Source organism: Brevibacterium sp. HMSC063G07 (assembly GCF_001810665.1).
GTDB lineage: Bacteria > Actinomycetota > Actinomycetes > Actinomycetales > Brevibacteriaceae > Brevibacterium.
In genome coordinates this window covers 83,100-197,671 of sequence record NZ_KV802363.1, presented here as the reverse complement: position 1 = coordinate 197,671, position 114,572 = coordinate 83,100, and the positions used below count along the sequence as shown (strand labels likewise).

At 62.8% G+C, this 114,572-nt stretch carries 102 protein-coding genes and 1 riboswitch (1 of these 103 only partly in view); of the genes, 67 read left to right on the top strand and 35 right to left on the bottom strand.

All coding sequences use genetic code 11. The annotated features are described in order from the left end of the window. The 13 genes from HMPREF2757_RS09545 to madM all read left to right on the top strand — a co-directional run. On the top strand, positions 1–240 hold the final stretch of the coding sequence (locus tag HMPREF2757_RS09545) for an ECF transporter S component (RefSeq protein ID WP_070575958.1). It extends 453 nt beyond the left edge of the window; only the last 240 of its 693 coding nucleotides appear in the window; its start codon lies off the left edge, out of view; its stop codon occupies positions 238–240. After that, complete coding sequence (locus tag HMPREF2757_RS09540; protein ID WP_070575955.1) at positions 237–1,703, top strand: ABC transporter ATP-binding protein; 1,467 nt, start codon at positions 237–239, stop codon at positions 1,701–1,703. Before HMPREF2757_RS09545 ends, HMPREF2757_RS09540 begins: the two co-directional genes overlap by 4 nt. Next, complete coding sequence (locus HMPREF2757_RS09535) at positions 1,690–2,598, top strand: energy-coupling factor transporter transmembrane component T family protein (protein ID WP_083304223.1); 909 nt, start codon at positions 1,690–1,692, stop codon at positions 2,596–2,598. Before HMPREF2757_RS09540 ends, HMPREF2757_RS09535 begins: the two co-directional genes overlap by 14 nt. Before the next feature lie 41 nt (positions 2,599–2,639). Beyond that, a complete protein-coding gene (locus HMPREF2757_RS09530) occupies positions 2,640–3,944 on the top strand; it encodes a DUF445 domain-containing protein (protein ID WP_256278305.1) in 1,305 nt (434 codons plus the stop codon). Between the two features lies 1 nt (position 3,945). After that, positions 3,946–5,847, top strand: a complete 1,902-nt coding sequence (locus HMPREF2757_RS09525) for a helix-turn-helix domain-containing protein (protein WP_070575949.1) — start codon at positions 3,946–3,948, stop codon at positions 5,845–5,847. Positions 5,848–5,986: 139 nt separating this feature from the next. Further along, positions 5,987–7,258: a hydroxymethylglutaryl-CoA reductase, degradative gene (locus HMPREF2757_RS09520; protein ID WP_070576381.1), complete on the top strand. Its 1,272-nt coding sequence runs from the start codon at positions 5,987–5,989 to the stop codon at positions 7,256–7,258. Next, a complete protein-coding gene (locus HMPREF2757_RS09515; protein WP_070575946.1) occupies positions 7,258–8,199 on the top strand; it encodes a hydroxymethylglutaryl-CoA lyase in 942 nt (313 codons plus the stop codon). The genes HMPREF2757_RS09520 and HMPREF2757_RS09515 overlap by 1 nt, the downstream gene beginning before the upstream one ends. Before the next feature lie 40 nt (positions 8,200–8,239). Continuing rightward, on the top strand, positions 8,240–8,710 hold the full coding sequence (locus HMPREF2757_RS09510) for a hypothetical protein (RefSeq protein WP_070575943.1): 471 nt from the start codon (positions 8,240–8,242) through the stop codon (positions 8,708–8,710). Next, the gene (locus tag HMPREF2757_RS09505; protein ID WP_070575940.1) at positions 8,710–10,107 is read left to right on the top strand and encodes a tripartite tricarboxylate transporter permease; all 1,398 of its coding nucleotides are present in this window, start codon (positions 8,710–8,712) and stop codon (positions 10,105–10,107) included. Before HMPREF2757_RS09510 ends, HMPREF2757_RS09505 begins: the two co-directional genes overlap by 1 nt. A 135-nt stretch (positions 10,108–10,242) precedes the next feature. After that, positions 10,243–11,592, top strand: a complete 1,350-nt coding sequence (dnaB, locus tag HMPREF2757_RS09500) for a replicative DNA helicase (RefSeq protein ID WP_070575937.1) — start codon at positions 10,243–10,245, stop codon at positions 11,590–11,592. Positions 11,593–11,732: 140 nt separating this feature from the next. Next, positions 11,733–11,915, top strand: a complete 183-nt coding sequence (locus HMPREF2757_RS09495; protein WP_070575935.1) for a hypothetical protein — start codon at positions 11,733–11,735, stop codon at positions 11,913–11,915. A 108-nt stretch (positions 11,916–12,023) separates the two neighbouring features. After that, a complete protein-coding gene (madL, locus tag HMPREF2757_RS09490) occupies positions 12,024–12,455 on the top strand; it encodes a malonate transporter subunit MadL (protein WP_083304222.1) in 432 nt (143 codons plus the stop codon). Further along, positions 12,455–13,219 carry a malonate transporter subunit MadM gene (madM, locus tag HMPREF2757_RS09485; RefSeq protein ID WP_070575934.1) on the top strand — a complete coding sequence of 255 codons (765 nt, stop codon included), beginning with the start codon at positions 12,455–12,457 and terminating at the stop codon, positions 13,217–13,219. Before madL ends, madM begins: the two co-directional genes overlap by 1 nt. A gap of 257 nt (positions 13,220–13,476) precedes the next feature. Here the strand turns inward: madM and HMPREF2757_RS09480 are convergent, their stop codons facing one another. The 3 genes from HMPREF2757_RS09480 to HMPREF2757_RS09470 form a co-directional block, all read right to left on the bottom strand. Beyond that, a complete protein-coding gene (locus HMPREF2757_RS09480) occupies positions 13,477–15,633 on the bottom strand; it encodes a 3-hydroxyacyl-CoA dehydrogenase NAD-binding domain-containing protein (RefSeq protein ID WP_070575931.1) in 2,157 nt (718 codons plus the stop codon). A gap of 11 nt (positions 15,634–15,644) precedes the next feature. Beyond that, positions 15,645–16,853, bottom strand: coding sequence for an acetyl-CoA C-acetyltransferase (locus HMPREF2757_RS09475; protein WP_256278304.1), 1,209 nt, complete (start codon positions 16,851–16,853; stop codon positions 15,645–15,647). 70 nt (positions 16,854–16,923) lie between these two features. Continuing rightward, positions 16,924–17,769 carry an alpha/beta fold hydrolase gene (locus HMPREF2757_RS09470; protein ID WP_070575929.1) on the bottom strand — a complete coding sequence of 282 codons (846 nt, stop codon included), beginning with the start codon at positions 17,767–17,769 and terminating at the stop codon, positions 16,924–16,926. A gap of 113 nt (positions 17,770–17,882) precedes the next feature. On the opposite strand from HMPREF2757_RS09470, the gene HMPREF2757_RS09465 reads away from it, so the two are divergent. The 4 genes from HMPREF2757_RS09465 (at position 17,883) to HMPREF2757_RS09450 (ending at position 23,640) form a co-directional block, all read left to right on the top strand. Then, positions 17,883–20,369 carry a bifunctional lysylphosphatidylglycerol flippase/synthetase MprF gene (locus HMPREF2757_RS09465; protein WP_083304221.1) on the top strand — a complete coding sequence of 829 codons (2,487 nt, stop codon included), beginning with the start codon at positions 17,883–17,885 and terminating at the stop codon, positions 20,367–20,369. Positions 20,370–20,378: 9 nt separating this feature from the next. Then, a complete protein-coding gene (locus HMPREF2757_RS09460) occupies positions 20,379–21,704 on the top strand; it encodes an alpha/beta hydrolase (RefSeq protein WP_070575922.1) in 1,326 nt (441 codons plus the stop codon). 81 nt (positions 21,705–21,785) lie between these two features. Then, positions 21,786–23,315, top strand: coding sequence for a SulP family inorganic anion transporter (locus tag HMPREF2757_RS09455; protein WP_070575919.1), 1,530 nt, complete (start codon positions 21,786–21,788; stop codon positions 23,313–23,315). An 85-nt stretch (positions 23,316–23,400) separates the two neighbouring features. After that, on the top strand, positions 23,401–23,640 hold the full coding sequence (locus HMPREF2757_RS09450) for a hypothetical protein (protein WP_141750242.1): 240 nt from the start codon (positions 23,401–23,403) through the stop codon (positions 23,638–23,640). An 89-nt stretch (positions 23,641–23,729) separates the two neighbouring features. Here HMPREF2757_RS09450 and udk read toward each other — a convergent pair whose 3' ends face one another. Beyond that, positions 23,730–24,341 carry a uridine kinase gene (gene udk / locus HMPREF2757_RS09445; protein WP_070575912.1) on the bottom strand — a complete coding sequence of 204 codons (612 nt, stop codon included), beginning with the start codon at positions 24,339–24,341 and terminating at the stop codon, positions 23,730–23,732. Between the two features lie 66 nt (positions 24,342–24,407). Then, positions 24,408–25,634 (bottom strand): pyridoxal phosphate-dependent aminotransferase, encoded by a 1,227-nt coding sequence (locus HMPREF2757_RS09440; protein WP_070575909.1) that lies wholly within the window; start codon positions 25,632–25,634, stop codon positions 24,408–24,410. A gap of 128 nt (positions 25,635–25,762) precedes the next feature. On the opposite strand from HMPREF2757_RS09440, the gene HMPREF2757_RS09435 reads away from it, so the two are divergent. The 5 genes from HMPREF2757_RS09435 to otsB all read left to right on the top strand — a co-directional run bounded on the left by HMPREF2757_RS09435 (position 25,763) and on the right by otsB (position 30,858). After that, a complete protein-coding gene (locus HMPREF2757_RS09435) occupies positions 25,763–26,455 on the top strand; it encodes a trimeric intracellular cation channel family protein (RefSeq protein WP_070575906.1) in 693 nt (230 codons plus the stop codon). Continuing rightward, positions 26,452–27,036, top strand: coding sequence for a DUF421 domain-containing protein (locus HMPREF2757_RS09430; protein ID WP_070575903.1), 585 nt, complete (start codon positions 26,452–26,454; stop codon positions 27,034–27,036). Before HMPREF2757_RS09435 ends, HMPREF2757_RS09430 begins: the two co-directional genes overlap by 4 nt. Before the next feature lie 135 nt (positions 27,037–27,171). Further along, positions 27,172–27,561 carry a QcrA and Rieske domain-containing protein gene (locus HMPREF2757_RS09425; RefSeq protein ID WP_070575900.1) on the top strand — a complete coding sequence of 130 codons (390 nt, stop codon included), beginning with the start codon at positions 27,172–27,174 and terminating at the stop codon, positions 27,559–27,561. After that, positions 27,545–28,201, top strand: a complete 657-nt coding sequence (locus tag HMPREF2757_RS09420; protein WP_070575894.1) for a hypothetical protein — start codon at positions 27,545–27,547, stop codon at positions 28,199–28,201. Before HMPREF2757_RS09425 ends, HMPREF2757_RS09420 begins: the two co-directional genes overlap by 17 nt. Further along, positions 28,198–30,858, top strand: a complete 2,661-nt coding sequence (gene otsB / locus HMPREF2757_RS09415) for a trehalose-phosphatase (RefSeq protein WP_218079091.1) — start codon at positions 28,198–28,200, stop codon at positions 30,856–30,858. The genes HMPREF2757_RS09420 and otsB overlap by 4 nt, the downstream gene beginning before the upstream one ends. A 42-nt stretch (positions 30,859–30,900) precedes the next feature. On the opposite strand, the gene HMPREF2757_RS09410 is transcribed toward otsB, so the two are convergent. Genes HMPREF2757_RS09410 through HMPREF2757_RS09400 form a run of 3 tightly spaced genes read right to left on the bottom strand, consistent with a single transcriptional unit; the run spans position 30,901 to position 34,225 of the window. Beyond that, on the bottom strand, positions 30,901–32,154 hold the full coding sequence (locus HMPREF2757_RS09410; RefSeq protein WP_070575891.1) for a sensor histidine kinase: 1,254 nt from the start codon (positions 32,152–32,154) through the stop codon (positions 30,901–30,903). Between the two features lie 3 nt (positions 32,155–32,157). Beyond that, on the bottom strand, positions 32,158–33,045 hold the full coding sequence (locus HMPREF2757_RS09405) for a response regulator transcription factor (RefSeq protein WP_070575887.1): 888 nt from the start codon (positions 33,043–33,045) through the stop codon (positions 32,158–32,160). Between the two features lie 34 nt (positions 33,046–33,079). Then, positions 33,080–34,225, bottom strand: a complete 1,146-nt coding sequence (locus HMPREF2757_RS09400; RefSeq protein ID WP_070575877.1) for a CaiB/BaiF CoA transferase family protein — start codon at positions 34,223–34,225, stop codon at positions 33,080–33,082. A 104-nt stretch (positions 34,226–34,329) separates the two neighbouring features. Between HMPREF2757_RS09400 and HMPREF2757_RS09395 the strand changes: the two genes are divergently transcribed. Further along, positions 34,330–34,602, top strand: a complete 273-nt coding sequence (locus tag HMPREF2757_RS09395; RefSeq protein WP_070575873.1) for a hypothetical protein — start codon at positions 34,330–34,332, stop codon at positions 34,600–34,602. A gap of 74 nt (positions 34,603–34,676) precedes the next feature. Here HMPREF2757_RS09395 and HMPREF2757_RS09390 read toward each other — a convergent pair whose 3' ends face one another. Both HMPREF2757_RS09390 and HMPREF2757_RS09385 read right to left on the bottom strand, forming a co-directional pair. After that, the gene (locus tag HMPREF2757_RS09390) at positions 34,677–36,986 is read right to left on the bottom strand and encodes a heavy metal translocating P-type ATPase (protein ID WP_070575870.1); all 2,310 of its coding nucleotides are present in this window, start codon (positions 36,984–36,986) and stop codon (positions 34,677–34,679) included. Then, complete coding sequence (locus tag HMPREF2757_RS09385; protein ID WP_070575867.1) at positions 36,983–37,198, bottom strand: heavy-metal-associated domain-containing protein; 216 nt, start codon at positions 37,196–37,198, stop codon at positions 36,983–36,985. The genes HMPREF2757_RS09390 and HMPREF2757_RS09385 overlap by 4 nt, the downstream gene beginning before the upstream one ends. Positions 37,199–37,412: 214 nt before the next feature. Here HMPREF2757_RS09385 and HMPREF2757_RS09380 point away from each other — a divergent pair, with 214 nt between their 5' ends. The 4 genes from HMPREF2757_RS09380 to HMPREF2757_RS09370 all read left to right on the top strand — a co-directional run bounded on the left by HMPREF2757_RS09380 (position 37,413) and on the right by HMPREF2757_RS09370 (position 39,860). Further along, positions 37,413–38,477, top strand: a complete 1,065-nt coding sequence (locus HMPREF2757_RS09380; RefSeq protein WP_070575864.1) for a DUF418 domain-containing protein — start codon at positions 37,413–37,415, stop codon at positions 38,475–38,477. Positions 38,478–38,776: 299 nt separating this feature from the next. After that, positions 38,777–39,106: an Abi family protein gene (locus HMPREF2757_RS09375; protein WP_070575854.1), complete on the top strand. Its 330-nt coding sequence runs from the start codon at positions 38,777–38,779 to the stop codon at positions 39,104–39,106. Positions 39,107–39,111: 5 nt separating this feature from the next. Then, positions 39,112–39,507 carry an Abi family protein gene (locus HMPREF2757_RS12240; RefSeq protein ID WP_176745918.1) on the top strand — a complete coding sequence of 132 codons (396 nt, stop codon included), beginning with the start codon at positions 39,112–39,114 and terminating at the stop codon, positions 39,505–39,507. Then, complete coding sequence (locus HMPREF2757_RS09370) at positions 39,414–39,860, top strand: hypothetical protein (RefSeq protein ID WP_070575852.1); 447 nt, start codon at positions 39,414–39,416, stop codon at positions 39,858–39,860. Before HMPREF2757_RS12240 ends, HMPREF2757_RS09370 begins: the two co-directional genes overlap by 94 nt. Positions 39,861–39,911: 51 nt before the next feature. Here HMPREF2757_RS09370 and HMPREF2757_RS09365 read toward each other — a convergent pair whose 3' ends face one another. Continuing rightward, complete coding sequence (locus tag HMPREF2757_RS09365) at positions 39,912–40,769, bottom strand: NUDIX hydrolase (RefSeq protein WP_070575849.1); 858 nt, start codon at positions 40,767–40,769, stop codon at positions 39,912–39,914. A 202-nt stretch (positions 40,770–40,971) separates the two neighbouring features. Between HMPREF2757_RS09365 and HMPREF2757_RS09360 the strand changes: the two genes are divergently transcribed. Then, positions 40,972–42,630, top strand: coding sequence for a SulP family inorganic anion transporter (locus HMPREF2757_RS09360; RefSeq protein ID WP_070575846.1), 1,659 nt, complete (start codon positions 40,972–40,974; stop codon positions 42,628–42,630). Positions 42,631–42,743: 113 nt separating this feature from the next. Then, the gene (locus HMPREF2757_RS11740; RefSeq protein ID WP_141750241.1) at positions 42,744–43,601 is read left to right on the top strand and encodes a hypothetical protein; all 858 of its coding nucleotides are present in this window, start codon (positions 42,744–42,746) and stop codon (positions 43,599–43,601) included. Here the strand turns inward: HMPREF2757_RS11740 and HMPREF2757_RS09350 are convergent. After that, positions 43,505–45,073 (bottom strand): helix-turn-helix transcriptional regulator, encoded by a 1,569-nt coding sequence (locus tag HMPREF2757_RS09350; RefSeq protein WP_070575840.1) that lies wholly within the window; start codon positions 45,071–45,073, stop codon positions 43,505–43,507. The genes HMPREF2757_RS11740 and HMPREF2757_RS09350 overlap by 97 nt on opposite strands. A 201-nt stretch (positions 45,074–45,274) precedes the next feature. Between HMPREF2757_RS09350 and aceA the strand changes: the two genes are divergently transcribed. Continuing rightward, positions 45,275–46,549, top strand: coding sequence for an isocitrate lyase (aceA, locus tag HMPREF2757_RS09345; protein ID WP_070575837.1), 1,275 nt, complete (start codon positions 45,275–45,277; stop codon positions 46,547–46,549). A 90-nt stretch (positions 46,550–46,639) separates the two neighbouring features. After that, a complete protein-coding gene (locus tag HMPREF2757_RS09340) occupies positions 46,640–48,247 on the top strand; it encodes an aldolase/citrate lyase/malate synthase family protein (protein WP_256278315.1) in 1,608 nt (535 codons plus the stop codon). Positions 48,248–48,372: 125 nt separating this feature from the next. On the opposite strand, the gene purB is transcribed toward HMPREF2757_RS09340, so the two are convergent. Both purB and recQ read right to left on the bottom strand, forming a co-directional pair. After that, a complete protein-coding gene (gene purB / locus HMPREF2757_RS09335) occupies positions 48,373–49,806 on the bottom strand; it encodes an adenylosuccinate lyase (protein ID WP_070575831.1) in 1,434 nt (477 codons plus the stop codon). A gap of 7 nt (positions 49,807–49,813) precedes the next feature. After that, entirely contained in the window at positions 49,814–51,646 is a 1,833-nt protein-coding gene (gene recQ / locus HMPREF2757_RS09330) for a DNA helicase RecQ (RefSeq protein ID WP_370919398.1), read from the bottom strand. A gap of 123 nt (positions 51,647–51,769) precedes the next feature. Here recQ and HMPREF2757_RS09325 point away from each other — a divergent pair, with 123 nt between their 5' ends. The 14 genes from HMPREF2757_RS09325 to HMPREF2757_RS09260 all read left to right on the top strand — a co-directional run bounded on the left by HMPREF2757_RS09325 (position 51,770) and on the right by HMPREF2757_RS09260 (position 63,105). Then, entirely contained in the window at positions 51,770–51,997 is a 228-nt protein-coding gene (locus tag HMPREF2757_RS09325) for a hypothetical protein (protein ID WP_070575828.1), read from the top strand. Beyond that, positions 51,994–52,614, top strand: coding sequence for a hypothetical protein (locus HMPREF2757_RS09320; protein ID WP_070575826.1), 621 nt, complete (start codon positions 51,994–51,996; stop codon positions 52,612–52,614). Before HMPREF2757_RS09325 ends, HMPREF2757_RS09320 begins: the two co-directional genes overlap by 4 nt. After that, entirely contained in the window at positions 52,611–54,017 is a 1,407-nt protein-coding gene (locus tag HMPREF2757_RS09315; RefSeq protein ID WP_070575823.1) for a PGAP1-like alpha/beta domain-containing protein, read from the top strand. The genes HMPREF2757_RS09320 and HMPREF2757_RS09315 overlap by 4 nt, the downstream gene beginning before the upstream one ends. 146 nt (positions 54,018–54,163) lie before the next feature. Continuing rightward, the gene (gene pdhA, locus HMPREF2757_RS09310) at positions 54,164–55,312 is read left to right on the top strand and encodes a pyruvate dehydrogenase (acetyl-transferring) E1 component subunit alpha (RefSeq protein WP_070575820.1); all 1,149 of its coding nucleotides are present in this window, start codon (positions 54,164–54,166) and stop codon (positions 55,310–55,312) included. Positions 55,313–55,344: 32 nt separating this feature from the next. Next, the gene (locus HMPREF2757_RS09305; RefSeq protein WP_070576365.1) at positions 55,345–56,310 is read left to right on the top strand and encodes an alpha-ketoacid dehydrogenase subunit beta; all 966 of its coding nucleotides are present in this window, start codon (positions 55,345–55,347) and stop codon (positions 56,308–56,310) included. A gap of 8 nt (positions 56,311–56,318) precedes the next feature. After that, positions 56,319–57,674 (top strand): dihydrolipoamide acetyltransferase family protein, encoded by a 1,356-nt coding sequence (locus tag HMPREF2757_RS09300; RefSeq protein WP_070575818.1) that lies wholly within the window; start codon positions 56,319–56,321, stop codon positions 57,672–57,674. Between the two features lie 374 nt (positions 57,675–58,048). Next, positions 58,049–58,285, top strand: a complete 237-nt coding sequence (gene rpmB / locus HMPREF2757_RS09295) for a 50S ribosomal protein L28 (RefSeq protein WP_019174295.1) — start codon at positions 58,049–58,051, stop codon at positions 58,283–58,285. Continuing rightward, positions 58,285–58,452, top strand: coding sequence for a 50S ribosomal protein L33 (gene rpmG / locus HMPREF2757_RS09290; protein ID WP_019174296.1), 168 nt, complete (start codon positions 58,285–58,287; stop codon positions 58,450–58,452). The genes rpmB and rpmG overlap by 1 nt, the downstream gene beginning before the upstream one ends. A gap of 6 nt (positions 58,453–58,458) precedes the next feature. Further along, the gene (gene rpsN, locus HMPREF2757_RS09285) at positions 58,459–58,764 is read left to right on the top strand and encodes a 30S ribosomal protein S14 (RefSeq protein WP_070575814.1); all 306 of its coding nucleotides are present in this window, start codon (positions 58,459–58,461) and stop codon (positions 58,762–58,764) included. Positions 58,765–58,822: 58 nt separating this feature from the next. Continuing rightward, the gene (locus HMPREF2757_RS09280) at positions 58,823–59,107 is read left to right on the top strand and encodes an HU family DNA-binding protein (RefSeq protein ID WP_070575812.1); all 285 of its coding nucleotides are present in this window, start codon (positions 58,823–58,825) and stop codon (positions 59,105–59,107) included. A 262-nt stretch (positions 59,108–59,369) separates the two neighbouring features. Further along, positions 59,370–59,918: a YceI family protein gene (locus HMPREF2757_RS09275; protein ID WP_070575809.1), complete on the top strand. Its 549-nt coding sequence runs from the start codon at positions 59,370–59,372 to the stop codon at positions 59,916–59,918. A gap of 259 nt (positions 59,919–60,177) precedes the next feature. Next, positions 60,178–60,924, top strand: coding sequence for an IclR family transcriptional regulator (locus HMPREF2757_RS09270; protein ID WP_070575806.1), 747 nt, complete (start codon positions 60,178–60,180; stop codon positions 60,922–60,924). Positions 60,925–61,187: 263 nt separating this feature from the next. Further along, entirely contained in the window at positions 61,188–61,895 is a 708-nt protein-coding gene (locus HMPREF2757_RS09265) for an IclR family transcriptional regulator (RefSeq protein WP_070575803.1), read from the top strand. Between the two features lie 16 nt (positions 61,896–61,911). After that, positions 61,912–63,105, top strand: coding sequence for a folylpolyglutamate synthase/dihydrofolate synthase family protein (locus HMPREF2757_RS09260; protein ID WP_070575800.1), 1,194 nt, complete (start codon positions 61,912–61,914; stop codon positions 63,103–63,105). Between the two features lie 10 nt (positions 63,106–63,115). Here HMPREF2757_RS09260 and HMPREF2757_RS09255 read toward each other — a convergent pair whose 3' ends face one another. From HMPREF2757_RS09255 to HMPREF2757_RS11500, 3 genes are read right to left on the bottom strand one after another with little or no spacing between them, the layout of a single operon-like run. After that, positions 63,116–63,724, bottom strand: coding sequence for a DUF308 domain-containing protein (locus HMPREF2757_RS09255; protein WP_070575796.1), 609 nt, complete (start codon positions 63,722–63,724; stop codon positions 63,116–63,118). A gap of 14 nt (positions 63,725–63,738) precedes the next feature. Continuing rightward, positions 63,739–64,506: a glutamate racemase gene (locus HMPREF2757_RS09250; protein WP_070575793.1), complete on the bottom strand. Its 768-nt coding sequence runs from the start codon at positions 64,504–64,506 to the stop codon at positions 63,739–63,741. Further along, positions 64,503–65,321, bottom strand: coding sequence for an HAD domain-containing protein (locus tag HMPREF2757_RS11500; protein WP_070575789.1), 819 nt, complete (start codon positions 65,319–65,321; stop codon positions 64,503–64,505). Before HMPREF2757_RS11500 ends, HMPREF2757_RS09250 begins: the two co-directional genes overlap by 4 nt. A 124-nt stretch (positions 65,322–65,445) precedes the next feature. Between HMPREF2757_RS11500 and HMPREF2757_RS09240 the strand changes: the two genes are divergently transcribed. From HMPREF2757_RS09240 to lhgO, 4 genes are all read left to right on the top strand, one after another. Beyond that, positions 65,446–66,414, top strand: a complete 969-nt coding sequence (locus tag HMPREF2757_RS09240; RefSeq protein WP_070575786.1) for a TAXI family TRAP transporter solute-binding subunit — start codon at positions 65,446–65,448, stop codon at positions 66,412–66,414. A 7-nt stretch (positions 66,415–66,421) separates the two neighbouring features. Beyond that, the gene (locus HMPREF2757_RS09235; RefSeq protein ID WP_070575783.1) at positions 66,422–66,937 is read left to right on the top strand and encodes a DUF1850 domain-containing protein; all 516 of its coding nucleotides are present in this window, start codon (positions 66,422–66,424) and stop codon (positions 66,935–66,937) included. A 63-nt stretch (positions 66,938–67,000) separates the two neighbouring features. After that, positions 67,001–68,992, top strand: a complete 1,992-nt coding sequence (locus HMPREF2757_RS09230) for a TRAP transporter permease (protein WP_070575779.1) — start codon at positions 67,001–67,003, stop codon at positions 68,990–68,992. A gap of 26 nt (positions 68,993–69,018) precedes the next feature. Then, positions 69,019–70,227: an L-2-hydroxyglutarate oxidase gene (lhgO, locus tag HMPREF2757_RS09225; protein WP_070575775.1), complete on the top strand. Its 1,209-nt coding sequence runs from the start codon at positions 69,019–69,021 to the stop codon at positions 70,225–70,227. Here lhgO and HMPREF2757_RS09220 read toward each other — a convergent pair. Beyond that, positions 70,211–70,600 (bottom strand): universal stress protein, encoded by a 390-nt coding sequence (locus tag HMPREF2757_RS09220; RefSeq protein ID WP_070575772.1) that lies wholly within the window; start codon positions 70,598–70,600, stop codon positions 70,211–70,213. The two genes, lhgO and HMPREF2757_RS09220, sit on opposite strands and share 17 nt — an antisense overlap. Before the next feature lie 23 nt (positions 70,601–70,623). On the opposite strand from HMPREF2757_RS09220, the gene HMPREF2757_RS09215 reads away from it, so the two are divergent. Then, a complete protein-coding gene (locus HMPREF2757_RS09215) occupies positions 70,624–71,538 on the top strand; it encodes an inositol monophosphatase family protein (protein ID WP_070576362.1) in 915 nt (304 codons plus the stop codon). 45 nt (positions 71,539–71,583) lie between these two features. Here HMPREF2757_RS09215 and HMPREF2757_RS09210 read toward each other — a convergent pair whose 3' ends face one another. From HMPREF2757_RS09210 to HMPREF2757_RS09195, 4 genes are read right to left on the bottom strand one after another with little or no spacing between them, the layout of a single operon-like run. Then, a complete protein-coding gene (locus tag HMPREF2757_RS09210) occupies positions 71,584–72,339 on the bottom strand; it encodes an iron ABC transporter ATP-binding protein (protein ID WP_070575769.1) in 756 nt (251 codons plus the stop codon). Beyond that, positions 72,336–73,475: an iron chelate uptake ABC transporter family permease subunit gene (locus tag HMPREF2757_RS09205; protein WP_083318869.1), complete on the bottom strand. Its 1,140-nt coding sequence runs from the start codon at positions 73,473–73,475 to the stop codon at positions 72,336–72,338. Before HMPREF2757_RS09205 ends, HMPREF2757_RS09210 begins: the two co-directional genes overlap by 4 nt. Beyond that, positions 73,468–74,421, bottom strand: coding sequence for an ABC transporter permease (locus tag HMPREF2757_RS09200; RefSeq protein WP_070575765.1), 954 nt, complete (start codon positions 74,419–74,421; stop codon positions 73,468–73,470). Before HMPREF2757_RS09200 ends, HMPREF2757_RS09205 begins: the two co-directional genes overlap by 8 nt. Further along, positions 74,418–75,401: a siderophore ABC transporter substrate-binding protein gene (locus HMPREF2757_RS09195; protein WP_070575762.1), complete on the bottom strand. Its 984-nt coding sequence runs from the start codon at positions 75,399–75,401 to the stop codon at positions 74,418–74,420. The genes HMPREF2757_RS09200 and HMPREF2757_RS09195 overlap by 4 nt, the downstream gene beginning before the upstream one ends. 153 nt (positions 75,402–75,554) lie before the next feature. Between HMPREF2757_RS09195 and HMPREF2757_RS09190 the strand changes: the two genes are divergently transcribed. The 6 genes from HMPREF2757_RS09190 to HMPREF2757_RS09165 all read left to right on the top strand — a co-directional run bounded on the left by HMPREF2757_RS09190 (position 75,555) and on the right by HMPREF2757_RS09165 (position 84,634). Continuing rightward, positions 75,555–77,234, top strand: coding sequence for an amidohydrolase (locus HMPREF2757_RS09190; protein WP_070575759.1), 1,680 nt, complete (start codon positions 75,555–75,557; stop codon positions 77,232–77,234). A gap of 89 nt (positions 77,235–77,323) precedes the next feature. After that, positions 77,324–77,422: riboswitch (glycine riboswitch) on the top strand. 115 nt (positions 77,423–77,537) lie between these two features. Further along, on the top strand, positions 77,538–80,504 hold the full coding sequence (gene gcvP / locus HMPREF2757_RS09185) for an aminomethyl-transferring glycine dehydrogenase (protein ID WP_370919397.1): 2,967 nt from the start codon (positions 77,538–77,540) through the stop codon (positions 80,502–80,504). 13 nt (positions 80,505–80,517) lie between these two features. Beyond that, positions 80,518–81,696 (top strand): glycine cleavage system aminomethyltransferase GcvT, encoded by a 1,179-nt coding sequence (gcvT, locus tag HMPREF2757_RS09180; RefSeq protein WP_070575756.1) that lies wholly within the window; start codon positions 80,518–80,520, stop codon positions 81,694–81,696. A 115-nt stretch (positions 81,697–81,811) separates the two neighbouring features. Continuing rightward, positions 81,812–82,210, top strand: a complete 399-nt coding sequence (gcvH, locus tag HMPREF2757_RS09175) for a glycine cleavage system protein GcvH (RefSeq protein WP_070575753.1) — start codon at positions 81,812–81,814, stop codon at positions 82,208–82,210. 131 nt (positions 82,211–82,341) lie between these two features. Then, positions 82,342–83,757 (top strand): L-serine ammonia-lyase, encoded by a 1,416-nt coding sequence (locus HMPREF2757_RS09170; protein ID WP_070575750.1) that lies wholly within the window; start codon positions 82,342–82,344, stop codon positions 83,755–83,757. A 253-nt stretch (positions 83,758–84,010) separates the two neighbouring features. Beyond that, positions 84,011–84,634, top strand: coding sequence for a hypothetical protein (locus HMPREF2757_RS09165; protein WP_070575747.1), 624 nt, complete (start codon positions 84,011–84,013; stop codon positions 84,632–84,634). Positions 84,635–84,911: 277 nt separating this feature from the next. On the opposite strand, the gene HMPREF2757_RS09160 is transcribed toward HMPREF2757_RS09165, so the two are convergent. From HMPREF2757_RS09160 to HMPREF2757_RS09145, 4 genes are read right to left on the bottom strand one after another with little or no spacing between them, the layout of a single operon-like run. After that, positions 84,912–86,603, bottom strand: coding sequence for an ABC transporter family substrate-binding protein (locus HMPREF2757_RS09160; RefSeq protein WP_070575745.1), 1,692 nt, complete (start codon positions 86,601–86,603; stop codon positions 84,912–84,914). Positions 86,604–86,628: 25 nt separating this feature from the next. After that, positions 86,629–88,788 (bottom strand): ABC transporter ATP-binding protein, encoded by a 2,160-nt coding sequence (locus HMPREF2757_RS09155; protein WP_070575742.1) that lies wholly within the window; start codon positions 88,786–88,788, stop codon positions 86,629–86,631. Continuing rightward, entirely contained in the window at positions 88,781–89,758 is a 978-nt protein-coding gene (locus HMPREF2757_RS09150) for an ABC transporter permease (RefSeq protein WP_256278303.1), read from the bottom strand. The genes HMPREF2757_RS09155 and HMPREF2757_RS09150 overlap by 8 nt, the downstream gene beginning before the upstream one ends. Further along, positions 89,755–90,735, bottom strand: coding sequence for an ABC transporter permease (locus HMPREF2757_RS09145; RefSeq protein ID WP_070575740.1), 981 nt, complete (start codon positions 90,733–90,735; stop codon positions 89,755–89,757). Before HMPREF2757_RS09145 ends, HMPREF2757_RS09150 begins: the two co-directional genes overlap by 4 nt. Before the next feature lie 170 nt (positions 90,736–90,905). Between HMPREF2757_RS09145 and HMPREF2757_RS09140 the strand changes: the two genes are divergently transcribed. Then, complete coding sequence (locus HMPREF2757_RS09140; protein WP_070575738.1) at positions 90,906–91,892, top strand: alpha/beta hydrolase; 987 nt, start codon at positions 90,906–90,908, stop codon at positions 91,890–91,892. A 125-nt stretch (positions 91,893–92,017) separates the two neighbouring features. Here HMPREF2757_RS09140 and HMPREF2757_RS09135 read toward each other — a convergent pair whose 3' ends face one another. After that, positions 92,018–93,499, bottom strand: a complete 1,482-nt coding sequence (locus tag HMPREF2757_RS09135) for an alanine/glycine:cation symporter family protein (RefSeq protein ID WP_070575735.1) — start codon at positions 93,497–93,499, stop codon at positions 92,018–92,020. Between the two features lie 263 nt (positions 93,500–93,762). Here HMPREF2757_RS09135 and brnQ point away from each other — a divergent pair, with 263 nt between their 5' ends. Further along, entirely contained in the window at positions 93,763–95,148 is a 1,386-nt protein-coding gene (brnQ, locus tag HMPREF2757_RS09130) for a branched-chain amino acid transport system II carrier protein (protein WP_141750240.1), read from the top strand. Between the two features lie 57 nt (positions 95,149–95,205). Then, positions 95,206–96,336 carry an alcohol dehydrogenase catalytic domain-containing protein gene (locus HMPREF2757_RS09125; protein WP_070575731.1) on the top strand — a complete coding sequence of 377 codons (1,131 nt, stop codon included), beginning with the start codon at positions 95,206–95,208 and terminating at the stop codon, positions 96,334–96,336. A gap of 53 nt (positions 96,337–96,389) precedes the next feature. On the opposite strand, the gene HMPREF2757_RS09120 is transcribed toward HMPREF2757_RS09125, so the two are convergent. Both HMPREF2757_RS09120 and HMPREF2757_RS09115 read right to left on the bottom strand, forming a co-directional pair. Continuing rightward, entirely contained in the window at positions 96,390–98,522 is a 2,133-nt protein-coding gene (locus tag HMPREF2757_RS09120; protein WP_070575728.1) for a thioredoxin domain-containing protein, read from the bottom strand. A gap of 10 nt (positions 98,523–98,532) precedes the next feature. Then, the gene (locus tag HMPREF2757_RS09115; RefSeq protein WP_070575725.1) at positions 98,533–99,837 is read right to left on the bottom strand and encodes a M18 family aminopeptidase; all 1,305 of its coding nucleotides are present in this window, start codon (positions 99,835–99,837) and stop codon (positions 98,533–98,535) included. Between the two features lie 136 nt (positions 99,838–99,973). Between HMPREF2757_RS09115 and HMPREF2757_RS09110 the strand changes: the two genes are divergently transcribed. Further along, positions 99,974–101,158 (top strand): MFS transporter, encoded by a 1,185-nt coding sequence (locus tag HMPREF2757_RS09110; protein ID WP_141750239.1) that lies wholly within the window; start codon positions 99,974–99,976, stop codon positions 101,156–101,158. Between the two features lie 75 nt (positions 101,159–101,233). Next, positions 101,234–102,634, top strand: a complete 1,401-nt coding sequence (locus HMPREF2757_RS09105) for a DUF1684 domain-containing protein (RefSeq protein WP_070575721.1) — start codon at positions 101,234–101,236, stop codon at positions 102,632–102,634. A gap of 136 nt (positions 102,635–102,770) precedes the next feature. Here HMPREF2757_RS09105 and HMPREF2757_RS09100 read toward each other — a convergent pair whose 3' ends face one another. The 3 genes from HMPREF2757_RS09100 to HMPREF2757_RS09090 all read right to left on the bottom strand — a co-directional run bounded on the left by HMPREF2757_RS09100 (position 102,771) and on the right by HMPREF2757_RS09090 (position 106,046). Beyond that, positions 102,771–103,349, bottom strand: a complete 579-nt coding sequence (locus HMPREF2757_RS09100; RefSeq protein ID WP_070575718.1) for a PepSY domain-containing protein — start codon at positions 103,347–103,349, stop codon at positions 102,771–102,773. A 93-nt stretch (positions 103,350–103,442) separates the two neighbouring features. Continuing rightward, positions 103,443–104,033, bottom strand: coding sequence for a PepSY domain-containing protein (locus HMPREF2757_RS09095; protein ID WP_070575715.1), 591 nt, complete (start codon positions 104,031–104,033; stop codon positions 103,443–103,445). Positions 104,034–104,087: 54 nt separating this feature from the next. After that, positions 104,088–106,046 carry a M13 family metallopeptidase gene (locus HMPREF2757_RS09090; protein ID WP_070575712.1) on the bottom strand — a complete coding sequence of 653 codons (1,959 nt, stop codon included), beginning with the start codon at positions 106,044–106,046 and terminating at the stop codon, positions 104,088–104,090. 36 nt (positions 106,047–106,082) lie between these two features. Between HMPREF2757_RS09090 and HMPREF2757_RS09085 the strand changes: the two genes are divergently transcribed. Both HMPREF2757_RS09085 and HMPREF2757_RS09080 read left to right on the top strand, forming a co-directional pair. Next, positions 106,083–106,595 (top strand): low molecular weight protein-tyrosine-phosphatase, encoded by a 513-nt coding sequence (locus HMPREF2757_RS09085; protein ID WP_070575709.1) that lies wholly within the window; start codon positions 106,083–106,085, stop codon positions 106,593–106,595. Between the two features lie 47 nt (positions 106,596–106,642). After that, positions 106,643–107,269: a copper resistance CopC family protein gene (locus tag HMPREF2757_RS09080; protein ID WP_070575706.1), complete on the top strand. Its 627-nt coding sequence runs from the start codon at positions 106,643–106,645 to the stop codon at positions 107,267–107,269. Here the strand turns inward: HMPREF2757_RS09080 and HMPREF2757_RS09075 are convergent. Next, complete coding sequence (locus HMPREF2757_RS09075; protein ID WP_070575703.1) at positions 107,247–108,365, bottom strand: glycerate kinase; 1,119 nt, start codon at positions 108,363–108,365, stop codon at positions 107,247–107,249. The two genes, HMPREF2757_RS09080 and HMPREF2757_RS09075, sit on opposite strands and share 23 nt — an antisense overlap. Positions 108,366–108,487: 122 nt before the next feature. Between HMPREF2757_RS09075 and HMPREF2757_RS09070 the strand changes: the two genes are divergently transcribed. Then, a complete protein-coding gene (locus tag HMPREF2757_RS09070; RefSeq protein ID WP_070575700.1) occupies positions 108,488–108,838 on the top strand; it encodes a TM2 domain-containing protein in 351 nt (116 codons plus the stop codon). 63 nt (positions 108,839–108,901) lie between these two features. On the opposite strand, the gene bioB is transcribed toward HMPREF2757_RS09070, so the two are convergent. Beyond that, entirely contained in the window at positions 108,902–110,098 is a 1,197-nt protein-coding gene (gene bioB, locus HMPREF2757_RS09065) for a biotin synthase BioB (RefSeq protein WP_070575697.1), read from the bottom strand. A gap of 272 nt (positions 110,099–110,370) precedes the next feature. Here bioB and HMPREF2757_RS09060 point away from each other — a divergent pair, with 272 nt between their 5' ends. The 3 genes from HMPREF2757_RS09060 to HMPREF2757_RS11730 all read left to right on the top strand — a co-directional run bounded on the left by HMPREF2757_RS09060 (position 110,371) and on the right by HMPREF2757_RS11730 (position 113,211). Further along, the gene (locus tag HMPREF2757_RS09060) at positions 110,371–111,894 is read left to right on the top strand and encodes an MFS transporter (protein WP_070575693.1); all 1,524 of its coding nucleotides are present in this window, start codon (positions 110,371–110,373) and stop codon (positions 111,892–111,894) included. A 457-nt stretch (positions 111,895–112,351) separates the two neighbouring features. Beyond that, positions 112,352–112,621, top strand: coding sequence for a hypothetical protein (locus HMPREF2757_RS11735; RefSeq protein ID WP_141750238.1), 270 nt, complete (start codon positions 112,352–112,354; stop codon positions 112,619–112,621). Between the two features lie 134 nt (positions 112,622–112,755). Next, positions 112,756–113,211, top strand: coding sequence for a hypothetical protein (locus HMPREF2757_RS11730; RefSeq protein WP_141750237.1), 456 nt, complete (start codon positions 112,756–112,758; stop codon positions 113,209–113,211). Between the two features lie 374 nt (positions 113,212–113,585). Here HMPREF2757_RS11730 and HMPREF2757_RS12235 read toward each other — a convergent pair whose 3' ends face one another. Then, the gene (locus HMPREF2757_RS12235; protein ID WP_370919396.1) at positions 113,586–114,254 is read right to left on the bottom strand and encodes a relaxase/mobilization nuclease domain-containing protein; all 669 of its coding nucleotides are present in this window, start codon (positions 114,252–114,254) and stop codon (positions 113,586–113,588) included. Between the last annotated feature and the right edge of the window lie 318 nt (positions 114,255–114,572).

Here is a 114,572-nt window from a genome sequence, read left to right as displayed (position 1 = left end):
GGCTGGGCCTTCGAATGGCAGCTGGTCTTCGCCGCCTGCGCCCTGGTCTCAGGCCCCGTATTCGCCGGTCTGGGCGGCTGGTTCGTCTACCGCGCCATCCGCCGGACCGGAGTGCTGACCGGATTCGCATCCGGCACCGACCCGCGCCCGAGGCGCCGCCCACCTCACGCCGCCTCCTCACCCGAAGGTGCGGGTCACCGGGGGAGCCCCTCAGAAAGCGAAAGTCCCGCAGATTCGTGACCACCACCTCGTCATCCCGACCCGCGGCAGTGTCCGCCCGCGGGTTCACCTGGTACCACTCCGGCCGAGCCGAACCGGCCGTTTCCGACCTCGACCTTGAAATCCCAGCCGGCCAGAAAGTTCTGCTGGTCGGCGGTTCGGGTGCTGGAAAATCAACGTTCCTCCACGCCGTTGCCGGTGTTCTGCCCGATGAATCCGGCGAACAGTTCGGCGAACTCCTTGTTGACGGCCTCCCACCGGACCCCGCCCGAGGAATCTCCGGGCTTGTCCTGCAGGACCCCGATTCGCAGGTGATCCTCGCCGAAGTCGGCGACGACGTGGCCTTCGGCATGGCCAACGTCGGCATTCCCGCAGAGGAAATCGCCCGCCGAATCCCCGAAGCCCTCGACATTGTGGGCCTCGACGTGCCGCTGACTCACCCGACGGCAGCTCTGTCCGGCGGCCAGAAACAGCGCCTGGCCATCGCCGGGGTTGTCGCCATGCAGCCGGGCCTGCTGGTGCTTGACGAACCCACCGCCAACCTCGACCCGGCAGCCGTCGAATCCGTGCGCGACTCCATCATCGCCGCGCAAGAAGCCACGGGCGCGACCATGCTGATCGTCGAACACCGCCTGCCGGTGTGGACCGAGCACGTCGACCGGATTGTGGTTCTGGGCCCCGGCGGGGTGCTCGCCGATGGCAGCCCCAAACACATCCTGGCCGACAGCGCACTGCGCCCCACACTGGAAGCAGCCGGACTGTGGCTGCCCGATGCCGCCCTACCTGCCCCGTACGCGCCGACAACCGGCGAAACACTCATGACCGCCGACGGCCTGGGTGTCCAGCGCGAAAACAGCGAACCCGTCGCCGAACTGACCGCCGCCATTCACGCGGGTACAGCGCTCGCCCTCACCGGCCGTAACGGTGCAGGAAAATCAACCACAGCGCTCACCCTGGCAGGTCTGCTCAAACCCGCCTACGGCCAGCTTGCCGCAGCCCAGCAGCTGGCAACCCTAGGCGGCACCGTCCGCCCACCCAAACACAGCGACCCCTTCCGGTGGAGCTCCCGCGAACTTGTGCCCCGCATCGGCATGGTGTTCCAAGAACCCGAACACCAATTCCTGCGCGCCACCGTCCTGGACGAACTGCGGTTCGGCCCACAGCGAGCCGGCTGGGACCCCCAAGCAGCAGACGAACGCGCCGAACAGCTCCTGGCCGCGCTGCGCCTAGAACATCTGGCTGACATTCACCCGCAGCAGCTCTCCGGCGGTGAAAAGCGCCGCCTGTCAGTAGCCGCAATGCTCGCCGCCCGGCCGCGCATCCTCATCATCGACGAACCCACCTTCGGCCAAGACGCCCGCACGTGGCGAGCGCTCGCCGAACTGGTGATCGACGAACTGCGCGATGGCCAAGCGGTCGTCACGGTCAGCCACGACGAAGCCTTTATCAACACACTCGGGGCGGTGCGCTGTGAATTCGCCTGACCACAACACCACCGCCCAGCCAACCCCCACCCCCGGTGCAGGGACAGCGGGAAGCCCGGCGGCGCCTCGTGCCGTGATCCTGCCCAGGTCTGCAGCCCCCGTCCAGGTGGACCTGCTGGTGCCCATCCGCCGGCGCACCGCGTTTGTGCGCGCCAACCCGCTGTCGAAAATGGCGCTCGCGTTCATCCTCATGTGCGGTGTGCTGTTCAGCATCGACATCGTCAGCGCATCCGTAATGCTGGCCCTCCAGGTGCTCCTGCTGCCGCTGACGGGCTTGCGGATCGGCGCGATGCTCAAACGCCTGTGGTTCCTGCCCGGCGCGGCACTCATCGCCGCCTGGGCCACAACCATCCTGGCGGAGAAAACCGGCGACGTGCTGGTGCACATCGGCCCGCTGCTCATCACCACCGGATCGCTGGCATCCGGTACCGCCATCGGCGTCCGCGTGCTGGCGCTCGCCCTGCCCGGAGTGGCCATCGCATCGACCGTCGATCCCACCGACCTGGCCGACGCCCTGGTGCAGAAGCTGCACCTGCCGGAGCGGTTCGTCATGTCAGCGCTCGCCGCCACCCGCCTGGTCACGCTGTTCACTGCTGAATGGCAGACGCTGTCCTTTGCCCGCCGCGCCCGAGGTGTCGGCCCCGACACGCTCCTGCGCCGACTTGGGGGAGTGGTCCCGGTGGCATTCGCGCTGCTCGTCCAGGCGATCCGCCGCGGCACCCGCCTGGCGATGGCCATGGAGGGCCGAGGTTTCGGCACCAGCCGTCGCACCCAGCTGCGCCAGTCGCGCTTTTATGCGCGGGACGCTGTGATTGTGGCGGTTGGGGTTCTTATGAGTGCCGCAGCCATTGGTGCGGCTGTAGCGGCAGGGACGTGGAATCTGATTCTCACATGAGGCGGCTGTGGCTGGGGTTGCCGTGAGCGGCAGGGGCGACTGTGACTGAGCACCCCGGCGACTACTGGAAGAATGAGCGTGTGAGCACACAGCAGAACACACCCGTGACAGAAGAAGACCGTCGCATAGCGCTGCGACGCATGCGCACCCTGGCCACCGGCCTGTTGGTAGCCGCCGCACTCATCTGGCTGGCCACCGTCATCTTCACTGACAGCACGGGCGTGTGGGGCTTCGTCAAATCAGGTTCCGAAGCGGCCATGGTCGGTGCGCTCGCAGACTGGTTTGCCGTCACCGCACTCTTCCGCCACCCGCTTGGCCTGCCGATTCCGCACACCGCGATCATTCCGCGCAAAAAGGACGTGCTGGGCGAAAGCCTGTCGGCCTTTGTCGCTTCGAACTTCCTCACCTACGACACCGTCGCACCCAAAGTGGAATCCGCCCGTGTCACACAGCGAGTCGGTGCATGGCTGAGCAAGCCCTCTTCACAGGACAAAGTGGTTTGCCGTGCCGGTATGGCCCTGCAGTATGTGCTCGATCGGGTGGATGACGAGGCCGTTGCCGACCTCACCCGCGATGTCTTGGTTCCCCGGCTTATTCAGGTGCGCAAAGCACCCGTGGTGGGCCGACTCATGCAGGAAATCGTCGCCGATGGTGCGCACGAACACCTGGTCGACATCGTTGCCGGGGAAGCGCACTCCTGGCTGCTGTACAACCCGCAGGTGGTCGATGACATCGTCAGCCAGCGCGCCCCCGAATGGGTGCCCAGGTTCGCCAACCGCATGGTGTCGGACAAACTGCACCGCGAAATCGTCGGCTGGATTGCCGATGTGCGCGACAACCGCAGCCACCGCGCTCGGGCAGCGCTCAACGAGTGGCTGACCGGGCTAGGGACACAGTTGCAAGAGGAGTCCTCTCTTGCTGAGCGGTTCGAGGCAACACTTGCTGACATGCTCTCGCGCGAGGCGGTGGTCACCTCGGCCGTTGCCATGTGGGAATCGACATCCCGCCTTCTGCGCGACTCAATGCTCGAAGCTGACGGCACCGTCCAGCAGAAGCTGCGCGAAGGACTGGCCGAATTCGCCGCCCGCATGACAGACGACGAAGCCTTTGCCAACAAGTGGAACCACACTCTGGCCGTCGCCGTTGCCGATGGAGCGGAGTCCTTCGGCGGTGAGCTCACAAGCGTTATATCCGACACCATCGCCAGCTGGGATGCGCGCGAGGCAGCCGAAAAGATCGAACTCTACGTGGGCAAAGACCTGCAGTACATCCGCATCAACGGCACCGTCATCGGCTGCCTGGCGGGCTTGCTCATCCACACTGTTGCAGTGCTTATTGGGGGGTGAGATGGGACGCCTGCAGTCTGCCGACGCAGAAGTCCTGGCAGAGATGCTGAAAGCCGTGGGCGGCTATGTTGCCGGCGCTTCGGAAGCTGAAAACAGCTGGCGTCCGAGCAGTTTGAGGCAGTACGGCTTAGACGACAGACTTCGCGATGAGGTCGAAGCAGAACTTGAGCGACTGCGTTCTCAGATCGACAACCTCAAGCGGCGAAACAAGGAACTTCTGGCTATTCACGAAGCCACGAAAACCATCACAAGCGTCAGAACAACAGACGAGATTCTCGACGAGATCGTCGGCTTCGTTCATTCGCTCGGGATGTCGGACGTAACTTACCTGTCTCAGTACTACCCGGAGCACGGGTATCTCAAGGTTCGTGCCTCAAAGGGAGCCGTCAGCCGGGAGTTCTCCGGACTTGAGGTGTTGCCTGATACCGGAATGGCCACACTGGTCGTGAATTCGCAGGCCGCAAAGGTCAGCCCGAATTACTTTCAAGACAACCGGTTTGTCCGATCCGAAAACCTCGACACAGCAGTGACCGCAGAGGGACTCGTGTCGTTGGCTGGAGTGCCGCTGATTGCGCATTCGCGAGTGGTGGGAGTCCTATTCCTCAGCTCGCGCAGCGAACGGCGATATTCGCCGGAAGAGATCGCGACTATCAGTTCATTTGCCGATATCGCGTCGGCAACCATTTGGAAGTCATTGGCTTTCACAGACATGGAAGCCAATGCAGAAGTAGCGCTCAAGCGACTCGCGCATTGGGAAAACTACTTTGCGTCGTGGAGGAAGAGCTCCGACAAGCTGAGCCAGCTGTTCGAAAACATCGTTCGCGGAAGCACACTGTCGGAGCTTCTGGCGCAGGCCAGCGCCGAATTCGCGGCGGAACTGATGCTCATCGACGCTCGGGGAGAGACGCTCGCATCCTCGCCTGGATTCCAGATCGAGGAGGAGGCTTTCAACTTGAATGATCTCCTTCCCCTAGAAGACCGGGTTTGCCACCGCCTGCGCAACAGTTCGCCATTAGCCTGTGTGCCGGTTCGATCCAAGATCTACGGCCGGTTTTTTCTGCTCATCGAGTACCCCGGACAAGTGGTGGAGGCGCTGCAGTCAGACGTGGCTGTCCGCTTGGCGGAACTGTGCCTGGGTGCGTTCTCCCTTCACCATGCGCACCTGATCCAAGCGCACAATAGGCGGGAAGCTGCACTGACCAGGCACATACTCAATCGGCACGGTGCTAAGCCGTTCAAATTCCTTGAAGACGCTGGCTTCGATCCTTCGGACCAGATTGTGCTCATTGTGTCCCAGGAGCCAGTGTCAACTGTGGAGTCATTTGTCCGGGACGACAGAAAACTCATTGCCGCAAGCATTCGCGGTACGACGGTTGCGGTGGTCGCAGCGACTCGCGGTGATGAACTCCACAAGCAGCGGGCAGGGTCTATTCCCGGACCGGTTATTGTTTGGACTTGCGAGACAGCTCGTGACTTCTATGAAAATGCGCCCAAGCAGTGGCCGAAGCTTGAATCGTGGCTGCAGGCACTGACTCACGGGGAGTGGCCGTCGAAGGTCTATAGGGCCGAAGCGATTGAGCCGGTGTCGTGGTTGTTGATGACATCTCGAGAATTCCGCGCCGAGTTCATGAAGATGCACTTGGGGCCGTTGTTCGATGTGGAGGCGTACCCCTTAGTTGAGGCTGGGCGCTCTACACCGCTGCTCGATGCCTTGACTGCCTACTGCAAAGAAGGCCGGAATATGCGTGCTGCAGCAGAGCGCTTGTTCATTCACGTCAACACACTTTCTCAGCGGTTTAGTCGGCTCGACGATCTGTTGGGCGATTGGAGGGAACCGAATCGGCTGTTCTCCATCGAGATCGCGGTTCGTTTTTGGCGACTGACCTGCGACCTTGAAGCCTGATGTGTGATGTCCACACTCAGTGTCCGTTGATTGTGGTGTTCATCCACATTTTGAAGGACGTGATGCTGGCGTAGCGTCGTGAACCAGTTAACAACAGTGGTGTTGTTGCATGCCCGAAACTGCTTTGGAGGTCAGCACAATGTCAGATGCTCGTTGGTCGGGAATCCGAGAACTCACGCCGCAGGAACGTCGCGATGCGCTCGCCGAGAGACTCGGACTCGATGAAGAAACACGCGAAGTGCTCGACGCAGGCCCCGCGTTGCCCATCGATCGCGCCAATTCACAGATTGAAAACGTATACAGCGTCATCGGCGTGCCGATTGGCTTGGGTGTCAACTTCCTTGTTGACGGTCAGCCCCGGTTCGTCCCCATGGCAACTGAAGAACCGTCGGTTGTTGCAGCGGCATCCAACATTGCACGCCACACCCTGAAACACGGCGGCTTCACCACTAGTTCCACCGGGCCCAAGATGATCGCGCAGATTCAGGTCATCGGCGTCTCGGACCCCTATGCGGCCCGAGCTCGCCTAGAAGAAGCCAAAAGCGGCCTCATCGAAGAGGCAAACTCGGTCGACCCGATCCTCGTCAAGTTTGGTGGGGGATGCGAAGATCTCAAAGCTCGCATCGTCGAAACTGAACGCGGAGTTCAGGTGATCGTCCATCTGATCGTCGACGTGCGCGACGCAATGGGTGCCAACGCCGTCAACTCAATGGCGGAAGCTCTCAAGCCCAGCATTGAGAAGATTGCCGGCGGCCGCGTCCTCATGAGGATTCTGTCCAACTTCGCCACTGAGCGCGTGTACACCGCGCGTGCCGTATTGTCGCCGGAGGACCTTGGCGGCGAAGAGGTTGTTGAGTCGATCCTTGACGCCGCGGCACTGGCAGAGGCAGACGCTTACCGCGCTGCCACTCACAACAAGGGCATCATGAACGGTGTAAGCGCCGTTGTGCTGGCTACAGGAAATGACACCCGAGCGGTCGAATCGGGTGCGCACTCCTATGCCGCTCGATTCGGCAGCTACAAATCTCTCTCACGGTTCGAGCGCGACGCCGATGGGAACCTTTCGGTCACTTTGGAAATGCCGATGCCCGTCGGACTCGTCGGTGGCGCAACAAAGTCGAACCCCGTGGCCAAAGCCAACACGAAAGTTCTCGGTGTAGAGACCGCAGACGAACTGTCGCGGGTCATTGTGTCTGTTGGTTTGTCCCAGAACATCGCTGCTGTGCGCGCACTCGCAGACGAAGGTATCCAGAAGGGACACATGGCTTTGCACGCCCGCACCCTTGCGTCGGCCGCAGGGGCTGAGGGTGAAGAAGTCACTCGCGTGGCTGCGGTGCTCGTCCAAACCGGCAATATTCGCGCGGAAGAGGCGGAAAAGGCACTTCGACAGCTTCGCGAAGAGGACAGCTGATGAAGCGAAGTGATGCCTTCCCGGTGACCGTCGAGCCAGGTGAATGGCTGGCTGAGCCTATTACTATCCACGAAGTCGGCCCCCGTGATGGACTCCAAGCTGAATCAACACTGACTAGCGCAGAAGAGAAGATTGCTTTCTGCACTGAGCTTGTCAATGCCGGCCTCAAGTCCATCGAAGTCGCCTCGTTTGTCCGGCCGGACCTGGTTCCGCAGATGGCGGATGCCGAAGCTGTTGTAAAGGGGCTGCCGCGCGTTCCCGGTGTGAAGTTCACGGCCCTTGTTCCCAACCTCAAAGGGTTGGCACGTGCACTGGATGCACAGATCGATGCAGTGGGAGTATTCGCCTCGGTGACCGAATCCTTCGCCCAGGCGAACATGAACACAAGTGCCGACAACAGTGTCAAGCAGGCCGCTGAGGTCGTCAGCGAAGCACGCAGTGCTGGGGTGCCCAGCCGCGCTTATCTTTCGATGTGCTTTGGCGATCCGTGGGAGGGGCAAGTCGACCGAGCTGCAGTTGTTGCTCGATCAGCCGAGCTTCTCGAAGCGGGGGCCGCAAAAGTCGTCATCTCCGACACCATCGGCGTTGCCCACGCTGCCCAGGTCGAAGCTCTCCTTGAAGATCTTTACAAAGCCGGCTTTGCACCTTCCAACATCGCAGTGCATTTCCACGACACCTACGGACAAGCGCTTGCGAATGTGGCAGCCGCCATTCGGACTGGTGTGCGCGAAGTGGACTCCTCTGCCGGTGGGTTGGGTCGCTGCCCGTTTGCCCCCGGAGCTACGGGCAATCTGGCAACGGAAGATTTGCTGTGGTTTCTGCACGGTGCAGGTATCTGCACCGATATAGACCTCAGAAAAGTCGCAGAAGCGACTGACTGGTTTGACCTAAAGAAGGGCAACACAAGCGCATCCGCCGTTAAGCGGGCGCTTACTGCCTGACCATTGTCGCTCGACGACTTATTACATCTGGAGCTCAACGATGAGTAGCAATCTGTCTGACTCAGCCGCATCCCAGGGAGATCCCGGCGGCTACCTTCTCGTGTGGAACGACACGGTCCGTCCGAAAACGCTTTTGGCCGGGGTCCTCTGCGGCATTATCGGTGCCCTTATCGGCCTCTATGGCGGACGAGCCCTCTTCGGGCTGTTTATCGACAACCCCGATTTGGTGCACGTGTGGTCACTCGCGACTGCGCTGGTCGGCTGCCTCGGAGCCGGCTTCGTCACCGCATTCATTGCAAAGCCCGCCCGAGAGATCGTCGAGACGCCTGATGAGGCCGGTCGAATCGAAAGCATTGTGACCGAGCTTGCCGCCGACCCGAAGGGGTTGGGCTCACTTGAAGACGCGAGCGAAATGTCGCGCAGGGAGCTCGAGCAGGCAGGTCTGACAAGCGTCTTTGAGGAGTTCGAACAGTCTCAGAAATCAAATGCTGACAAGGGAGGCGAACGCTGATGGAACTCCTCCTCGCGGATCTGCCGTTGGCGATCCTCATGGCGCTCATTGGCGCACTCGTTTTCTCACTGATCGGCATTGTCTCGGGAACCGATGAAACAGCAACGATTGCTCCGCTGACGCTTGTAGTCATCCTGCTTGGAGTCCCTCCGGCCGGCGTTTGGACATTCTTCTTCGCAGCGGCTGTTTCCAAACACATGACCCATGCAATTCCAACGATGCTGCTGGGCATACCCGGCGACACGATGGCTGTCCCGCTATTGGACGAGGCTCGCCAAATGCGGGCACTGGGGCTGCCCCATGTTGCTCTCCGCAAGGCTGTCTCGGCAGCCATTATCTCCGCCTTCATCGCTGTTCCCACAGCAATGGTGTTCTCGTTTGTTCTGTCGCCATTCAGCGAGCTGATCGGCGACCTTGCCCCGTGGCTGTTCCTCGTTGCAGCATTCGGCATCGGCTACGCTTCGGCAGGCAAATGGGCCGGAGTTTTTGCCATCATTCCCTTTGCGGCAATCGTGCTCGGTCTCAACGCCTGGCTGGGCTCCTTCGACACCTCGGTGTCAACCAGCTACTTCCTCGGCATTGCTACGGGCCCCCTGCTGCTCGACCTTCTGCGCGCTGCCGTTCCGCTCAACCGCAGAGAAATGGCACGAGAAACCCCCTCACGCGTGTACCTCGCTCCCGTGCCCGAAGAACAGGGAGAAAAGAAGCGAAGCGGATGGTTCCCCAACCCGCTCAGAGAACTGGACCGCACGCAAAAGCTCGCAACTGTGAGTACGTCAGTCGTATCGTCGGCAACCTTTGTCTTCTCCCCTGTAGCTATGACAGTCCTTATGGGTGAACTGGCTGGTTCGCGCATTAAGCAGGGCTATCAGAGGCTGACAACCGTGCTTGCCGCGAAGAACGGCACAACAGAATCGACCTACATTGCGGAAGCGATGATTCCGCTTATTGCGTTTGGCCTGCCTCTGAGCCCGGTCTCTGCGGGCCCCGCTGCACCGCTGTTCAACGCGCCACCGGTCTTCCACACTGACGCGGAGAGCGGCCAGCACTACAACATTTCGGACGCACTGACCAGCTGGGAGTTCTTCGGCCTCGCACTGATCGGCGTTATCGCTGCCGCACTCATCGCCTACCCGTTCTCAATGCGCTACGCGCACACGGCAGCCAAGTTCGTCGTCTCTAAGGTCAGCCACGAAGCGATTATCGCTGCGTTTGTCGGTCTGGTTGTTGCGGTGAGCCTGTGGGAAAGCGGAATTCTCGGTCTCGTGGTGGTGCTGACGGTCGGGGTGCTCTCAGGTCTGCTCATTCGAGTCCTTCGCATTCACGCAGGCGTGCTCTTCATGGCCTATTACGTGGCGATCCTGAGCGTGCCTGGAATCATGGCGCTCCTCGGTTGACCAGGTGACCCCAGGGCAGTCGGGCGGGGAAAGGGTGGCGACTTCCGCCTCGTACGAGGACCGGACCGGCTATGTCAGCGGGTGGTCCTATGATGGTGAGCCGCGGGGAGGCCCGCGCATCAGGGGAAGGGACAGATGGCCGACAACACATGGGAACACGCGGACGCGGGTCTGCGCACACCACCGCAGGACCGTGACGCCGAAGCCAGTGTGCTCGGCGGCATGATGCTGTCCAAGGACGCGATTGCGGACGTTGTCGAACTCCTGCGCGGCGACGACTTCTACATTCCGGCCCACGAAACCATCTACGACACCATCCTCGACCTCTACGCGGCAGGCGAACCCGCAGACGCCGTCACGGTGGCCAACGCCCTGTCCAAAGCCGGCTCTATCGCCAGGATCGGCGGACCCGCCTACCTGCACACCCTCATTTCGTCCGTGCCCACGGCCGCCAATGCCGGCTTCTACGCGAACATCGTCCGCGAACAGGCCATGCTGCGCAAACTCGTCGAAGCCGGCACGCGCATTGTGCAGATGGGCTACGACGCCGAAGGCGACACAGAAGACCTCGTCAACCGTGCGCAGGCCGAAATCTATTCGGTCACCGAGCGCAACGCCTCGGAAGACTACGTGCGCCTGGCAGACGTGCTGGGGCCGACAGTCGAAGAAATCGAGCGCTCCGGTGCCCACGACGGCGACACCATCGGCGTGCCCACCGGCTTCTACGAATTCGACGAACTCACCAACGGCCTGCACGCCGGGCAGATGATCGTCATCGCCGCCCGCCCCGGTATGGGCAAATCAACGCTCGCCCTGGACTTCGCGCGCTCCGCCGCCATCCACAACAGCGAGACCACCGTCATCTTCTCGCTGGAAATGGGTAGGCAGGAACTCACCATGCGCCTGCTGTCAGCCGAATCCGGCATCCCGCTGCAGGCCCTGCGCCACGGTGACCTCGACCAGAGCCGCGACTGGACCACCCTGGCCAACACCATGGGTCGAATCAACGACGCCCCGCTGTACATGGACGACTCCCCAAACATGGCGCTCACTGAAATCCGTGCCAAGTGCCGCAGGCTCAAACAGCAGCACGATCTCAAAATGGTCGTCATCGACTACTTGCAGCTCATGACCTCCGGCAAGCGCGTCGAATCACGCCAGCAGGAAGTCTCCGAATTCTCCCGCTCGCTCAAACTGCTGGCCAAGGAACTTGAGGTTCCCGTGATTGCGCTGTCCCAGCTGAACCGATCCTCCGAACAGCGCACCGACAAACGCCCCATGGTGTCTGACCTGCGTGAATCCGGTTCGATCGAACAGGACGCGGACATGGTTCTGCTGATCCACCGCGAAGACGTCTACGACCCCGAATCACCATCGGCTGGTGAAGCTCAGATCATCGTCGCCAAACACCGCAACGGACCCACCGGCGAAATCACCGTCGCATTCCAGGGTGCGAAATCGCGCTTTGCGAACATGCCGCGGTGACGGGACGAGTGTTTGGCACCTCGCGCCTGGGAACAGTAGGCGGCTGGCACCTGAGAGCCCGCCCGGAAAAGTGTGCACAAACGCTGGACGGGGTAGACTGGGTTCGAATGTCCTAATCCGCTTTAGTGAAGAGGTCGCTTATGCAGGTCATCGGTGCGATCATCGCCCTTATCGTCTTCGTTGCCATGTGGGTCCTCCTGCCCGCACTGTGCGTCGCCATCGGCTGGGTCATGTGCTGGATCTACGAACTCGGCCGTCGCGCGTTCTTCAACCACGCTGCGCACCAGCCCAAGACCGACCAGCTGGCAAAGCCCACCAGCTGAACCATCTGAACTGAAAGCCGGTCCGCCCGCCGCGGACCGGCTTTTCTGTGCGCAGTCGCAGCTTTCAACCTGTCAATCCTCTAACCGTTTATCCGAAAGGAGCGAGCGATGATTCTCTACGGAGTCGCCGCGCTCGCCGCAAGCGTGCTGGCAGGCACCATCATCGGCGAAATCCTCGGCCAGCTTCTGGGCGTAGATGCCAACGTCGGGGGAGTGGGCTTCGGCATGATCCTCCTGATTGCGCTGACCACATGGCTTCGCAGCAAAGGCAAACTGCCCACTCCGACAGAACACGGTGTGCTGTTCTGGAACGCCATGTACATTCCGATTGTCGTAGCAATGGCCGCAATCCAAAACGTCTACGCGGCTGTCGGCGCCGGTCCCGTTGCCCTGGCCGCCGGTGCTGCCGCAACTGTCGCCAGCCTGGCCATGGTGCCGCTGCTTTCCAAAATCGGTGCCCCGAGCGAACCTCTGCCGAATATCGAGGAACCAGCCGACGCTGCAGAACCAGCCGACGCACCCGAAGGCGGTGACCGCTGATGCTCGACACAGTTCTCTCAGTCCTTGAAGACCTCGACCTGCTGGTGGCGTTCGTGGTCGTTGCAGTCATCATGATCGTCTCCGGCTGGCTGTCAAAAGCCCTCACGGGCGGACGGCTGCAGGCCTCGGCCATCGCAATCGTGCTGGGCCTGGTGCTCGCCTACTTCGGCGGACTGGCAACCGGCGGCAAGAAGGGCATTTCAGACATCGCAGTCTTCGGCGGCATGGCGCTGTTGGGCGGTTCCATGCTGCGTGACTTCGCAATTGTCGCAACTGCCTACGGGATCGATGTGCGCGAACTCAAACGCTCCGGGCTGCCCGGTGCGCTGTCGCTCATCATCGGTGTAGTGCTGTCGTTCGTCGTCGGGGCCGGTGTTGCCGTGGCTTTCGGCTACCGGGACGCGGAATCAATCGCAACAATCGGTGCGGGAGCAGCCACCTACATAGTCGGCCCGGTCACCGGAACCGCAGTCGGCGCATCCGAAACCGTCATTGCCCTGTCCGTCGCCGCGGGCCTGGTCAAGTCGGTGCTCGTCATGATCGGCACGCCTTTTGCCGCGAAGCTCATCGGACTGAACAACCCCAAATCCGCCATGATCTACGGCGGGCTGATGGGCACAACCTCCGGTGTCGCCGCAGGGCTCGCCGCCACTGATGAACGCCTGGTGCCCTACGGCGCCATGACCGCCACGTTCTACACCGGTCTGGGCTGCCTGCTGGGCCCGAGCGTGTTCTACCTGGCGGTGCGAGCCATCACCGGCTGACGCAACCAGAGGTGCCGGTGCCCCCACCCACTCAGTCACCCGCCTGCCAAAGTTACTCTGCCGTCTAGTCGGAAGAACGAGGGGAAATCGCCGTTTTCGCCTCCGTAGTCCACCTAAACAGCAGAACTGCCGAGTAGGCAAGAAAAACAGCTGCGGGGGCGGTCGCGGAAAAGTCCGCAACCGCCCCCGCAGCTGTATCAGTTCACGTCCCCGCGCCTGCGTGCGCCAACTACCCAGCCGCACGCATCACACGCGGATCAGAGGAAGGTTTCGCCTGCCTCTGCACGCTTCTTGAGGTATTCCGAAGGTGCGAAGCGTTCGCCGTACTTCTGCGCGAACTCTTCAGCACGGGCAACAAAGGCCTTCATGCCGCCGGGGTAGCCGTTGATGTACTGGAGCACACCACCGGTCCAGGCGGGGAAGCCGATGCCGAGGATCGAACCGATGTTGCCATCGGCCACGGTCGTGAGAACGCCCTCTTCCAGGCAGTTGACGGAGTCGATTGCCTCGGCGAACAGCATGCGTTCGCCCAGTTCGTGAATGTCGACGCCTTCGTGCTTGGAGTTGTACTTCTCACGCAGACCTGGCCACAGGCGGGCGCGCTGGCCGTCTTCGTATTCGTAGAAGCCTGCGCCGTCCTTGCGTCCGGGGCGACCTTCGTCGAGCATCCAGGCAACAACGTCCTGACCAAACTCTTCGAAGCGCTTGCCCTCAGCCTGGTTGCCTGCGCGGGTTTCGTCCGCGATCTTCTTGTTCAGGGTGAGCGTCAGTTCGTCCATCAGCTGCAGCGGACCGGCGGGGTAGCCGGCCTGCAGGGCAGCCTGTTCGATCATCTGCGGTTCGACGCCCTCACCGACCATGCCGATGGCCTCCATGAGGAACGTACCGATGACGCGCGAGGTGAAGAAGCCGCGCGAATCGGTGACCACGATGGGCGTCTTGCGGATCTGCTGAACGAAGTCGAAGGTCTTCGCAAGCACAGCATCCGAGGTCTTCTCGCCGCGGATGATCTCCACCAGCGGCATCTTGTCGACAGGGCTGAAGAAGTGGATGCCGATGAAGTCTTCCTTGCGCTCGACACCTTCTGCCAACGTGGTGATCGGCAGGGTCGAGGTGTTGGAACCGAGAACAGCGTCGGGTTCGACGACATCTTGGATTTCCTGGAACACCTGCTGTTTGACGTCGACGTTCTCGAAAACAGCTTCGATGACGAAGTCAACGCCCTTGAAGTCAGCAGCGTCACCGGTGGTGGTGATGCGGTCCAGGAGTGCCTGCGACTTGTCTTCGGTGGTGCGGCCGCGCTCAAGCGCCTTGGCTTCGAGCTTCCGGGCGTAGTCCTTGCCCTTTTCGGCTGCTTCCTTCGACACGTCCTTCAGCACAACGTCGATGCCGGCCTTCGCGCTGACGTAGGCGATGGCAGCACCCATCATGCCGGCACCGAGAACACCGACCTTGGTGGCCTGGAACTTCTCAAAGCCCTCGGGGCGGGACTTGCCGGCCTTGATGGCCTGCATGTTGAAGAAGAACGCCGTGATCATGTTGGTCGACGTGGGGTGCGCGAGCAGGCTGATCAGGTAACGGGACTCAATTGTCGAGGCGGTGTCGAAGTCCACGCGGGCACCTTCGACTGCCGCTGACATTGCGGCAAGCGGGGCCGGCATGGGGGCACCCTTGAGCTGCTTGCGCAGCTGGGCGGGAAGTGCAGCCACGAGGCCCTGGTTGTCCTTCGGTGCACCGCCGGGAATCTTGAAACCGCGTTCGTCCCACGGCTTGACGGGTGCCGGGTTTTCCTTGATCCAGGCGCGGGCAGCTTCGTCCATCTGGTCCAGGGGCACGACGTTGTCGATCAGCCCGATGGCCAGTGCCTTTTCCTGGTCGAACGGCTTGGCCGGCAGGATGACGTTCTGGAGTGCTTTCTGCAGGCCAAGCATGCGGGTCACACGGGTGACACCGCCGCCGCCGGGCAGCAGGCCGAGGCTGACTTCGGGCAGACCCAGCTGGATGCGGCCGTTGTCAGATGCGGCGATCCTGTGGTGGCAGGCCAGCGCAACTTCGAAGCCGCCGCCAAGTGCCGCACCGTTGATGGCTGCGACAACAGGCTTGCCCAGTTGCTCCAGACGGCGCATGAGGGCCTTGGTGTGTTCGAGTTTTTCGAATTCGGGTTCCAGTGCCTCTTGCGGCATGTTGAGGAAGCCGGTGAGGTCAGCTCCTGCGAACCAGATCTTCTTCTTGGCGCTCTTGATGATGACGCCGGTGATGGAGTCGACTTCCGCTTCCAGGCGCTCGACGGTTCCTTCGAGCGAGGTGAGGAAGTGCTGGTTCATGATGTTGGCGCCGCTGTTGGGATCGTCCATTGTGATGGTGACGATTCCGTCGGGGCTCTGGGACCAGTCGTATCCGGTGTATTCAGTCATGGTTCTTCCCCTCAGACTCGCTCGATGATGGTTGCGATGCCCATGCCGCCGCCGATGCACAGGGTGGCGAGGCCGCGCTTGAGGTCACGGCGCTCGAGTTCGTCCAGCAGCGTGCCCAGGATCATGGCGCCGGTAGCGCCCAGCGGGTGGCCCATGGCGATGGCGCCGCCGTTGACATTGACCTTGTCGTGCGGGATGTTGAGGTCCTTCATCCACTTGAGCACGACGGCCGCGAATGCTTCGTTGAGTTCGAACAGGTCGATGTCCTCAACCTTCAGACCGGCGGTCTTGAGCACCTTTTCGGTGGCCGGGGTGGGGCCGGTCAGCATAATCGTCGGGTCCGAACCGGTGACGGCGGTGGCGACGATGCGGGCGCGCGGCTTCATGCCGAGTTTGTCGCCGATTTCCTTGGTGCCCACGAGGGTCAGGGCCGCGCCGTCGACGATGCCGGAGGAGTTTCCGCCGTGGTGGACGTGGTTGATCTTCTCGATGTGTGTGTACTTCTGCAGTGCGACAGCGTCGAAGCCGACTTCTTCGCCGAGTTTGGTGAAGGACGGCTTGAGCTTGGCGAGGTCGTCCACGGTGGTGCCGGGGCGGCGGTGTTCGTCTTCTGCCAGAACGGTGAAGCCGTTCATGTCTTTGACCGGGACGATCGACTTGTCGAAGTAGCCGTTCTGCCAGGCGTTCTCGGCGCGCTTCTGCGATTCGACGGCGTATGCGTCGCAGTCTTCGCGGGTGAAGCCTTCGGTGGTGGCGATGAGGTCAGCGCCGATGCCCTGCGGTGCGAAGTAGGAGTGGTAGGCCGTCTGTGGGTCTTCTGCCCACGCGCCGCCGTCTGCGCCCATGGGGACGCGGGACATGGATTCGACACCGCCGGCGAGCACCAGCTGGTCCCATCCGGCCGAGGTTTTCTGGGCAGCCGTGTTGACGGCTTCCAGGCCCGAGGCGCAGAACCGGTTGAGCTGCACACCTGCCACGGTGTCGGGCAGTCCGGCGGCAATCGCTGCGGTGCGGGCGATGACCGCGCCCTGTTCGTCAACGGGGGTGACAACACCGAGCACGATGTCGTCGATCTGGTTGGGGTCAGCCTCGGGGTTGCGCTGAAGGACGGCGTCGATGAGGCCGGTCACGAGGTCAATGGGTTTGGTGCCGTGCAGTGCGCCGCCGCGGTTCTTACCGCGCGGGGTTCGCACTGCGTCATAGATGTACGCGTCTGACATCAGTGTCCTCCGATCTGGGGAGCAGTTTGTGTCTAAGCTAACACAAACCAAACGATCGTTTGAGTTGTTCTCAGCGCGCGGATTCCGCTGCGCTTTTCAGTTCACTCAGGATCGTTTCGCCGTGCTCAGACAGGGCGTTGACGTGCCCCACACCGGGCAGAATCGTCAGCTGCGAACCAGCGAGCGCACGGCTGATGCGGTGGCTGACCTCGGGCTTTACGGTAGTGTCGTCTTCGCCGTGCCACAGCAGGAACGGCGGCAGCCCCTTTTGATTCCAGTTGAGGAAACGGCTCCACGGACCGTAGATCGCCCAGGAATCGCGCACGGCACCGCGCAGGTGCTCACGGCCCCGGCCGACGGCAGTATCCAAAGAAGCAGTGAAAATGCTGGCCGCACGCAGTGACCGTCGGCGGCTGCCGGACCGGGCAACCAGCCGCCGACCCAACCGCGGCAGCCCCAGAATCCCGGCCAGAACGGGCATGCCAACCGCCCAGGCGCATCGTGAGACCACAGCAGAAACACCGGTGGGCGAACCGGCAGGCGCAATCAGACCGACAGCGCTGGCCCGGTTCGGATAGCGCAGCGCAAAGGCGATAGCGTGTGGACCGCCCCCGGAAAAGCCCAGAAGCATGGCAGCGGGCAGGCCCAGTTGATCGAGCAGCGTGTACGCGTCCTCGGCCCATTCGAGAACGCTGCGCCCCGGCAGGTGCGTAGAACCGCCATAGCCCGGCCGGTGCGGGGCGATGATCCTGATTCCCAAACGTCCGGCGGCGTGGTGCAGAACCTGAGCTTCGCGGCCAGAACCCGGGGTGCCGTGGACGTACAGCAGCGGCACACCGGTGGGCTCGCCCCATTCGTCCCACACGAGCACACGGCCGTCGGCGAGTGTGGTCGAGTTTGAGAAATTGCTCGTCATAATCGTCTGCCGTTCACAGGCCCCATTCTAGGCGGCAGGGAGGAAAACCTTTGGAAAAGCGGAGGAAAACCTGACGACGTACGAAGAAATTGGGCTATAGAGTTATCAGCCTTATGACTAGTTCAGTGCAAGAAGAAACCGCACCGATGCGCGGCCGTGCAGCGCTGCACGCCTGCGTCGAATGGCTGCGGTCTGGGCCCGTGAGCACGGTGTTTGCCGTGCTGGTCCTCGCGGGCTGGGACTTCCAACGGTCCGCTGTGGCAGAAACTCCAGCTGGCGATGAGTCCGGGATCCTCGTACGGCTGCTGCCGTCTGGTTCGGTCAGCCCCTGCTACTTCGCGGCGGTCGTAGTCCTGGTGCTTGCTGTGGGCATCTGGGCCGAGCGCAGACTCGGTTCGCTGAGGTATGCGATCATCGGCGTCATCGGGCACACGGCCTCAATTGTGCTCGTCACACTCGTGTCCAGGGCGCTCGCCCACACCCCCGTGGAATGGTTCCGCGTGTTTGCCGAGACCCCGTCCTCGTCCGTTGGAGCGTGGCTGTTCGCCACCGGGGTTGCTGCGGCCGGACTGACCGAGGGCGTTATGCGCCGCCGGGTCATTCTGCTGGTGGGCGTGTACCTGGCCGTGATGGTCACGTGCGCAGGTGAGGCGCGGGACTTCGAACACCTGGTTGCTGTGGGCATCGGGCTTGTCGCCGGCCGTATGATCGGCGGACCCATCCCCAAACGCCGAGTGGGCTCAAGACTCGAGGCGCGCGAATTCATCGTCACCGGGATCGTGGCGATCATCGCCGCATCCGTGATTTCAATGCGCGCCGAATATTTCATCGGCCCGCTGGCGTCCGTGCGATACCTGTTCGAAGCGTCAATCACACCCGAGCAGATCGACGCGGTGTGCGCATCCGGGACCGAAGCGGCGTGCCAGCGGGCAGAGGCACTCAGCCGCAGCACCAGCCTGGGCTCGATTATCCGCCTGGCTATGCCGTGGCTGGTGCAGCTGAGCTTCCTGCCCGGACTGCGCCGGGGTCGACAGGCCGCGGCCATCGGCACGGTGCTCCTGCAGGCCTACATTCTCCTGCGCTCTGCCATTGCCGCGGCCACGATTTCCGGCCTGTACCGCTACTGGGATGAATCCGGTGCTGTTCTGGGGCTTGATCCGGCCGTCGGCCCGGGGCTGCAGCTGTTCGTGCCGATCATCATTCCACTGTTGGTCATTGCGGTGGTTGTGTGGAAGTGGAAGCTGTTCCCGGTTCGCCCTGTCGCCGGGTGGTACCGCAGGCTGACGCTGCTTGTATTCTCCGGTGTCGTGCTGGGTGCTGTTGTCGCTGTGGCGGCGGGTCTGCTTCTGCGTTCCCACCTGGGTGAGACCCCGACAGTCGGAAGGCTCGTGTGGGACTACATCATCCACATCGTGCCCGGTCTGCGGCTTCTGAGCCCCGTGGGCCCCCTGACAGCTGACGATGCGTTCGGTCGCTTTGCCCTGGACCTTGGCACCCTGGTGCCGTGGGCGGTCATTGTCGTGGTCGCTCTGCGCGCAGTGACCAGGGGAGTGGTCGAAAGCAGCGAGCAGACGGCGGTGCCCTACCGCGACATTCTGCGCAGGGTGGGCGCGGGAACGCTTGGCTGGATGACCACGTGGAAAGACAACAGCGTGTGGATCAGCGGCAGCGGGCGGGCAGGTATTGCCTTCCGCGGACGCGATGGTGCCGCTCTCACTGTCACAGATCCGGCGGCCAGCCCGGAGGAACTGTCTGACGTCATGGACGAATTCTCCCGCTGGGCGGTTCGACAGGGACTGGTGCCGATCTTCTACTCCGTACACGATGCCGCGGCCGATGTCGCACGCAGCTGGGGATGGTCCTGTGTTCCGGTGGCAACCGAAACCGTGGTCGATCTGGGCCAGGTGGAGTTCAAGGGCAAAGCCTTCCAAGACGTCCGCACCGCTGCTAACCGTGCGAAGAAAGAGGGTGTGGAAGCCGAGTGGATGACGTGGGAGAGCGCGCCGCTGGCCATACGGGATCAGATCGAGGCGATTTCGCAGCACTGGGCCGAGCAGAAGCCCCTGCCGGAAATGGGCTTCACACTCGGTGGGGTCGCGGAGCTTGACGACCCAGAGGTTCGCCTGCTTGTCGCCGTCGACGAGGACCGCACGGTCCACGGGGTGACGTCGTGGATGCCGGTGTACGAGGACGGCGAGGTCATCGGTTTGACGCTGGACTTCATGCGCAGGCGCGACGGCGGCTTCCGGCCGGTCATGGAGTTCCTCATTGCGCGGGCCATTATCAGCGCTCAGGATGAGGGGCTGCGTGTGCTGTCGCTCTCCGGCGCACCCCTGGTCACAGAAGCCGATGAGCCGGGCATGATCCACTCGGTGCTTGCCGCGCTGAGCGCTCGCCTGGAACCGGTCTACGGCTTCAATTCGCTGTACGCGTTCAAGCACAAGTTCCAGCCGCGCACGGAAACCATGTGGTTGGCGGTGCCCGAAGTCGCTGATCTGGCTCGCGCGGCCCGCGCTGTCAGCCACGCCTATCTGCCCAATCTCAGCGTGCGCGACACCGTGCGCTTGGGATCAGAGCTGCTGCGCTCATCCAAAGACTGAGAGCCGACGATGACGTGGCTTCGGAATGCCCTTGACGGTGTTCTCCTGCTGGGAGCGGGGCCCGAGTTCGCCTTCGGTGTTCTCATAGTCGCAGCGGTCATCGTCGTTGTGCTGCTGCGCGGACTGCACTTTTCACGGACCGGCTGGATGTTTGTGCTCGGGGTTCCCACGGCATTTGCCGTGGCCGCTTGGTTCGTATTCGATGTTCTGTGGCTGCCCTTTGTGGATCCCTTCGGTTGGATTATCTGGGCCCTGCTGTGGGTTGGCGTTTTCCTCCCCCTGTTGGCCCTGTGGCCCCGCCAGCCGGTGCTGGTTGGCTTGGATGCGACGGCCCTATCGAGGCTTCTGCGCCTGCAGCCGCTGTGGAAGCTGGGCCGCGCGGCGACAGCTGCCGTGATCGCGGTGGCAGTGTTGTTGAGCACCGCCGGAATGTTGGGTGCCATGAATGCGCGGTTCGGGGCCTACCGGACACTGGCTGGGGCTGTGGGCGTGGGCGCGGACTACCGCAGCTTGGGCGATGTTCCGCAGGGGCCCGTGGACGGGCAGGTGCCTGGGCGCGGAACCCTTGTCGAGGCGCAGCTGCCCGGTGCGCGGTCTGAGTGGAATCCGCGCCCGGCTGTCATCTATCTGCCGCCCGTTTACCAGCACGCAGGCGGCAGGGATCTGCCCGTGCTGGTTCTCATGGCCGGTCAGCCTGGGGCTCCGCGAACGTGGGTTGATGCCGGTGAAATGCAGATGAGCCTGGATGCCTACGCCGCCGCACACGACGGTGCCGCTCCCGTGGTGGTCGTGGTCGATCAGCTGGGCGGTTCGCTCACAAGTCCGCTGTGTTCGGATTCCGAGGCAGGCAATGTTGCTGAGTATTTGCAGCGGGATGTTCCTGACTGGATTGAAAAGAACCTTCAGGTCACCGAAAACAGAAACAGGTGGGGGATCGGCGGGCTGTCGAACGGCGGTACCTGTGCGCTGCAGGTTGTGACTCGGGCGCCTGATGCATATTCGCTGGTGCTCAACTTCTCCGGTGAAGCAGCTCCCGAGGTGTCAGGTTCAGCCAGTGCTGTCGACGTGATCTTTCACGGGGATGAACGCGCATACAGTCAGAACAACCCGGCTGACCTCATGAAGCAGCGGCGCTATCCCTTGGTGCGGGGAGTCTTCTCAGTCGGGGCTGAAGACGATCGCTACCGCCATGAGCTCAGAAAGCTGTGTGACGAAGGCCGGGCTGCCGGCATGCAGCTTGAATGGCGCGAATATCCCGGCGGTCATTCGTGGCAGGTGTGGCGGCCGGCCTTTGCCGATCAGCTGACGTGGTTCGGACAGCAGACGGGCCTGTGAAATCGCCCGCTGAAAGCCGTTCGGGCGGGTGTTCGGGGAATCTCGTGCACACCCGGTGTGTGGCACTCGTAGCCTAGAGTCATGGAGACCCTCACCCCGCTGCCGGAAGATCCGAACCGCTACCGCGCTAAGCCGACGGTCATGGAAGCCCTGCGCTCGCCGAAGATCCTGTCGCGCGAGGTGCTGGCCGGGCTGGTGGTGGCACTGGCTCTCATTCCGGAGGCCATTGCGTTCTCCGTCATTGCGGGCGTTGACCCCAAGGTTGGCCTGTTCGCCAGCTTCATCATGGCGGTGGTGACATCGATAGTCGGCGGCCGCCCGGCGATGATTTCGGCGGCTACGGGGGCGGTCGCGCTCGTCATCGCCCCGGTTTCGCGCCTGTACGGTTTCGACTATTTCATCGCCACCGTGATCCTCGCCGGAGTCTTTCAGGTGACACTGGCGCTGTTGGGAGCACCGAAGCTCATGCGGTTCATACCCCGCAGTGTCATGGTCGGCTTCGTCAACGCACTGGCGATCCTCGTGTTCATGTCACAGCTGCCGCACCTGTTCAATGTGCCCAGTGCTGTCTACTGGCTGGTGGCAGCCGGACTCGTGCTGCTTATCGTGATTCCGCGTTTCCTTCCCAGCGTGTGGGCTCCCCTCATCACAATCGTGCTCATGACGATTGCGGTGGTGTCCTTCGGCATCAGCGTGCCGACCGTCGGTGATCAGGGTGAACTGCCCAGCAGCCTGCCCGGCTTCTTCCTGCCCGATGTCCCGCTGACCCTGGAGACCTTCACAACGATTGCGCCCTACTCTTTGGCTATGGCGGTTGTCGGACTGTTGGAGTCGCTGCTGACTGCCAAACTCGTCGATGAGATCACGGATACACACTCGCGGAAGGTCCGCGAAAGCATGGGCCAGGGAATCGCGAACATGGTCTCCGGGTTCTTCGGTGCGATGGGCGGCTGCGCTGTCATCGGGCAGACGATGATCAACGTCAAGATCTCCGGTGCCCGCACGCGGATCTCCACTTTCCTGTCAGGAGTGTTCCTGCTGATCCTCGTGGTCACGCTCGGGGACACTGTTGGGCAGGTCCCCATGGCTGCCCTTGTGGCGGTCATGATGATCGTCGTCTACCAGACCTTCGACTGGCGTTCGATCGCCCCGAAGACGCTTAAGCGCATGCCGAAGTCCGAAACGGCGATCATGCTCATCACCGTTGTGTTCGTCGTCATCAGCGGCAACCTGGCAGTGGGTGTTGGCGCCGGTGTCATCGCAGCCGCGATCCTCTTTGTGCGCAGGGTGGCGCACTTTGCGGAAGTTGAGCGGCACATTGACGTCGATCCGGACACCGGCCGCGATCGCGCCCGCTACACGGTCACCGGTGAGCTGTTCTTCGCTTCCAGCAATGACCTCACCACGCAGTTCGGCTATTCAGAAGACCCCGACCTCGTGGTGATCGACATGACGCACACCCGGGTGTGGGACGCCTCGACCGTCACCGCTCTTGACGCGATCGTCACCAAGTACGCCGAACTGGGCACAGAAGTTCACTTCATAGGAATGGACGATGTCACTCGGCAGCTGCACGGAAGGCTGAGCGATGACACCCACTCGTCACGGTGAGCAGTTCTAGCGAATCTCTTTCAAGTTGTAAGGGTTTCAATTCCACGGTGTCGACTGCCCGCGGATCCGCTTCTACTCTTAGAACATGAGTATGCAGCATGAAGTTTCAAAGTTGAAGAAGAAGTGCTGGCAGAAGTTCGGCCGCCTGTCCGTAGGTGCTGTCGGCGTGACTCTCCTGGTACTAGTGCTGGTGTGGAATCAGGACAACCGTATCCAGGCGGTGCTTTTCTGCATGGTTTCGGCTTTCGGGCTGTCAGCCTGGAACGCTATAGACACTTACTACCGCGGCCGTAAGAAGTTGCGTGAGTCTGAAGGGTCAGTCTGAGTAACTGATCAACAATGCGGCGGGAGCGTTCTGTTCCCGCCGCATTTTTAATGCAAAAACAGCAAGTGTTTGTTCGGAATCAGTAGCAATCAGCTGACTTCGCGTTCGATCCTGTTGATGAGTGTGTCCAGGGCGACGATGTTGCGTCCGCCTTCGGGGATGATGAGGTCCGCGGTGCGCTTAGACGGGTCGACGTAGAGTTCGTGCATCGGCTTGACCGTTCTGAGGTACTGCTCTTCAACCGAAGCCAGTGACCGGCCGCGTTCAACGACGTCTCGTTGAATGCGGCGCAGAATCCGCACATCTGCGTCCGTGTCGACGAACAGCTTGAGGTCCAGCTGGTCCGTCAGCTCCGGCAGCGCCAGAAGCAGAATCCCCTCGACCACCAAAACCGGGGAGGGTTCCACGCGAATGGTTTCAGCGGCACGGTTGTGTTCGGCGAAGTTGTACACGGGGCAGTCAACGGCCTGCCCAGCGCGCAGCTGTCGAAGGTGATCGGCCATGAGTTCGACGTCGAAGGCCTCGGGGGCGTCGTAATTGGTCACCACCCGTTCGTCCCACGTCAGGTGCGATTGGTCCTTGTAGTAGTTGTCCATGAAGACAACTGAAGAATGGCCGGAAAACCGTTCGAGCAGCGCACGGGTCAGCGTCGTCTTCCCGCTGCCGGTCCCACCGGCAACACCGACCGTAAAACAGGACATCGGGCCTCCAAGAAATCTTTCCCGTTAAGAATAGACGAGCAGCACTCCGCCGAGGCGCCGCCCGGCTTATGCGTGCATGCTCTTCTGGTCGTAGCTGGCCAGGAACTCCTCAAGCCGGTCGAGAGCTTCGGCCAGATCGGTGACGCTGGGCAGGGTGACCAGGCGGAAGTGGTCGGTGTCCTCCCAGTTGAAGGCGGTGCCGTGGCTGACGAGGATTTTCTGTTCGCGCAGCAGGTCCAAAGCGAACTGTTCATCGTCGACAATGCCGAAGCGGTCCTTGTCCAAACGGGGGAACAGGTAGAGAGCACCCTGGGCGGGCACGCAGTCCACGCCGTCGATTTCATTGAGCCTGCGGGTGGCCAGTTCCATCTGCGCACCCAGGCGGCCCTGCGGCAGCACGAGGTCGTCAATCGACTGGCGTCCGCCAAGGGACGCTTGAATTGCGTACTGGGCAGGAACATTGGCGCACATGCGCATATCCGCCAGCAGTTTGATCCCGGCAATGTAGTCCTGGGCTTTCCAGTCCGGCCCAGTGATGGCCAGCCAGCCGGAACGATAGCCCGCCACCCGGTAGGCCTTCGAAAGGCCGGAGAACGTCAGACACAGCACGTCTTCCCCGGTCAGCGAGGCCATGTTGATCATCTGCGCATCGCCGTAGGTGATCTTTTCGTAGATTTCATCGGCAAAGATCAGCAGCCCGTGCTTGTCGGCCAGTCCCACGATTTTGGTGAGCGTTTCACGCGAATACACGGCACCGGTCGGGTTGTTCGGGTTGATGACAACAATGCCCTTGGTGCGCGGGGTGATCTTCGCTTCGAGGTCTTCGAGATCCGGGTTCCAGTCGTCTTCTTCAAGACAGCGGTAGTGCACCGGCGTGCCGCCGGACAGGGCAACCGAGGCGGTCCACAGCGGATAGTCGGGGCTGGGCACCAGAATTTCGTCACCGGGATTGCACAGTGCCTGCAGTGACAGTGTGATGAGCTCAGAAACGCCGTTGCCCAAGAACACCTCATCAGAATCGAGGTTCTCAATCCCACGAGTTTCGTAATACTGCACAACCGCACGGCGAGCGGACGGAAGACCCCGTGAGTCTGAATACCCCTGCGCCTCCGGCAGGTGCTTGATCATGTCGACCAGCACCGCATCGGGCGCTTCAAAGCCGAACGGAGCCGGATTGCCGATGTTGAGCTTGAGGATCTTGTGCCCTGCGGCCTCCATTTTCTGGGCCTCTGCCAAAACGGGACCCCGCAGGTCATAGAGCACGTCTTTGAGCTTGTCCGACTGCTTGAACATGGCCGCCTTTCTGCTGTGTGCCTTACACCACAGACTAGGCCACGCGTTTCGGGTGAGAGCACGGCCACTGGTCTTCAAAGGCGAGACGGTCCGCGCTGAAAGGGCTGGCGAGCAATAATAGAGGCGCTATGCCGTCGACAGAAATGTACTTCTACATCCTCGACCTGGTGGGTGTCCTCGCGTTCGCCCTGTCGGGGAACCTTCTGGCGTCGCGACAGAACATCGACCTCACCGGCGGAATCGTGCTGGGCATGCTCACCGCCACGGGCGGGGGAATCGCCCGCGACCTCATCCTGTCCACTCGTCCGGCGGCGTTTGAGCACCCTGTCTACCTGCTCATTCCCATAGCGGCAGGTGTCATCGTGTACCTGATCGGCCCGCGCGTCGTGCAGGCAGAACGCGGCATCGTGTTCTTCGACGCCATTGGCCTGGGTGTGTTCGTCGTCATAGGCACTACGAAAGCCCTGCACTACGGCATGCCGATCCTGTCGGCCATTCTGCTGGGACTTATGACCGGCGTGGGCGGTGGAATGCTGCGCGACGTATTCGCCAACCGGGTTCCGGTCGTGTTCCAAAGCTCTGACCTCTACGTCATCCCAGCCGTCGTCGGTGCGGCCGTGACCGCCGGGCTCTACCAGATCGACCTCATCACCTGGTGGGCTGAAGTCGGGGTCATTGCAATGGTGACCGTCTTCCGCCTGCTGTCGCTGCGCTTCGGCTGGAGAGCACCGTCATCAATGCGCAGCTGGTCAGTCCGGCCCATCACCCGCCGCGCACTGGGCAGAACACGTGCGCCGGGCAGAAGAGAGGAACAGGAATGACGCCTCCGGTCGGATGGTGGTCCCAAACCGCTGCGAACCTCGGCATCGAACTGTGGCGGGTGCCGTTCATCATCGGTGCCGCCATCGGCATCTACTTCTTCCTGGCGCTGCTGGTGAGACTCTACGGGGCGCGCTCGCTGTCATCGCTGTACATGACCGACACGATTGCGGTCATCATGCTCGGCTCCGTTGCCGGCCGTGTGATCCTCGGCAATAAGCCCACGCTCGCCACGGGCGTCATAGCGTTGGTGTGCATCCTGACGCTCGCGTCGATTATGCGGTATGCCAACCGCAGGTTCGGTGCGCAGTCGCGCACGGCCCCGCACCCCATCGTCGTCATGGCCAATGGCGAAGTCCTCGAAGACAGGCTCAAGCGGGCCCACTTGGCCCCCGTTGACCTCTATGCCGCGCTGCGCCAGAACGGGATCTTCCAACCGCAGGATGTCCGCGGTGTCATCTTCGAGCAGACCGGCCAGTTCACCGTCATCAAAGCGGGCGAGCAGATCGATCCGGAACTGCTCAAGGGCGTTGCCGGTGCCGAGGAGATCCTGGGGCACGAACCGGGGGACCTCACCGAATAGCACCTGCGGCACAGCCCGGTCGGGACGCAGCTGCGCACAGGGGGACGAGGCGGAAGGCAGACCGCGGGGGCTCTCAGGTTTTGTGAACCCGGCTGTGCGAAGCTGGGCACAAACACTTCGGAGGAAGGAACATCTATGTCCACCATGAGCAGGCGCGATGTATTCAAGGGCGCAGGCGTCATTGGAACTGCGGCAGCCACGGGTGCCGGTCTTGCCGCCTGCTCCAGTCAGGACCTCGGCGAAATCGAACTCAACGCCGCAGATGTTCCCGAAGGCTCGGGCGTCATCAAGGACAACTTCGTCGTGGTGCAGCCGGAAAAGGGCCAGTTCAAAGCGTTCTCCGCGGTGTGCCCGCACCAGGGCTGCCTGGTCAATCAGGTGGACGAAGAGAAGATTGTGTGCCCTTGCCACACATCGCACTTCTCCTCTAAAGACGGCTCTTTCATCTCCGGTGCCGCACAGCAGGGACTGGAAGAAGCTCAGCTGACTCAGGACGGCGACAAGCTGCATGTCTCGGCAAAGTGACGTTTCCAGCCCGGGCGAAGCCCGCGGCTCACAGACAGCGCGCGCATCTGCGGCCGGCGAAAACGAGTTCACCCACTACGGCCGGGTAGCCACGTGGATGATTGCCCGGGGACTGTGGTCGGTCATCTTCGGAATCGTCGTGGTGTTCTGGCCGCGAGTGCAGGTCGACAGCCCTTTCAACACGGCCGTCGGCGTGCGCACTGCAGCGCTGCTCATTTTGGCCTACATCGTGGTGCAGGGACTCATGCTGCTGGGCCAGGCGGCGAAAACCCCCGCCCTGCGCACCCAGCTGCTGGGGCAGGCCGTTGTGGTCCTGCCCGCGGCAGGCTTTCTGGCCTTCGCGACAGAAGCCGGCGGTGTGCGGGCGGCAATCATGGTGTGGGCGCTGCTGCACGGACTGCTCGAAGCGTGGATCTACGTGCGCGTAAAACACCAGCGGATGTCCACTGATTTCGCAATCGCCGCGGCCGTCCACCTGCTCCTTGCAGTCGCCATGATCTTAGGCTCGAATATGAAAGCACTGTCAGAAATGGGCCTGACCGGTGCTGCCGCAACGATCATCGGGGTGGTCTATGCGGTTGGGGGCTTTACACGCAACAATAGGAAAAACACCGGCGCAATCAGCGAGGATAGGGAATGAGCAACCACGCGCACATCGGTCCCAGCTCAGCCGATGCCCACGGCATCGACGTACAGACGGCTCTGCGAAAACTCGATCCAGAGCTGTTCCGGCTTATCCAGCAGCTGGCCCGTGCCGAACAGCTGCTCGTTGCCACTGACTACGACGGCACCATCGCCCCCATCGTCGATTCACCCGCTCACGCCTACCCGAAAGAAGAATCGGTGCAGGCGCTGCGGGCACTGGCAGAACTTGAGAACACCACCTCGGCAGTGATCTCCGGGCGGTCCCTGCGAGACCTCGCCGCTATGTCGCGACTGCCCCGGGAAGTCCACCTGGTCGGGTCCCACGGCGGCGAAACCGATACGGATTTCGAAGAGTCTCTCTCCCAGTCGGAACAGCACGCGCTGTCGAACCTGCGCCACGGTCTTGCCTCGGTGCACGCGGCCATGCCGACGCTCAACATCGAACCCAAGCCCTCCGGCGCGGCCATTCACCTGCGCGGACTCGAAGGTGCCCAGCGCCGCCAGGCAGAAGACGCAGTGGCACGGCTCGAAGCGCTTTCGGGCGTGCGCTCCGTGCGCGGAAAAGAGGTCGTGGACCTCACTGTCGTCGACTCCACCAAGGGCGATGCCCTGAACAAACTGCGCCGCCGTCTGGGCCAGCCGACCGTGCTCTACATTGGGGATGACGCATCGGACGAACCGGCCTTCGCATCGCTCGGCGAAGCCGACCTCGGCCTGAAAGTCACAGAAGCCGCAGCCGAAAACCGGCACGGCGGCGAAAGCGCGCCCGGCGCACAAACCGCCGCCCAGTTCCTGCTGAGCGGACCTTCCGAAGTTGCACTCGTGCTGTCCTCGGTCGTCGCGCTGCGGCGGGCGTGGCTGTTCGGCAAAGAGGCCGTGCCCATTGAGCGCTACACGCTGCTGTCCAACGGAACGACAACCGCGCTGGTCGACCCGACCGCGCAGATCTCGTGGCTGCCGCACCCGCTGCCGCACTCGAACTCCCTGTTCTCCGAAATCCTCGGCAGCGACGACGCAGGCTACTTCTCCGTGGTGCCTGCACGCGAACCGAACGCACTGCCCATCTCGCAGCGCTACCGCGATGCCACACACATTCTCGAAACCCGCTGGCAGCAGGTGTCCGTCACCGACTACCTGGCACCCGTCGCCGACGCCGACCCAGCCGGTTCGGCAGTGCTGGTGCGCACACTCAAAGGCGAAGGCGAAGCGCTCATCCGCTTTGCACCGCGGCCCGACTACGGCGCCTACCCCGTGCGCCTGAAGCTTACCGACCGTGGTGTGCGCGTACGCGGTGCGACAGAAGCCGTTGAACTTGTCGCACCCGGCGTGCAGTTCAAAGTCATTCAGGACGGCGAATCAGAAACCGCTGTCGCTCGCGTCAAACTCGAAGACAGCGCTCCCGTCGTGTTGGCGCTGATCCTCGGTGCGGCTGAAAACACCGCTGCTGCTGTCCTTGAAGACGAAGCAGCTGTGCGCGCAGCCGCGAAAGAAGCATCGCGCGAATGGGTCGGCAAGCTCAGCCTGCCCGAACAATCGCGCGATCGCGTAGGCCGCTCCGCGCTGACACTGCGCGGACTGTGCCACGCACCCACCGGGGGAATCCTAGCCGCCGCCACCACCTCGCTGCCCGAAGGCATCGGAGGAGTGCGCAACTGGGACTACCGCTACACCTGGCTGCGCGACGGCGCTCTCACCGCTTCCGCGCTCGTGGACCTCGGCTCTGCGGCTGAAGCCCGCGGCTTCCTGGCGTGGCTCGAAACGATCATCGAACAGGCTGCCGAACAGGGTCTGACCGTCGAAGAGCTCCGCCCGCTATACGCGGTCGACGGTTCACCCCTGGTGACCGAAGCTGTTCTCGAACACCTGCCCGGCTATGCCGGTTCGCGGCCCGTGCGCGTGGGCAATGCCGCCGAACACCAGGTTCAGCTGGACGTGTTCGGACCGATTGCCGACCTCATTGTCAGCCTTGCCCGCTTTGACGGCACACTGTCCGATTCGCACTGGTCGCTGCTGGAAGCCCTCGTGCAGGCGGTTGCAAACCGCTGGCACCAAGCCGACCACGGCATTTGGGAAGCCCGGCGCGCCCCCAAGCACAACGTGTACACCAAGGTCATGTGCTGGCAGACGGTCGATCGGGCCCTCGCGGCAGCCGAAGAATTCGGCCGTCCCGCCGGGGCAGACTGGCAGCAGCTGCGCGAAGACATCAAAAACGACGTCTGCTCCAAGGGCTTCAACTCCACGGTCGGCGCATTCACCGTCGCCTACGGCGAAGAAGACCTCGACTCCGCGTGCCTGTTCGTCGGCCTGTCCGGCATGCTGCCGACAGATGACGAACGCTTCCGCGCAACTGTCGACGCCGTTGAACGCAGCCTGCGCGAAGGACCCACGGTGTTCCGCTACCGCTACGACGACGGCCTGCCAGGGCTTGAAGGCGGATTCCACATCTGCACGTCGTGGCTGATCGAATCTCTGCAGATGGTCGGCCGGACGGCAGATGCGCGCAATCTGTTCAGCCGCATGGAAGCGCTCATCGGGCCCACGGGAATGCTGCCGGAAGAATACGATCCCGTAGCAGAACGGCACCTGGGCAACACACCACAGGCCTACAGCCACATCGGGCACATCAAGGCGGCACTCGCCCTGAGCGAGTGAGCGTCACGCCGGGGGGGTGCATGAGGCAGGGGAGCGGCTATCTCAGTAGGCCAGGGCGCTCTTGCCCCACCTGAGGTCGGTTTTCGCACCCCCGGTGTGACCGGTGCCGAAAACCAGGTCCATGCCGAGCAGCTTCGCCTGCCCCTGTGCGATCACCAGGCCTAGGCCCATACCGCCTCCGCCGCCGCTGGAGAAGCGCGTGGGGCCAAGCGTGAGGATGTCAGTGGGGTAGCCGGGACCGCTGTCTTCGACGCGCACGGCCCTGTCTGTTGCGGTGACCGTAATCGGGTCGCTGCCGTGCTTGATGGAGTTGATGACCAGGTTGGAGACGATCCGCTCAAAGCGCCGCTGGTCGGTGTTGATGGTGACGTCGGCCAGTGCGAAGTCGGCGTTGATCACGTGCGCGCCGACGGCACCGGATGACCGCAGATTGCTGATGAGCGCATGCAGTGTGGACGCAACGTGCATGGGCTGAATGTCGACGTGTGAGGCCCCGCCCTCTAGCCGGGACACTTCAAGCAGGTCTTCGACAAGATCCTGCAGTCTACGGGCGCGCTCCTTGACCAGTTCGGCTGGTCGCGAGTCTTCTTCCAGCAGGCTGGCGGCGGTGATCAGCCCGGTCAGAGGTGTGCGCAGTTCGTGTGCCAGGTCGGCTGTGAAGCGCTGTTCGGTATCGATGCGCTCTGACAGCTGTGCGACGGCGGAGTCAACCGCATCGGCGAAGTCGGCGACTTCGTCGTGTCCGGTGGTGATGACATCGCCGATCTTCACCGAGGTGTCGCCTGCGGCTATCTGCCGGGCGACTTCGGCCCCGCGGGTCAGTCGTCCCGAAAGACTCCCGATTGTCAGCGCGCCGATTCCGCCGATCAGCACCGCACCGAAGACTGAGGCGAGGACAATGCTCTTGTTGAAGCGTTCGCGCATCTGTTCGTATTCGGCTGCTGAGTGGTAGACCGACAGCACTTTCTTTTCATCGCCGACGGTGATCGGCATGGCTGCCCACATGACCGGTTCGCCGGTTTCGGGTAGGTGCCCACGCACTGTGACGGTCCGTCCCTGCCGGGCAGATTCGCGCGCCTGTTCGGGAAGGCGGGGGCTGTCGATGCTGCTGTCCATCAGAAGCCGACCTGACTCGGTGTAGATACTGTGAGCCTGTTCGAGTTTCCATTCGGCTTGCCCGCGCAGCAGGGTGTCTTCGGCGCTGCCGGCGGTGTAGCGCACGATCGCGCCGAGCATGAGCGCTGTGAGCACTACGCCGATGACAAGAACAAGAACGAATTTCAGCCGCAGGGACACGGCTCAGCCTGCGAAGCGGTAGCCGTAGCCGCGGACGGTTTCGATCATGCGGGCGCCGATCTTCTTGCGCAGCCGCTGAATGTGCACGTCAACAACGCGTGTATCGCCGGCCCACTCCCAGCCCCACACTGTCATTGCGATCTTTTCGCGTGAGTACACGTGCTTGGGGTCTTCTGTCAGCAGCAGAAGAATGCGCAGTTCGGTGGGGGTGAGGTGGACTTCTGCTCCGTCGACGGTGACCGTCAGCCTGCTGTTGTCGAGTTCGAGAGAGCCCAACTTGGTCGTTGAGCGCGTTTCGGGGCTGCCGGCGGAACCTCCCGGAGTGCCTCGTGACGGATTCGGAAGTCCCGGTGTGGGACCGAGGACTTCCGGAATTGCGCCGGTGCCGAGGATGGGCGCAGTGTCGTTGCGGCTGGCCTCCCACCGTGAGCTTTCGGCAGCGGTCTTCTGCCTGCCCCCGGTGGGGGCGGATGAATCAACGGCATCCTGTCCGACGCGAGTCGAACCGAATCCCATCGCCCCTGTGCCTGCAGTGACGAAACGGCGGACAATTGTGCGGATGCGCGCATTGAGCACCTGCATGTCAAAGGGCTTCGTCAGGTAGTCGTCCGCACCGGCTTCGAGAGCTTGAACGACGTCGATTGGATCGGACCGTGCGGAGATCACAATGATCGGCACGGCTGATTTTTCGCGGATCGCGCGCGTGATGGACGCCCCGTTCATAGTGGGCAGCATGAGGTCGAGGAGCACGGCATCGGCGCCGTGTTCGGCCACGTATTCGTAGCCGTCGCGGCCGTCTGCGAAAGTCGTGACCGTATAGCCGAAGCGCTCCAGGGCCAACTGCGTGGTTTCGCGGATCACTTCGTCGTCTTCGACCAAGACAATGTGCATGCCCACCCCTTTCCGATGGGTATTGTACTGAGTTCTAGCGGACAGACCATCCGCGGATGATCCCGTCGATCGGCTGGTCCTCTTTGCTGACTGGGCGGGGGTCCAACCGGCCGTGTGCAGAAAAACGAGGTGCCGGTCGCGGCTGGCTGACACCGTCGACTTCTGTGTACGTGCCCCGGGCTTTCAGCTGGGGGTCTTCGAGTGCCTGTTCCATGGACCACACGGGTGCAACACAGGCGTCGGTGGGGTCGAAGACTTCCGTCCAGTGCGCCAGCGGGTGCTTGGCAATCGCTTCGGCAATGAGCTGGTGGACTTCGGCGAACTTCCGCGGATCGAAACGGGCCTTCTGCGTCCATTCGGGAAGGTCCAGGTGGGTGCGCAGCTCTTCGAAGAACTGCGGTTCCAGCGGTGCCACGGCAAGATATTGGCCGTCGGAGGTGCGGTAGTAGGAGTACGACGGCTGTGATCCGTCGAGGAAGTTCCGCCCGCGGGCGTCCTGCCACATGCCAGTGTCTTTCAGAGCCCACAGCATGGCGGCAAGACTTGCCGTGCCGTCGACAATTGCGGCGTCGATCACCTGGCCGCGGCCGGTTGAGCTGCGCTCGAACAGGGCCGCGAGGATGCCGGTGACTAAGAACATGGACCCACCGCCGAAGTCGCCCACAAGGTTGAGCGGTACGACTGGTGCACTGTCAGCGCTGCCGATGAGCGAGGCCATGCCGGTGCGTGCAATGTAGCCCATGTCGTGCCCCGCCCGGTCTGCCAGCGGGCCGTCCTGCCCCCAGCCGGTTATGCGGCCGTAGATCAGGCCGGGATTGCGTTCGAGGACCACGTCCGGCCCTATGCCAAGGCGCTCCATGACTCCGGGACGGAAGCCTTCGATGAGCACATCAGCACGGTCAAGGAGTTCGAGCACGCTTTCGACGGCCGAGGGATCTTTCAGATCGGCTTCGACGATCCGGCGGCCGCGTGCTGTCAGGTCTGACTTTGCGGCGCGCCCCGGCCGGTCGATCCGCACAACGTCTGCACCGAGGTCGGCGAGGACCATAGCTGCGTGCGGGCCGGGCCCCAGCCCGGTGAATTCGACGATTTTCAGCCCTGCCAGCGGTCCTGCCGCCTCTGCGGTCTGAGCAGCGCTGCCGCTGCCCGGGCTGTTGCCCGTTGTGCTGTGCTCTGTCATGGTGTCCCTTCCGCGACTGCTTTGTCATCTGGGTCACATATTAAACAGAGGCGCTGACACTGCCGAACAGTGCTTGCCATTCGGACGCGCGTACACTGGACGGCATGGCAAAAGACAAGTCGGTTTCGCAGCGCTCGGGTTCGACCAAGGCTGTGTCCTATAAGGACACGTACACCTTCGGCATCATCACGGCCCTCATCGTGTTCGTGCTGACAATGATCTTCACCCGCGGCTGGCAGTCGTTTGAGCGCTTTGGACTGGTGCTGCTCTACACCGTGATCACGGCGATCGTGGTCACCGGGCTGGCCGCGCTCATGAACTACATCGTGTCGAAGGACAAGACTGAGCACGACCCCGATTCGCCCGTCATGGACTGACACCCCGCTGGGGATTCACTCGCGGCAAGTCGCCTCTCGCTGAGAACCGACTTGCCGCCCAGGAGCAGAACAGCCTATGTGAAGCGCAGCAGGCGCAGGCTGTTGAGAACAACAAATACCGAACTGAATGCCATTGCGGCACCGGCAATCATCGGGTCCAACTGGCCGGAAGCGGCAATCGGCACGGCCAGCACGTTGTAGATGAACGCCCAGAACAGGTTCTGTTTGATGGTGCGCACCGTCTGGTGCGACAGGCGGATGGCCTGCGGAATCTGCTTGGGGTCGGAGCGCATGAGCGTAATATCCGAGGCCGCAATCGCAACATCGGTTCCCGTGCCCATGGCAACCCCCAGATCCGCTCCGGCCAAAGCCGCAGCGTCATTGACCCCATCGCCGACCATTGCAACTCTGCGTCCGGCATCCTGCAGAGCGCGCACGTGCGCGTACTTGTCGTCAGGCTTCACACCTGAGTGAACTTCGTCAATGCCGATCGAATCGGCAACAGCCTGCGCGGACACCGGGTTGTCTCCTGTCAGCAGGACTGTGCGCAGTCCCAGTCGGTGCAGCTCATCGACCGTGGCCTTCGCGGCGTCTTTGACGGTGTCGGCAACCCACACGCGGCCGCGGAACGCTCCGTCGACGGCGACTGCGACCTCGGTTGCTGCCGGGTGGTTATCGGCCGCTGGCACCTGGACCCCGCGGGAGGTCAACAATGACGAGGTGCCCAGCAGCACCTCGTGCCCGTTCACCTGGGCCTTGACGCCCCCGCCGGGGATGTTGTCGAAGTCGGTGACCACCGGCTGTTCAGCGGAGCCCGAGCCTTTGGTGCGCGGCGCCTCGGCATCCAGTCGGGCAGCTTCTTCGACAATGGCGCGGGAAATGGGGTGCTCACTTGGTGCTTCGGCGGCTGCGGCAATGAGCAGATCAGCTGAAGAAAGATCGTGGGAGACCACACGCATGCGGCCTTCGGTGAGGGTGCCGGTTTTGTCGAGCACAACCGTGTCGAGGGTGCGCGCAGACTCCATAGCCTGCGGGCCGGACACGAGTATGCCCAGCTGCGAACCCCTGCCGGAAGAAGCCGCCAGCGCAGTCGGCGTGGCCAGGCCCAAAGCGCACGGGCAGGCGATGACAAGCACCGTGACCGCAGCGTGCAGGCCGTCGGTCCAGGCGCTGAACACCAAGCCCCACACCAGCAGCGTGGCCAGGGCGATCACGAGAATTGCGGGGACGAAAACAGCGGAGATCGCATCGGCAATCCGCTGCGCTGCGGGCCTGCCGGTCTGCGCGCGGGCCACCAGGCGCGACATTTCAGCCAGTGTCGTGTCGGCCCCAACGCGGTCGGCGCGGACTGTCAGTGTGCCCGATGTGTTCATCGTCGCACCGGTGACCTTCGAACCGGTGCTGACGTCGACGGGGACGGGTTCGCCGGTGAGCATAGATTCGTCAACTGCCGATGATCCGGTGAGCACAGTTCCGTCCGCGGCAATGGATTCGCCTGGGCGGACTTGGAAAACATCGCCCACGTTCAGGTCTTCAGCGGCAATCAGGCGGGATGTCTGCTGGCCATTGGAACCGGTTTCCAGCAGCAGTGCCTCTTTTGCGCCCAGATTGATGAGTTCGCGCAGGGCCTTCGTCGCGTTTGACTTTGCGCGGTTCTCCAACAGCCGTCCTGCCAGGAGAAACACTGTGACGGCAACTGCGGCTTCGAACCATACGTGACTTCCGGGCGGCAGCGCCCAATGCCCGGCTGCCGCAAGCGTCACCGTCGTCCACAGGGAGTACAGGGTTGCGGTGGTCACGCCCACAGAGATGAGCGTGTCCATGGTCGAAGCACCACCGCGTGCCGCCTTGAAGGCCGCCGAGTGGAAAGGCCACGCACCCCACGTGACAACCGGGAGCGAAAGGGCGGCGATCAGCAGGTGCCAGCCGGGAAAATGCCACGACATGACCATCGAAATCACAATGACGGGCACCCCGAGGATCGCGCTGACAATCAGGCGCTTGCGGTAGCCCTGAGGGTCGGGGTTGGGATCGCGGCCGTCGGTGTCGGTGGTTTGGCTATGTGTGGCCTCCGTTTCCCCGGGCGTTGGCTCCGTGTTGCCTGTCTGGTCAGCTGAGTTTTTGGGCTTGGCGGCGTTTGCGGCCTCAGCTTCTGGGGCTGTTGCCCTGCGCGGGTGCAACAGTGATGCACCGTAGCCGGTCTTTTCGACAACGGAGATCAGTTCGTCGTCGGTGACGTCGGAGCTGACCTCGACGTGTGCCGAATTCAGCGGCAGGTTGACCACCGCCTCGACCCCTTCAAGCCGGTTGAGTTTCTTCTGCACGCGCGACGAGCAGGACGCGCACGTCATCCCCGTGATCGCAAGGTCGACTTCGCGGATCATTTGGCGATGGTGTAGCCGGCTTCATCAATAGCTTCGTTGATGTGAGCCTCGGCCAGGGGGAAGGTGGATTCGATGGTCACGGGAGAGACCCCGCCTTCGACGAGTTCGACGTCAACGGACTGCACCCCGTCGATTGCGCCGAGCTCATCCTTCACCGCGTTGACACAGTGGTTGCAGGTGAGGCCGGAAACGTTGATTGTCGTCGTAGTCATGAGCCCTCCTAAAGTTCGGCGATGCCATGTGAGCCATTGCTGAGGCAATAAGCCCAGGAGCCCACTGCGCTGGCGTGTGCCGCTGCACGTGTAGGCCTACAAGATCAACGAAAACAGCCGCCAGAACATTCCTGAATAAATGCTGAGGGGGGGGGAATCGGAGGGTTGCTAGTTTACAAGTTCTGACGTGTAGGGAAGTGGGAAAGGCTGCCGCATGGGGAAGCACACGGCGATACAGGCTACGCCGACTAAAGAAAGACTTCTGTCACTTGATGTCCTCCGAGGAGTGGCGTTGTGTGGCATCGCATTTGTCAACGTGATTGAGCTGTGGGGCGTGAACCCGCTCGACCCGCGAGATTCGATCGCCTGGACATGGTTGAACATGCTTTTCCACGAGCGGTTCTTCCCGATCTTCTCGCTGCTTTTCGGCATTGGCTTTGCGATGATCGTTCGCTCTGCGCAAAGGAGAGGGCTGCCGGAGTGGAAGGTTCTTCTGCGCCGATTGGTCCCGCTGTTTGTCCTCGGGCTTCTGCACGGCGTACTTCACGACGGAGAAGCCCTGACGCCCTACGCGCTCATCGGCTTGTTCGTCCTGTGGCCGCTGACGTTTGTGAAGCATGAAAAGCGGGGGATTATCGCCCTTGTGCTCGGTGTCCTCTTGGCCGCCGTGGGTGCCTGGTTTGGCGGCGTGATGCTCATTCCGGGAATGTTCCTTCTTGGTTTTGCCGCTACCGAATGGTCGGTGCCGCAGAGTCTTGATGCAAATGCGAAGAAGCCCGTCGTGGCGCTCCTTATTCTATTGCCCGTCGGTGTTGTTGCCGGCTACATCCAATACCTGGACCGCGCAAAGGCGGGGTACTCTTCGACGTCATCGGTCGTGGGAGTGATCCATGCTGCCCTGTGGATCGCTTTGGTGCTGGTGATCATGCACACTCCGCTGCGCCGTGTAATGGCGGCAGTCTTCGCTCCCTTGGGGCGTATGGCGCTGACGAACTACATTGGCGCGACCCTCGTCATGGTTGCAGCCAAGCCGTTCCTTGCTCCCCCAGAGGATCAGCTCAATTCTCCTGACAGTGTCTTCTACCAGGCGTGGGCGCTCGTGATTGTGATGCTGTTGCTCCAGTCCGTGATCAGCACGCTGTGGTTGAAGAAATTCAAGCAGGGTCCGCTGGAAAAGGGGTGGCGTTGGCTCACTTGGGGTTCCGCCGGGAAAACTCCTTCTCCGTCTCAGCCTCAGCCGCCGACCGCACCTACCGCAGAGTGGCGCTCAGCTGAGTAAGGAACCCATGCACAGTTGACGGAAGTTCTGCTGGCTAGGGGAAGATTGCGGCAGGATCGCAGTTTTTGCCGCAATCTTCCCCCTATTCAGCAGAGATACAGTCCCGCAGCTATAAATTTCGCGGGGAAAAATACATGAGGCATGGACCCTGTTCACCCGGGGACTTTCCATGAGTCTCGTCGGAGCGTTGTCTGCAGGCGGTATTTTAGGTAGAGTTGCCGCATCAAGACCGGTTCCGCTGCTCCTCGTAGCAGTCCAGGGCCGGTCCTCATTTTTCTTCGGACCTCCGAGGGGCTTACGTGGCGCAGCCGTCGAAAAACTTTAGGTCTCATGGTCAGCAGATCGAACTTCTGCGCTTACGCGGTATGCACATTGAAGATGAGGCGATGGCCCGCCGGGCACTCGAGCGCGTGAACTACTACCGGCTCTCGGGATACTGGTTTCCGTACCGTCAAAGGTCGTCGAATGGCGGCCAACGACTCGACGAGTTCATCGCTGGCACTTCCTTTGAGGAAGTGCTTGCCCTATACGAATTTGATGAGCGGCTGCGGGTTGGCGTTTTGACACCCATCGAACTGGCATTTCGTTCGGCCTTGGGGCACGAGCTTGGACGCATCGCCCCCCCCTGATCCATTTGAAGCCCAACCTGCTGGGCCCTGTTGCCAGAGATCCTGGTCGCTCAGCTGAACCATCTCGGACCTACAAAAAGTGGAAGCGCCGGTTTGACAAGGAACTGTCCCTTTCGCGTGAAGACTTCGTTGTTCATCACAAGGAGAAATACTCGGGGCAACTGCCCATTTGGGCGGCTGTGGAGGTCATCGACTGGGCGGATTCAAGGGGTCGTTGCAACACCTCTGATCAGCAGAGGGGGCTCCTGCGGAACACTGGTAGGTTTTCTTCAGTACCGTCACAAGCATCCGAGGGAGGTCGTTCTCTGTGGACTATGACGTTGGAAACTGGCTCTTTCACCTTGGGATGCTGCTTATCGCTGTTCTCACTTGGACCTACTACATCCGCTGCGTGCGGATGAATCCCAGGTCCGAGGAGTGGTATGACGAAGACTGCGACCATTCACAACCTGTCGGTTGGGCTCCCCCGAACCGCGATCTCGCGCTCTACTTGTTTCCGTACTCCACGATGCTCGGGGGCGCTGTCTCAGTCGGGTGGTTGATCAGCCACCTGAACCTTCCCAGGTTCATTGAAATGATCTATCTGGGCCCGCTGATGGCTGCTGTCGTCATCGGATGCATCGGCACTTTAGCAACATTCGGCATTCCGCTGCCGTGGCCCTTTGTGCCCCGCTGGGTCGTCGAAATCCGCAAGACCAAGCGTGCTCGGGCTCGTCAGCGCCGAGAAGCGAAGAGGGCAAACAAGAACAAGTAGGCGCGGCTGGCTGAAACCCCGCTGCAGCCAGCTCCCAGTGAGCCCGCTGCCCTACAGGATTGCCCTCCCTACCTCATCAGCCAAGCGAACGAGGCTTTCCGGCAGTTCCAAGTACCCCGACCCGTCGCTGTTCTCCACAACGAACGGCCGCACCTCGAGCACGTCGCGATCGCCCGCAAGCACCTCGCGAACACCTGCGTGCCCGTGCAGTTCCACAAAAGTGCACAGCTGCGGGGGCATCAGCTGGAGTTCACCAGCAGCGCTCTTCCGCACAGCCTCTGCCGGAGTGATCCACCCGTCGACAGTGGATTCGGCCGACACCCCAAGAACCTCCTGCCCCATAGGACACGCGGCCAGGAAGAACCATGTGTGGAAGCGGCGCGGTTCAACCTCGGGTGTGACCCACACACTCCACGGCGTAAGCCAATCGGTGCGCAGCACTAGCCCGTGCTTGCGCAGAAGATCCGCAAAGGACATCTCTCGCGCATCAACAGCGTCCCGGTCGGCCCGCCACTCATCCGTGTTGAGCGCTGTCAGTTCGCCGCCGTCACTCGCTGTGGCAAGCAGATACCCGGACTCTTCAAAAGTCTCTCGCGCCGCCGCAACCAGCAGCCCCCGCGCCTCATCCGCGGTGACACCCAGCACCTGCGCCCATTCCTCGGGCGTCGGCCCGTGCCAGGCTTCAATATCCGCACTGTCAGCCGCATCGACCTTCCCACCGGGAAACACGGGCCTGCCTCCGAACACCATCGACGACTGGCGCTTCTGCAGGTACACCTCCGGGCCGCGCTCACCATCGCGCAGCAGAATAACGGTGGCCGACGGTCGGGGAGTGTCAGGCTCAGCACCGGCCATACGCTCTTTGATCTTCGCCAGCGACTCTGCTGAGAAGTGAATTCTGGGATCCATGCCCTCACTGTATGGCCCCACCACCAGGCGCGCCACCAGCAGGCCCGCACCCGCCCGACAGAGAAGACCGACCCAGGCGGCACCTCGTGGTTTTCTGCCATACATCACGAGGTGCCTGCCCGGTCCGCCTATAGACTCCAGCTGAGGGCCACTCACCCGGGCCCGGCAGTGGGTGCGGCACGCGGATACAAGGAGCAGATTCATGGGACAGCGGGCAGAAGCAGCGGCACTGCGAGTGGCTCGTCTGTCCCCGCGGCTGTCTGACTATGCGGAGCTGCGCTCCAGCTGGCTGCGCGACATCATGGCAGGTATCACGGTGGGGATTGTTGCGATTCCTTTGGCGCTCGCCTTCGCCATTGCCAGTGGGGCACCGGCGGAAATGGGTCTCATCACCGGGGTTGTGGCAGGTTTTGTTGCGGCGGTCTTCGGCGGTTCCCACGTGCAGGTGTCAGGTCCCACCGGCGCCATGGTCGTCATCCTGCTGCCGATCGCCACGGAATTCGGCTATCAGGCACTGCCGATAGTCGCCATTATGGGCGGGATCCTGGTGATCGCCGCAGCGGTGCTCAAACTGGGGCGGGTGGTCGCATTCATCCCGTGGCCCGTCATTGAGGGCTTCACCCTGGGGATCGCCATCATCATCTTCATGCAGCAGGTGCCCGCCGCCCTGGGTTCGAAACCGGGCGATTCGACCAACGCCATTATTGCGGCCGCCCAATCCTTTGCCCACATCAACATCACCCAAATGCTGTGGTCACTGGCCATGGTCGCTGTCGTGGCCGTCATCATGGTCGGCTCGACCCGCCTGCACGAACGGCTGCCCGGTTCGATCCTGGCAATCATCGCTGTCGCGGTCATTGCTCAGCTGGCCGACGCGCCGCTGGCCGTGATCGGGGAACTGCCCACATCGCTTCCCGCACCGAGTGCCCCAGAAGCCGATCCAGCGCTGCTGCAAGCACTCATCGGCCCCGCAGTCGCCGTTGCAGCCCTGACCGCCATCGAATCGCTGCTGTCGGCCCGCGTGGCCTCCGGCATGACGTCGGCGGGCGCCTATGACGGCGACCGCGAACTGTTGGGGCAGGGCCTGGCCGGGGTCGCCTCCGGCTTCTTCGGCGGCATGCCCGCCACCGGTGCAATTGCCCGCACCGCCGTCAACGTCCGCGCAGGAGCGCGCACCCGCCTGGCAGCTGTGGTGCACGCGCTGTTCCTTGCCGGGGTCGTCTACCTGGCCTCCGGGCTCGTCAGCCAGATCCCGATGGTTGCCCTGGCCGGTGTTCTGCTGGTCACCTCGGTGAACATGGTCGATTATCACAACGCCGGCAGAATCCTTCGCACCAGCAGGCAGGACGCGTTCATCTTTGCGCTCACAGCACTCATCACGGTGTCCTTCGACCTGATCTTCGCGGTGCTCATCGGCATCGCGGTCACCGCCGTCTTCGCACTGCGGGCCCTGTCGAAAACCGCCGCGGTCGAACACGAAGAGATCCCCGAACCCCACCAGCCGGAAGACAAGCACATTGCGATCGTCCGCTTTGACGGGGCACTGTACTTCGGCATCGGCGATCGCATTCTCACTGCCGTCGAGGCCATTGAGGGCATTAACGATGTTGACGTCGTCATCCTCAAACTATCCCAATTGAGGTTTATGGACTCTTCCGGCGCCCGAGTACTTGCCGAACTCATCAAGGTCTTCGGTCGGCGCAAGATCACAGTCATCGTCAAAGGCCTGCAGGCACAGCACGAGCACCTGGCGAGCTCGACCGGAGTCCTGTCATCGCTTGCCGAAGATGACTACGTCATAGCCTCACTGCCAGACGCAGTTGCCCAGGCCCGCGAAATCGTCGCGGCGAAGCGTGGCTGACTTTCAGCACCGAAGCTATATTGAGACAACTGGATCTCGGCGGCGAAGGAATGCCGGGACCGCTGGGAAGCGCGGAATCGGGGCATGGCCCCCGGCGCGGAAAGGAAAATACAATGCGTGATTCGAGCGGAGAACGCGGCAGTGCCCTGTGGCTTGCGGCAGGCGCCCTGTTTGTCATCGCGGCATGCATCAACGGATTCAGTGACGGGCTCCTCGACGTCCTCCCGTACACGTATGCGCTCATCGGAACCGCCGTTTTCGCAGCGGCAGGCATCCTCGTGGTCCTCGCTGCACCCGGAGAGCAAATCGGAATCTTCCTGCGAAACAACCGTATGGTCATGTATTTGGGACTGCCCCCGATCGTCTGCAGCATCCTCGTGCTGCTTGAAGCGAACATGGTCAGTCCTCCGATGGAGGAAACTCCGGGCTACCTCATGCTGTTCGCCCTGCCCGAGCTCATTGTGGTGGCAGCGATCTGCCTGGCATCAGCCTTTCCCCCAGACGTGTCTGCCGCCGCCACCGACAGTGCCGCCACCGACAGTCCGCTAACCGTCGACACCGAGCAAAGATCACCCGCCTCGACGTGGATCGTGTGCGCGGTCCTCTATGCTTCAGTGCTTGCCGTGAGCGTCGGCGGGACCTTCCTCGAAGAAATGCTCGCCAACAATGTGGCTTTCCCGGCTTCCCGGATTCTGGTGCTGTTGCTTCTGACCGGGGCGCTCACGTGCGCCCTGCGCGCTGATGCACTGATCAGCTTGGCGCAGCAGAAGAAACTGTTTGTCCCGCTGATGGTGTTGTCAATGCCGACGCTCATGGCGGTCTTCTCCCTGGCCATTACAAACTATGGCGGCCATGGCGAGCTCTACGACTTCACCTACCTCGACGTGATCCTCGAGTTCATCGGCGCGCTCGGGCTGCTCGCGTCCATCGTCCTGGTCTCTCTCGGCGCGTGGCGCTCGAGGAAGGCGTAGACCTCGGTGCGGTCAACACCGGGGAACACCCCCGGTGGGACCGCGGCAAGGAGTGACGCGTGGGTGCGGGCGGACGGCCACGAGGCGTCTTCCCACTTCGCACTGAGCTTTTGCGGCGGCTGGGAACAGCAGCTGGGGTCAGGGCACTTCGATGTTGACCGGTGCGGGGTTCCCTGGCCCGTGAACCACTTCACGTGGGCAAAGGGCACACCGACGCTGATGGAGAACTCCCCGCCGGGCAGCACCCGAGCTGTGCACCAGAAGGTCCCTTCCGGGGTGTCCGTGTACTGGAAGTACGGGCTGAATCGGTCTTCAACCCGGTACACGGCACGCGATGTGAATCGCTTGCACGCAAACTGCCCTTCCACAGAGCCCAGGGGATCCTGGGGGAAGGGCAGTCCGTCATTGGAGTACGCCTTGTGAATGGTTCCCGTCTTGGCGACCTTCATGAAGTGCACCGGCAGGTCGAGGTGCCGGGTGGCGAGGTTCGTAAATCTGTGCGCGGCTGTTTCGTAGGACACCGAGAAACGGTCGCGCAGCTCCTCAATAGAAATACTCCGGTTTTTCTTGTCGTTCTGCAGCTGTTCGACAGCAGATTTTTCCGGCACGAGCAGAGCTGCGGCCAGATAGTTGACTTCTACGCGCTGGCGGAGGAAATCCTGGAAGCTTTTCGGCGGAGTGTGGCCGAGCACGTGTGAAGCCAGGGCCGTGAGCACGTGAGAGCGCGGATCGCCCAGTGCCTGTGAATCGTTCGACAGGTACAGCCGCTTATTGCGCGTATCCGATACCGAGCGCGTGGAGTCCGGAAGGTCCGGCACGTAGTGCAGGGAATAGCCCAGGTGGTTGGCGATTGCGGCTGTCTGTGCCTGTGACAGGGGGCCGTCACCCGACCCAATGGCGCTAAGCAGCTGTGCCGCTGCAGCTTCGATGTCCGGGAAGTAGTTGTCCTGGGCGCGCATTTCTTCGCGCAGCACTCGGTTGGCCCGGCGAGCCTCCTCCGGTGTTGCGGCCCGCTGTTCAAGGACTGTCGCCAGGGCCCGCTGCAGTGAGGCAATCGCCTGGAGTTCGTCATTGCCCAATGACTTCGCTCGGACCGTCGGCAGGCCCAGGACGGAGTACAGCGAAGAGTTCTGGCGGCGCTCAACTTCGAGTTCCAGCGCAGCACGCGGATCGGCCGGGGTGGGGTTGAGGAGGTCGTCAACCGAAACGTCCAGCGCATTTGCCAGCGCCCCGAGCATGTCGAGGCTGGGCGCTCGCTTGCCGGTTTCAAAGGCGGAGATCTGCGATGCCGCCCGGCTCACGAGCGCACCCAGTTCCGCCATGGTCATCCCGGATCGCCTGCGGTAGTGGCGCAGGTTCAGGCCAATCGACAGGGCATCTGCTTCCGCCTGATGTGTGCTTGCTTGGGAGCCTGCCGCAGGCGGTTTATGAGCGTTCGAGGGAGGAAAGCTGCTGTGATGTGGGCTCGTCATGGGGCAATTATGGCACTCGCATCAGCAGAAACGCGAAAATTCTGCAGAGCAGAAAAACGGAGAAAATTCTTCTGAAAAACTCTTTTGGAGGCGTGCGTCACAGAGAAAGATAGAACCCAACACCGGAACCCGGCAGCGCATAGCCTTCCAGCAATCGCTTCCTCCGGTGCAACGGCTCAAACGGCTCACAAAGGAGAAACCATGACTGACCTGCACAACGCTTCGGCAATCCAGAAGGACTGGGACGAAAACCCCCGCTGGAAGGGCATCGACCGCGACTACACCGCGGAAGACGTCGTCAAGCTCCGCGGCTCGCTCATCGAAGAGCACACTCTTGCCCGTCACGGTGCCGAACGCCTGTGGGAACTGGTCAACACCGAAGACTTCGTCAACGCCCTCGGCGCGCTGACCGGCAACCAGGCCGTTCAGCAGGTCAAGGCCGGGCTCAAGGCCATCTACCTGTCCGGTTGGCAGGTGGCAGCAGACGCAAACCTCGCCGGTCAGACCTACCCCGACCAGTCGGTGTACCCGGCCAACTCGGTTCCCGCTGTTGTGCGCCGCATCAACAACGCCCTCATGCGCGCCGACCAGATCGAAGTCGCCGACGGCAAGAAAACCGTCGATGACTGGTTCGCCCCGATCGTGGCTGACGCAGAAGCAGGCTTCGGCGGCACCCTCAACGTGTACGAACTCATGCGCGGCATGATCAACGCCGGTGCTGCCGGTGTCCACTGGGAAGACCAGCTGGGCTCGGAGAAGAAGTGCGGCCACCTGGGCGGCAAGGTGCTCATCCCGACCGCGCAGCACATCCGCACCCTCAACACGGCCCGCCTGGCAGCCGATGTCGAGAACGTCCCGTCGCTAATCATCGCCCGCACCGACGCCGAGGCTGCAACGCTCATCACCTCGGATGTCGATGAGCGCGACCAGCCCTACATCACGGGTGAGCGCACCGCGGAGGGCTTCTACCGGGTCAAGAACGGCATCGAGCCCTGCATTGCCCGCGCCAAGGCATTCGCCCCGTACGCCGACATGATCTGGATGGAGACCTCGACGCCAGACCTCGAAGTCGCCAAGCAGTTCGCCGAAGCGGTCAAGGCCGAATACCCCGACCAGCTGCTGTCCTACAACTGCTCGCCGTCGTTCAACTGGAAGAAGCACCTGGACGACGACACGATCGCCAAGTTCCAGCGCGAACTGGGCGCTATGGGCTACAAGTTCCAGTTCATCACCCTGGCTGGCTTCCACGCGCTCAACTACTCCATGTTCGATCTGGCTCACGGCTACGCCCGCGAACAGATGAAGGCCTACGTCGACCTGCAGGAACGTGAATTCGGTTCGGAAGACCGCGGCTACACCGCAACCCGCCACCAGCGCGAGGTCGGTGTGGACTACTTCGACCAGGTTGCCAACATCATCAACCCGCAGTCCTCGACGACCGCAATGAAGGGCTCCACCGAGTCCGCCCAGTTCTGACCAAAGAGTCAGAAGAACCCAGAGCACGTCGGCTCTGGCCGTCAAGTCGGAGCCGACGTCAACCCAGAAAAGGAAAACACCGTGTCTCGCATGATTGTCCGCGGAACCCAGCAGCCCGAGTTCGGCAGAGTTCTCTCCACTTCCGCGCTTGAGTTCGCTGCGGCTCTGCACAGCGAGTTCGAGACCGAACTGCGCACAGTGCTGCACAGTCGGCAGGTCTCCCGTTCTGGTTCGGACGTGGGCCGCCTGCCGGCTTCGGGGCAGTCCGGCGAAGCCGAACGCACGATGCCGGGCTTCCGCGTTGTCGGTGCTGGTCAGGACGTCTGTTCCTCCGCAGACTCCGTGACTGGCACTGCCGACGCGGGCAGCCCGCACGCGGTCGGCACCGCGGATGGCACCAGCAACACCGCGGGGTTTGTCGAGGTGGTTGCTCCTGCTCTGGGTCAGCAGATTTCCGACGCTCTGCGTTCGGGAGCACAGCTGTGGGTGGCTGACTTCCACACCGGGTTGAGCCACCGGTGGAAGAACGTCGTCATCGCTCAGCAGAACCTGAGGGCCGTTGTGCGGGGAGAGGCTTTTGCGCTCGATCCGCACAACGGTCACCGGGTCAGCATCCGCACTCGGCACATGCCGTTGGTGAGCATCCGTCCGCGTGAGCTTCACGCCCGCGAAGCCGACCTGGTGTGGGAATCCGACTCCGGGCGGCGGGTGCGCTCGGTTGCCGGTCTTGTCGACTTCGGCCTGTTCTTCTTCCACAATGCGGCCGGTCTGCACAAGCGCGGTGAGCACCTGCGGGTACACCTGCCGGGCATTGAAACAGCAGCTGAGGCCGCCTTGTGGAACAGCGTCTTCGCTTTCGCGGAAGACCGCATGGGGTTTGAACGCGGTTTTATCCGCGCGACCGTCCAGGTGGACACCTTCGGCGGTGCTTCCTTCCTTGAGGACATTCTGTTCGCCCTGCGGGAGCACTGCGAAACCGTCACCACGGGTGTGCGCGCCTACATGTCTTCGCTCATCTCCGCTGCTCGCGACTACTCGGACATTTCGTTCGACGACTGGACGACGCTCGACTTCGACGAACCCTCCGTGACCGCACTGCTCGACCGCGCGGCGGCACTGAGCGCTGAGCACGGTGCCCTGTTCAGCGCCGAGTTCGATTCCACACGGCCGGAAATGACGCGCATCCGCGTGGGCGAACCAGCCCTGGTTGACGATGCCCGCGAACTGCTGGAGACCACACGCGAACTGGTAGACGCCGGTACCACCAGGCCGACCGTCGACCCGGGCCGCCGCGCCCTCATTGTGGGCGCACGCACCCCGAACATCAGCATCGACGATGTTCACGCCAACATCCGCCGCGTGCTCGGCTACACCGACACCTACCTGTCGGGCCTGGGGGAGTACCGCGAAGACGGTCGGATGATCGGCACCGCCGCGGCGGAACTGTCGCACAGCCAGCTGTGGCAGTGGCTGCGCAACAGCGTGGAGCTCACCGACGGCCGCACTTTCGACACCGCTGTGTTCACGCGTGCTGTCGCAGAAGAACTCGCGATTGTGCCGCTGCACGCCGCCGACTACTTCCACGAAATCGCCGACATGCTGCGCGAAACCGTCGACCACCCCGACTTCACGGAGTCTTTCGTTCGGCTGGCCTACGACCGCTTCCTCGTAGAGCGAGCCGCACGTCGGGCCTCGTGATCCGGTTCCCACCCGGGAACTGAAGCACACACAAAGCGCACACAGAAAAACTGGCGAGGTGCCGCTCCTGGTGAGCGGCACCTCGTCAGTTTCTGCTTGGGTCAGCAGGGGTGTGGGTGGAACGGTCAGCCGTTCTTCAGTGCACTCCAGCGTTCGGCGTGGTCGGTGGCAAGCTGGCGGGCCTGGCCGATATACGTCTGCGGGCGCAGCTCTTTCAGGCGTTCGGCGTCCTCTTCCGGCAGACCCAGGCCCTCAGTGAATTCCTGCAGCTCAGCCTGGCCGATCCGGTGGCCGCGCGTGAGATCCTTGAGCTTTTCGTAGGGGTTGTCCATGCCGGGAACGCCGCGCAGATAGGCCGCGCGCATGACCGACTGGACGGCCTCACCGAGCACTTCCCAGTTGCCTTCGAGGTCAGCGTCGAGGGCGTCGCGGTTGATGTCGAGCATCTTCAGGCCCTTGACCAGGTTGTTCATCGCCAAGATCGAGTGGCCGAACGCCACACCGATATTGCGCTGCATTGTCGAGTCCGTCAGGTCGCGCTGCAGGCGGCTGGTGACAAGCGTGTCGGCAAGGGTGTTCAGCAGAGCGCACGACACTTCGAGGTTCGCTTCGGCATTTTCAAAGCGGATGGGGTTGACCTTGTGCGGCATGGTCGAAGAACCGGTCGCGCCCTCAACGGGGATCTGCTTGAAGTAGTTCATCGAAATGTAGGTCCAGAAGTCCGTCGCCAGGTTGTGGGCGATCCGGTTGAACCTGTCGATGTCGGAGTACAGTTCCGCCTGGAAGTCGTGCGATTCGATCTGGGTGGTCAGCGGGTTGAACGTCAGCCCCAGGCGGTCTTCGACAAAGCTGCGGGCGATCTCGGGCCAATCAGCATTGGGAACCGCGACTGCGTGAGCGGCGTAGGTGCCGGTCGCCCCGTTGATCTTGCCCAGGTAGACGGTGTTCTTCACCCGCTTGAACTGGCGGGCCAGACGGTGTGCGGTCACCGCGATTTCCTTGCCCATGGTGGTCGGCGTGGCAGGCTGGCCGTGCGTGTGGGCGAGCATGGGAACGTCCGCGAGTTCCTGCGCCATGGCAGTCAGCTGATCAATGAGCGCTTCGGCCCGCGGCAGCCACTGGTTTTCGACCGCACCCTTGAGCCCCAGCGCGTAGGACAGGTTGTTGATGTCTTCGGACGTGCAGCAGAAGTGCACGAACTCGCGCAGGTCATCCCCGCCCAGCTCAGCCAGGCGGTCCTTGATGACGTATTCGACGGCCTTGACATCGTGCACCGTGACCTTCTCAATGTCTTTGAGTTTGGCAATAGTGGCAGCGTCAAAGTCCTCGACCAGCCCGCGCAGGCCCGCCTTCTCTTCTTCTGTCACAGTGCGCACTCCGCCGACCACACCGTTTTCAGACAGGTGGATCAGCCACTCCACTTCCACGTGGATGCGGTCGCGATTGAGTGCGGCCTCAGACAGGTAGTCGACCAGGCCCGCCGCATCGGCACTGTAGCGGCCATCAAGCGGGCTCAGGGCAATAGCGGGATCAAGATCAGCCAAAGTCACGCGAGTCATAGGCCCATCATCCCACGTCTGCTCCGGCGACGATTTCCAGAACCTCGGCGCCATACGCCTCGAGCTTTTTGTCGCCGACCCCGCTGACCTTCCGCAGAGCAGCCGACGACTGCGGCTGGGCAATCGCAATGTGCATAAGTGCGGTATCCGGGAACACCACGTAGGCAGGCACGCCCGCGTTCGCGGCGGTGGTCTTCCGCCAGGTGCGCAGGCGGTTGAAGATCTGCTCCTGGTCTTCTGTCAGGTGGAACTTCCGCACACTTCCTGCCGAGGCGGAGCTCGTCCTGCTCTGCCTCTTCGGCTTGGCCAGTTCGACCCTCACCTCACCGCGCAGCACCGGGTCGGCAGACGCATCGACCATGAACACGCCGTACTCGCCGACCGGCACGGTCCAACCGCGCGCCGTGGTCTGTCGGAATACCGAACGCCACTGGGCTTCGCTCAGATCGGCCCCAATGCCCCACACTGACAGGCTCCCGTGGTCAGACTCTTCCGAGCGCGGATTGTTCTTACCGCGCAGCACGTCAATGATCTGCCCCGTGCCGAAGCGCTGACCGCGCTCGCGCTCCAAGCGGATAATGGTCGACAGCAGCATCTGCACCGGCACAGTCGCATCCCACGCCTGCGGGGGATGAAGGCACGTATCGCAGTTGCCGCACGGGCCGGATTCTTCGCCGAAATACTGCAGAATCTGCTGGCGGCGGCAGCTGAGCGACTCACACAGGGCGAGCATGGAATCCAGGTGGCGGCTTAGATTCTGCCGGTGCTGCGGCGAACCCTCCGACTGGCTGATCAGCCTGCGCTGAGCCACAACATCGCCCAAGCCGTACACCATCCACGCGGTCGCCGGCAGGCCGTCCCGGCCGGCTCGGCCCGTCTCCTGGTAGTAGCCCTCAACGGACTTCGGAAGATCCACGTGGGCGACAAAGCGCACATCCGGCTTGTCAATGCCCATCCCGAAGGCAATCGTGGCGACGATGACAACGCCGTCCTCACGCAGAAATCGCGCCTGGCGCGCCGAACGCTCATCCTGCGGCAGACCAGCGTGATAGGCCATCGCATCGATGCCCTGCTCACACAGATAGTCAGCAAACTGCTCCGTCGACTTGCGCGACAGACAGTAGACAATACCCGCCTCACCCGGATGTTCATCCTTGATCAGCTGCACCAGCTGACGGCGCGGAGAAGTCTTCTCCGCAATGCGGTACTGAATGTTCGGCCGATCAAAACTCGAAACAAAATGGCGCGCCTCACCCATGGCCAACCGCCGCGTCAGTTCATCATGGGCAGCCGGGGCGGCGGTTGCCGTCAGCGCGACACGCGGCACGGCCGGAAAACGCTCGTGCAGAACCGACAAACCCAGGTAGTCAGTCCGAAAATCATGCCCCCACTGGGACACACAGTGCGCCTCATCAATAGCAAACAGCGAAATCTGCGTCTGCTCCAACAGGCGCAGCGTCCTTTCCTGGACGAGCCTTTCAGGAGCCAAGTACAGAAGATCCAAAGCACCCGAACGCAGCTGGGCCTGCACCTCGTGAGCTTCTTCCGGGCTCAGACTCGAATTGAGGTAGGCGGCTTTGACCCCGAGCGCTTCGAGGGCGACAACCTGGTCCTCCATGAGCGCGATGAGGGGCGAGATGACCACGCCGGTGCCGGGGCGCACCAGCGCAGGAATCTGATAGCACAGCGATTTACCGCCGCCGGTGGGCATGAGGACTACCGCGTCGCCGCCTGTGCACAGGTGGTTGATGATCTCTTCTTGTTGGCCCCGAAACGACGAATAGCCGAAGACGGAATCGAGAACTTCGGCGGGGGTTCGCTGTGCGGCAGTCACGGGCACACCCTATCCGTGTCCATGCAGTGTGCGCCGCTGAGTATCGGCTGACTGTGGATAACTGCACGTGTGTCCACAGGCTTCGGTCGACCCTGGCCGGCGTGGGCAGGCCGCGCTGAGGATCAGGCCATGGATGAACTGCACGTGATGATGAAGCAATGGGAAGCCATCAGCGGCGAACTGGCGATGCTGGCAAACGCCGTGGCCGCAGCTGATCCCGATTACTGGGAAGGTGCCGCTGCAGAAGCCTTCCGCTGGCAGCTGCGGGAGCGAGCCCGCGCGTGCTCTGAGGCCGGGCGCATGGCGGACGAGGTCGTGCGGGCTTTCGCCGAGCACGTCAGGAAGGCGGCGTCATGACGTGGCTCGACCTGGACCCTCGCGCTTTCGCAGCGCTGCCGCCAGACCTCGTGGCGCTCCTGCCGCTCGGGATCGTACCGACTCTGACGGAGCCGGCTGTTGGGGAGCCAGCTCACGAGGTGCCGGTTCCGGGGGAGGGGAGTGGCACCTCGGGTTCTGGTGGGGAGGGCTCCCCCGGGAAGCCCGTCAACGGTGCCGAGCTTGCACTCGCAGTTGCCTTCGCCTCGAACCCATTTGTCTTTTCCGCCTATGCGTACGGACCGCCGGGCATTCTGGTCATCCACGCGGTGTTCGACCCGGCAACCGCCGCGGTCATCGTGCGCCGCGACAGGGGCGATGTGGAGGCGGACGGCGGTGCGGCCGACCGTGGTGCGGCCCTACACGGGCGTCTGCTGCGCGGAACATTCTGCGACCTTGGTGACCTCCCGCAGATTATGGGAGACATCCTTGCCGCGGGCTTCAGCGACGGAGCCTTTGCCGTGGGCGCACTCACCCCTGACGGGACGCCTGGACAGGTTTTCGAGCACATTGAATTCACTGCGGCGGACCGTCCATCCGCCATCGTCGCAGCACTCGATGCGGCGCTCGCCGCGGCTTACGAGTGGGTGGAGTCATGAGGGTTATCGGCGGGGAGCGCGGATTTTCTGCCCGGCTTGAAAACATCCGCAGCGCGGCGGGCACTCTGCGGAACCTGGGTGAGAGCGCTGGCGACGTTGTGCGGGCGTCACCTCGGCCGCCCGGCGTGGGCTCGCTGCTGGACTCTCCGCTGACGTGGGCAAAAGTCGAACACGCCTGCGCTGAGTTCTTCATGCGCACCCGTGGGCTGGGCGACAGCCTCACGAAGCTCGGTGCGCAGGCGCAGCTGGCAGCGGCGGGCTACGAAGCTGCCGATTCTGCCGCCCACAGGGCGCAGCAGTTCGGCAGTTGGGCGGCCGGCTGGGGCCTGGGTGTGGCGGTGCGGGTGACAGCACCGGTGTGGGCGGTTCCGGCGGCCATTGCGGCACTGACAGCGGCCGGATGGACAGCGGCGGCGGACGGGCTTGTCACCCTCATCACCGGGCGCAGTCCCGAACTCGGAAAGAAGGCCATGGCCGCAGCCCGAGGCATCTTCGAGCAGGCGGTGGCAGACAACACAGGCGCGTTCAGCCGGGTGCTTGATTCCGGGCTCTCCGGCTTCGGCACGGGCCTGCTGGGCCTGCCGCCGCTGCCGCCCATCATCGATGCAATGCGCGCTGGCCCGCTGACCCGCTCTCTGGCCAAGACCGGCGAAGCGCGCGGGGCCTTTCCCACCGAACCTCCGGAGGTTCGCTCTCACGCGGCTGCGGCGGGCGGTTCGCCGCGTTCCCTGTCCGGCCTGTACGAACGCCAGGTAGCCGCACACTCCGGTCGCGAAAACGGCAGGGTTCGGGTGGATGCGGTCCGCGGACAGGACGGCAAGAAGCGGTACATCGTCTATGTGCCGGCAACAACCGACTGGAGTGTCAAAGGCGGACGCAACACAACGGACACGGCAACGAACGTGCAGACCATGGCAGAGCGAGAATCAGCCATGCGCCACGTGGTGAAGACGGCAATCAGAGAAAGCGGCATCCAGCCCGAAGACGAAATCATGCTCGTGGGCTATTCGCAGGGCGGAATCGTCGCGGCATCGCTGGCAGCTGATCCCGAATTCCGCAAACAGGCGCGCGTGCGGCAGGTGGTCACCGTCGGCAGTCCCGTCGGCCGCTTCGACGTGGGGAACACCAAGGTGCTGTCGATCGAACAGGACCGAGACGTAGTTCCGGCACTCGACGGAACGGACAACCCTGACAAGCGCACCTGGACCACGATCATCGCGGATTCACCGCCGGTGGACAGCCCCCTGGGTGCTCATTCCTCTGAGGCGTACACCGAGGTCATCCGCGATCTTGAGAGGAGTCGACAGCCGGATATTGTTCAGTTTTCGAAAGACAATCGCGACTTTCTCGGCGGCACCGTCGAAGAGTCGCGCGAATACGAAGGGGTCCGCCAGGAAAAGTAAAAGTGCATATTGGCATAGGTCCTCACTTCCGTTAGATTGTGTTCACGATGTGAAACACGTCGCCGACGTGCAGGCAAACAGCCGAGCGCTCGGTTGGTATGGCAAAGAGGCCACAAGCCCATTCGGCCACGATTAGAGGAGACGCAATGACCTCGAATCTCGCAGGCAACACCAGTGCTGCTCAAGATTCAGATCGTCCGATGATTCAGATGCTTTCGCCGGAAGGCAAGCGCGTTCGCTCCGGGGAGTACGATTCCTACGCCGCAGATCTCACAGGCGAGGACATGCGCGATTTCTACCGCGACATGGTGCTCATCCGTCGAGTGGACGCAGAAGGCAACGCCCTGCAGCGCCAGGGTCAGCTGGGGCTGTGGGCCCCGCTGAAAGGCCAGGAGGCAGCGCAGATCGGACTGGGCCGCGCACTGCGCAAACAGGACTTCGTGTTCCCCACCTACCGTGAACACGGCCTGGCGTGGTGCCGCGGAGTTGAACCCGAAACGCTGCTGGGCATGTTCCGCGGACAGCACCACGGCGGCTGGGACCCCCAGGAAAACCGCTTCCACACCTACACGATCGTCATCGGCTCGCAGGTACTGCACGCCACCGGCTACGCCATGGGCGTGAAGTTCGACGGCGACGTCGCCACCGGCGACCTCGAACGCGACACGATCTCGGTTGCATGCATGGGCGATGGCGCAACCAGCCAGGGCGACGTCTCCGAAGGCCTCAACTTCGCGGCGGTTTTCCACGCGCCCGTCCTGTTCTTCATCCAGAACAACCAGTTCGCCATTTCCGAACCGAACTCCGCACAGATGGCAGCACCGCTGTTCAAGCGCGGAACCGGCTTCGGCGTTCCCGGTGTGCGCGTCGACGGCAATGACGTGCTGGCCATGTACTCCGTGGCCAAGGCAAGCGCCGATTCGATTCGCGCAGGCCTGGGCCCCATGCTGATCGAAGCGTTCACCTACCGCATGGGTGCACACACCACCGCTGATGACCCCACCAAGTACCGTTCGGACGCGCTGACGGAATCGTGGCTCGAAAAGGACCCCATCGACCGGGTTCGCCGCTTCCTGCACCGCGAAGACTACGCCGACCAGGAATTCTTCGACTCGATCGACGAAGAAGCCGACGCGCTTGCCGCCCGGATTCGCGGGGCCTGCATGGCCATGGATCCGCCGGCGCCGTCTGAGATCTTCGATTCCGTGTTCGTCGAAGAGCACCCCCTCATCGAAGCCGAACGGCGTGAGTACCTGGAATACCTCGACTCCTTCGCAGAGGAGGGCGCACTGTGACCGCGGCATCCGCACTCGACTCGGTTCAGAAGATGCCCCTGTCCAAGGGCATCACCGCGGGGCTTCGCAAGGCAATGGACGAAGACCCCAAGGTTGTTCTCATCGGTGAGGACATCGGCAAGCTCGGCGGCGTCTTCCGCGTGACGGAAGGACTCCAGAAGGACTTCGGCGAGCAGCGCGTCATTGACGCCCCGCTGGCGGAATCCGGCATTGTCGGCACCGCAATCGGCATGGCCATCCGCGGCTATCGCCCGGTTGTCGAAATCCAGTTCGACGCCTTTGTCTTCCCGGCCTACGACCAGATTGTGACCCAGCTGGCAAAGCTGCACGCGCGCACCCGCGGCAAACTCAATGTGCCGGTGGTCATCCGCATCCCCTACGGCGGCGGCATCGGCTCGCCCGAACACCACTCGGAGAGCCCGGAAACCGTCTTCGCCCACCATGCGGGGCTTAAGATCATGGCGCCGTCGAACGCACACGACGCCTACTGGATGATCCAGGAGGCCATTAAAAGCCCCGACCCGGTCATCTACTTTGAGCCCAAGCGCCAGTACTGGCTGCGCGGCGACGTCGACCTCGGCAATCCCGCCACCACCGCGTACAGTGCTGAAGTCGTCCGGCCCGGACGGGACTGCACGCTCGTGGCCTACGGCCCGCTTATACCGCAGGCACTCGACGCGGCAGCGGCAGCGGCGGAAGAAGGCGTTGACCTCGAGGTCATTGATCTGCGCGGTCTCAACCCCATCGACTTCCCGGCCATCGAAGAGTCCGTGAAGAAGACGGGCCGCCTTGTTGTTGCCCACGAAGCCCCCGTGTTCCTGGGCTTGGGATCGGAGATCGCCGCACGGATCAGCGAACGCTGCTTCTACCACCTGGAAGCGCCCGTGCTGCGGGTCGGCGCCCCGCACGCCCCGTACCCCGGTTCGAAGCTCGAACAGCACTACCTGCCTGACCTCGACCGCATTCTCGATGCCGTCGACCGGGCCATGGACTTCTAAGGAACCCAATGACAGACACATTTCTCTTGCCCGACCCGGGCGAGGGGCTGACCGAAGCTGACATCATCTCGTGGAAGGTCGCCGAAGGCGACACCGTGACGGTCAACCAGATCCTCGTTGAAATAGAAACCGCAAAATCACTCGTCGAACTGCCCAGTCCGCACGCCGGTGTGATCGCCAAACTGCTGGTTGAAGAAGGCCAGACCGTCGAAGTCGGCACCCCGATCCTCGAGTTCGAAGGCGACGGCACGGCCTCTGGTGACGCTCCCGCAGCCGGTGGCGCTGCGGAGGACGCTGCGGCCGACGAAGGCACCGGCCCGAACCTCGTGGGCTATGGAACCACCGCGCAGTCCAAGCGCCGCCGCCCCCGCAAGGGACAAAAGCCGGAGGACCAGCATGCAGCCCCGGCACCGGAAGCCCGTGCGGCTGCGGCGGATCCGGCTGTGCAGCCCGCACCGGAACTGCCAGAGACAGCCGGGCGCGCTCTGGCCAAGCCGCCGGTGCGCAAACTAGCAAAAGACAACGGCATCAACCTGGCCGATGTCCCCACGACCGGCGAAGGCGGCGTCGTCACCCGCGCCGACCTCATGAACTACATGGAGAACGGTCAGGCGAGCTCCGCGCCCGCCCAGACGGCCGCCGTGGCGACAGGCACCTCGGCAGCTGGCGGCTCGGGTGCAGAAGAGCGCATCCCGTTCAAGGGCGTCACCAAGTTCATGGCGCAGGCAATGGTCGATTCGGCGTTCACCGCACCGCACGTCACCGAATTCCTCGACGTCGACGTCACCGCAACCATGGAACTGGTGTCGCGCTTCAAGGCGTCCGGTCTGCTCGGCGACGTCAAGCTGTCACCCCTGGCGGTCGTCGCCAAGGCCGTGACCTGGGCGGTAGCTCGCAATCCGCGGATCAACAGTTCGCTGGAAGGCGATGAAATCGTGGTCAAGCACTACGTCAACCTCGGCATCGCCGCGGCAACACCGCGCGGCCTCGTCGTGCCGAACATCAAGGGTGCTCACACGATGGGCCTGGGCCAGCTTGCAGGAGAAATCCGCGAACTGGCACTCACCGCCCGCGAAGGCCGCACCACCCCGGCCGCGCAGACCGGTGGAACCATCACGATCACCAACGTCGGAGTGTTCGGCGTAGACGCCGGAACCCCCATCATCAACCCCGGCGAAGCCGCCATCCTCGCCTTCGGCCAAGTGCGCCAGCGCCCGTGGGTTGTCGACGGTGAGATCGTGCCGCGCGACATCACAACGCTGGCAGTGTCCGCCGACCACAGGCTGGTAGACGGGGAGATCATCTCGAAGTTCTTGGCTGACGTGGGCCGAGCGCTCGAAGACCCCGCGATCATGCTGGCCTAAGCGGCAGCGCCGATGCGCCGCGGGCTGTGCCGGAGAGCCAGTCCGATTTGGCGCATCGGCGCGCAGCGGCTTAGAATGATTGACTGTTGTGGCCGAATTGCGCCTCAACGCGCTCACACAGCGATGCTGAGCACAGGCCCTTCTCTCACAGGCCTGACACACGCTGGTGAGACATCGTCGGAACACGGGACTATCCACCCCGCAGGTTTCGCACACGCCCTGCACCGGGCAAAGAGCATAACCACCGCTGTGTTCACGTCGACGCGACTGTCGACATGGGAACGTGCCCGGTGGAACTGTGAAGATGTCTCGGCGGCCCTCACGCACACGGCGCGAGGACAGCGCCGCCGGCAGAAGTCAACTGGAGGAGAGTCATGGCAGCAGTCTGCCAGGTAACCGGGGCCACCCCTGGTTTTGGGAACAACGTCTCCCACTCGAACCGCCGCACCCGTCGTCGGTTCGACATCAACATTCAGAAGAAGCGCTACTACGTGCCGTCGCTGCGCCGCAAGGTCACGCTGACGGTTTCGACCCGCGGCATCAAGGTCATTGACGCCCGCGGCATTGACGCTGTGGTCAACGAGCTCATCGCCAAGGGAGTGAAGCTCTGATGGCAAAAGCACAGGACGTACGCCCGATCATCAAGCTGAAGTCAACGGCAGGAACCGGTTACACCTACGTGACCAAGAAGAACCGCCGCAACACCCCCGACCGCATCGTCATGAAGAAGTACGACCCCGTGGTCCGCAAGCACGTCGAATTCCGCGAGGAGCGCTGATAGTCAATGGCTAAGAAGTCTAAGATCGCACGCGAAAAGCAGCGCCAGGTCATCGTCGAGCGCTACGCAGAGCGCCGTGCCGAACTCAAGCGTCAGCTGGTTCACCCTGACTCCACAGACGAGCAGCGCGAAGAAGCACGCCTGGGTCTGCAGAAGCTGCCCCGCGACGCTTCGCCGGTCCGTCTGCGCAACCGCGACCAGGTTGACGGGCGCCCGCGCGGCTACCTCCGCAAGTTCGGTGTTTCACGCGTTCGCTTCCGGGAAATGGCCCACAAGGGCGAACTTCCTGGCGTTACCAAGTCGAGCTGGTAAGGTTTTTCCTGTTCGTCTCGGTTATACCGAAACCTGAGTCCTAGAGGAGGACGCTTTTATGGCTAAGAACCGCAGCGAGCTTGTCGCAGAAGTTGCAGACAAGTCCGGCCTGACGCAGAAGCAGGTCTCTGACGTTCTCGACGGTGTCTTCGATGCCTTCGCAGATGTTGTCAGCAACGGCGAAAAGCTCACAATCCCGGGCTGGCTGTCCGTTGAGCGCACCGAGCGTGCTGCTCGCAAGGGCCGCAACCCGCAGACCGGCGAGGAAATTCAGATTCCCGCCGGCTACTCGGTGAAGCTTTCGGCTGGTTCGAAGCTCAAGGCTGCTGCAGGCAAGCCCTGATCCAGCAGACCGCGAACTTCACGTTCTTGAACTCTGATCGCGGCGTCTAGCGCTGCGGCGAGCACCCACGAGGGGACTCCGACAACTGTCGGAGTCCCCTCGTTGTGTTTCAGGCCCAGAGGGTGAATCCGGCCCACCGGCATGTTGGCCAATTGGGGGTGTCGATTCGCTCGCTAAGCAGAAGAGCCGCACTAAGGTTGAAACTTCAATAAATCGTTGTTAGTGTTTTCCTTGAAAGTTCACTTAGCTTAGGAGTTTCATCATGGCCGCACTGCCGGCAGGCCTGACCGCAGGCACTTGGAATATCGACCCCAGCCACTCAGAGTTCGCTTTTCGGGTCCGTCACGCGGGGGTTTCACGCGTGCGCGGTTCCTTCGATGTGATCGGCGGCAGCTTCACGGTGGGGGAGTCCCTGGAAGAACTGTCTGTCAGCGCCCACGCTGATACCGCGTCCGTTGATACGGGCAATGCTGACCGTGACGCACACCTGCAGCAGGCGGACTTCTTCCTGGCCGAGGAGCACCCTCGGCTGACATTCGCTTCAACTTCGGCTGTGCTCGGGGCTGACGGTGAGTTCACCCTCGTCGGCGACCTCACGATACGCGGTGTGACAAAGAGCGTCGAGTTCGCCGCAAGCTTTAACGGCGCCGCCGAAGATCCCTACGGACAGACGATCGCCGGTTTTGACGCAAGCGCAAAGGTTGATCGCCGCGACTTTGGGATCGCATTTGACGCCGCCATGCCCGGCGGCGACCTTCTGGTGGGCAACCGTGTCGACATTCTGATCGAGCTTGAGGCAGTGAAGGCCTGACCGGGCTCCAGGCCGAAGCGTGCGGGTCCAGGCGGTTGCGCTGAATCGCGGCCACAGGTTGCGGTAGTCTGCCGAACAGACATTGTCACCGCCCAGCATGCACATGTGCGCACTGTCATCACGCGGAGCGCGCGGCTGTGTCGGCCACCCGCTGCAAGCGTCAACATCGTTGTCGACCGAGTTCGCAGCTCTCGTCCAGTGGTGTGCCGAATAGGTTCCGCTGGGCGAGCTCTGCGCTCGGTCTTCAAGGAGGAATGACGTGGCAGAAGTTCCCGCACTCAGGCGGTCTATTGGGATTCTCCGGCACCTGGGGTCCTCGCTGCTGCCGGTCAGTGCCGGCGCTCTCGCCCGAACCCTGAGCATTCCCCGCTCCAGTCTGTACGACCTGCTTTCGGTTCTTGAAGAGTTCGACATGGTGCGCAGGTCTGAGAACGGCTATCTCCTCGGTTCAGGTGTGGGCGAGCTCAATGCGGCCCATTCGCGTCACGATTCTCTGCGGCGAATCGTCCAGCCCGCTGCAGCTGAAGCTGCCGAAGCAGCTGGCGGTTCAGTGTGCGTATCCGTTCTGCGCGGTGGAGAAGCGCACTGCCTGCTGAGGGAAACTGCGACGTGGCTGCCCGGCACCGGGGCGCAGTGTGAAGCCCGCAAGCCCGCCTATCTCACCGCAGCGGGCCGGGCGATTCTGTCGCGGCTGGAGTGGCGGGAAGTTGCGGTGATCTATTCCTCAGAGCCCGTCTTTGCCCAAAGCGCCGGGCAGGAGCTGCCGTCGTTGCGGGAATTCAATGCAGAACTGGCGGAGGTTCGATCTCGCGGCTGCGCGCTTGAGCACCCTTCAATGGGCAATGCCGTCTTGACGGTTGCCGCGCCCATAGTCGATGCCGCCGGGCGGCCGATTGCAGCGTTCGGCGTTTCGGTGTCGCCAGAAGGCATCGTGGCGGATCGTGAAAGGGAGGTCAGCGCACTGGCGATCGAGGCTGCTGAGGGGGTTTCAGCACGTCTGCGATGAGCGGATTCCAGTAGCCCGGACGATCGGGCCAGTGAGAGCGCCCCTGTGTTTTGATTGAAAGCTAATGTATTAATATACGAAAACAGTAAAGGTTAATTTCCCCAAAACGTCTGTTGGTTCACGAAGCGCGCAGATGCATCTCACGTAATCGCGCTCAGGGCTTCGTGTCCCTATTTCTCGGTAGGCTGAGAATCGAAATAATCATCTTCGGTTCGCTGTTACCGTCAACGCCACAGCAGGCGCACGTGCAGAAAGGAGCACGAATGGCGGATGTCCCTGCTCTTCGGCGAGCAGTTTCTATGCTGCGCGCTATATCCGTCAGCAGCGAGCCCATGAGTGCCGGGCAGCTGTCCCGCGAACTTGAGATCCCGCGGTCGACGGTCTACGACATCCTCACGGTTCTCGAAGAACTCAACGTTGTCATCAAACGCAAGATCGGCTATCTTCCCGGGCCCGCTTCATCGGGTTTCGGGGCTGCGTATCTGCGGTCAATGCCGCTGGTCAACGCGGCAGCTCCGGCTATTCGCGCGCTTGCTGACGCTATGGACGGCTGTGTTCACCTGTCCATGCTTCGCGGCAGAAAAGCTCAGATCCTCGCGGTTGACCGCGGCACCGGCGCACCCGTCTGCTCAGACTGGGCCGGCGACATGCAGCCGGTGGAAACATCAGCTCCGGGCCGGGCGATCTTGTCGTGCCTGCCCAGGGACGCGGTTGCTGAACTCGTTGACGACAGCATGGTCGAGCGAGTATTCGAAGAAATCCGAGCGGTTCGCCTGCGCGGCTACGCGGTCGAACGCAGCAAAAACGACAACACGTGGATCATCAGCGCTGCTGTGCAGCCCAGGTCCGGTTCGCTGGTTGCAGCGCTGTCGGTTGTCCTGCCTGCCGAGCAATGGGATAACGACAGCGAACTGCGCGCTTCCAAGGCCGTCAAGCTTACTGCCAAGAGGCTTTCCGACCGCCTGAGCTGACGGTTAGGGTTGATCCGTGACCCTCCGACACGACCCGGCGGACGAACCCTTCTTCCGCGAATGGAACAACGCGCGGCGTCGCGAAACCGGGCGGGTGCGGACGATCAGCCGGTCCCGCGCACGTTCAGCTCTGCTTCAGCAGCATTTGGGGCTCACGCGGGATCTTCCAGTCCCTGCCTGCCTTATCGTCGGATCCAAGGGCAAGGGCACAGCGGTGGCGGCAGCAACGGCGACCCTGCACGCTGCAGGCCTGCGCGTGGGAACCATCACGAGCCCGCCCCTGCGGCATAATCGCGAACGGATCCGCGTCGACGGCGCCGCTGCTTCTCAGAGTGACTACGAGGCTGTTTCTCGGCGGGCCGCCCGTGCGCTTGACTGCCTGCCCGCACCGCATGCGGGCTATCTTCCGCCTTCGGGCATGTTCACTCTTGTCGGCCTGCGTTGGCTATTGGATGCCGAGGTGGATGTCCTGGTTGTCGAAGAGGGCCTGGGCGGTCTCAGTGACGATGTTTCGCTGTTCTCGTACCCGGCCGTCGGCGTCACGCAGATCTTCAGCGAGCACCTGGATGTTCTGGGCGGTTCGCTCGATGCGGTTGCAGCTGATCTGCTGGGAGTCATCGACGAAGCCACTGAGCGGGTTGTTGCTTTCTCTCCGCAGCCGCCCCAAGCGCAGACCCGCCTGCCCGCAAATACGGTGCCGATTGAAACGGGGGCGACGCTTGAGCGCAATATCCGCGTTGGTGCTGAAACCGCCCGCAGCCTGTTGGCCGTCAGCTTCCCGGACAGACCGCACCAAGCCCTGCCGAATGCCCGGGAGCTCGCCGACAAGCTGATTCTGCCGGGCCGAGCGTCCCTGCACGCCGTGGATGGGGCACAGTGGTGCATTGATACGTCAATCAGCCCGGAGGGTGTTGCCGACATCCGCGGCCGGGCCGAGCGCATTCTGCGCCCGGGCTTTCGCGTGCTGGCAGCATTTCCCGATGTCAAAGACGTCGAAGGCTGCATAGCTGAACTCGACGGACTGCCGGTGACATTCGTCGGCGCAGGCCGCGAATACCTCAACTACACCCGCTCACAGGCAGGCACGACAACTCAGAAAGCAGCACACGACGCCCGAACCGACGGCTGCGATGTGCTGGCCGTGGGCACCCAGTCCTTCGCCGGCGAGCTGCTGGAACTCCTTGAAGTCGAAACCGACCGCTGGTGGTGAGGAAGGCCCGTCAGTCGTCGTCGACGATCTCGCCTTCGATCACCTGGGGGCCTTCGCCTCGGCCGTTCCAGCCCCCAGCCCGCCCGTCCTGCGTGCGGAAAGCGCGGAAGGTGGTGGTGATCCGGCGGGCCAGCATCAAGCTGAAGACACCGTAGACGCCCAGCAGGAAAGCAGCCAGGTACATGCCGACGGTGATGGTGTCTGCCGGGAACATCGGCATGACAAACCCGGCGATCACAGCGGCAATGCCGAGCACCAGGCCCAGCCACCACGACCGAACGCCCAGGCTGCGCATGAGAACAGACACGAGAATGACGCCCGTGCCGAACAGAACGGCGACAACGCTCATCACCACAACGAGGAATCCCAGGAGTGCAGTGGGTGCGGCCAGAATGAGAATGCCCAGCAGACCTGACAGCAGCGCGTGACCCAGGGCCAGGCCTGATTTGCGGCGCACCGAGGCGACAAGGGCAAGAACGGCATCAACCAAGAACCACGTGCCGACCAGGTAGGAGAACACCACCGCGCTGTGGCCGGGCCACACAATCAGCAGAATCGAAGCGATGAGCGCAAAGACGCCCTGCAGGACTAAGAAGAGGTTGATCGGTCGGACTGCCACGGTAGATCCCTTCCTCATACAGCTATGTCCAAAAGCGCCTGGCCGGCCGGGTAGGCGCTGACTGCGGCCGGGAGCTTCCCCGGTCGTCCCGACAGGTACACCTGCAGCAGCCGCCCGGTGGGCTGTGCTTCCGAACTGGGGTTCAGCCCCAGCCGGTGCAGTGTCTGCTGGGCAACGGCGCCGTGCGAATCGTACAGCTGCCCGATACCCGGTCTGGCGGCGCGAATGACGTCGGCCACCAGTCCGTAGTGGGTGCAGCCCAGCACTATGTCGGTGATGCCTTCGGGGGTGTCGGCCATTGCTTGGGCGACTGCCGCGCGAATGCTCACGGGGTCAGCTGCGTCAATGGCCTGCGCCAGTCCGAAGGCCGCTGTCTGGTGAACGTCGAGACCGGCGGCAAACTTCCCGATCAGCTCATTCTGGTAGTCGCTGTTCGTTGTGGCCGGAGTGGCCCACACGGCGAAGGGTCGTCCGGTTTCAGCTGCGGGTTTGATGGCGGGCACGGTGCCGATGATCGGAATGCTGAACTCTTTGCGCAGAGCGGGCAGCGCATTGACCGAGGCGGTGTTACAGGCCACGACGATCGCATCGGGGCTGTGCTGGGCCAGGGTGCGGGCTGAGAACAGCGCCCGCTTGGTGACATCGGCACCGGAGAGTCTGCCGTAGGGGGCGAAGTCCGGGTCCATGGCAAGCACGAGGTCCGCCTGCGGGGCTGCCCGGTGGATGGCGTGGGCAAACGCCGTCAGTCCCAGTCCGGAATCGAAGACGCCGATGGTGGTCATAGCCGCAGCTTTCTGGGTCGAGGTGTCAGCGAGTACGGGTTGTTCTGTTCCGGTCCGGTGGGGTCAAGGCGGGTCTCGGTGGGTGGGACAGCCGCCGGGCCGCTGGGACCTGCCGAACCGCTGGGTCCGGCACGGTCAGCTGACATTTCCGAGGTGGCGACCTCCGCCGGTGTTGTCCGGTGCGGAGTTCTGGGGGCGGGTGGGGTGAACCGGCGCATCTGCTTGAAGTGCGCCTCGGTCAGCCCCTTGCTGTATTCGGGGGCGATCATGAGCAGGCGCTCGCCGAAGAGCACTGTGAAGTGCTCCAGGGTGGCAGGCTGGACCAGGTCGTCGTCAATCCAGATGGCCCGTTCGTCCGGGTGCTCGCGCAGAAACCTTTCGACCGCTTTGGCCTTCCACCACGTGTGCGGATCGTCCGCGTAGTAGTTGAATGACGAGTCCGGCATGGGCTCGACCGCGTAGCGGCCGGTGAAGCCGAGCTTCGGTTCGATCTCTTCCGTGCACAGGTGCGACCACGTGGACAGCCAGACCAGCTGGGCGTGACGGCGCCGCACAAAGCGCTCCATGAGCTGCACGATGTGCGGCCGGTAGTGGAGTTCATAGTTCCAAGCGCGCACAGCTTTGCGCTTTTCCCGCCTGAACCGAGGCTCCGGCACGGGATAGGAGTTGAGGACGCCGTCGACGTCGAGAAAAATCCGCACGGGCGACTGGGCTTGGACCATAAGTTCATGGTAGCCGCGACCGTTGACAGAGCGGACATCCGTGCCGCAGCTCGAGTTGACCCGTGGCTTGAGGACGATAAAGTACAGGTGCACGGTTTTCAGTGTTCATTCAGCTAAGCGGCTGATTGGTTGACGGAACTGTCAGGGTTGATGCGTTCCGGCACTCGTGAGTTCTGTGTGAAAGCCAAGTTGGTGTCAACGGAGACAAAGGAACATCATGCTCAAACGTTTGCGCTCTACGGCTGTTGCTGCAGCAGTCGCCTCAATAGCCCTGGTCGCTTCTGGCTGCGCTGGCGGCGGTGGAGACAAAGGCACAGATATAGTCACGATCGCGACCGGCGGTTCTTCTGGTGTCTACTATCAGGTGGGCGCTGGATATGCGAACCTGCTCAAAGACTCACTGGGTTCTGATGCAACGGTCCAGGCCACTGGCGCTTCGGTCGAAAACGTCACGCTGGTCCACGACGGCAACGCCGAAATCGCGTTCACGCAGGCTGACGCAGTCGACCAGGCAATCAAGGGCGAGGGTCCCTTCGAAGACAAATCCGCAGACAATATTCAGGCCATCGGTGCGCTGTATGACCAGTACATCCAGGTGGTCACAACAGAAAAGTCCGGGATCAAGACCTTTGACGACCTCAAGGGCAAGAAAATCTCAGTCGGCGACGCGAACTCCGGTGTAGAGCTCAATGCGCGCGCTGTTGTCAAGGCCTACGGGTACACCTATGACGACTTCAACGTCGACTACCTGTCCTACGCAGATGCCATTGACGCCATGAAGAACGGCCAGCTCGACGCCGCTTTCTTCACTTCGGGCATCCCGAACTCAGCCGTCAGCGACCTTGCGACAACCGAAAAGGTGGTTGTGCTTCCGCTGGATGGTGAGGGTGCGAAGACTCTGCTCGATGAGTATGACTACCTCGGCGAAGCCACTGTTCCGGCTGATACGTACAAGTCTGCCGAGGACGCTAAGACCCTGACCATTCCGAACCTTCTGATAGCCAGCCCCGACCTCACAGAAGAGGCGGGCTATGAGATGACAAAGGTCTTCTACGACAACCTGGACAAGCTCGAGAAGTCGCACAGCTCGGTTGCGGACATCGACATCGACAAAGCGGCTGACGTCAAGGTTGCCGAGCTGCACCCCGGGGCTAAGAAGTACTTTGAAGAAAAGGGACTTCTGTAGAACCCGCATGGCAGGCCGTACACCGCTGCCCGGCAGCGCGCGAACGCTGACGCGCCGCGCGCTGCTGGGCGCGGGGCTCGGCCCGGCGGCAGCACTGATGCTCGCCGCCGATGTCCCCGACCGGCGCCTCGTAGTCAGCTCTGTCCGGCCCGAGAAGCAGACTTTCTACCGTGCGCCGATCGGCGACGGCGACAGGATCACACTCCGATGGATCCACTCGGTGGATCACAACCCCTGGGTGGAGCACTACGCGGTGTATGGACGTGAACTCCGCTTGGACTGCATAGAGCTTCGGACAATGGGGGCGGGAACCCCGTCGAACGCACCCCGGGTGTACCGGTCTGGAAGCTCGCTGCACATGTGCGGCTATGACCGGCCGTACCAATCTCTCAACTGGATACATTCCCACGATGTTGCACACACAGTGACAATTCGTCGAAAGCGGGGCAGTGAGTGGTCTTCGGACTTCATCGAGACCACAGATCTTCCCCATCACGCTTCGATCACCCTGCGTGTTCTCTGAACGTCACGTCCTTACGGGGCAGTTCGCGTTCGGCGTTCATCGCCCTTCACATTTGGAGATTTCATGAATTCGACTGCATCACCGAAATCGACGTCTGATGGCTTCAGCAGCACAGACGAACTCAGCGAAGACGCCCAAGAGCTGTTGGAAGACCTGGACCGGGAGTCGCGCACCCGGCCGTATCAGGACACGTGGCTGAAGACCCCGGTTCTCATAGTCGGAGTGCTCCTGTCGCTCTACCACATGTACATCGCGCTGTTCTCCGGCCCGCCGCAGCTGGTGCACCGCGCCATCCACGTCTCAGCCATCCTCGTGCTGTGCTTTGCCCTCTACCGCCCAACGCGCAAACAGGGCAAAGCAACCGTTCCCTGGTACGACTGGATTCTGGTTGCCATATCAGCCTCACTCGCGGTCTATATTGCGCAGCAGTACAGCCAGATCGTCTCCGCTGGTGGGCGCTTCGACACGATTGACGTGGTATTCGGCGCGCTTCTGGTGTTCGTGGTCTTGGAAGCCGCCCGCCGCCTCACGGGGTGGGCGCTGCCCATCCTGGCCGTGCTGTTCATCGTGTACGGCATCTACGGTCGGATGATGCCGGGGGCATTTAAGCACCGCGGCTACGATCTCGACCGCATTCTCAACTTCATGCTCTCGACGAACGAAGGCGTCTTCTCCACGGCGATCGGCGTTTCGTCCACCTATATATTCCTGTTCATTCTCTTCGGCGCAGTGCTTGCCAAGTCCGGCATGGGAGAGTTCTTCAACAACCTCGCCATGGCCGTAGCCGGCCAGACTCGCGGCGGTCCGGCCAAAGTGTCGGTGATCGCCTCTGGCTTCCTCGGGTCAATCAACGGTTCGGCGATTGCCAATGTTGTGACCACGGGTGCTTTTACGATTCCGCTCATGAAGCGCATCGGCTACCGACCCAACTTCGCCGGGGCAGTTGAAGCCTCCGCTTCAGTGGGTGGTCAGCTTCTTCCCCCGATTATGGGAGCAGCGGCGTTCATCATGGCCGAAACCCTGGGCATCCCGTATCAGCAGATTGCGCTGGTCGCGATCGTGCCCGCGCTGCTGTACTACCTGGGCATCATCGCCCAGGTGCACCTGCGGGCCACGCGCGACGGGCTGAAGGGAATCTCAAAGGACAACATCCCAGCGGTTCTGAGCGTGCTGAAGGAGCGCGGTCACCTGCTGATTCCGCTGGCATATCTGCTGTTCATGCTGTTCTTTTCGGGCCGCACGATTCTCTTCTCCGCTGTCACAACGGTCATCGTCACCATCATCGTGGCTCAGCTGCGCAAGACCACGCGGATGTCAGTCAAGGACATTCTCGAATCTCTCCGCGACGGGGCGATCACCGCTGTCTCGGTTGCTGTTGCATGTGCGTGCGTCGGGATCATCGTCGGCATCGCAACGCTGACGGGCCTGGGCGTCAAACTCGCCGGAGCGATTGTCGCCATCGGCGGAGGCCTTCTGCTTCCCACGCTCATCATGACGGCTCTTGCCTGCATCATCCTCGGCATGGGACTTCCGTCTATTCCGGCCTACATCATCACCGCGACCATGGCGGCTCCGGCGCTGGGCGAGCTTGGCGTCGAACCGCTGGTTGCGCACCTGTTCGTGTTCTACTTCGGCCTCTTTGCCAACATCACACCGCCGGTGGCGCTGGCGGCCTTTGCCGGAGCGGGCTTGGCCGGGGGCGATCCGATGAAGACCGGCTTTGCGGCCATGAAATTGGCAGTGGCGGGCTACATCGTCCCGTTTATCTTCGTGTACAACCCCGGCCTGCTGTGGCAGAACGTGCCGATTCCGGAAGCCGTGTGGATCACCGTCACCGCTGCCATCGGCGTTTTGGTGCTCGCGGTTGCCGCGGAGGGAATGTTCATGGCCCCCGTTCCGCTTGCGCTGCGGATCGTTCTTGCCGCAGGCGCAATCCTGCTCATTGTGCCCGGCTCGATAAGCGACTTCGTCGCCTTTGGGGTTCTGGCCGCAGGCTTTGCCGTTCAGCTGGTGGTGGCCGCGAAGAAGCAGCGGCTGAGCATCCGCAATATCTGAGAAGAGCTTCAGAGGGGAAACCGGCGATGCTCAAGCAGAACTTCGGAGTGATCGGTGCGGGAATCATCGGGGCTGCAGTCGCGCGGGAACTGACCAAGCGCTTCCCGGGCGCTTCGGTCACGGTGCTCGATAAGGAGCCCCGTGCGGCGCAGCACCAGACGGGCCACAATTCCGGTGTGGTGCATGCGGGGCTGTACTACGAGCCCGGCAGCCTGAAAGCGCGCCTGTGTCGGCGGGGTGTGAGGCTCATGCGCGAGTACGCTCTCGACCGCGGTCTGCCGTACGAAGAGTGCGGCAAACTGGTCGTCGCATTGGATGAGGCCGAAGAGGCTCGTCTCGGTGCCATCTATGAAAGGGCCGTCGCAAACGGGGTTCCAGGCGTTGAGATGATCGGACCCGACGGAATTCGGGATGCGGAGCCCAACGCGGTCGGCTGTTCGGCGCTGCGCTCACCGCAGACGGCCATCATCGACTACGGCGCGGTGACACGAGAGCTTCTTTCTGATGTAGAGCATGCCGGGGGTCAGCTGATCTTCGGTGCAGAGGTGACGGACATCGCCAACCGCGGCGGCGGCTGTGCGGTCGGCGCGCGCCGCGGTGAAGAAACCCTGCGTTTGACCTTCGATCACGTGGTCGTGTGCGCTGGCCTGCAGTCCGACAGGGTCGCCAAGCTGGCAGGCGGTGCTGAACACCCCAAGATCGTGCCGTTCTTCGGCCAGTACTCCCGGCTGTCCCCGGAGTACAGAACCGTTCTCAACGGGCTGGTCTACCCTGTGCCCGATCCCGCGTACCCGTTTCTCGGAGTTCACCTGACTAAGCGGGTCGACGGTGAGATGCTGGTGGGTCCGAACGCATTTCTCTCGTTCGGACGCGAAAACTACAGTGGTCGGCACATTGGAATCTCCGACAGCTTCGCAGTGGCTTCGGACCCGGGCTTCTGGCGGTTTGCCAGCCGAAACGTCAAGGCGGCCGTCCGTGAGTTCGGCGGTGTGATCTCCCGCCGCAGATTCCTGGCGGGCGCAGAACAGTATGTGCCGAGCCTTCGCGGTGCTGAATCGACCCCGATCACCCGAGGCATCCGCGCTCAGGCAATGGATCGCAGCGGGAACCTCGTCGATGACTTTGTGATCGAAAGGATCGGGGAGGCGACTCTCGTCCGCAATGCTCCCTCACCCGGTGCGACTTCGTCCTTGGCAATCGCCGAGCACTTAGTTGACACTACGGTGTTGCGGTGAGTACGGGAACGTCGGATTCCAGCAGAATGCGCTGAGCCTGGGAGCCCAGGATGAATTTGCCGATGGCGCTGCGCTTGCGCAGACCGATGACGATCATGCTGGCCCCGTGCTCCCCGGCGCACCGGTTGAGCGTTTCCACCAGATTGTCTTCGTGTTCCGGCTGCAGAACCTCAGCATCAACACCTGCCCTGCGGGCTTGTTCTTCCAGTGCGGCGGTTTCGGAAGCGTTGAGGGTTGTGACTTCGCTGGCCGCCCCCAGCCGGGGAGAGTTCACCACGAGTGCGCGAGTGCCGCGTGCCTTCGCCTCGGCAAAGCCCGCATCGAGAGCAGCCTGACCTTCCGGCGAGGGGAGATAGCCGATGATGACTGTCATAGGACCACTGTAACGTGGAGCGCATGATCGATCCGCTGTTGGCGCTCGCCCGGGATGCCGCGTTTCTCGGGTGGTCGCGCATGAGTCTGTGGGCTTCGAAGCTGTCCCGCGCACACGTTGAAGCCAAAGACGACCCCAACAATCTCGTCACGGAAGCCGATGCTGAAATCGAAGGGCTCGTACGCGGCTACTTTGCGCGGTTCCGCCCCGAGGACACGATCGTCGGCGAAGAATCCGCGGAACTTCTTGAGGCTCACGAGGTGGAAGACGGTTCCGCTGTGCTGTCCGGTCTCGTGCTTCCCACCCTGGCAGAAGACCCGCAGTTCGCGGCGCGTCTACGTGAAATCGAACCACTGGAGTGGCACGTCGACCCGATTGACGGGACCGTCAACTTTGTCCGCGGACTGCCCGCCTACTGCATTTCCCTCGGCGCCCGCCGCCCCGACGACTGTCATCCGGCGCACGGCCGGTGGGAGATCGGCCTCGTCGCAGCGCCGGTGCTGGACACCGTCTGGTACGCCCGCGCCGGTGCCGGCGCGTGGGTGCGCACAGGACTGCCGGAGGCTGCAGAACTGGCAACAGGCGCCTCGGCGGACCGGATCAGCGGAACCCCGGCGGGACTGCCGGGAGCGGTTGCCGCGACCGGATTCGGCTACGCCCCACAGAGGCGCGCTGAACAGGTCAGCAGACTCAGCCCGGTGCTGCAGGAGTTCGACGATGTGCGGCGCATGGGCTCAGCCGCAATCGACCTGTGCCTGGCGGCGGAAGGGAAAGTCAACGCCTATTTTGAGCGCGGCCTGGGCATCTACGACTGGGCCGGGGGAGCGGTCATCGCCCGCGAAGCCGGCCTGCACGTGCAGCTGCCCACCGACCGCAGCGAGCCGGTCATAGTCGCAGACACAGCCGAACGCATGGAGTTTCTGCGGCGCCACGCCTGAGCGCTTGAAGCGAGTGAACGCCGAAATGGCCTGCGCGCAGTCGGGTCAGTAGTACACGGCCAGCGGTCCGCGCGGCCCGTCAACCACCTGGACGGGAGTGTTGAACACGCGGGTGAGGACCTCGCTGCGCATAATGTCCTCCGGCGGGCCGAACTCGACCACCTGACCTTCTTTGACAGCGCAGATGCTGTCGGCGTAGGCGGCGGCGAAGTTGATGTCGTGCAGCACGATCACGACCGTGCGGCCCAGTTCATTGGCCACGCGGCGCAGGTGGCGCATCATGATCACCGAGTGCTGCATGTCGAGGTTGTTCAGCGGTTCGTCCAACAGGACGTAGTCGGTTTCCTGCGCCAGGACCATGGCCACATAGGCCCGCTGGCGCTGGCCGCCGGAAAGCTCATCGAGGTAGCGGCCCTCAAAGCGGCTCAGCCCCAAGAAGTCAATCGCTTCGCTGATCGCGGTTTCGTCTTTTGAGGTGAGACGGCCCTTGGAGTGGGGAAAACGGCCGAAGCCCACCAGCTGGCGCACCGTCAGCCGGGTCACGAAGTGGTTCTCCTGCCGAAGGATCGACACGATCTTCGCCAGTTCGTCGCTTTTGGTGGTCGTCACATCATGGCCGGCAACTGTAATGTGTCCGGAGTCCATGGCCATGAGCCGGCCGATCATCGTCAGCAGAGTCGACTTGCCCGCCCCGTTGGGGCCCACCAGCGCTGTAATGCCGTGCGCCGGGATCTCCAGGTTGACCGGACCGATGCAGACGTCGTCAGCGTACTTCCGCGCGACGTCGGACAGGTTGATCACAGGCGCCCCTTTCGGAGAATGTAGACGAGGAAGAACGTGCCGCCGACGATCTCCATGATGATCCCCACGCTGCCTTCGGCGTAGAACAGGTTCTTGAGCACAAAGTGCGAACCGGCCAGAATCACATAGCCGACGAGCACGCCCATGGGGAACAGCAGACGGTGATCGAAGGTGTCTGCCAGCTGGTAGGTGATCATCGCGGTGAGGAAGCCGAAGAAGGTCATCGGCCCGACCAGTGCGGTGGAAACTGCCATGAGCACAGCGATCAGCAGCAGCGAGCCGATCAGGAGCCGTTTGTGGTTCAGTCCCAGGTTCACGGCCGTCTCACGGCCCAGCCCCATGAGGTTGAGCCTGCGGCCCATGGCCCACAGTCCGCCGCCGGCTGCCAACACAAGCGGTATGGCGATCGGCAGGTAGCGCACATCGGCGTTGGCGATCGAGCCGATCAGGCGGGCGGTGAGAACATCGAATTCGCTCGGGGTCAGCAGCCGCTGCATGAAAGTGGACAGGGCGCCCAGCCCGCCGCCGAGGACAAGACCGATGAGCAGGGTGATCTGCAGGTCGTGTCCGGAAACATCGCGCCCCCGGCCGAATCCGCCGAGCAGCCACCCGTAGAGCAGACCCGCCGCACCGGTCATGACGGCCGCCTGGACCAAGAACGGCACGGTGCCGGTCAGTGCGGCTGTGCCGCCGGCGCCGAGGAAGAACACCGCCGCGGTCTGCACAAGCCGGTACAGGGATTCAAAGCCCATGATCGACGGGGTGAGGATTCGGTTGTTCGTCACAGTCTGGAAGGCAATAGTCGCGGTGGCCTGTGCAAATGCGACGACGGCGATGACCAGCAGGGTGGAGGCCCGCAGCTGTGAGATTGCCCAAAAACCCGGGTGACTGATGGGCACAGGGCTCTTCCAGGCCAGCGTGGCGGCCGTAACCGCCAGGGCAAGCAGACCCAGGACGCCCATCATGATCCAGTAGCGGCGCTTCTTGGCCTTTGTGGGAAGAGCACCGGAGAAGCGTTCGGGGGCCGCCCGCATCGAGTCGGCGACCAGGCACTCCTCAAACAGGATGGGGTGGCCGGCGGGAAGGCGCTCATTGGCCGAAACCCGCGGCGGCAGGGAGCGGGGAGTATCAGGCACGAGACTTCTTCCTCAGCAGGAGGGCAACGAACACGACTGAGCCGACAACACCCAGAATCAGGCTGACCGGGATCTCAAACGGGGCGATGACAATCCGCCCGATGAGGTCTGACACAGTCACCGCGGCAATGCCCATGAGGGCCACCCACGGCAGGTTTGAGCGCAGGTCGTCACCGCGGAACATAGACACGATATTCGGGACCACCAGGCCGAGGAAAGGCAGATTGCCGACGACGACGGTGACAACACCGGTGGCCAGGGCGACCAGGCCGGTGCCCAGCAGAATGACCCGGTTGTAGTTGATGCCGACGTTGACGGCCACGCTTTCGCCCAGCCCGACAACGGTGAAGCGGTCAGCGGCGATGAAGATGGCAATGGCTATCGCAACGACGACCCACAGCGGTTCGTACTGGCCTTTGAGCACCGAGGTGAAGGATCCGGCAAACCAGATTCCGAGGCTTTGCAGCATGTCGGTGGCCAAGGCTATGTAGGTGGAGACTGCACCGACGACAGCGCCGAGCATGAGTCCGACGATCGGCACGATCACGGATGAGCGCAGCGTCACCTGGCGCAGGAAGGCAAAGAAGATGAGTGTGCCGATGAAGCTCATGACGATTGCCCCGGCCATGTGGACCAGCAGGCCCGAATCGGGGGCGATGATCATCGTCAGCAGAAGGCCCAGCCCCGCCCATTCGGTGGTGCCGGTGGTTGTCGGCTCGACAAAGCGGTTCTGGGTCATGAGCTGCATGACGAGTCCGCACATGGCCATTGCCGCACCGGAGAGCACGAGGGCCAGGGTGCGGGGAACGCGTGTGATGCTGAACATTTCGGCGCCGCCTTCGCCGAAGATGTCGAAGACGCCGACGAACAGGGATGCGACGACCAGCGCCGCAGTCACAGCGACTGCGGCGCCGAATCGCCACGTGAGCAGGGCAGGGCGTGTCACTGCTTGTTGAATTCCTCCGCGAGGTTTTCAAGGGCCTTGGTGTAGGTCTGGATGGATTCGTTGACGTAGGTGTCCTCCGGCATGTATAGCACGTGGCCTTCCTTGATGGCGGTCACGTTCTTCAGAGCAGCGGAGTTCGAAACGACGTCCTTTGCCGGGTGGTATTTTTCGCCGTCCTTCATGGTGATGGCGGCATCGCGGTCCATGACGATGATCCAGTCAGGGTTGGACTTGGCGATCGCTTCAACGCTGACGTCATCGCCCTCGTGGTCTTCCGAGGCTTCCGGAACGTCAAGGGCGGGCTTCAGGCCGACCATGTCGAACAGCGGGCCGGCGCCGCGGCCCTGGGAAGGAGCGGAGTAGTTGAGGTTGCCGCCGGTGGAGATCAGACCCATGACGGTCTGGTCCTTGTTGTAGCTGTCCTTAGCTGCCTTTTCGGCGTCCTCGAACTTCTTGACGAGTTCGTCAGCCTCTTTTTCTTTGCCGAAGACTTCGCCCAGGGCAGTGGTCTGGCGCTTGAACTCTTCGTCCAGGGGCTTGCCGTCGCGCGGTTCGAGATCGACGATCGGGGTGTCCCCGGCGAGCTCCTTGATCTTGTCTTCGTGCTGAGTGAAGCGCTGACCGGTGATGATCACGTCAGGTTCAGCGGCCACGATCGCTTCGAGGTCGGGTTCGCGGTGGTTGCCCAGGTCGACAACCGATTCGTCTTCGCGCAGCTCCAGCGACTTCGGAACGATCTTGCGGGGAGCTGCAACGGGCTTGACGCCCCAGTCTTCAAGCGTCTGGAAAGAGCGGTTGTCCAGAGCAACAACCTTCTTTGGGTTCTTCGGAACCTCGACGGTGCCGTCGTTCGTTTCGATGCTGACGGTTTCAGCGCTGCCGGATTGGCTGTTCTCAGCGGTGCCGGAGCCGCATGCAGCAAGGGTCAGTGCGAGGGTGCTCGCACTGATGAGTGCGGCAAAGCGTCGTGCAGTCTTCATGATGTTTCTTTCATGTCCGTGTCGGAAGAGTGAAAGTTAGGTGAGGCTTACCTAACGGGCCCGAGCGCAGCATAGGCGAAGTATTTCCGAAAGGAAAGCCTAACCTAATGCCCTGGCCTCTGTCGTGCTGCCGTGGGTTCTAGACTTGCGGCTATGTCATCACGCCGTCGCCTGTTTCTCGGTGCCCGTTTCCTCACCTTCGACCGCTCCCTGCCGCAAGCATCAGCTGTCCTCGTCGAGGACGAAAAGATTGTCGCTGTGGGGGAGGCGCCTGAGCTGCGTGCCCACGCTGTCGGCGCTGAAATCGTCGACCTCGGCGGGACCGTCGCAGTGCCCGGCTTCGTCGATGCCCACATCCACGGACTGTCACAGGCGCTCGGGGCAGAAGAGCTCAGCCTTTTCGGCACCGAAACACTTGATCAGGCAATGGCCGCACTGGCCGACTATGCGGGGCAGGTGCCCGACGGCGAATGGGTCATCGGCGCCGGCTGGGACTTCACCAAATGGGGTCTCGACGCACAGCCAGACCGCGCTTTCCTCGAAAAAGCCGCCCCGCACAACCCCGTTGCCCTGTGGTCGATCGACTACCACACCCTGTGGGTCAACGGACGCGCCCTCGCAGAAGCGGGAGTCGGCCCGCACACCCCCGACCCGCACGACGGTGAATTCGTGCGCGAACCCGGAGGGCGGCTCACCGGCATCATCCGCGAAGGTGCTGCGGACCTCATCAAAGCCGTAATCCCGGACCCGTCCGCCTCGGCGGCTGCCGACGCCCTGAAGATCCAGCAGCGTAAGTGGCTTTCCGAAGGGCTCACGGGCCTGCACGAAATCGAAGGCGAACTGTCGCGGCTGGCCTGGCAGGAACTCGGTGCGCGCGGCGAACAGAACATCCGGGTGGTCAAATACCTCCGCCCGCGGGAGCTCGACTGGGCACAGTCCTCCGGCTGGATCACCGGTGGGGGCGACGCCTGGTTCCACCACGGCGGGCTCAAGCTGTTCGCCGACGGAGCACTCGGGTCCCACACCTGCCACATGTCCTCGCCCTTCCCACGGGTCGAAGGCGAAGAGGCTCCCAACTACGGCGCCGAGGTGATTTCGGAAGACGCCCTGACTCAGGCCATGGTCGAGGTGTACCGGGCAGGCATTGTGCCGATCGTCCACGCCATCGGCGACCAGGCCGTCCACCAGGTGCTCAGCGCCTACGCGCGAACAGATGCTGAACACCGTGCCGCAGAAAAGCGCTTGGGTCGTGCCCTGCGGCGTCGCATCGAACATTCGCAGTTCATCCAGCCCGGTGACATTCAGCGCTTTGCCGCCCTCGGCGTCATCGCCTCGATGCAGCCGCGGCACTGCATTTCCGACCTGCACCTGCTGGCGCAGATTCCGCTGGACGCGGCACTCGCCGGCTACGCCTGGACGCAACTGGAAGACGCCGGTGTTGCGCTCGCCTTCGGATCCGACGCCCCGGTGGAGCCGAGCACTCCGTGGGCTGCCGTGTACGCGGCAATGACCAGGGCGGACATCAGCGGCGACCGGTCGAGCACCTACCAGCCCCAGCGGCGGATGAGCGCCTACCGCGCAATCGCCGCTCACACCTCTGGTGCTGCCTATGCCGCCGGCAGAGAAAGCGTGTCCGGTCGCATTGCTCCGGGCATGGAGGCCGATTTCATCGCCGTCGACACTGACCCGCTGGCGCGCGAAGGAGCCGACGGCGCACTGCCCTTTGCGACTGCCTACCCCGATGAGGACGCCCTGTTCGAACAGGCTGAGGCCATCCGCGACACTCAGGTGGAGACCACGATCGTCGGCGGGCAGGTGCGGTTCAGCCGCTGACGCCACTCTGGTGGGCTGTGGAAGACCACACGCGCGAGGCTGACTCAACCGCACAGATTAAGTATCATGGGTCACACAAACTGCCGTCATCACGCTCTTCGGGAGAGCCCGCGCGAAGCCATCGCGTCGGCGCCGTAGGTGCAATCCCCTCCCCGGGAAACTCTCAGGCCCAGTACTGAAGAGCGGAGGCGACTCTGAAACCGATGCCGGAACGCGCTTCGCCGCCGACCGCACGGCAACAGAGCGGGGAGGAGACCGCAGCTGAGCCAGCTGGCCAGCAAGACTCCAACCCAAGGAACGCCCGTGACTTTCGAGAACCGCACCGCCACCCCGGAAGCCGCCACTGCCGCTCTGTCCCACGTCACCGCTTTCACCGGTGATTCCGCGCGCCTCTTTGCCGACCGCCACATCGGCCCGCGCGCCCACGAAACCGCAGCGATGCTCGAAGCGGTCGGCTTCGATTCGCTTGAAACTCTGGCCCGTGCCGCCGTACCGGAGAACATCCAGGACGACGGCGTGCAGACACCGGCGGCGCTGTCGGAAGTCGACATGCTCGCCCACCTGCGCGAACTCGCCGCGAAGAACGTGCAGAAAACGCAGATGATCGGCCGCGGCTACTACGACACGATCACCCCGACCGTCATCCGCCGCAACCTGGTCGAAAACCCCGCCTGGTACACCGCCTACACGCCCTACCAGCCGGAGATCTCGCAGGGCCGCCTGGAGGGCCTGCTCAACTTCCAGCAGATGGTCCAGGACCTCACCGGCCTGGACATCGCCAATGCCTCGCTTCTGGATGAGGCCACCGCGGTCGCAGAAGCTGTTCTGCTCATGCGCCGGGCCAACAAAAAGGGCTCAGCGGTGGTTCTGGACTCCGAACTGCACCCGCAGACCATTGCGATCGTCCGCGCTCGCGCCAAGGCCATGGACTTCCAGGTGCAGATCGCCGACCTGTCCCAGGGGCTGGTCGGCGAAGATGTGTTCGGCATCGTCTGCGCACAGCCGGGCACCACGGGGGCCGTGCGCGACTTCACCGACGCCGTACGAGGCGCCAAGGAGCGGTCTGCCATGGTCACCTTCGCGTGTGACCTCCTTGCTCTGACCCTGCTGCGCACCCCGGCCCAGCAGGGTGCGGACATTGCCGTCGGCTCAGCGCAGCGCTTCGGCGTTCCGCTGTTCTTCGGCGGTCCCCACGCGGGCTTCATGGCGGTGACCGAAAAGCTCAAGCGGCAGATTCCCGGCCGCCTGGTGGGTGTGTCCAAGGACGCCGACGGAAAACCCGCCTACCGTCTGGCCCTGCAGACCCGCGAACAGCACATCCGCCGCGAAAAGGCCACATCGAACATCTGCACCGCACAGGCGCTGCTGGCCAATGTCGCCTCCATGTACGCCGTGTACCACGGCCCCGTCGGCCTGGCGAAGATCGCCAGCCGCATACATCGCCTGGCCACAGCGTTCGCAGACAGACTCGACGGCGATTCCCAGTCCGTGTCCGAGAACTTCTTCGACACCGTGTTGGTGCGCGTGCCCGACGCTGACGCCGCAGTTGCCGCCGCCTGCGAGGCAGGCATCAACATTCTGCGGATCGACGACACCCACGTGGGTGTGAGCTTCGGCGAACCGCACACGGTCGCTGACGCCAACACGCTGCTGGAAGCTCTCGGAGCGACCGGCCGCATCGACGCGGAAGAATTCGAAGCCGCAGGCACCGGCACCTTCGGCCCAGCAGGTGTCCCCGCACCCCGCGTGCCGCAGGCCCTGCAGCGCGACACCCAGTACCTCACCCACCCGGTGTTCAACACCTACGGTTCCGAAACCCTCATGATGCGCTACCTGCGCACCCTGGCCGACCGCGACCTCGCGCTGGACCGCACCATGATTCCGCTGGGCTCGTGCACCATGAAGCTCAACGCGGCAACCGAAATGGAAGCCATCACCTGGCCGGGCTTCGCATCGATCCACCCGCTGGCACCAGAAGACCAGACCGCCGGCTGGCGTGAGCTGATCGACAACATCGAAGAGCTGCTGGCCGAAGTCACCGGCTACGATGTCGTGTCGATTCAGCCCAACGCCGGTTCACAGGGCGAACTGGCAGGCCTGCTGGCCATCCGCGGCTACCACGTGTCCAAGGGCCAGCCCGAGCGCACCGTCATGCTGGTGCCCAGCTCCGCTCACGGAACCAATGCCGCATCGGCCATCCTCGCAGGTCTCAAAGTGGTCGTTGTGAAGTCCGCAGAAGACGGTTCGATCGACCTTGACGACCTCGACGCCAAAATCGAGAAGTACCGCGATGTGCTTTCGGGCATCATGATCACCTACCCGTCGACCCACGGCGTGTACGAATCCGATGTGCGCCGCGTGTGCTCGTCCATCCACGACGCAGGCGGCCAGGTGTACATCGACGGTGCGAACATGAACGCGCTCGTCGGCGTGGCCAAACCCGGCCAGTTCGGCGGCGACGTCAGCCACCTCAACCTTCACAAGACCTTCACCATCCCCCACGGCGGCGGCGGCCCCGGCGTGGGCCCGGTTGCTGCCCGCGAACACCTGCGCCCCTTCATGCCCGGTGATTCCAGCGACAGCCGCGCCGTCAGCGGGGCAGAGGACTACACCTCGCTGCCGATCTCCCAGGCCAAGTACGGTTCCGCCGGCGTCCTGCCGATCTCGTACGCCTATCTGAAGATGATGGGGCCGGACGGACTGCGCGAAGCCACCTACTCGGCACTGCTGGGAGCCAACTACATCGCGAAGGCACTCCACGAAGACTTCCCGACCCTCTACACCGGTGAAAACGGTCTCGTGGCACACGAGTGCATCCTCGACCTGCGCGCCATCACCGCCGAAACCGGGGTAACCGCAGAAGACGTAGCCAAGCGGCTCATCGACTTCGGCTTCCACGCCCCAACCCTGGCCTTCCCGGTCGCCGGCACCCTCATGGTCGAACCGACCGAATCGGAAGACAAGGGCGAACTCGACCGCTTCATCCAGGCGATGAAGACCATCCGCGAAGAGATTCGCGCAATCGGCAGCGAATACACCTACGAAGAATCGCCGCTGAAGAACGCACCGCACACCGCAACCTGCGTCATGGACGACTGGGACCAGAAATACTCGCGCAAAACCGCGGTGTTCCCCGTGCCCGGCCTCGAACTGACCAAGTACTTCCCACCGGTGCGCCGCATCGACGGCGCCTACGGCGACCGCAACCTGGTCTGCGAATGCCCGCCGCCAGAAGCCTTCGACATCGAATCGGCCGACGCCGAAGCCTGACAGAGGAGACCCCATGACCAAGCAGACGCCCCTGCACCAGATCAACGCCGAACTCGGCGCGAACTTCACCGGCTTCGGCGGCTGGGACATGCCGCTGAAATACGGCTCCGAACTGGCCGAACACCGTGCCGTCCGCGAATTCGCGGGCATCTTCGACCTGTCCCACATGGGCGAGGTCCGCATCACCGGTGCGGATGCCGCGGCCTTCATGGACTACGCGCTCCTGTCGCGCTACTCCATCATGAAGAACGGCAAAGCCAAGTACGGCGTCATCATCGACGAGGCCGGTGGCATCCTCGATGACGTCATCACCTACCGCCTGGGCGACGGCGAATTCCTCATAGTGCCCAACGCCGGGAACACCCCGGCCGTCGTTGCCGCACTCGAAGACCGCGCCGACAAGGCCAAAGCCGCCGGAGCAGCTGCGGACTTCGAAGTGCGCAACGAATCCGATGACACTGCGCTCATCGCCGTACAGGGTCCCAAGTCGGAGGACATCCTGCTGGCCGCCGTGTGCGGCAGCACCGAGTGCGACGACCGCGAAGACTGCACCAGGATCAAAGACCTCGAATACTACGCGTGGACGAATATCGCAGTCGACGGCGTTGAGGTCTTCTTGGCGCGCACCGGCTACACCGGCGAAGACGGCTTTGAACTGTATGTCAAAAACGCCGATGCCGCCGCCCTGTGGAACCGGCTGATGAGCATCAACGAAGCCGAATTCGACGGTGCCGCGCTGCCGTGCGGACTGGCTTCGCGCGATTCCCTGCGCCTGGAGGCGGGCATGCCGCTCTACGGCAACGAACTGACCCGCGAAACCACGCCGTTTGACGCGGGCTTCGGCGGCATGGTCCGCGGAGCGCTCAAGAACAAGGGCGACTTCTACGGCCGCGAAACACTGCAGAAGCTCGGCGACGCCGACCAGGCCGAAGGCACGCCGCGCAAACTCGTCGGACTGTCCTCCGAGGGCCGCCGGGCCGCACGCGCAGGAGCGGGCGTTTTCGCTGACGGAGCGGAAGTCGGGGTCATCACCTCCGGCCAGCCGTCACCCACCCTGGGCCACCCCATCGCCCTGGCCTACATCGACACGGCACACGCCGAACCCGGCACCGCCGTGACCGTCGACATCCGCGGAAAGTCCTATGACTTCACCGTCGTCGAAACGCCCTTCTACAGCAGCGGTGCCCACTGACGCCCGTTCGGCGCGCCCCTGACGCCGTTGGCTGCCCGCTGACACCAGAATGACGAACCGTCGGAATCCAGGCTGGCTCCCAACCCCCAGACCTTCTGAATGAAAGGAACCCACAATGGCTGAACTGCCCCCGCTGCCAGAGAACTTTTCGTACTCGGCAGAACACGAATGGATCAACGCCACAGGCGATGACATCGTCGGAAACACCGTCCGCATCGGCATCACCGCAGTAGCCGCTGACGCACTCGGCGAAGTCGTCTTCGCAGACCTTCCCGAGGTCGGCGACACCGTGACCGCTGGCGAAGTCTGCGGAGAAGTCGAATCCACCAAATCGGTTTCCGACCTCTACTGTCCCGTTTCAGGCGAAGTGACCGCCGTCAACGCTGACGTCGACGACAACCCGTCGCTGCTGAACTCCGACCCCTACGGTGAGGGATGGCTCATCGAAGTCTCCGTCACCGAAGTCGGCGACATCATGGACGCCGCCGCCTACGGAGAAGCAAACCACGTCTGATGCGCACGCCTGGCCGCCCGGACCGGACCCCCTCCCGGTCCGGGCTCGCATCCCCGTCCCCCCTCGCCCCACCTCGGGCATCCCCAGCTCGTCACCACCTTGGTCGTGCAGCGTCGCACACGGGAGGAAACATGACCGTCAGCGTTTTTGATCTGTTCAAAGTGGGCGTCGGCCCATCGTCATCCCACACAGTCGGGCCCATGCGGGCAGCCGCGCGCTTTGTGCAGCTGGTCGGCGACCGTCAGCCCGCATCGCTTGCAGTTGACGTGTTCGGATCGCTCGCAGCTACGGGAGCCGGCCACCGGACATTCGACGCGATCCTGGCAGGCCTCGAAGGCTGCGAACCCGAAAAGATTCAGCCGGAGGACTTCGGCGAACGCACCGAGCGGATCGAACAGACCGGCGTGCTGCGCTTCGGCGACAAGTGGGACATTGAATTCAGTGAAAAGGACATGGTCAAACGTCCGCTGACCGTACTCGACCACCACACCAACGCGCTGACAATCAAAGCAGAAGACGCCGACGGCGGTGTCATTGCCGAAGAAACCTACTACTCCGTCGGCGGTGGGTTCGTCGTCAGCCAGTCCGAACTCGACGGCGGCCTTCAACAGGAAGCGGAAGAGGAAAGGGCAGAAGCCCCCTATCCGTTCACCTCGGGAGCGCAGCTGCTGGAACAGTGCCGCGCATCCGGGCTCGAAGTGTGGCAGGTGATGCTGGAAAACGAAAAAGCCCACCGCAGCGAAGACGAAATCCGGGCGGGACTGCTGCACATCTACTCCGTCATGGAGGAGTGCGAAAAGAACTCGGTGGCCCGCGACGGCATTCTGCCCGGCGGCCTCAATGTGCACCGGCGCGCCCACAAGTGGTACCAGCGGTTGCTGCAGGAAGACCCCGAACGCAGGCCGGAGTACTACCAGGAATGGGTCAACCTCGTAGCACTTGCCGTCAACGAAGAGAACGCCAGTGCGGGGCGAGTGGTCACCGCGCCGACCAACGGAGCTGCGGGCATCATTCCGGCGGTCATGTTCTACGCGCTCAACTACGTGCGCGGTGTCGAAGGCGGAGCCCGGCACGGCGGCATCACATCCGAAACACCCATGAGCCGGGATGAGGCCGTCGTTCGTTTTATGCTGACCGCCGGGGCAATCGGCGTTCTGTACAAGGAGCGCGCCTCGATTTCCGGTGCCGAAGTCGGCTGCCAGGGCGAGGTGGGGTCAGCTTCCTCAATGGCTGCGGCAGGTCTTGCCGCAGTTCTCGGCGGAGGGGTCATGCAAGTGGAGAACGCCGCCGAAATCGCCATGGAGCACAACCTGGGACTCACCTGCGATCCGATCAACGGGCTCGTGCAGATTCCCTGCATTGAGCGAAACGCCATAGCATCCGGCAAGGCAATCAACGCCGCAAAAATGGCCATGTGGGGCGACGGGACCCACCGCGTGTCCCTCGATGAGGTCATCGCCACCATGAAAGCCACCGGCGAAGACATGATGGACAAGTACAAAGAAACCGCCATGGGAGGTCTCGCCGTCAACGTCGTTGAATGCTGATGGGTGTTGGGTGGCAGCTGGCTTTCGGTTGGTGCCGGGTGGCTGGTGCGTCCGGTTGGCGGGGTTGCCAGTTGGCGGGGTTGCCAGTTGGCGAGGCGCGGATTTGCGCTTTAATGCGCCTTTGCGCGCTGCTGCAGCGCATTAAAGCGTGAAGCTGCATTAGCGCGTGATTCTGCCTGGCTCGGGTGCCGGGACAGAATAGGGTGTTGGCTTGTAGTGTCGAGGTGCCGACTGATGCGGGAGGGCCGCTGTTATGCCAGGTGAGACAGCTGGCGCTGGTTCGAATGACGACGTTTATCGCTCGAAGCTCAGCGTCTTCACGGCTGCAGTGGTCATTGCCGTCGCGAGCATTTTCATGATCGATGCTCTTCTTCGGGGCACACCTGCCCTATGGCTCATTGCCGGTTCGGCGCTGCTTGCCGTGTGTACAGCCGCATGGGCGTTTATCTACAAGCCGTGCCTGCGCCTGCGGGATGACCACTTGGTGCTGCGCGGGCCGATTCGGGAAATCACCGTGCCCTACGCGGCGGTTCGCGATGTTCAGGTTCGGTCCGTGGTGACAGTGACGACGGATGAACGCACCTATTCAGCATGGGCGGGGCCGGAGCGCAACCGCAGGTTTGCCGGCCCGGATGCTGCGCACGACGCATCGACTCTCATCCGCAGCCGAGCCGCCGACGCCCGAGGCGGTGCGGCTGAAGCTCGCAGTGGCGATGGCGCGGTTGGTGCGCCTGGCGGGCAGGGGAACGGCGCTTCGCATGGGGTTGGTGTTTCCCCGGAAGACTCCGGCGGCGTGCGGGTGCGCTGCCTGTGGGCGCCGTGGGCTGTATGCGCGGCGCTGGCCGCCGTGAGCGCGGTCGCCGCCCAGGTGCTGTAAGCCTGCCCCGTAGTGCGGCTTTGCGGTGTACTGCGTTCTCACGCGCAAATGCGCCGCATTAAAGCGTGACTCTGCATTAGCGCGTGAGTCTGGCGTGTGAATGCGGCACCCACCAGGCGCGCCAACCCAGCCGCCGTCAACCCAGCCGCCGTCAACCCGGCGCAGGGACACACAGAAGCGGGGCCCGGGCATGCACCCGAGCCCCGCTCTGCGTGACTGCCTCAGCTTCAGCGCCGATGTGACTGCATCAACGCCTCGGCGTCAGCGTTTCAGCTGATCACTTCTTGTGGCCGATGATGGTCCAGTCCTTGCTTTCGAACTGCGTCGCACCGAGGTTCACGATATCTTCGGAAACACCGTGGACGGTCGGGGTGGCGTAGAAGGGGATCATGACCTTCTCAGCCCAGAACTGCTTGTCCATTTCGTTGGCGAGTTCGAGGCGCTTGTCCGGGTCAGCTTCGTTCTGTGCGGCCTTGACGGCGCTGCCGATGTCTTCGTTGGAAATGCCGAAGTAGTTCTGCTGCGATTCAGCCGGGTAGAACAAGTTCGCGGTCGTGGTGATCGGGAACTCGGTGCCCTGCCAGGAGAACGTCACCATGTCGAAGTTCTTCGGGGTCACGTAGTCGGTGAAGTACTTGTCCGACGGCACGGTGTCCAGCTTGACCTTCATGCCGATCTTGTTGAGGTCGTTCATGACCTGCTTGGCGCGCTTTTCGTTCGATTCGGTGTCGGCGGGTACGACGACGGAGAACTCGAGTTTCTCGCCGTCCTTTTCGTAGACTCCGTCGCCGTTCTTTTCGTAGCCGGCGTCCTGCAGAATCTTTTCGGCGTCTTCGGGCTTGTGCTGGGCCCAGCCGTCGGTGTTGTCCTGGTAGCCGTCCTGACCGGGCATGAACGTGTAGTTGTTGACGTTGATGACCGGAGCTTCAACCGGGCCGACAGCAGCCTGGCCGATGACGTCGCGGTTGACCGCCAAGCCGATTGCCTCGCGGACCTTCTCATCCTTCAGGCCAGGACGGGTGGCGTTCATGGTCAGGTGCGTGTACATCAGACCGGTCGACTTGTAGATCTTGGCGTCGCCGCGGTTCTTAGCGGTTTCGTAGGCATCGCCGTCGGTGCCGATGTCCACAAGGTCGATTTCCTTGTTGGCAAAGGCCTGACCCTGCTGGGGCTGTGAGACCACGCGGAAGGTGATCTTGTCCAGCTTCGGCTTGTCGCCCCACCACTTGTCGTTCTGCTCCATGGTGACGGTCTTGGCGCTCTTGTTGAGTTTGACTGCCTTGAACGGGCCCGAAGACGGCACGAACTCGTCTTTGAAGTCCTCGTTGAACTTCTTGGCGTCAGACGAAACTTCTTTCGGCAGCAGCGGGAACACGTAGTTCTGCCAGTCACCGAACACACCGTCGTAGGTGATGGTGACTTCCTTCTTGTCTGAGCCGATCTCGACGGACTTGATGCTCTCCCAACCCTGAGTGGAACTGACCTGGTAGTCCTTGTCCTTGCCGTTGTTGGCTTCCCAGAATGCCTTGAGGTCTTCACCGTCGATCGGCTTGCCGTCTTCCCAAACAGCGTCCTTGTTGTACTTCAGCTTGACTGTCGTCGGGTCGTCACCGGTGAGCTCCATCGATTCGATGTAGTTCGGGTCGGCTTCAGCCTTGCCGTCAGCGTCATATTTGAGGCCAGTACTGACGCTTGGCCCGTACATATCTTTGACGTCGGTGAGGGTGCCGTCAGCGTGGCTGTAGTTGAAGCTGCCAGGCCATTCCGTCAGGGGGAGGGTCAGGTCGCCGCCGTCTTTGACTTCATCGGCCGCTGCTTTTGTCATGTCGACATTCGGCAGTTCAGGCTGGTCACCGCCGTCACCGCCGCCGGATGAGCCGCTTTCGCCGCTTTGGCAGGCCGACAGCACCATCGCTGCTGCCGCCGCTGCGGCGACTAACGCGCTCAGGCGCGTTTTCTTGATTGCCATGGTCTTTCCTTTCTCCGGGGGTCGTTCAGACCGCAGGGTGGTTTTTCTCCAACAGTCCGCTGTTGTCCGTGTGGTGGCACGCGGCTGCCGATTGCCCGACCTTGTTCAGTCCGGGGCTGACCTCTCGACACTGAGCCTGGGCGTCGGCGTCGAGCAGTTTGTATAGGGGGCAGCGCGCTGCGAATGCGCACCCCGTGAATTCCTGCGTGGGGGCAGGAAGATCGCCTTCCAGAAGCACCTGGGAGCGCTGCGATTCGATCTTCGGGTCTGGGACGGGCACTGACGAAATGAGCGCACGCGTGTAGGGGTGCTTGGGGTTTTCATAGACTTCGCCGACGGGTCCGTATTCGATGATGCGGCCCAAGTACATAACGGCGATGATGTCGGAAATCTGGCGGATGACGGCGAGGTCGTGGGCCACGAAGACATAGGACAGCCCCAGGCGGTCGCGCAGGTCTTCAAGCAGATTGATGACACCGGCCTGAATCGACACGTCGAGAGCCGAAACCGGTTCGTCGAGTATGAGCACCTTCGGGTCGGTGATGAGCGCTCGTGCAATGCCGATGCGCTGCTTCTGCCCGCCGGAGAATTCGTGCGGGTAGCGCGATGCCATGCTTCGGTCGAGCCCGACCAGCTCCAGCATGTCGCCGACGCGCTTTTCGCGATCGCCTTTTGCCACGCCGTGAGCCGTCAGCGGTTCGCCGACGATGTCGAGCACCGGCAGGCGCGGATCGAGAGCGGCCGAGGGGTTCTGGAAGACGATCTGCACGTCCTTGCGCATCTCCCGGCGCTGCTGGGGGCTTGCGCTTTCGATGTTGATGCCGTTGATGGTGATGGTGCCCGACTGGGGTTTCTTCATCTCCATCACCTGCGTGACGGCGGTCGATTTGCCGCAGCCGGATTCGCCGACCAGGCCGAGTGTTTGCCCGGTGTGCAGCTCGAAGGAGATTCCGTCGACGGCCCGTACGGTGCCCACGCGTCGGCGGAACACAGCGCCCTTTGTCAGCGGGAAGTGCTTCACGAGGTCAGTCACCTCGAGAACTTTCTCCGAACCGGAGCGATCGACGATTTCCACTGGTTCGGGCCGCGGGAAGATTTCGTGGGCTTGAAGCGCACCGGATTCGATTTCGTCAGCCCGGATGCAGGCGGCGAAGTGCCCTTCGGAATCGACCACGGCCTGCTCAGCCGGCACCTCGCCGTGGACCTCTTCGAGGTGCGGTTCGGTTTCAAGGCAGGCCTCCACGGCAATGGGGCAGCGCTGCGCAAACGGGCAGCCCTTCGGCAGAGCGTTCAGCTGCGGCGGCCTGCCCTCAAGGGGGACAAGGCGCTCTTTGCCGGCGGTGACGACGTTGGGCACAGAGCGCAGCAGGCCGATGGTGTACGGCATGCGGGGCCAGTAGAAGATGTCGTCAATGCTGCCGGTCTCAATGAGCTTCCCGGCGTACATGACGGCCACCTTGTCGGCGTAGCCGGCGACGACCCCGAGGTCGTGGGTGATGAGGACGATGGCCGCACCCGTGAGTTCCTGGGCCTTGCGCAGCAGCTCCATGATCTGGGCCTGAATCGTCACGTCGAGGGCCGTTGTGGGTTCGTCGGCGATGATGAGGTCGGGGTCGTTGGCAATCGCAATTGCGATCATCGCTCGCTGGCGCATACCGCCGGAATATTCGTGGGGAAAGGCATTGGCCCGGTTTTCCGGGTCGGGAATGCCGACCACCCGCAGCAGTTCGACCGCGCGCTCCCACGCATCGTCCTTGGAGAGTTTGGGATTGTGGATGATGAGCGCTTCCACGATCTGCTTGCCCACCGGGTGCACCGGGTTGAGTGCTGACAGCGGGTCCTGGAAGACCATGGCGATGCTCGATCCGCGCAGCTGTGACATCTGGTGGTCGGTTTTGCCGATGAGAGACTCGCCCTTGTAGCGGATGTCGCCGCTGATCTGCGCGGTCGACGGCAGCAGCCCCATGACCGCGGTTGACGACACCGACTTTCCGGAACCGGATTCGCCCACAATCGCGAGGAATTCGCCTTTCTTCACGGAGTAGCTGACTCCGCGGACGGCCTCAACGGGAGCCGATTTCCGCTGCGGGAAGGTGACGGACAGGTTTTCGACTTCGAGAACGGGAGCCTCGTCAGCGGTATTGCCCGAGGTGGTGGTCTGTGTGGGCAGTTCGGTGTCAGCCACGGTTCACTCCTGATGTGGGGTCGATGGCATCGCGCAGCGCGTCGGCAACAACGGACACTGCTGTCAGCAGCAGTACGAGAGCGGCGGCGGGGAAGAGGAACACCCAGGGGCGGGTGACCGCACCGGAGGTTCCAGCTGAGAGCAGAGTGCCGATTGAGATGTCCGGTGACTGCACGCCGAGGCCGAAGAACGACAGCGATGTTTCAGCCAACACAGCGCCGACCACGCCGAGGGTCGCATCGACGATGAGCAGTGACGAAATGTTCGGAATGATGTGGCGGACCAGAATCGTAGGTGTTCCCAGGCCCATGTAGCGGGCAGCCTGGACGAATTCTGCGTTGCGCAGCGATTTGGTCTGCGCTTTGACGACCTGCGCGGTCACCATCCACGCGAACAGCGCCACGATGATGATGATTGCCACCCACGACAAGCCCTTCAGCGCCGGGGCGAACAGCAGCAGGACGAAGAACGAAGGCAGCACCAGCATGAAGTTGATGAGCCAGTTGATGGCCATTTCGACCTTGCCGCCCAGATACCCGGCGAGTGAGCCCATGATGGCGGCGATGAGGGTGCCGATGATGCCGGCGGCAAGCCCGATGATGATCGACTTGCGCAGACCGATGACAACCTGTGCGTAGATGTCGTAGCCGTCGGTGTCGGTTCCGAACCAGTGTTCGGCCGAAGGCCCCTTGTTGAGGTTGAAGGCGTCCTGGTCGTTCGGCCCGTAGATGTTGATCACGTTGCCGAACAGGGCGAACAGGACCATGAACGCAAGTATCGAACCGCCGATCCAGAAGCGCGGGGAGGAGAACAGCCGACGGAAGATCAGACGGGACCGGGACACCGGCTGCGCTTCGGCAACTGTTTTCAGTGCGTCTTCGCCGATATTGCCCGCGGGGCGTTCAATGTCTGCGGTGGGGGCTGCATTGATGGAGGGGTCTGCGTTGTGCGCGGTCTTGTCGTTCATCATGACCTCACTCGGGGGTCGAGTGCGGCGTAGAGCACTTCTGACAGCGTGGAGGAGATCAGAACGAGCATGGCCGCGAAGAAGGTGGTGCCGGCTGCCGCGTTGATGTCGGAGCCTGTGATGGAGTCAAGGGCCATCCTCCCCATGCCGTTCCAGGAGAAGATGATTTCCAAGAACGTCGAACCGGCGAGCATCGTGCCGAAGCTGTATGCGAAGTACGTGGACATGGGAATGATGGCTACGCGCACGCCGTGTTTCCACAGTGCGGTCTTACGGGTGAGCCCTTTTGAGCGGGCTGTGCGGATGTAGTCGGCGCCAAGGACATCAAGCATCATTGAGCGCTGATAGCGGGAGTAGATGGCGGCACCGAACAGCACGAGCGCAATCGTCGGCAGGAGCATGTGGGATATTGTGTCGGCCACTTGCGGCCAGAAGCCGTGCACCCCCGGGGTGGCGGGCCCGACGAATCTGATGAGCTGCGTGCCCACGGCATTGTTGAACCCGGTTGCGAGGATCATGAGGATGATGCCCAAGACGAACGTCGGGGTTGCGTTGATGACGTATGTCAGACCGGTGATGATGTTGTCTGAGGCTTTGTACTGTCGGACTGCGCCCCACACGCCGAGTGCCACTCCCAGGATCGCACCCAGAATGCTGCCGACGATCAGCAGGCGCAGGCTGACAACGGAGCGGCTGAGCATTTCGGTGAGCACGGGCTGTCCGCCGACTGTCAGACCGAAATCCCCGTGGAAGAGGATGTTCGTTGCCCAGTTCCACGTGCGGGTGATGAGCGGAGTGTCGGGGTTGACGCCCAGTTCATCGAGCCTGGCAGTGATGGTGCTTTCGGGAAGCGGGGGATTCTTGCCTCGGTAGCGCTTTGCCGGATCCAAAAAGCTGGAGGTCAGCATGTACGCGCACGTGGTTGCCAGCGCCGTGAGGATCACGTAGTTGACAACGCGCCGGAGGATGTAGGCGATCATCTGGTCTCATTGGTGTCGGGGACATTCACAGGGGGCGCCCGATGTTCTCTGCCGCCCCGCTGACGAGGTGACGTGAAGCACATCAGTGGCTTAGATATTAGTGCAAATGATGCGGGCCTGCCCCTGAAGTCTCAAAAAACCGTTAAAAAACCCTCCAGTAAGGTTGAGCTATGGAATGGGGCGAATGGCATCGGGACATCCTCGGTCCCGGCTTTCAGCAGCTCGCTCTGCCGCTTGCCGGCAGGCAACGGGCTACCCTTGTCCGGTGCGATGCGGTCCCGGAACCGCAACGCACTCCGGGAAGCGAGAGCTTCCTGCGCGACACGGCTGTTCTCTACCTGCACGGCTGGTCTGACTATTTCTTCAACCGCCGATTGGCGCGCCTGTGGAAAGATTTCGGAGCACAGTTCTACGCGCTGGACCTGCGCGACTACGGCCGGAATCTGCGGCCGGGGGACCCTGAACAGAAACCCGGCTACATAGACGACCTTGCAGCCTATGACGAAGAAGTCGAGGCGGCGCTCGCCGTCATCAGTGAAGAGAACCCGGGTGCGCGGACAGTGCTTGCCGCCCATTCGACCGGCGGGCTGATTGCAGCCCTGTGGGCCAACCGCAATCCGGGCCGCCTGGCGGCCCTCGCCCTCAATGCGCCGTGGCTGGAGTTCCAGTTCTCCACCGCGGCCAGGAGGATCACCACTCCGTTCCTCGGCGGCAGCAAGCGCAAGGAGAGGGCACCTCGTGCGCTTCCGCTGGTCATCCCGAACTTCTACGTGCAGGCGGCCAGCGAAAACCACGGCGCCCCGCCGTGGGATCTGGCGCTCAAACCGCCGAACGGCTTTCCCGTCTACGGGCAGTGGCTGCGGGCAATCTTCGACGGGCAGGAAGCGGTTGCACAGGGCCTGGACATTCGCGAACCGGTGCTCGTGCAGATCGCCATGGAGAGCTTTCGCGCCACGTCGTACACAACGAAGATGGCGCACTCGGACATCGTGCTCGACGTCGATCGGATTGCCAGGCGGGCCGAAAGCCTGGGCCGCGAAACCGTATTGGCCCGGGTGCCGCGGGCCGTGCACGACGTCTTCCTGTCCGACCGTGCGGCCTTCGATGTAGCGGCGGGGCAGCTGCGCCGGTTTGCCCGCGGCTACATTGCAGACTGACAGGGCCCGAGGCGCCGCTCACCTCCCGCTTTGCCTGCTTCTTCCGCTGAGATAGCGGGGAGTGGGGATCGCAAAGCCCGCCGGGTCAGGCCCGGCGGGCTTTGCTGTTCTGTGCGTTGGAAGGGTCAGCTGTTCTTTTTCTCGGCCTTCTTCTGGCGCTGGTTCTCCCAGAATTCCCTGGTGGTGACTTCGTCGGTGCCGTCCCAGGCGGTCACACCGTCGAACTCGGGGAAGTCCTTCTGGTTGAAAATGGGCGCTTTGCCGCTGCGGCGCTGCTCCGTGTAGTGCTTGAGCAGCTTGAATGCCTTCTCAGACAGCATGACCACGGCGAACAGGTTGATGATGGCCATGATCGCCATGAAGATGTTCGCAGCCGTCCACACGGTCTCCAGTGCAATGACTGCGCCGATGAACACCGAGGCCATGACCACCAAGCGGTAGGTCAGCATGGCGCCCCTGGACTTGGTGATGAATTCGAGGTTCGATTCGCCGTAGTAGTAGTTGCCGATGATCGACGAGAACGCGAAGAAGAAGATTGCGATCGTCAAGAAGTGCACCGCCCACGGGCCAAGCTGTGCAGCCAGCGCGGTCTGGGTCAGCTGAGCGCCGACCGCTTCATCGTATTCGGGGTTCGACAGCAGGACGATGAACCCGGTGATGGAGCACACGAGGATCGTGTCGAAGTACACGCCGAGCGCCTGCACGAGGCCCTGCTTGGCAGGGTGGGAAGCCGATGCGGTGGCAGCCGCGTTCGGTACGGAGCCGATGCCGGCCTCGTTGGAGAACAGCCCGCGTTTGATTCCCTGCGTGATGATGACGCCGAATGCGGCACCGGAGATCGATTCCATGGTGAAGGCCTGCTGGACGATGAGCGCGAGCATCGGCGGTACGGCCGAAAGGTTGGCGATGACCACCAGGATGCCCAGGAACAGGTACAGGATTGCCATTACCGGCACGATGAAGGCGGTGACGTTGGAGATCCGCTGCACGCCGCCCAAGAAGATCGCCAGGCCGGCAGCACCGAGGACAATGCCGATGATCGCCTTGAAGCCGAAGGTGGGGGTGTCCATGTCGAACGAGGTGGACAGGGCATCCACGATCGAGTTCGACTGCACGGTGTTGAACACGATGCCGTAGGTGACGATCACGATGACGGCGAAAACGGAGCCCAGCCACGGGCTCTTGAGCCCGCGCGCAATGTAGTAGGCCGGTCCGCCGCGGAAGGTCGCGCGGTCTTTCACTTTGTACAGCTGTCCGAGGGTGGACTCGACGAACGCGGTGGCACCGCCGACGATTGCGGTCACCCACATCCAGAACAGGGCACCCGGTCCGCCCACGGATATTGCCAGGGCCACACCGGCGATGTTGGCGGTGCCCACGCGCGAAGCCGCTGAGATTGAGAATGCACGGAAGGGTGAGATGTTCTTGTTGCCCTCAGCGTCACGTCCGGCTGGTTCTTTGATGACCCGGAACATCTCCGGCAGCAGGCGCAGCTGCACAACTCCGGTGCGCACCGTGAAGTACAGGCCCAGCGGCAGCAGAGCGAACAGCAGAAGCCACCCGAGCCACCCATCGACGGTTGACAGCAGTTCGTTGAAGGCTTCCATGGGGACTCCTGGGGTGTTGATGGGGATGCTGTGGTCACACGAAGCGTCTGTCTGCAGCGCTCGCCTTGGCCACGAAAGAACTCTCTCCACTGTAGAACAGGCCTGAGAAGACTGTGGGAGAGAGGGGGAACACGCGCGGTGTCTTCAACTGTGCTGAGGGTGCGGCAGGGTAGTGTTCTGTTCTCGAATCTTATGTGAAGTCCTGCCGCGGGCGCCCACCTCCCGCCCCGAAGTGCTCACATTCCCCTAACTACGGAGATCCCGTGCAGAAGCAGACCACCCAGACCGTGCCGTTCAGAACAGTGATCACGCTTGGGCTGATGTTCTTCGCTGTGTTCATGGGTGCGGGGAACATCATCTTCCCGCCGCTTTTGGGCCAGCAGGCGGGAACCGCCTTCCCGTGGGCGATTCTCGGTTTTCTTCTGACGGGTGTGGGCCTGCCCGCACTTGCGCTCGTGGCGGTGTCCCGAGTGGGCGGACTGGCCCGCCTATCGGCCCGGGTCGGTCACGCCTTCGGTGTTGTGTTCACGGTTTTCGCCTACCTGCTCATCGGGCCGTCTTTCGGGATTCCGCGCACCGCAACCGTGTCCTACGAGGTGGGGGTCGCCCCGCTTCTGCCGAACGCGGGCGATGCCCAGTGGCCGCTGGTGCTGTACGCGCTGGTGTTCTTCATCATCACCCTGGTGCTTGCGGCCAACCCCACGAAGATTGTCGACTGGATCGGGAAAATGCTTGCCCCGGTTCTGGTGCTGGTCATCGCGGTGTTTGCGATCAAGGCGCTCATCAGCCCCCTGGGTGGGTTCGGTGAGCCGGTTGGCGATTATTCAAATGCGGCTCTGCAGACCGGTTTTGTTCAGGGTTATCTGACGGTCGATGCGGTCGCTGCCCTGGTGTTGGGCATTCTCGTGGTGTCGGGCTTTTCCGGTGTTGGGGTGACCAATCCGACCGTCATCCGCAGGAAGATGCCGTGGGTTGTTCTGGTCATGTCGATCGGCTTGTCGCTGGTCTACATTTCGCTGGGCTACATCGGGGCCACAAGCCGTGGTGCGGTGGGCGAACAGGACAACGGCGGAGCGCTGCTGGCCGAGGTGTCGCGCGCCCTTTTCGGTGACATCGGGGGTGCTCTTCTGGCGGCTGTCATCATCATGGCCTGCCTGACCACTTCGATTGGCCTGGTGTCGTCGATGGCGGAGTTCTTCTCGGAGCTTGTGCCGAAGGTGTCCTACCGGGTGTGGGCGGTCGTGTTTTCGCTGATCGGCTTTCTGTTCGCCAATGTCGGCCTGGACGCCCTCATTGCGCTGGCCCTGCCGATGTTGATGGCGGTGTATCCCGTCACCCTGGTGCTGGTGCTCCTGTACTTCTTTGAGAAGCTCTTCCGAGGTGACCGTCTGGTCTACCGTCTGGCTGTCATCTTCACGGCTGTCATCAGTGTTCTGGGCGCCCTGAAGGAAGCAGGGTTGGGCGGCACAGCAGTCGATTCGATGCTCAATGCGCTGCCGTGGGGTGCTGAAGGGCTCGGCTGGGTTGTTCCCGGTTTGATAGGTGTGGCGATCGGTGTTGTCCTGCACTTTGTTTTGGGCCGTCACGATCAGGACCACACGGCCCGTCTTGATGCCCGGATGAAGGAGAAGTCCGGCGGAACGCTGTAAACCTGCGGTTCAGCGTTTAGACTCAAGCATCACGGCCCAGAATTCAGGAGGTTCCCAGTGAAGATCACCGGCGCAGTGCTTGAGCGCATGGATGCTGAACGGCCCTACGCACAGTCGCGGCCCATCAGCATTTCCGACCTCGACCTGGCCGACCCGGGACCGACTGAAGTCCTGGTGCGCATTGAGGCGGCGGGAGTCTGCCACTCCGACCTTTCGGTGGTTGACGGCAACCGTCCCCGTCCCATGCCCATGCTGCTTGGGCATGAATCGGCGGGCATTGTCGAAGAGATCGGCAGTGAAGTCGAAGGCATTTCCGTAGGCGATCGGGTCAGCATGTCATTCCTGCCCCGCTGCGGGGAATGCCGCGAGTGCCGCACAGACGGCAAGCTCCCGTGCTCAGTGGGTTCGAAGACCAACAATGACGGCGTTCTGCTGCACGGTTCGGCGCATCTGAGCCGAGACGGCGAGAACGTCTACCACCACCTGGGCGTCAGCGGCTTTTCCACCCACGCGGTTGTCGATGCGGCCAGCGCGGTCGTTGTGCCGCCGGAATTGCCTGCAGACATCGCGGCAGTGCTCGGCTGTGCCGTGCTCACCGGGGGAGGGGCGGTGCTCAACGCCGCCCAGCCCGGCCCGGAGGACTCCGTCATGATCGTCGGCCTGGGTGGGGTCGGCATGGCCGCCCTCATTGTGGCCCTGGCCCAAGACGTCAAAGAGGTCATTGCCGTCGACGCGCTTGAAGAAAAACTCGACCGCGCCAAGGAACTCGGCGCTGATCGTGTTTTCACACCGCAGGAAGTTGCCGAACAGGGCATTACAGCAGACCGGGTGATCGAAGCCGCCGGCAACGCCAAGGCCTTCGAAACCGCCTATAACGCGATCGGCTTCGGCGGGTCGATGGTGACGGTAGGCCTGCCCAACCCGGCAGCCACCTCGACCATCGCCCCGCTGGCGCTGACTGCCGGTGCTCGCGAAGTCAAGGGCTCCTACCTGGGCTCTGCCGTGCCCGCCCGCGACATCCCCACCTACGCGCAGCTCTACCTGGAAGGCAAACTGGCGGTAGACGAGCTCATCTCCTCGCGCATCCGCCTGTCGGAAATCAACGAGGCGATGGACCAGCTGGCTGACGGGCGGGCCATCCGCCAGGTGATCGTGTTCGACGATTCAGCCGAAACCGCCGCGGTCTGACAGCCGAGGAGCGCAGTGCGGGCGGGGCGGGGTGACCTGTCCCGCCCGCTTCTCTATGACGAGGCGCCGTCCAGCAGTCGTCGCACCTGTCCCGGATCCGCTGTGGGCAGGCTGCATTCGTGGCCGAGGCACACTGTTGCTGCCTCCGCCTGCGGCTGGCCGACAGCACTTCCCGGTGCCTGCCGACTGAGCACGGTTGTCACAGGGTGGCAAGCCCCAATGCTCAGCAGCCGTGGGTTGGCGCTTTCAACCCGCACTGGGTTGAGCAGCCCCTCCGCGGTGACCTGCAGCCATCCGGCTGCCCGCGGGGCACGGTACATGACGTCCGATGCGGCAAGCACCAGACGCTCAGCCGTCTGCAGCCACTGTGTGCCGTCGGCTGTTTCATCAAGCAGTCCCAGGCACAGGGCCGCGTGGGCGGCAGCTGCCACACCGGACGGTTCGGTGTCATCAAATGCGCTCATCCCACCGGCAGCCAGAAGAGGATCGTGTTCGTAGTCCCGCACTGTCCCGTCCAAGAAGCGCTTGCTGAGTTCGGTCAGAAGCTCCCGGGCGGTGCTGACACGGCCCAGTGCAACGGCGCAGTCGGCCAGCTGTGCCCAGTCCACAAGCCCCGCCGCACCCGGGCCGGGCTCCCCGTGAAAAGCAGAGCGAGCCAAACCGGTCTGCGTGCGCAGTGCTGCCGCAGCCGCAAAGGCCTGTTCAGCGGCAGTGAACCATTCGGGCTCGTCAAAAACGCATGACGCAAAGGCAAATGCCGAAGCCGTCATGGCGGTGTGTGCCGTTATGAGCTTGTCATCGCGCAGTGGGACGGCGCGGTGTTCGCGCGCTCGCAGAAGATCCGCGCGGGCAGCCAGCGCCGTCTGTGTCAGCCACGGCTCTGGCTGGTTGTCATCGCTGTTCTGGCCAGCCTCATCATTCTCAGCCCACTGCTCAATTCCCGGGGCGTGGAGCACCAAGCCCAGCCCTTGCGACAGAACAGGTTCGTAGGGAGATCCGGTGAGCTCCACCTCGTGATTTTCCAGATAGAAAGCGCCCTCGGCAGGCTGGCCGTGCGCGTCGAGAGAATCGGCGTCCAGCGCGGTGGCAAAGCCGCCGGAGTCCAACCGCATGTCCCGCAGCAGAAACTCTGCCGTGTCATAGGCTTCGCGGCGAGCAAGCCTGGCCCAGCGCGAACCCGGGGCCAAAGACTCTTCAAGCCCGAACCACGCGGCACTCGCCCGCAGGTACAGCGCATTGTCGTACAGCATCTTCTCGAAGTGCGGCACCGACCAGTGCGGATCGACGCAGTAGCGGAAGATCCCACCGGCAACGTGGTCGCGCAGACCGCGCGAAGCCATCGACAAGAACGTGCGGCGGATGAAACCCAGCCGCTCGGGACCGCGGTGGTGACCCTTGATGAGAGCCATGAGCGACATGAGCGGCGGGAACTTCTGCGCCGAGCCGAAACCCCCGTTCGTCGTGTCGGCTTCGTCCATAAGCGCCCAGTGCTGGGCGTTGAGAATGTCCGAAGACACCGCGCTTTCGAAGGGACGGTCGAGGGGTCGCTGTTCGGATTGCGCGGCAGGGTCGGCGGGGCTGGTCTGCGAGCTGGGCCCGGCCTGCGCTGGAGCCCCGGTCTGTGCGGCCTGCGCTGGAGTCTGCGCAGATTCGGGGCCAGCCGCCAGCTGCTCCAGGGTTGAGCGCATCTTCGCCGTGATGTCGGCAACCTGCGCTCGCCGCTCCCGCCACGTGTTGGCAACGGCCTGCAGGACCATGGAAAACGACGGCTGACCCATGCGCGGCTCGGGCGGGAAATAGGTGCCCAGGAAGAACGGCACCCCATCAGCGTCCGCGAAGGCCGTCAGCGGCCAGCCGCCGTGACCGCGCATGGCCTGCAGCGCGTTCATGTACTGCTCGTCGACAGCGGGAAGCTCTTCGCGATCGACTTTGACGGCAACGAAGTACTTGTTGATCTGCGCTGCGACGCCCGTGTCGCTGAAGGACTCCCGCGCCATGACGTGACACCAGTGACACGTGGAATAGCCGATGGACACCATGAGGGGCGCATCGCGGCGTTTGGCTTCGGCAAAGGCCTCCGCGCCCCACGGGTGCCAGTCGACCGGCTGGTCGGCGTGGGCGCGCAGATACGGCGAGGTCGCATGAGCCAAACGGTTCACGTGTTCGGCGCTTTCCGCATCATTCATCCGGCTGTCCTCATCCCAGGTGCGCGTGGGCGAGCCTGACGAGCGCTTCGATATCGCTGACGGCCGCCATTTCTCTTGCCGAGTGCATCGACAGAAGCGGAATGCCCGCGTCGATGACAGTCATGCCCAGGCGGGTGGCCGTCAGCGGGCCGATGGTGGAACCGCAGGGCTGGGCGTTGTTCGACACGAACGGCTGAAACTGGGCACCTGCCGCGTTACACAGGCGTGCCCATTCGGCGGTGCCCGCAGCATCCGTTGCATAGCGCTGAACCGCGTTGAGCTTCAGCAGCAGCCCGTCACCGAGGGTCGGCCGCACCTGCGGGTCGTGGCGCTCCGGGTAGTTGGGGTGGACAGCGTGGCCCGCGTCAGCGGAGACGCAGATGGAGCCCGCTACAGCCCTCAGATGTTCTTCCCGGTCAGCCCCCACGCTGATCGAGATGCGCTCCAGAATGTCTGCAAGCATTGGGCCCGATGCACCGGTGCGGGTTTCCGAACCGACTTCCTCGTGGTCGTTGGAGATGAATACCGATACGGCCGTCAGGTTGTTCGCGTCGAGTTCTTCCATTGCCCGCAGGCCAGCGAATGTGGAGGACAGGTTGTCCATGCGCGAACAAGCCAGAAGCTCCTGCGCGGCTCCGAACAGGGCAGCTTCCTGCACGGGTGCGGTGATGACATCGTGGCCGACCACCCGGTCTGCGGAAACACCGGCGGATTCGGCCAGCAGCTCGATGACGTCGCCGCCGCACACCTCCAGGCCGATCACCGGGACGGTGTGCTGCTGACGGTCCAGTCTGAGCCCGTCGTTGACCTGCCGGTCCAAGTGAATGGCCAGCTGGGGGATCCGTGCGATGCCCGGTGTGCGCGCCAGCACGGTCGTGCCGTCGCGCAGTGCGAGCCTGCCGGCAAAGCACAGTTCGCGGTCGAGCCACGAATTGAGCAGCACTCCGCCGTACACTTCGACGCCCACCTGGGTGAAGCCTGCCGCGGTGTGCGCCGAGCCGGGCTTGAGCTTGAAGCCCGGCGAGTCCGTGTGGGCACCGAACACCCGGTAGCGCAGATCCCCAGCGGAAACATCAGCAGGCAGCGCAAAAGCGGTTACGGCGCCATCGCGGACCAGCACGTAGCGGCCACCCGGGGCCAGGTTCCACGCCTGGGCTTCGTCAAGCAGCTCAAAGCCCGCCGCCTGCAGTCGCCGAGCAGCTTCTGCGGCAGCGTGGTAGGACGACGGTGATGCCGCGGTGTACTCGCCGAGTTCCAATGCGGTCTTCTGCGCTGCGGTCTTCTGCGCGGCTGTTTTTTCAGCGGCGGTGGACATGCGCTCCTCCTGAGCTTGTCGTCACAGCGCTGGACTCAGAGCCGCCTGTTAGCCTTGCACGGTGTTCTCTGGTCTAGCGCGGCTGGTTGGCTGGGGCTTCTTCCCCCTGGCAATACTGGCAAAACTACCGTATGCCATGTCGGTTGTAGCCGTCATGACATCAGTCGTCGGCGTGCGCGGCTCCTATACGCAAGCCGGTGTGGCTTCGGCTCTCGTGGGCTTAGCCACAGCCTTTTCAGGCCCTTTCTTCGGCTGGTTTGCCGACCGCTTCGGCCAGCGGGGCCTGCTTCTGTGCCTTGCTGTCACGAACGCGGCTTCGCTGTGGGGCTTGGGCTGGGCGCTGCGGGCCGACGCTGCCACGTGGACTGTCTACGCGGCGGCCTTCGCGATCGGCGCGACGAGCCCGCAGGCAGCATCTATGGTCCGCTCACGCTGGCTCGAGGCAATCCGCGGCTCCTATTCCGGCACGCAGGCCGAGAAGGCCACATCGGTTGTTCTGCCCTATGAGTCCTTTACCGACGAGGCTGTTTTCGTTGCCGGGCCGATTGTTGTCGGAGCCATTGCGGTGGCCTTCGGCATCGTGGTGCCGCTCGATGTTGCGGCCCTGACCACTCTCATCGGGATCAGCGGCTTCGCTTTGCACCCGTCGTCCCGCTTTGTGCGCGGCCACGCCCGGAACATGATGGAACAGTCCACAGCTGACGAGGCGCAGGAGACTCCCGCTGTTGCTCCGGCTTCCGAGATCTTCCGGCTGTCCGTTCTGCTGCCGCCGGCCGGCATGGCCTGCATCGGCATGTTCTTCGGTTCGACGCTTGCCAGCCTCACCAGCTTCCTTGAACAGTTCGACAAGGCGGCCGCCGCGGGTATGTACTACGCCGTGATGGGCGTGGGTTCAGCGCTGTGCGCATTTGCCGTTGTGCTTCTGCCCCGGGGCTTCACCTTTGCCGCGCGCTGGATGGTGTTCGCCGCAGTGGCGTTCACGGGGACCCTTGTGTTCACGGTCCTGCCGGTATTCCCGGCGGTTCTCGTAGGTCTCGTGCTGTGCGGTGTGGGCATCGGCCCGGCGCTCGTCACGCTGTTTTCGATTGCCGCGGAGGTCGCTCCGGTGGGTCGAGTGACAACCGTGATGGCGATGATGACCACCGGCATCGTTGTCGGCCAGGCGCTCATCAGCGCGCTCGTCGGCTCACTCATCGACGCTTTTGGCACCGGTGCTGGCTTCCTTGCGACCACGAGTGCCTGCGCTGCGCTTTTCGCACTCAGCTGCCTCAACATGTACCGTCGACGCATTGACGTTTCGGCGGCCACGCTGCAGGCGTAGAACCCTGTTTTCACAGAACCAACAGCGCTATTGTTGTTCCTGATTCGCACGGAACTGCTCAACAGAAGGTGATCAGTGGAAGAGTACAGAGCAGATTGGGAGGAGTGGCACGACTCCCGCGTTGCCAGTCTGGCCACCCAGCACGGTTGGCTCTCGCTGACGGGCCTCATCTGGTTGGCCGAAGGTGACGAACGCACAGTGTGCGAAATCCCCGGCAGGTTCACCCGCAGCAATGACTGGCTGCACTTCGACGCCGAACCGGGCAGTGCGATCGGCCCCACCGCCGCGGCGCTTGACGTCATGGCAGACGACATCACCTTCCCCAGGGCCGAGCGCGTGCAGGTTGTGCGCAGCATGGACACCGGCAGGCAGTCCGTGTGGCTGCCCCAGGGTGCATCGCTTATGTGGTTGACCGACGGGACGGTGGTCATCGAAGCCCTCAACCGCGACGGCTACATGGGACTGCGGATTCGCGATTCCCGTTCGAAGCTTCTGAGCAGCTTCATCGACATTCCCACCTTCGAAATCGACCCGAGCTTCGCAGTCCAGGGGCAGTTCACCCCGTATGCCGAACCGGAGCTGCGGAGGATCGACACGGCCGCACCGGGCTTGCAGATCAGCACCTATGTTGTGGGAACCGTCGAATTCGACCTGCACGGCACAGCCCACACCCTACTGGCCACGGGACACCCCGAAACCGGGCTCCACCTGGACTTCTACGACGGAACCAACGGCGGAACCACATCGCAGTGGCGGCGCCTGTCGGTGGGCACCCCCGATTCATCGGGGCGTGTCATCGTCGACTTCAACCGCGCGGTCAACTTCCCCATGGCCTTCACCCCTTTCGCCACCTGCCCCGCTCCCGTGCCGGAGAACAGGATCAGCGAGCCGATCACGGCAGGCGAGCAGGCGCCTCGGCAGACCCTGAGCGAAAACGGACTGCGCACCCCGATCGTCGTCGTCGAGACCAGCGCGAACCTGTTCTACGGACGCACACTCGACCAGCTGTCCGAAGGCGGCATCCGCTGCGACTTTGTGCGCCTGCACGAAGGCGAGCTGCTGCCCAGCCCCATCGGCTACCAGGGCGTCATCGTCTTCGGCTTTGCCGACGACGAGCAGGGGTGGGCGGTTTCACGTGACGACGTCATCGGGTTCCTCGACGACGCGATCAGCTCGCACATCCCGACAATTGCCGTCGGAGACGCCTGCCGTCTGATGGAAGTGGCCGCTGGTGCGCAGATCGACGGGGGTGACCTCCCGGTGCCGCAGTCGGTAGTCGGGGCGGTCGATTCGGTCGAAGTCAGCCTCAGCGACGACGTTGCCCAAGACGCCCTGTTCCGCAGCCTGGTCACAAACCCCAATGCCCCACTGGGCCGTCTGCGCGCGAGCACGGAAGTCGAAGACGATTCACTCATCCGCTCCTGGAACGACCTGGTCAACCGCTTCATCCGCATGATCCACACCGAGCGCAGCTGAGCGGGTTCAGGCCCCGTAACCAGTCGAGGTGCCGTCCGGTTCCAGCCGGGCGGCACCTCGTGTCTTTGGTGCTTGGGGATTCTGCTGCCGAGGGGCAAATTGCTGCCGCAGTCTTTGCCCTAGACAGCAGGGTTCGTCACTTGTCGGTCACCTTGCCGTCAGCGGCCGAAACGTAGACGTCAACCGAATCGGTTTCGCCTTCGGGGTACACCTCAACCTCCCACGCGGGGGAGGAACCGGTCGTCAGGTCGGCTTCGTCGACTGTGCCGCCGCCCTTTTCGTCAACGGCTGTGCCGAGAGCGTCCTTGAGGGGAGTCTTCACCTTCTTCAGAGCGTCGACGTCTTCCTGGTCGGCGGGGTCGTCGTCCTTTTCCTTCTTGACGACCTCGGTGCCCTCGGGGCTGACGACGACTTCGTGCTTCTCCGAGCCCTTGATGACATTGATTTCCCACCGGCTGTCATCGAAGTCGAGTTCGGTGGCCTTGCCGTCGATTTCCTTTTCAGCCAGCTCAATTGCCGACTGCGCGGTCTGGACTGAACCACCCTTTTCGCTCTGCGGGTCGCCTGCAGACTCGGTGCTGGGGCTCTCAGCCTGTGTGGTCGACTGCTGCTGGGCGTCGTTGGACTGCTGGTCTCCTTCGGAGTTTCCACAGCCGGTCAGGGCGAGTGCTCCGGCGGCAGCCGATGCGGCAAGGAGGGTGGAAAGCTTAGTCATGTGGTGTGTCACTGTCCTTTCGCTGAGTGTGTTGGTCAGTGAATACGTGCGCTTGTGGGACTGTCGGAGCTCGGCACGCCGGAGGACGTCGCGTCAGAGGACGTCGCCGGAGCGGTGGTGGACGTACACGTCCTTGGGTTTGTCAGCACCGTCGGGCTCGATGCTGACCTTCCAGCCCAGTTGGCCGTCTTTTCTGCCCGGGCCGACTTCGACCACCTCACCGCGCACAGTGCGCGATGCAGACTGGACAGCCTGATCGACCGTCTGGCGCATCGACGAGTACTGGTCCGCGGCACCGGATGGCGGGTCTTCGACCTTGTCCTTGCCGGTGACCTCTGCGCCGTCAGCGCTGACGTGAACCGGCGTGTTCTTCCCGTCGCTGTAGACGGTGATCAGCCAGCCGTCATCTTCTGCTTTCAGGCCAACGGCCTGACCGCTGTCATCGACGTCCGCAACGGCGGTGAGAACGGCAGTACGCGCCGCTTCGGCCGACTGTGCGGAATCCTGGCCGCCGACCGTGGCGATGCCGCCGGGAGGCTCCTCGGAAGGTGTGGCCTCCTGCTGCGCTGTGGGAGATTCGCGCGATGCGCCGTCCTTGATGGCACAGCCGCTGAGGACGAGTGCGAGTGAACCGCCGATGACGGCAGCGGCCCGGACAGAGGACACCAGAGGGCTCTTCTTCATAACCTCACGCTAAAAAGATGTTTCTGAGAGTTTCGTCAGTGCCGGTGAAGTGCGTCACCAGATGGTCACGCGCTCTTCCGGAGCCAGGTACATGCCGTCGCCGGGCTGTGTTCCGAAGGTTTCGGCAAAGGCATCCATGTTCTTCACCACCTGGTTGCAGCGGAACTCCTCCGGCGAATGGGGGTCGATTGCCAGACGGCGTTTGCGCTCTTCTTCGCGGAACTTCGAACGCCACGCGGCGGCCCACTGGCAGAAGAATGCTTCGCGGTCAGCCTGGGTCAGCGGCTGGCCGCTGTCGTGGGCAGCAAGCTGCAGGGCCTTCCAGCTGATCCCCAAACCGCCGAGGTCGCCGATGTTCTCGCCGATCGTCAGTTCGCCGTTGACGGTGCTGCCGTCCGTGACTTCCCACGGCGACAGCGCGGAGTACTGGTCGATGAGCTTGCGGGTGCGCTCCTCAAAGCCCGCTCGGTCTTCGTCGGTCCACCAGTTGACGAGGTTGCCGTCACCGTCGTAGCGGGATCCCTGGTCGTCGAAGCCGTGGCCGATTTCGTGGCCGATGACCGCTCCAATCGCCCCGTAGTTGGCTGCTGCGGAAGCTTCGGCGTCGAACATAGGCGGCTGCAGGATTGCCGCGGGGAACACGATTTCATTGAGCACCGGGTGGAAGTAGGCGTTGACTGTCTGCGGAGTCATGAACCATTCGGTGTGGTCAACAGGACCGCCGATCCGGTCGAGCTGACGGCGGTGTTCGGCCTGAGAAGAACGACGGATATTGCCCACGAGGTCGTCGGCTGTGACAGTGAAGCTGTACTCCCGCCACACATCGGGGTAGCCGACCTTGACGGAGAACTTCGACAGCTTCCCCAGGGCCCGCGCCTTTGTTGTCTCGGTCATCCAGTCGAGGTCTTTGATCGAGCTCTCATAGGCCTTCAGCAGATTGTCGACCAGTTCGGCAATGGCCTTCTTCGATGCCGGAGGGAAGTGCTTCTGCACGTAGAGTTTGCCCACGAGCTCACCCAGGTGGCCCTCGACGGTGCTGATGCCGCGCTTCCACCTTTCGCGCAGTTCGGGGGTGCCTGAGAGGGTCCGGCCGAAGAAGCCGAAGTCCTCTTCGACGATGTCTGCGCTCAGGTAGTTTGCATACCGGCTGAGAACGCTGAACAGCAGCCACGCCTTGAGGGCAGCAAGCTCGGTGCTGTCCCACAGCTGGGCGGCCCCGGTGACGAAGTCGGGTTCGCGCACAATGAACTGTTCGGGTTCGGGCTGGATGCCGAGGGCTTCGAGCCACGAGTTGAGGTCGAACCCGGCTGCGAGTTCACGCAGCTGTTCGGGTGTGGTCGGGTTGTAGGTGGCTTCGGCATCACGCGTGCGCACATTGTCCCAGTGGTGCTTGGCAACGGCGGTTTCGAAGTCGAAGACAGTGCGGGCGAAGTCGGCGTCCGACAGCCCTGAAAATTCGCTCAGCCCGCCCAGAGCAGACATCGCTTCGAGGTGGGCGAGGAAGGCCTCGCGGATCGGCGCGGATTCTTCGGCCCGGTAGTAGGACTCATCGGGCAGGCTGATTCCCGCCTGCTCAAAGTACAGCGCGTACCGCTCGGAGTTTTTGGCATCTGCGGACACGAAGCCGGCCAGCAGACCGCCGACGCCCTCCTGTTCCAGCCGGCCCATGACCGCGGCGAGTTCTTCCTTGCTGCCGGCGTCGGCAATCGCCTTGAACTGTTCGCGCAGCGGGCTCACGCCGAGCTGTTCGATTGTGTCGACGTCCATGAACGATGCGTAGAGGTCCGCTGGCATCTGCGTGTCTGGGTCGCCATCAGAGTCCGCCTGCTGCAGGTCGGTGATGATGGTGCGCACATTTTCTTCGGCCGCGTCGAACAGTCCGCGCATAGCTCCATCGCCGGCGCGGTCATCGGGAATGACGTGGGTGTCCAGCCACGTGCCGTTCACACGGCGGAAAAGGTCGTCCCGGAAAGAAGCGGAAGGGTCTCCGTAGGGCAGATCAGCTGAAGTCATGGCATCCACGCTACCGGCTGTGTCATCGTAGTGACCATGAAGCCCTTCCGCATTGCCTTTGTCTGCACCGGCAATATCTGCCGTTCTGCCATGGCCGAAATGATGCTCAAACACGAACTCGCGGGCTGCGGGCGGACCGATATCGAAGTCGAGTCCTTCGGCATAAGCGACGAAGAAGTCGGCAACCCCATTGACTATCGGGCGCGCGCAGAATTGGAGAAGAACGGTATTCCCGTCACCGAGCACAGCCCTCGTCAGCTGCGGGCAGAGGACCTTGACGACATTGATCTGGTGGTCGCCATGACCTCGCGGCACGTTGCTGGCATTCGCCGGTTGGAACGCCAAGCCGGTGGAAATGTGCCGCCTGTGCGGATGCTTCACCAGTTCGACCCCGGAGCGAACGCGCATGAAGAGCCCGAGACGGCGGCAGCAGCCGATGTCGCAGACCCCTGGTACGGCACAGCTGACGATTTCATAACAACCTACCGTGAGCTTGCTCGTGCACAGGACGGAATCATCGCAGCGGCTGACAGCATGGGACACAATTGAGCGAAGGACTTTCGCCCGCACCCCGCATATCGACTGGAGAAGCAGCCATGACCACCCGATCTTCGCTTTCGCGGTTTCTTGCCGCAGCCCTTTTTGCCAGCCTGGCGCTGGTACTCGGCTCGGTACCCGCCCAGGCACACGACCAGCTGATCGGCTCGAACCCCAAGCAGGGAGCCAAACTGGACAAGCAGCCCGAATGGATCGAACTGAACTACTCGGGCGAAATCCAGGACATCGGCAGCGAAATCCGCGTGGAAAAAGACGGTGAAGACTTCTCAGCCGGAGAGATCACCGTTGAGGGCCGGACCGTCACGGCGGCTTTGCCCGACGATCTTAAACCCGGCGATTACACGATTGCCTGGCGGGTTGTGAGCCAGGACGGACACCCCATTTCCGGCAAGGTTGAATTCACTCTGCTTGATTCCGCCGGCAGCGGCGGCGAAGTCAAGGACGGCGACAAGACTGAGGAAGGCGCCAGCGAAGACAACACCGCAGACAAGGCCGAAGACGGCAAGCAGTCGGATGCTTCCGGACAGGAAGAGGCCAGCCAGGACGCTTCTGGCGTTTCTCCGGTTGTGCTGATTCTGCTGGCAGTTGCCGGTCTCGGTGCTCTCGTTGCGGTGTTCGTGATGTTCACCCGCAAGAAGAACGTCATCGACGACAGCGAAAGCTGAGGACGGCTTCAGCCAGGTCGTCTGCGACGGCTGTGAGCACGGGCCCCGGATCGGACATCGCCTGTTCGACCGGGGCCTTGTCCGTCAGCTGGAACAGTCCCGCCAGTCCCGCGTGCGACACTTCAGAGTCGGCAGAGCCGCAGACCACAAAGACGGGAAGGTCTGCCCGCTGGGCGCGTTCAATGACAACCGCGGGGCCTTTTCCGCTGAGCGTCTGCACATCAAAGCGGCCCTCGCCGGTGATGACGACATCAGCCTGCGCCAGTGCGGCATCGAAGCCGGTGAGGTCCAGAATGAGATCCGCCCCAGACTCCATGTGCGCTCCCAGCAGCAGAGCCGCAAACCCCGTTCCGCCGGCTGCCCCGGCGCCGGCCCGCGCAGCAGTATCCGCAGCCCCGAGCTTGTGGGCGAATTCCCGCAGCTGAGAATCGAGGTCGCCAACCGCCTGTGCGTCCGCTCCCTTCTGCGGTCCGAACACCTCAGCTGCACCGCGCGGACCGGTCAGCGGATTGTCGACGTCGCACGCCACCGTCAGTTCGACCCCGTCCAGAAGTCGCAGCGGGGTCGACAGGTCAACACTCGCAGCGTGGGCAAGCGCGCCGCGCGGGTCGCGAACACGCTGGCCGCGTGCATCGTGAACCACGGCGCCAAGCCCCATGAGCATTCCAATCCCGCCGTCAGTGTTGGCCGAACCTCCAAGCCCCAGCACAATTGAGCGGGCACCTGCCGCAACCGCGTGGCCGATGAGCTCTCCCGCGCCCATGCTTGTGGCATTCCGCGCTGTTGCCGGTTCAACAGAGCCGCCTTGACGCTGAAGGAGCGCCAGGCCGCTGGCTTCGGCCATTTCGATGATCGCCCGCGTACCCCGCAGCGCCCACCGAGCGCTCACGGTGCCTCCCAGTGGACCGGTGACCTCTGCCGCGCGCAGGGAAAATCCCGCGGCCTGGGCTGCTTCGAGAGTGCCGTCGCCCCCGTCGGCTAGCGGCGTGGCGTCGACGGTGACGCCAGCTGATTCCAAGACGGGGCGCAGGTGGTCAGTGACTTCGGCGGCGGTCAGGGTGCCCTTGAACTTATCGACAGCGATGAGAGCGCGCATAGCATCAGCATCCCACAGGAAACTCCGTCAGCGGCGGCTTCTCGATGGTCTGTCCGGTGATTCCCTCGGGCCTATGCAGGGTGCTTTTGGCCCATATGGCCCCGTGGGCCTACTGTTGTCCTGTGACTACAAATACACACACATCACAGAAAAGCTTCCTTGTTACATGGCTGTTGGCCTGGTTCCTCGGAAGCCTGGGCATCGACCGCTTCTACCTTGGAAAAATCGGCACTGGCGTGCTCAAGCTGATCACGCTCGGCGGCTTCGGCATTTGGTCGCTCATCGACTTGATCATCTACCTGGTGGGTGCTGGCCGCGATAAGAACGGCCAGCCGCTTGAAGGCTATGAGCAGCACAAGAAGCTCGCTTGGATTGTGACTGCCGTCATGTTCGTTGTGGGCATTGGCTTCGGCAGCTGCAGTGTCACCACCCTCGGCGACATCCAGAACGACGCCATGGCGCTCGGCTTCTGATCAGACTTTCCGTTTACGCAGAACAACCCCGGTTTTTGCCGGGGTTGTTCTGTTGTCGGTCCCTTAGGCGTTCGGGGCCAGGGCCGTTCCTGCTCCGCGCCTGCGGATGGTGGGGACGGTCACGCTTCCGTCACCGGCCGAGGTGCCGGCAGGGGGTGCGCTCTTGCCGCAAGGCAGGGTTGCCGGGGCTGAGACTGCGGGTGCCGCTTCTTCGGCACTGTTCATTGCCTGAGCGTGTGCTCTGCGGTGGGCGCGCAGCTGGTCGCGCAGTGCCCGAGCATCGTCCTGGCCGACGATTTCGAACCCGCCGTTGACGATCATGTTGAGGTCGTCCTCTGCCGCCTGGCCCTCAGAGGTGAGGTAGTCGCCCAAGAACAGCGAATTGACCACGTGCAGGGCCATGGGCTGCAGCGATTTCAGGTGCATTTCGCGTCCGCCGGCCATGCGCAGCTCCTTGTCGGGACACATGAGTCGAACGGCGCACAGAATTCGCAGGCACTGGGTGGGTGTGAGGTAGTTGACGCCTTCCAGTGGTGTTCCCTCAAACGGGATGAGGAAGTTGACGGGAATGGAGTCTGAGCCGAGTTCGCGCAGCGATTCGACCGCTTCGATAATCTGCTCGTCGGTTTCCCTCATGCCCACAATCAGCCCGGAACAGGGTGACATGCCGGCTTCGTGTGCGCGGCTGACTGTTTCGGCACGCTCGTCCCACGTGTGTGTGGAGCAGATGTCCTCGTAGTGTGACTTGGCGGTGTTGAGGTTGTGGTTGTAGGCGTCCACGCCGGCATCGCGCAGGCGCTGCGCCTGACCGTCTTTGAGGATGCCCAGGCAGGCGCAGATTTCGACGTCTGGGTTGTTGGCCTTGATGTCTTCGGTCATGCCGGCAACCCGCTCAACGTCGCGGTTGGACGGTCCGCGGCCGGATGCCACGAGGCACACTCGTGACGCACCTCCGGCCAGTCCGAACTCGGCCTGGCGGCGGGCTTCGTCGCCCTTGAGCCACGAATACTTGAGGATCTCAGTGTCCGAGCCCAAGCGCTGCGAACAGTAGCCGCAGTCTTCGGGGCACAGACCTGATTTGAGGTTGACCAGGTAGTTGACTTTGATCTTCATGCCGAAGTGGTGGCGGCGCACGCGCCCGGCGGCGGCAACGAGGTCAAGCAGCTGGGAGTCGTCAGAGCGCAGGATGCTCAGCGCTTCGTCAGAGGAAGCCGGGGTTCCCGCGACTGCGCGATCGGCGATTTCACTGAAATTGAACACCGTTCAACTATTGAACAGTGTTCAATTTCTGTCAAACGCGACCCGGATCACATTTGCTGCGGCCGTGATGAGCCAATGACTCCGGCACTGCAGTTCTGTGACGCTCCAGGACAGCTCTATTACGCCCGGTGGGCCCTGTGTGACAGCGGGGGACAGGCATGTGACAAACCGCGTCGCAGTGTGTCAAACAGCGCCAGTCCCTATCGCACTGAGTCTTTAGCGTCGTCTTCGAATCACCGCACAGCCGCGGCTCAAACAAAAGAGGAGACACCATGACGACAACAGTGACACCCGCCGGCGGTGCTGCCAGCCCGCCCGGCGCCTCGGCAACCGGCACCTCGGCAGTGGGGAGCACAAGAAAGCCAACGCCCCGTGAGCTGCGCCGCGTGCGCGCGGCGAGCTTTGCCGGAACCACCATCGAGTTCTACGACTTCTTCATCTACGGCACCGCCGCTGCCCTCGTTTTCCCCACAGTGTTCTTCCCGGCCCTGGGCTCCGGTGCGGCACTCGTGGCGTCCTTCGCCACCTTCGGCGTCGGATTTGTGGCCCGCCCGGTGGGGTCGATCTTCTTCGGCCACTTCGGCGACAGGATCGGGCGCAAGCAATCGCTCATCTCCACGCTGCTGATCATGGGTGTGGCCACTGTGCTCATGGGCCTCATTCCGCCGTCGGACCAGATCGGCATTGCCGCGCCGATCATTCTGGTGACCCTGCGGTTCCTGCAGGGCTTCGCGGTCGGCGGCGAATGGGCCGGTGCCGCGCTGCTGACCGCCGAGTATGCGCCGAAGGACAAACGCGGCCTCTACGGGGCGTTTCCGCAGCTGGGCACACCCGCCGGGATGTTCTTGGCCAACACAACGTTCCTCGTTTCCGCCTTGGTTGCCGGGGATTCGTCCGAGGCGTTTCTGAGCTACGGCTGGCGAATTCCGTTTGTGGCCTCGGCCCTGCTGATCGCCATTGGCCTGTGGGTGCGTCTGAGCATTGCCGAAACCCCGGCTTTCGTGCAGGCGCAGGCGGCAGCGGAAGAAGCCCGCAGACGCGACGCCGAGATCGCTGCAGCGCCCGGCGGTGGCAAGGATACGCAGGGTGTAGACGGCGCCGACAGTGCTGACGCAGTCAGGCCGCGTGAGCGCTCGCCGTTCATCGACGTGTTCCGCTTCCAGGCCCGCGAAGTCCTGTTGGCCAGCGGCTGCCTGGTCATGCTGTTCGCGTTCTTCCACACGTCGACGTCATTCCTCACGTCCTACGCGTCCGACCCCGAGGGAATCGGCTTGCCGCGCACCGTGGTCCTGTCGATCAACATGCTCGCCGCGGTGGTGCTCGGTGTGACGGTTGTGCTGGCCGGCTGGCTGTCCGACCGCTTCGGACGGCGTCGTCTGCTGATCTTCGGCTTTGCCACGGGCACGGTGTGGGCGCTTTTCATCTTCCCCGTCATATCAATCGGCACGGGTGCGGCTTTCGCCCTGGCTCAGTGCCTCACGCTGTTGTTCTACGCCTGCGCCTACGGGCCGCTGGGTTCTTATCTGCCCGAGCTGTTCAAGCCGCGCTACCGCTACACCGGCGCTGGCCTGGGCTACAACATCGGCGGCATTTTGGGCGGCGGCATCGTGCCGATCCTCGCCAGCGCCATCAGCGCTTCCTACGGCGGTACGGGAATCGGTCTGCTGCTGAGCGCAACGGGGGTCATTTCGCTGGTCTGCGCGTGGCTGCTGCGGGAGACCCGCGGGCAGGCGCTCGATCACGAAGAACCCGCCGAGACGCCACTCACCAAAGAGCCCGCATCCGTCGGGGTCTGAGGCAGGAGCGCGAGGTGCCGGGCGCGTTCAAGGGCTCGGCACCTCGTCCTTCAACCCCGCCCACGCTTTAGCCGCAGAAACTCCCATTAGCAGTGGTTGCTAAAGCGTGGATCTGCGGCTAGCGGGAGCTTCTTCTCGGCAGGAGGTGCCGGGTGCGCTCGGGATTCGCACAGCGCTGGGTTCTGGGGTGAGGAAAACTCACGAGGCGCCGCTCACCCCCGTGACACCCCTTCAGAAGCGGCTGCAACAGCCCCTGCAACGGTTCAGACTGCGCCGTCTCGTCCTCCTGAAAGGCTAGGTTTTTCGCACGTATATTCAACCGCTAACCAAGCACACAAACGGGCGGTTCATTTCGAGGTGTCGACCCATCTCACGGCCCTTCCATTGGGAATATTTGTTAACTTTGTTTACAAGTAATGTCCTGATGTGTAGAGTATCGAGTAATCCCCATGAAGCCATGCAGTCCAAAGGAGAACGGCATGGACAATCAGAAAAAGAGTCCAAATCCCAGCTAACGATCTCTAAAAGCGCACTTTTCCTGACGATCACAGCGTTTACACTTTCGCGCCTGGCGCTAGCGGACCCCGCTACAGGAACGCTAGAAGCTGAGGCTGCAAGTTCGTCAGATCAGCAAGCAGACAACACAACAGTGGAGTTCGACCATCCAATTTCAACTCGCGATGCGTTCGAGATTGCAAAAATAATGATTTCCAAGTTCAATCCGTAGGGTTTAAAGTTGGTAATGTAGCTGGGAGTTACATTTATGACTCTCCAATTTCACTAGATGCGAACATTCAGAATCTAGAAGAAAACCTACGGAGCCAGGCTCCTGACGGAAATGCAGAAGTAGATAATCTGACTGTGGTTGCAAAGGACGGCGCGAGCACGACGGCAGCACGCAGCTCTTCTACATCGAACGGTCTCCTTGACGACGCTCGTGGTAAACTGCGCCAAGACGCAGGGGACGCTGATCTGACCCGCAAACGGGACCAAGAGGTTCCTAAAACGAAACAACAGAACCGAGCAGCAGCTGTGAAAGACAAAGAACAGTCTTCTGAACCTCCTACCCGTGCGCATGCCAACAGTGTGTGGTTCCAAACCAAAGACAACGTTGACGGGAAGAGGCAGGTCTTAATCAATGCCGCCTGGCTCGGAAAATCAAACCTGAAAAATGCACCAGATCCCTTGCGCTGGGGCTTAGAGTTCCAGCTGTACCAATGGAACTACTCTCTGGACGGCAAGAACAAACGCCCACTCATTTCAACTGGGGCGAGTTCGAAGACAAGCGGCCCAAGGCCATCACACCCTAAAATATGAGCAGGTTGTTTTTATGAATAAGACAACATCCACATGGGTTTCTCGCTTCGTTCGCACCAGGGTGTTCATTCTCGGTTCTGTCTGCACGTTTGCAGCGTCGATAGTCGCGTTTCTTGCTGAATCCTGGCAGGCCGATAATGCCATAGAAGGAGTGGGGAAATGCCCATTGAACGGTTCGGGTGAGATTCGGCACTCAACTGCAGCATGGATCGAAACAACATTCGCTCCACCGCGGATAGTCTGTTTTCAAGATGGATATCCACCCGTTCATCAAAGCACTCTCATATCGAGTACGGCGTACTATCTAACGTTTGTTCTGCTAGCGGCTGCTCTCGTTATCTTCGTCGTGAAGATGGCTCATTTCTTCGGATGGTTCAGTAAGAAACCGATACCTGAACATACTTATCCGGGCTAGTTTCGCCCCGCCCTTGGGCTGGACGTTGCTCTCGCGATGTTCGCCGCTGATGGTCGCGGTACGACGGATCACCCGAGCGCGTTCTGCTGCCTCGCTTCGGGGGGCTTCTTTGAAGCCACCGGAGCGCGTGTGGGCTACCGACCGTCGGCGCAACACCAGGCCGGTGCGGTACTCCCGCACGCTTGTTTCTGATGTCCTGCGCCTGTTTGCGTACCGTGACCACTCCTGGGTCACGGTCTGTTTCGGTGTGTGCTTCAACCGTGGGGCAAGCCTCAAGGCCATAGGTTTTGTCTAGCTGGGTGCAGGCTGTTTGAGCCTGTCCGCGGTCACTGCGCCCGTGCCAGACCTGCTCTTCATCATTGACGCGGGACACGACGATGTGCACAGGGTCATCACCGTGGCAAACTAGGCTCCAACGGTTGTCTTCCAACCCCATGCTCTCGATGAAAGTCTGGCAGGCATCTGCCCATTCGTCGTCTCTGAGGACCCGATCATGCACAGAGTTCCGTAACGAACACTGCCAAATAGGTTTCGTGATATCTCCACGTCGCCCCTGTGTTGCGCGAATCTCGACAGCCCAAAACATCGGGTCAGTTTCTCCCTGCGCTCTAATGTTTGAGCCAATCACGATGCCACCAGAGCAGCGCTGACAACGAGCATCCACGTACTTGTGTTCATTCGCTTTTCCCGGCCCGTGAAGATACGCCGCAATATCTCCGACCCGAGCCCCGTTACCTTTTAGGTGTCACTGCTGTCCGTCAGGACAGGCAGTGCAGGGAACCGGCTGGCTCCGGCATGATGTCTGCCCCAGTCGTTCATGATCCGAGGGGAAACAACGCAACGCAGCCGCGTGAGAACACGATTGAAGAAACTCGCACCCCGCATGGCGGCCCACCTGGGTGACGAGATCCCTGCAGCTTTGGCCGAACAAACCACCATCGTGGCC

Bases quoted from the DNA above. Each gene is read 5' to 3' on its own strand.
- HMPREF2757_RS09475 (WP_256278304.1), bottom strand. From the start codon at position 16,853: ATGTCAGACGCGTACATCTATGACGCAGTGCGAACCCCGCGCGGTAAG.
- HMPREF2757_RS09460 (WP_070575922.1), top strand. From the start codon at position 20,379: ATGACGTGGCTTCGGAATGCCCTTGACGGTGTTCTCCTGCTGGGAGCG.
- HMPREF2757_RS09160 (WP_070575745.1), bottom strand. From the start codon at position 86,603: ATGGCAATCAAGAAAACGCGCCTGAGCGCGTTAGTCGCCGCAGCGGCG.
- HMPREF2757_RS09240 (WP_070575786.1), top strand. From the start codon at position 65,446: ATGCTCAAACGTTTGCGCTCTACGGCTGTTGCTGCAGCAGTCGCCTCA.
- madM (WP_070575934.1), top strand. From the start codon at position 12,455: ATGCTCGACACAGTTCTCTCAGTCCTTGAAGACCTCGACCTGCTGGTG.
- HMPREF2757_RS09305 (WP_070576365.1), top strand. From the start codon at position 55,345: ATGCCCCTGTCCAAGGGCATCACCGCGGGGCTTCGCAAGGCAATGGAC.
- HMPREF2757_RS09435 (WP_070575906.1), top strand. From the start codon at position 25,763: ATGCCGTCGACAGAAATGTACTTCTACATCCTCGACCTGGTGGGTGTC.
- HMPREF2757_RS09090 (WP_070575712.1), bottom strand. From the start codon at position 106,046: ATGACTTCAGCTGATCTGCCCTACGGAGACCCTTCCGCTTCTTTCCGG.
- HMPREF2757_RS09060 (WP_070575693.1), top strand. From the start codon at position 110,371: ATGACGACAACAGTGACACCCGCCGGCGGTGCTGCCAGCCCGCCCGGC.
- HMPREF2757_RS09465 (WP_083304221.1), top strand. From the start codon at position 17,883: ATGACTAGTTCAGTGCAAGAAGAAACCGCACCGATGCGCGGCCGTGCA.
- purB (WP_070575831.1), bottom strand. From the start codon at position 49,806: ATGACTCGCGTGACTTTGGCTGATCTTGATCCCGCTATTGCCCTGAGC.
- HMPREF2757_RS09165 (WP_070575747.1), top strand. From the start codon at position 84,011: ATGCCAGGTGAGACAGCTGGCGCTGGTTCGAATGACGACGTTTATCGC.
- HMPREF2757_RS09170 (WP_070575750.1), top strand. From the start codon at position 82,342: ATGACCGTCAGCGTTTTTGATCTGTTCAAAGTGGGCGTCGGCCCATCG.
- HMPREF2757_RS09115 (WP_070575725.1), bottom strand. From the start codon at position 99,837: ATGTCCACCGCCGCTGAAAAAACAGCCGCGCAGAAGACCGCAGCGCAG.
- HMPREF2757_RS09250 (WP_070575793.1), bottom strand. From the start codon at position 64,506: ATGACCACCATCGGCGTCTTCGATTCCGGACTGGGACTGACGGCGTTT.
- rpmG (WP_019174296.1), top strand. From the start codon at position 58,285: ATGGCAAAAGCACAGGACGTACGCCCGATCATCAAGCTGAAGTCAACG.
- HMPREF2757_RS09425 (WP_070575900.1), top strand. From the start codon at position 27,172: ATGTCCACCATGAGCAGGCGCGATGTATTCAAGGGCGCAGGCGTCATT.
- dnaB (WP_070575937.1), top strand. From the start codon at position 10,243: ATGGCCGACAACACATGGGAACACGCGGACGCGGGTCTGCGCACACCA.
- HMPREF2757_RS09095 (WP_070575715.1), bottom strand. From the start codon at position 104,033: ATGAAGAAGAGCCCTCTGGTGTCCTCTGTCCGGGCCGCTGCCGTCATC.
- HMPREF2757_RS09235 (WP_070575783.1), top strand. From the start codon at position 66,422: ATGGCAGGCCGTACACCGCTGCCCGGCAGCGCGCGAACGCTGACGCGC.
- rpsN (WP_070575814.1), top strand. From the start codon at position 58,459: ATGGCTAAGAAGTCTAAGATCGCACGCGAAAAGCAGCGCCAGGTCATC.
- HMPREF2757_RS09480 (WP_070575931.1), bottom strand. From the start codon at position 15,633: ATGACTGAATACACCGGATACGACTGGTCCCAGAGCCCCGACGGAATC.
- HMPREF2757_RS09150 (WP_256278303.1), bottom strand. From the start codon at position 89,758: ATGATGAACGACAAGACCGCGCACAACGCAGACCCCTCCATCAATGCA.
- HMPREF2757_RS09470 (WP_070575929.1), bottom strand. From the start codon at position 17,769: ATGACGAGCAATTTCTCAAACTCGACCACACTCGCCGACGGCCGTGTG.
- HMPREF2757_RS09510 (WP_070575943.1), top strand. From the start codon at position 8,240: ATGAGTAGCAATCTGTCTGACTCAGCCGCATCCCAGGGAGATCCCGGC.
- HMPREF2757_RS09515 (WP_070575946.1), top strand. From the start codon at position 7,258: ATGAAGCGAAGTGATGCCTTCCCGGTGACCGTCGAGCCAGGTGAATGG.
- gcvT (WP_070575756.1), top strand. From the start codon at position 80,518: ATGACCAAGCAGACGCCCCTGCACCAGATCAACGCCGAACTCGGCGCG.
- HMPREF2757_RS09390 (WP_070575870.1), bottom strand. From the start codon at position 36,986: ATGATCCGCGAAGTCGACCTTGCGATCACGGGGATGACGTGCGCGTCC.
- HMPREF2757_RS09085 (WP_070575709.1), top strand. From the start codon at position 106,083: ATGAAGCCCTTCCGCATTGCCTTTGTCTGCACCGGCAATATCTGCCGT.
- HMPREF2757_RS09100 (WP_070575718.1), bottom strand. From the start codon at position 103,349: ATGACTAAGCTTTCCACCCTCCTTGCCGCATCGGCTGCCGCCGGAGCA.
- HMPREF2757_RS09360 (WP_070575846.1), top strand. From the start codon at position 40,972: ATGGGACAGCGGGCAGAAGCAGCGGCACTGCGAGTGGCTCGTCTGTCC.
- lhgO (WP_070575775.1), top strand. From the start codon at position 69,019: ATGCTCAAGCAGAACTTCGGAGTGATCGGTGCGGGAATCATCGGGGCT.
- madL (WP_083304222.1), top strand. From the start codon at position 12,024: ATGATTCTCTACGGAGTCGCCGCGCTCGCCGCAAGCGTGCTGGCAGGC.
- HMPREF2757_RS09145 (WP_070575740.1), bottom strand. From the start codon at position 90,735: ATGATCGCCTACATCCTCCGGCGCGTTGTCAACTACGTGATCCTCACG.
- HMPREF2757_RS09195 (WP_070575762.1), bottom strand. From the start codon at position 75,401: ATGAAGACTGCACGACGCTTTGCCGCACTCATCAGTGCGAGCACCCTC.
- HMPREF2757_RS09230 (WP_070575779.1), top strand. From the start codon at position 67,001: ATGAATTCGACTGCATCACCGAAATCGACGTCTGATGGCTTCAGCAGC.
- HMPREF2757_RS09280 (WP_070575812.1), top strand. From the start codon at position 58,823: ATGGCTAAGAACCGCAGCGAGCTTGTCGCAGAAGTTGCAGACAAGTCC.
- HMPREF2757_RS09400 (WP_070575877.1), bottom strand. From the start codon at position 34,225: ATGACAGAGCACAGCACAACGGGCAACAGCCCGGGCAGCGGCAGCGCT.
- HMPREF2757_RS09430 (WP_070575903.1), top strand. From the start codon at position 26,452: ATGACGCCTCCGGTCGGATGGTGGTCCCAAACCGCTGCGAACCTCGGC.
- HMPREF2757_RS09265 (WP_070575803.1), top strand. From the start codon at position 61,188: ATGGCGGATGTCCCTGCTCTTCGGCGAGCAGTTTCTATGCTGCGCGCT.
- HMPREF2757_RS09340 (WP_256278315.1), top strand. From the start codon at position 46,640: ATGATTGTCCGCGGAACCCAGCAGCCCGAGTTCGGCAGAGTTCTCTCC.
- HMPREF2757_RS09215 (WP_070576362.1), top strand. From the start codon at position 70,624: ATGATCGATCCGCTGTTGGCGCTCGCCCGGGATGCCGCGTTTCTCGGG.
- HMPREF2757_RS09325 (WP_070575828.1), top strand. From the start codon at position 51,770: ATGGATGAACTGCACGTGATGATGAAGCAATGGGAAGCCATCAGCGGC.
- HMPREF2757_RS09220 (WP_070575772.1), bottom strand. From the start codon at position 70,600: ATGACAGTCATCATCGGCTATCTCCCCTCGCCGGAAGGTCAGGCTGCT.
- HMPREF2757_RS09440 (WP_070575909.1), bottom strand. From the start codon at position 25,634: ATGTTCAAGCAGTCGGACAAGCTCAAAGACGTGCTCTATGACCTGCGG.
- rpmB (WP_019174295.1), top strand. From the start codon at position 58,049: ATGGCAGCAGTCTGCCAGGTAACCGGGGCCACCCCTGGTTTTGGGAAC.
- otsB (WP_218079091.1), top strand. From the start codon at position 28,198: ATGAGCAACCACGCGCACATCGGTCCCAGCTCAGCCGATGCCCACGGC.
- HMPREF2757_RS09080 (WP_070575706.1), top strand. From the start codon at position 106,643: ATGACCACCCGATCTTCGCTTTCGCGGTTTCTTGCCGCAGCCCTTTTT.
- HMPREF2757_RS09275 (WP_070575809.1), top strand. From the start codon at position 59,370: ATGGCCGCACTGCCGGCAGGCCTGACCGCAGGCACTTGGAATATCGAC.
- HMPREF2757_RS09110 (WP_141750239.1), top strand. From the start codon at position 99,974: ATGTCGGTTGTAGCCGTCATGACATCAGTCGTCGGCGTGCGCGGCTCC.
- HMPREF2757_RS09420 (WP_070575894.1), top strand. From the start codon at position 27,545: ATGTCTCGGCAAAGTGACGTTTCCAGCCCGGGCGAAGCCCGCGGCTCA.
- HMPREF2757_RS09505 (WP_070575940.1), top strand. From the start codon at position 8,710: ATGGAACTCCTCCTCGCGGATCTGCCGTTGGCGATCCTCATGGCGCTC.
- HMPREF2757_RS09135 (WP_070575735.1), bottom strand. From the start codon at position 93,499: ATGGAAGCCTTCAACGAACTGCTGTCAACCGTCGATGGGTGGCTCGGG.
- HMPREF2757_RS09320 (WP_070575826.1), top strand. From the start codon at position 51,994: ATGACGTGGCTCGACCTGGACCCTCGCGCTTTCGCAGCGCTGCCGCCA.
- HMPREF2757_RS11735 (WP_141750238.1), top strand. From the start codon at position 112,352: ATGCAGTCCAAAGGAGAACGGCATGGACAATCAGAAAAAGAGTCCAAA.
- udk (WP_070575912.1), bottom strand. From the start codon at position 24,341: ATGTCCTGTTTTACGGTCGGTGTTGCCGGTGGGACCGGCAGCGGGAAG.
- HMPREF2757_RS09385 (WP_070575867.1), bottom strand. From the start codon at position 37,198: ATGACTACGACGACAATCAACGTTTCCGGCCTCACCTGCAACCACTGT.
- HMPREF2757_RS09140 (WP_070575738.1), top strand. From the start codon at position 90,906: ATGGAATGGGGCGAATGGCATCGGGACATCCTCGGTCCCGGCTTTCAG.
- aceA (WP_070575837.1), top strand. From the start codon at position 45,275: ATGACTGACCTGCACAACGCTTCGGCAATCCAGAAGGACTGGGACGAA.
- HMPREF2757_RS09190 (WP_070575759.1), top strand. From the start codon at position 75,555: ATGTCATCACGCCGTCGCCTGTTTCTCGGTGCCCGTTTCCTCACCTTC.
- HMPREF2757_RS09380 (WP_070575864.1), top strand. From the start codon at position 37,413: ATGGGGAAGCACACGGCGATACAGGCTACGCCGACTAAAGAAAGACTT.
- HMPREF2757_RS09455 (WP_070575919.1), top strand. From the start codon at position 21,786: ATGGAGACCCTCACCCCGCTGCCGGAAGATCCGAACCGCTACCGCGCT.
- HMPREF2757_RS09405 (WP_070575887.1), bottom strand. From the start codon at position 33,045: ATGCACATTGTCTTGGTCGAAGACGACGAAGTGATCCGCGAAACCACG.
- HMPREF2757_RS09315 (WP_070575823.1), top strand. From the start codon at position 52,611: ATGAGGGTTATCGGCGGGGAGCGCGGATTTTCTGCCCGGCTTGAAAAC.
- HMPREF2757_RS09300 (WP_070575818.1), top strand. From the start codon at position 56,319: ATGACAGACACATTTCTCTTGCCCGACCCGGGCGAGGGGCTGACCGAA.
- HMPREF2757_RS11740 (WP_141750241.1), top strand. From the start codon at position 42,744: ATGCGTGATTCGAGCGGAGAACGCGGCAGTGCCCTGTGGCTTGCGGCA.
- HMPREF2757_RS09450 (WP_141750242.1), top strand. From the start codon at position 23,401: ATGAGTATGCAGCATGAAGTTTCAAAGTTGAAGAAGAAGTGCTGGCAG.
- HMPREF2757_RS09525 (WP_070575949.1), top strand. From the start codon at position 3,946: ATGGGACGCCTGCAGTCTGCCGACGCAGAAGTCCTGGCAGAGATGCTG.
- HMPREF2757_RS09495 (WP_070575935.1), top strand. From the start codon at position 11,733: ATGCAGGTCATCGGTGCGATCATCGCCCTTATCGTCTTCGTTGCCATG.
- HMPREF2757_RS09075 (WP_070575703.1), bottom strand. From the start codon at position 108,365: ATGCGCGCTCTCATCGCTGTCGATAAGTTCAAGGGCACCCTGACCGCC.
- HMPREF2757_RS09365 (WP_070575849.1), bottom strand. From the start codon at position 40,769: ATGGATCCCAGAATTCACTTCTCAGCAGAGTCGCTGGCGAAGATCAAA.
- HMPREF2757_RS09350 (WP_070575840.1), bottom strand. From the start codon at position 45,073: ATGACGAGCCCACATCACAGCAGCTTTCCTCCCTCGAACGCTCATAAA.
- HMPREF2757_RS09520 (WP_070576381.1), top strand. From the start codon at position 5,987: ATGTCAGATGCTCGTTGGTCGGGAATCCGAGAACTCACGCCGCAGGAA.
- pdhA (WP_070575820.1), top strand. From the start codon at position 54,164: ATGACCTCGAATCTCGCAGGCAACACCAGTGCTGCTCAAGATTCAGAT.
- gcvH (WP_070575753.1), top strand. From the start codon at position 81,812: ATGGCTGAACTGCCCCCGCTGCCAGAGAACTTTTCGTACTCGGCAGAA.
- HMPREF2757_RS09120 (WP_070575728.1), bottom strand. From the start codon at position 98,522: ATGAATGATGCGGAAAGCGCCGAACACGTGAACCGTTTGGCTCATGCG.
- HMPREF2757_RS09395 (WP_070575873.1), top strand. From the start codon at position 34,330: ATGGCAAAAGACAAGTCGGTTTCGCAGCGCTCGGGTTCGACCAAGGCT.